The organism is Cupriavidus taiwanensis (genome assembly GCF_900249755.1).
GTDB lineage: Bacteria > Pseudomonadota > Gammaproteobacteria > Burkholderiales > Burkholderiaceae > Cupriavidus > Cupriavidus taiwanensis_D.
On sequence record NZ_LT976853.1, the window covers coordinates 167,717 to 282,529 of the forward strand.

Genomic DNA, 114,813 nt, shown 5'->3' on the forward strand with positions numbered 1-114,813 from the left:
GCGCTGGTACACCGCCTTGGCGTTGTGGCTGACCGTGCCGTAGTAATCGCGCAGGTGCCATTCGCTGGCCAGCGACGGCGGCAGCTTCACGCGCTCGGCGATCTCGGCGGGCACGTAGCCCAGGTTGGCTAGCCGCAGCGACTGGTCGTGGATGTACTTGTAGCCGTCGCGCTGCTTGCCCAGGTAGGTGACGATCTCCTGGCGGCCCCAGGTAGGCCAGTGGTGCTGGGCGAACAGGACTTCGGTGCGGCCGCCGAAGCGGTCGATGGTCTCGTCCAGCGCGCGCCACCACTGGTTGGCGTCGCGCACCTGCGCGCCGCGGATGGTGTAGAGATTGTGCAGGTTGTGGGTCGCGTCCTCGGCCGCGCACAAGGCCTTCCACTGCGGGAAGTACATCAGCATCTCGGCCGGGGCCTCGGTGCCGGGCGCCATCAGGAACTCGATCTGCACGCCGTCGATGGTGCGGGTCTCGCCGGTCTTGTGGATCAGGTCGGTCGGCGCGATCAGCGTCAGCGTGCCGTGCGCGACCGCCTTGCCCAGGCCCACGTCGACCTGGCCGGTGGCCGAGCGCGGCAGGTTGAAGCCATACATGTACTGGGCGCGGCGGCTCATGGCGTTGCCGGCGAAGACGTTCTCGCTGACGGCTTCTTCCATGAAGCCCTCCGGCGCCAGCACCCTGACCCGGCCGGCCCTGACATCGTCCTCGCTGATCACGCCCTTGACGCCGCCGAAGTGGTCGCCATGGCTGTGGGTGTAGATCACCGCCAGCACGGGCTTCTTCGGCCGGTGCTTGAAATACAGCTCGAGGCCGGCGTGCGAGGTTTCCGTCGCGGTCAGCGGGTCGATCACGATCAGCCCGGTATCGCCCTCGATGATGGTCATGTTGGCGATATCGAAGCCGCGCACCTGGTAGATGCGGTCCGTCACCTGGAACAGCCCGTGGTGCAGGTTGAGCCGGGCCTGGCGCCACAGGCTGGGGTTGACCGTGGCGGGCGCGGTGTCCTGCTTGAGGAATTCGTACGGCTCCAGCGTCCACACCACGTTGCCCCTGGCGTCGCGGATCTCGGTACTGTCCAGCGTGCCGATGAAGCCACGGCGCGCCGCCTCGAAGTCGCGCCGGTCCTGGAACGGAAGCTGCTGCAGCACGGCCGCGTTGGCGCGCGCGGTGGCGTCGGTGGCGGGCTTGCCTGCGCCGGCCCCGGCGGGAGCGGCGCCGGCGGTCCCGGCAAGGCTTAGGGCGGCGGCCAGCGCGGTGGCGGCGGCGGCAAAGGCGGTCGGATACGGCATCTTGGTCTCCTGGTTCCTGCGCCGGGCGCAGGGGTGCGGCCGGCAACGCTTCTGTCATTGTGCTGAACGTTCAGTACAATCCCGGAGTTTGCTGGCAGACCTCGTCTACTGTCAAATAGAGCCCGGCCGCCGCTGCAGGCTGCTGCCGACGCCATATCCCCGCTCCTATTGGTTGCCCGCCCCCACCCATGCCCCCGACCCGCCAGTCCGCCGAGCTTGCCGCCTCCCCCCCTTCCGCGCCGGTCGCCAAGAACCGGCGCGGGCTGGAAACCCGCGAGCGCGTGCTCGCGGTCACGCGCGGGCTGATCAGCGCGCGCGGCTACGCCGAGGTCACGCTCGACCAGATCTCCGCCGAGGCCGGCGTGGCCAAGAGCAGCCTGCTGTGGCATTTCGGCAGCAAGGAAATGCTGCTGGCGGAGGCCGCCACCAGCCTGTTCCGGCAGATCGGCGACGACCTGGGCGCCGAGCCGCACCACGGCCGGACCGCGGCACGGCGGCTCGAGAACAGCTTCGACCGCGTCGCCGACTATCTCACCGCCAACCCGGAGGCCAAGGGCGTGGTGCTGGCGCTGCTGTTCTCGGGCAGCGTGCCGGCCAGCGTGCGCGACGAAATCCGCCGCAGCTGGGACAGCCACGTGCAGGATCTGGTCGAGGCGCTGTCGGCCCCTGGCCGTGCGCTGCCCGCAGCGATGGCGCGCCTGATGATCGCGACCATCCACGGCTGCTACTGCCACTGGTACGCCAGCGACCGCAGCGAGCCGATCGCCGCCTTCCTGGCGCCGGCACGCGAGCTGTTCGGCGACTGGCTGCGTGAGCGGGACCGAGACCGCTGATCAGCCGCGGCTGGCCAGCACGCACGCGGCCAGGTCCCACAGCGCATAGCCCACGCTCTTGAACACCAGCGGGCTGCCGGCCCGCGCGCGGATGGCATCGGCCTGCAGGATCGCGGTTTCGAAGGGCTGCACGTCGGCCCAGTCGATGCCGGCCTGCAGCAGGTCGCCGGCTTCTTCCTCGATGCCGAACAGGGTATCGGCCAGCAAGCGGCCCTGGTCCGCGGCGGCATGGCACAGCGCCGGCGGCAGTTCGCACATGTCGGGCCGGAATGCGCCGACCGCGGCAATGAAGTGATGGTCGCGCCAGAGCCCGCTGTCGAGGTCCGGCAGCACCGGGCTGCGGCTCGACGTGACCGTGACCACCATCGACACGCGCGGCAGCACCGCGGCAACCGACTCGGCCACCTGCGCCTGCACCCCCAAGGCACGCGCATGCGCGGCCAGCGCCTCGGCCTTGTCGCGCGTGCGCGAGTGCAGCCAGAGCGTGCGCACGCCCAGCCCGGGGACGAAGGCCTCCAGGTGCGTCAGCGCCTGCACGCCCGCGCCGACGATCAGCAGTTCGCCGTCCGGCCGCGCGGCAAAGCGCTGCGCCGCCAGCAGCGACACCGCCGCGGTGCGCCGCCCGGTGACGGTGGGACCGTCGAGCATGGCGAGGCGTGTGCCGGTATGCGCATCGGCCACCACCACTTCGCCGAGGATGCTGGGCAGGCCGCGCTGCGGATTGCCGGGATGCACGGTGATGTTCTTGGTCATCACCAGCTCGCGGTTGCGCGCCGGCATCACCAGCAGCGTGCCCGCGCCTTGCTGCGCATCGCCCACCGGCAGCGCGATGCGCGGCGGCGCCATGGCGGTGCCGTCGCGCAGCTCGGCCAGCATGTCGGCAATGGCTTGCGCCAGTTCGGGATACGGCAGGCGCGCCGCGGTGGTGGCGGCATCAAGGGGAACGAGGGACATGCGCGGGCTCCGGCAGAACTTGGCGAAGCGCCATTATTGCCGATGGCCACCGGCGCTCGCCGCGGCACCGTGTCGGCGGATTTCGGTACGGACCTCAGCGCCTGGCTGCGGGCGCGGGCGCGCGCACCGAAGCACCGCGCACTTCGATGCCGATGCGGTCGACCACCTTGCCGGCGGCATCGAGCAGCTCCACCTGGTGCCGCCCCGGCCAGGGCAGCCACGCCACCTCGCCGCCGCGCCCGAGCGGCTTGCCGTCCATGCGCCAGCTGACCGCGCGCGCCGATTGGCCGGCCACGCCCTGCGCATGGAACCATACCCGCTGCGCGGCCGGCGGCATGTCGGGATCGAGCGCAAACACCGTGCCGTCGGCAGGATTGGCGATCATCGGCGCACTCTGGCGCGCCGCCGGCGCACTCACGCTGACGTGCCGCACCGCGGTACCGGCCAGGAACACTTCCTCGCGCGCCGGCTCCAGGCCGTCGTCGAAGCGCAGCGCCACGCGCTCCACGCCGGCGGGCATCGCCGGTGCCTGGCTGGCCCGCGCGCGATGCAGGACTTCCATCACGTCGTGCCACACCGGCGCCGCGCCTGACACGCCCGACACGTCGCGCATGCTGGCGCCGCTGGCGTTGCCGACCCACACGCCCACGGTGTAGTGCTGCGACCAGCCGATGCACCAGTTGTCGCGCATGTCCTTGCTGGTGCCGGTCTTCACCGCGCTCCAGAAGCGCGTGGTCAGCGGGCTGTCGAGCCCGAAGGTGCGGGCGCGGGCGTGGCGGTCGGACAGGATGTCGGCAATCACGTAGCTGGCGCCCGGCTGCATCACGGCCTTCGCCGGCACCGCCGGCGCGCCTTGCCGCAGCCGCGGCGGCGCGTAGCTGCCGCCATTGGCGAGCGCGCGGTAGGCGTTGGTCAGCGCCAGCAGCGATACATCCGCGCTGCCCAGCGCCAGGCTGTAGCCGTAGTAGTCGCCCGCCTCGGTCAGCGGCAGACCCAGCGCCACCAGGCGCTTGTGGAAGCGGTGCGGGGTCACCATCACCAGCGTGCGCACCGCCGGCACGTTCAGCGATGCCGCCAGCGACGCGCGCAGGCTGACCCAGCCGGCATAGCGGTGGTCGTAGTTCTGCGGCACGTAGAGCCCGCCGCCGACCGGCAGGTTCACCGGGCGGTCGTCGAGCAGCGACGCCGCCGTCAGCCGCTTTTCTTCCAGCGCCTGCGCGTACAGGAAGGGCTTGAGCGTCGATCCGGCCTGGCGCAGCGCCGCCGCGTGGTCCACCTGCGCGGCGCCGGACAGCGCGCCCGACGAGCCCACGTAGGCCAGCACGTCGCCGCTGGCGTTGTCGATCACCACCACCGCGCCGTCCTCGACATTGCGCCCGGCCAGTTCGCGCAGGTGGCGGTCCAGGCTGGCGACGGCGGCGCGTTGCAGGCGCGCGTCGAGCGTCGACGCAATGCGCGCGGGCATGGCGGCGCCGGCCGGCAGCTGCGCGCGCGCCTCGCTGACCAGCTGGCGCGACAGGTGTGGCGCAAGCTGCTTGAACTCTGCCGACGGCGCCGCCGCCGCGGCACGCTGCGCCACCGGTCCGGTGCGCAGCAGCGCCAGTTGCGCAAAGCCCTCCAGGCCGTCGCACTCGCGCGGCAGGCGCATCTCGCGCAGGATGCCGCAGGCGCGGCTGGCCACCTGCGCGGCGCGCGCATTGGGCGCGCGCACCAGCGCCACCGCCTGCGCCGCTTCGCGCGCATCGAGCCCTTCGGGGTACTTGCCGAACAGCACCTGCGACATCGCCGACAGCCCCACCAGTTCGCCGCGGAACGGCACCAGGTTCAGGTAGGCCTCGAGGATCTGGTCCTTGCTCCAGCTGCGTTCCAGCACCGCGGCGCCGGCGGCCTGTCCCAGCTTCTGCGTCAGGCTGCGGCCCTGCCCCGCCGCGCCCGGCCGGCGCAGGTCTTCATCGAGCAGGCCGGCCAGCTGCATGGTCAGCGTGGAAGCGCCGCGCGTACGCGTGTTCCACAGGTTGGCCCAGGCCGCCGCCGCCACGCCCTGCCAGTCGACGCCGCTGTGCGCATAGAAGCGCCGGTCTTCCGACAGCACGATGGCGGTGCGCAGCGCGGGCGAAGTCTCGGCCAGCGCGACCCAGTCGCCGCGGCGCGCGCGGAAGTCGTCGCGCACGCGGCCCACCGGCTCGCCGTGGCGGTCCAGCACCACCACGTCGGCGCTGCGCCAGTCGGCGCGCACCTGCGCGAAGGTCGGCAAGGCCGCGGCCGGTGCCGGCCAGGCCAGCGCCGCCGCCGTCGCCACCGTCGCAACCAAAGCCAGGCGCCGCGTCATGGCTGCGCGCGCCCCGATGCCAGGCCCGCCACCAGCAGCACCTGCGCCGCGGCGTAGGTCCACCAGATGCCCAGCTGGAACGATTCGAACGGCACCAGGAAGCGCGCAATGCCGATCATCAGGTCCGACGCGGCAAAGCACAGCGCGCCCAGCGCCGCCAGCGGCGTGGGCAGGCGCGCCACCAGCGCGCTGCACACCATCGCCGCGAGCACCCCCACGTACAGCGTGACCGGCACCGCCAGCGTGCCCAGGTTGGGCCAGAAGCGGCCCAGCATGGTGCCCGCCACCCCTAGCATGGCGCCGCAGGCGATCAGCCGGTGCGGGCGCGTGTCGCCCGCCAGCGGCACCAGCAGGCGCAGGTAGGCCAGGTGCGCGAGCAGGAAGGCGCCCAATCCGCCGACGAAGGAGAACGACAGCGCCGGCACCGCCAGCAGGAAATCGCCCAGCGCCGAGCACAGCAGCGCCGTGACCAGCCAGCGGCGTTCGCCGGGCACGCGGTGGAACCACGCGGCGCGCGCCAGCAGCAGCGCCATCGCCGTCTTCCACGCCGGCTGCATGGCGATATGCCCGGTCAGCGGCGCGCCCTCGGGAAGGTCCAGCGCCACCTGCACCAGCAGCGCGCCGTAGATGAGTCCGGCCATCGCGCCCGCGAGCCACCACTCGCGCACGCGCGCCGGCATCATCATCGCCAGCCAGCTCATGGGCGCGCCCCCACTGCCAGCCGCGCATTGGGCGCGACGCCGAACACGTCGGGCGCGTACATCGCCTCGACCCGCGTGGGCGGCAGCGCGAAATCGCCGGCGTTGTTCAGCCGCACCGTGTACTCGACCGAGATCTTGCCCTTGGGCAGGTAGCCGAAGTACTCGCGGTAGGCCTGCGGCGTGCGCTCGACATAGGCCGGCCACGCCGCGCCCTGGCGCCGCTCGCCGCGCGTGGCGATGGCCGAGTCGCGGCCCAGGCCGCTGCCCAGGATGGTGGCGCCGGCGGGTACCGGGTCGCTGACCACCACCCAGGTCATGTCGGCCTGCGCATCGATCTCGAGCTTGACGCGATACACGTCGCCGCGCGACCACTTGCCCGGCACCGCCTGCTCCTGCGGCGTCACGCTGCGCTGGATGCGGTAGCCCGCGGCCAGCGGCGCGGTCACCGGCACCGCCGCCATGGCGCGCACCGTGGCCCATGGCTGGCCCGCGCCGGCGTGGTCGACCTGCAGCGTGCCGCCCTCGGCGCCGGCCGGCCACGGCAGGTCGACACTGCCCTGCGCCACGCCGTCGCTGCGCTGCGCGCGCGCCCAATCGAAACTGCGGAAACTGCGCGCGGCGTCTTCGGCGTGGCTGATGCTGGCGCGCGTGGTGCCGGCCACCGGCGTCTTCTCGAACGCCTGCGCAAAGCGCGTCACCGCCAGCATGCCCCACGCGTTGGCGGTGGTGGTGCCCCAGGCACCATGCACCTGGCGCCCGAGCAGCCCGGCGGCCAGTTGCGGCGCATCTTCCTTCCAGCCCGGCAGCTCCGACGCCAGCGCCAGCAGGCGCGCGGCATTGACGTCGCCGCCGGCCATCATCCACCACCAGTTGTCGTTGCGCTCGGTGGAGAACGCCAGGCGCGTGCCCTGCACCGTCAGGCGCGAGCGCAGCAGTTGCTGGGCCTCGGCCAGGCGCTGCTCGCGCTGCGGGATGTCCTGCACGCGCGCGAGCAGCAGGGCCCAGTCCAGCAACGCCGAGGTGGGCCATTGCGCCGGCAGGATCTGGATCGACCCGAGCATGCGCGCCTGCGCGTGGCCGCTGCGTGACAGCGCCTCGAGCGCGGCCAGCTTGCGCACCTCCAGATACTGCGTGCCGCCGACCGGCGACCAGCTGTCGCGGCGGATGCGGCCTTCGACGAAGTCGGTCAGCCCGCGCTCCATCTGCGCGCGCTGCGCATCCGGAATGCGCAGCGCCAGCCCGGCGCGCGCGGCCTCGTCGGTGACCGCCAGCAGGTAGGCGGTCAGCACTTCGCTGCCGTAGTCGCTGTCGCTGTTCAGCGGGAAGTACGACGCCAAGCCGTTGGCATCGAGGTAGGACGGCAGCTGCGCCATCAGCGCGTCCCACGCGGCGCTGTCGTTCAGGCCGATGGCTTTCGACGCGCGCTGCTCCAGGCAGGTGAACGGGTAGTTGCGGAACCACTCGCGCACGCCCGGCATGCCGCCCGCCAGCGACGACTGCAAGCTGACCTGGACCCCGCCGCGCACCTTGCCGGCCGGGTCGGCCAGCGCCGCCGGCGGCGCCTTGACCGGGATCGACAGCGTCGGCGCCACCTGCGCCAGCGTGGCCTGCTGCACCGTGACCGGCACCGCCGGCACGATCTGCTGCGACACCTTGATGCGGTCGGAGGCGCCGCCAGCGCCTTGCTCGGCGGCCTGCACTTCCCACATCACGGTGCCGTTGCGCGCATACGCCAGCAGCGCGGGCGCGGTCACGTCCCAGCCGATCTCGCGCGCTTCGCCCGCCGGGATCTGCACGGTCTGCGCCGGCAGGCCGGCTTCGTTGCCGAGCAGCGTGCCGCGCGCGCTGGCCTGCACCGTCATCGCGCGCCTGGTGGTATTGCGCAGCGTGAACATGGCGCGGTAGCGGTCGTCCTCGCGCACCAGCGGCGGCAGCCCGGAAATCACCTGCAGGTCCTGCGTCGCGGCGATGGTGGCGCTGCCGGTGCCGAAGCGGCCCAGGCCCAGGTCCGCCACCGCCACGATGCGGAAGCTGGTGAGCGAATCGTTGAGCGGCACCTCGACGCTGGCACGGCCCTCGGCGTCGAGCTGCACGCGCGGGTTCCACAGCAGCAGCGTGTCGAACAGCTCGCGCGTCGGGCTCTTGCCGCCGCCGCCGCCTGCCGGCACCGCCTTGCGCCCGTAGTGCCGGCGCCCGATGATCTCCATCTGCGCGGTCGCGGTTTCCACGCCGTAGCCGCGCCGCTGCAGCATCGCGTCGAGCAGGTCCCAGCTGGTGTTGGGCATCAGTTCCAGCAGCGCCTGGTCCACCGCGGCCAGCGCCACTTCGCCGTTGGCGGCGGGCTTGCCGTCGGGCAGTCGCACCTGGATTGCCACGCGCGCCTTGCCGCGCACCGGGTAGCTGGTCTTGTCCGGGGTCACGGCGACATCGAGCCGGTGGCCGGCATTGCCGACGCGGATCTCGGCCAGCCCCAGCCGGAACGCCGGCTTGGACAGGTCGACCAGCGCGGTGGGTGCGGCGTACTCGCGCCCTTCGCTGCGGAACGCGCGCCACCACTCGCCCGGCTGGCGCCAGCCCCAGGTGAAGAACGAATACCACGGCACCTCGTGCAGGCGCCCGCGCAGGGCCAGCACCGACACGTAGACATTGGGCCCCCACTCCGGCTTCACCTGCACGCGCACGGTGGGATCGCTGCCGTGCAGCTCGACCACCTGGGTCTGGTAGATGCCCTCGCGCTCCACCGCCACCAGCGCGGTCGCATGGCGGAACGGCATGCGCACCTGGAACACCGCGGTGTCGCCCGGCGCATAGGACTTCTTCTCCGGCAGCAGGTCGATGCGGTCATGGTTCTCGCCGCCGAACCACAGCTCGCCCTGGCGCGTGACCCAGACGGTGGTGGCGGCCTGCGCGGTGCGGCCATCCTTGTCGCGCGCGCTCGCCACCAGCTCGATCTGGCCGGCCTGCTCCAGCGCCACCTCGCAGCGCGCGCGGCCCTGCGCATCGGTGCGGGTTTCGCACACGGTGCCGAGGTCGCGGGTCTCGGTGCGGTTGTCATAGCGGTAGAAGCCGCCGACCACGCGCTTGCGCGCCGAGGTGGTGATGCGGGCGCGCGCATTGATCTTGACCGGCGCATCGGCCACCGGCTTGCCGTTGACGTCGAGCACCACGCCGTGCACGGCCAGCTTCTGCCTGACCGAGACCCAGTCGTCGGTGCGGATGCCGGCCACCACCGCCGCCGGCCATAGCGGCACGGTCTGGCGCAGCGTCTGGATCTCGCCGTTGGGATCGGCAAAGCCGGCTTCCAGCACCAGGTCGCGCGGCGCGTCGGTCTTCGGCAGCTTGCGCAGCGTCACGCTGCCGTTGCCGTTCTTGTCCAGCGTGAGCGGCAGCTTGTCGGCGACCAGCTTCTGGCCGTCGGCGCCGGCATTGGCCTGCTGGTCCTCGTCCATCTCTTCGTCGCCGCCGCTTTCGCGCTGCGCGCGCGGCGGGTTGAACGAGAACTCGTCATAGCCGGGGAAGCTGACGTACTTGTCGCGCAGCAGCGCGGACATGCGCACCGGCAGCCCGGCGGCGCCGCCGCCGGAAAGATAGTGGATCTCGACCCCCACCGGCAGTTCGGCCGGCGCCACCACGGGCCCGGACTTGCCCGCCACCTGCAGCGTGCCGGCCAGCACCGGCAGGCGGAACGCCTCGACGCGGAAGCTGCCGCTGGTGTAGCTGCGCGCGCCATCGTCGTCCTGCGCACCGTCGCCCTTCTGCGTCTCCAGCTCGACGGTATAGACGCCGAGCTTGGCTGCCGCCGGGACCTGGAAGGTGCTTTCCGCGCTGCGCCCGCCGGTCGCGGTCTGGCGCCATTGCAGCGGCAGTTCATAGGTCTGGCCGCTGCCCTCGTGGCGGATGGTCACGCGCGTGGGCAACGGACGGCTCGCCGGCGGCAGCGCGAAGCCCTGCGCGGTCTCGGCGCGGATCAGGTGCTTCATCGACACGGTTTCGCCGGCGCGCAGCAAGGTGCGGTCGAAGATGGTGTGGGCGCGCACGGTGGGCGTGGCGCTGGTGTCGGTCGGCACATTGAAGCGCCAGCTCTCGATGCCGCGGTTCCAGTCCGACATCACGAAGGCCATGTCGGCCTTGCCGCGCGCCTGCGGGTGCGTGGCGCCGACGCGCGCGGAGACGAAATAGCCCGACAGCCCGTTCTGCTCGCAGGCGCCCTGCGGTGCCGCGGCCAGCCTGGCAAAGCGCGCCACGCCGCTGGCATCGGTGCGGCCTTCGCCAAGCAGCCGCCCGCTGCAGTCGCGCACCGCGACCGCGGCGTCGCGCACCGGCTTGCCGTCGTCGAGTGCGGTGACCCAGGCCAGCCCGCTGCGGCTGCCGTCGTCTTCATTGCCGCTGCTGCGGCCCAGCTTGAAATGCACGCCCAGGTTGGTGACCAGCGCCGCGGTGCGCACGTACATCGGCGCGCGCTTGCCCAGCAGCGCCTCGCCCAGCATCGGCGAGGCGATCTCGACCACATGGAAGCCCGGCTCCGGCAACGGGATGCCGACCACCTCGAACGGCCGCGGCGCATCGCCCGAAGGCTTGGGCACCGCCAGCTTCTGCACGCCGGGCGCGCGCTCGAGCAGCGACACCGAGCGGGTTTCGATCGACACCGCGTTGCGCGGATTGCTGACGCGGTACGGCGCGCGGCCCGCCAGCACGGCGTCGAGTTCGCCGCGCGTATAGCTGGCCTCGTGCAGGCGGCGCACCAGGCCCAGCCACTGCATCACGGCGGCGTCGTCGTCCACGCGCAGCTTCATCACGGTGCCGGCGCGGGCCTGCACGCCGCGCACGGCGAGGTCGGCTTCGACATTGCGCAGCGTCACCGGCAGCAGCGGCGGATAGTTGGCCACCGAGTCTGCCGCCGACTTGCCGCGCGGCAGTTCGCCGAAGCGCTCGACCACGCCGAACGGCGCCGCGGCAAACTTGGCCAGCGGCGGCATCGCGGCCGTGGCCACCTTGAGCGGGAACAGGTCGGCATTGGCCAGCGCGCGGCCGCTGTCGTCCTGCAGCTTGCTGGGCACTTCGATGGTGAACTGCGCCTTCTCGGCGAACGGTGCGGCGAAGGTCAGCGCGCTGACGCTGGCGTCCGGCGCCAGGTCGGCATCGAACTGCGGCGCGCGCGGTCCCGACGGGGTCTTCAGCACCACGCCCTCGGCCAGCTTGCGCGGCACCGGCGCGGAGAACGTCACCGACATCGGCCGCAGCGGCGTGCAGGGCGACTGCGCATGTTCGCGCTCGCAGCTGAAGCTGGCGGTAAACGGCTCGCGCACGGTGTAGTCGAAGCGGCGTTCCTCGCGCGTGGCGAGACCCGACGGCGTGGCGATGCCCGCGCCCAGCACCAGCTGCACCCGCGCCGCGGCCGGCAGCCGCTGCTGGCAGGCGAGCAAGTGCACCGCGTCGGGCTGCGGCTTGGCCAGGCGGTCCCAGCGGATGGCCTCGAGCACGGCGTCGCGCTCCTTGCCGGCCAGCAGCCGCACCGGGATACGCTCGCCCAGCCCCTGCGCCTGGCACCAGGCGTGCTCGCGCACCGAGGCCGCGGTGGCGGCGCCGTTGAAGCGCAGCGCGAAGACCTGGTCTTCCTCGATCTCGCCGCCGGAAGGCCGGCTCGAGACCACGGTCGGGCCGCCGGTTTCAAAGCGGTATTCGGCCTTGCCGGCATAGGCGTTGCCGGCCTCGCTGCGCAGGCCGGCGCGCATGCGCACGGTGCAGCGCACCCCGGGCGGCAGCTCGCTGGCGAAGTCGTAGACCCAGTTTCTGGCGTCGATCCAGCGCGCCTGGCCGCTGGTGCTGGCGCCGGTACAGGAGACCGCCGCCGGTGCGGCAGCCTGGACATCGCCCATCGGCACCATGGCTTCGTCGAAGCGCATGGCCACCTGCCGCACCTGGCCGACCGTGCCTTCCGGCGAGAAACGGCTCACCTGCGCGGCCAGCGCGCCGCCGGCCAGGCCAGCCAGCGCGGCCGCCAGGGCCACCGCCGCGGACGCCCGCGCCAGGCGCGATTGCTGCAGCGAACTGCCAAGACCCCGATCGGCTCGGGCGACGATCCCCTTCATCCTGCCATCCTCCGTTCCCGCCACGTTTGCGGCACCCGGCGAGGGTGACACGCACGCCACAGGAGTGCAAGACCGGCACGCTGCCGCCACGCGCTGCGGGAACCGTTTCAGCGCAGGTGCGACAGCGGCAGCGGCCCCTCGCACTTGATCGCCGTCAGCACGATATTCGAACGCACGCTCTCCACGCCAGGCACGCGCATCAGCCGCTTCATGGTGAATTCGGCCAGCGTGGGCAGGTCCGGCACCACCACGCGGATCAGGTAGTCGGCCTCGCCGGCGACGGAATAGCACTCCTGCACTTCTTCCAGCAGCAGGATCTCTTCGCGGAAGCGCTCGATGATGGTGTCGCCGTGGTGCGCCAGCTTGACGCTGACGAACACCACCACGCCCAGCCCCAGCGCCTGCGACGACAGGCTGACACGATAGCCGGTGATGACGCCGTCGGCCTCCAGCCGCGCCAGCCGGCGCCCGACCTGGCTGGGCGACAGGTGCACGCGCTCGGCCAGCTGCTGGTGCGTGATGCGCCCGTCGGCCTGCAGCGCGCTCAGCAGGGCGAGGTCATAGGCGTCGAGCGAAATACTCTGGGCAGCCATACACGAATCCCGCATTTCTTATTGAATCAATGCGCATTATATGCATGATCCGGCGAAATCAAGCGGACTATGCGGCCAGATTGCGCCTTCCCGCGCCTAAACTACGCAGTAAATCCGCATCCATGCTGGCGCCGACGCGGCCAGCCCGCATTCCAAGGAGACGCAAACCCATGTCCATCGCCATGGCCACCGAAACCCCCGGCGCCTTCCAGGGCACCCTGACCGACAAGCTCAAGGAACAGTTCGACGCCGGCCTGCTGTCCGGCCAGGAACTGCGCCCGGACTTCACCATTGCCCAGCCGGTGCACCGCTACACCAGCACCGACCACGCGATCTGGCGCAAGCTGTACGAGCGCCAGGCCGAGATGCTGCGCGGCCGCGTCAGCGACGAATTCCTGCAGGGCCTGGCCACGCTGGGCATGGAAAAGGACCGGGTGCCGGACTTCGACCAGCTCAACGAAACCCTGATGCGCGCCACCGGCTGGCAGGTCGTGGCCGTGCCCGGGCTGGTCCCGGACGAGGTGTTCTTCGAGCACCTGGCCAACCGCCGCTTCCCGGCCAGCTGGTGGATGCGCAAGCCCGAGCAGCTGGATTACCTGCAGGAACCGGACTGCTTCCACGACGTGTTCGGCCATGTGCCGCTGCTGATCAACCCGGTCTTCGCCGACTACATGGAAGCCTACGGCAAGGGCGGCCTGAAGGCGGCGGGCCTGGGCGCGCTGGAGATGCTGTCGCGGCTGTACTGGTACACCGTCGAATTCGGCCTGATCCGCACCCCGCAAGGGCTGCGCATCTATGGCGCGGGCATCGTCTCGAGCCAGGGCGAGTCGATCTACAGCCTGGACTCGGCCAGCCCCAACCGGATCGGCTTCGATGTGCGCCGCATCATGCGCACGCGCTACCGCATCGACACCTTCCAGAAGACCTACTTCGTGATCGACAGCTTCGAGCAATTGTTCGACGCCACCCGCCCGGATTTCGCGCCGCTGTACGAAGCGCTGCGCGCGCAACCGACGCTGGGCGCGGGCGATATCGCCGAGGGCGACCAGGTGATCAACGTCGGCACCCGCGAAGGCTGGGCCGATACCGAAGACATCTGATCCGGCCCGCGCCGGCAAACCCGGCGCGGCCTGCCCCATCCCTGTCCCATTTCCCGCTTTGTGAAACAATGCCGGCATGCCCGCCGCCACGGCGCGGGCGGGCCGGCTGTCCGCATTGCATTGCGGCCTTCGTTTTCGTTACGACCAGATCGAGCCCCCATGACTCCACTTTCCCCGCAAGCCCGTGCCACGCTGCTCGCCGAACTGCCCGGCTGGACCACCGTCCCGGACCGCGACGCGATCTTCAAGCGCTTTACCTTCCACGACTTCAACGCCGCCTTCGGTTTCATGACGCGCGTGGCGATCCAGGCCGAGAAGGCCGACCACCACCCGGAATGGTTCAACGTCTACAACCGGGTCGACATCACGCTGTCCACCCACGATGCCAACGGCCTGACCCAGCGCGACATCGACCTGGCCCACTTCATCGAGCGCGCCGCCGACGCGGTGACGAACTGACCCGGCAGGCCGCGGCGGCGGCTGTAGGCTAACCGTAAGGAAGCAGGGGGCGGCGCCTAGTACAATCTGCGGCAGGCCCGCACCGCCGTGTGCGCCGTGCGGCCTTTCCCTGCAAGCCATGCCCAACGTCCCTTCCGAGCTGCCGCCATGCGTATCCTGCTGATCGAGGACGACCGCCAGATTGCCAGCGGCGTCGAAGCCGGCCTGTCCCGCGCCGGCCACCAGGTGCGCGTCGTCCACGACGGCGTCTATGCCACCGAACATCTGCTGCGCGAGCAGCACGACCTGGTCATCCTCGACCTGGGCCTGCCCGGCATCGACGGCATGACGCTGCTGGCGCGCTACCGCGCCCGCAACCGCACCACCCCGGTCATCATCCTGACCGCGCGCGACGAGCTGGAAGACAAGCTCTCGGGCCTGAACGCCGGCGCCGACGACTACCTGATCAAACCCTTCGCCCTGCCCGAGCTGGAAGCGCGCGTGCGCGTGCTGCTGCGCCGCAGCCAGCATGGCGAGGCCGCGCCCGAGCGCGACGTGCGCCTGGGCCGGCTGCGGCTGTCCGGCAACGACCGCCGCATGTTTATCGACGCCCGCCCGCTGGAGCTGTCGCCGCGCGAGTTCGCGGTGCTGGAACTGCTGCTGCAGCGCCAGGGCCGCGTGGTCAGCAAGGCCCAGCTGCAGGACCACCTGGCCACCTTTGCCCACCCCGCCGGCGAGGGCGGCGATACCGTCGGCGACACCGCGATCGAGGTCTACGTGCACCGCGTGCGCAAGAAGCTCGAGGACAGCGACGTCGAGATCGTCACCGTGCGCGGCTTCGGCTACCTGCTGCAGATCCGCGCCGGACAATGAAACCGCACCGGCCGCACCGGTCACCCTGGCCGCCCCGGCTAACCGCCATGCGGCCCCGTCCTTCGGCCTAGCCGGCAATGTGGCCCCGCTCGCGCACCTCTTCCCGGGTTTCCTGGCGCACCGCCTCCCGCATCGCCACGCGGAACGTGCCGCCGCCTGCTAGCCCGGCTGATCCCGCGGACCCCACCGCTGCACCAGCCGCAGCGCGCCAGGCCTCCCGTCCCGGCTCCAACATCAGCCTGCGCGTGCACCTGCTGCGCGCCCTGGCCACGCCGCTGTTCGCGCTGGTGCTGACCAGCGGCTCGCTGTCGTACTGGCTGGCGGCGCACTACACCACGCAGGTGTTCGACCGCGCGCTGTACGGGGTCGCCAACAACATCGCCCAGCAGATCCGCATCGCCGGCCCGCGGCTGGAGCAGGACATCCCGATGATCGCGCAGACGCTGGTCGAGGCCGAGGGCACCGACCGCATCTACTGGCGCATCCACGGCCCCGACGGGCTGATCGGCGGCATGGATACCTGGCTGGGCTACGGCACCGGCCAGACCACGCTGCACGACGCGCGCCTGTTCTACGCGTGGTTCAGCGGCCGCCAGGTGCGCGCGGTGCGGCTGCCGGTGATGCTGCCCAGCGCCGCGGTCGACGAGCTTGGCACCAGCGAGGCCGGCAAGCCCGCGCGCGGGCCCATCGTGGTGGAAGTGGCGGAACTGCTGGACCGGCGCGAGACCGCCGCCAACGAGATCCTGCTGTCAGTGTCGGTGCCGCTGATCCTGCTGCTGCTGGTCGGCAGCCTGATCCTGTCGCACGTGCTCAAGGAAGAGCTGGTGCCGCTGCAGATCCTGGCCGACAAGCTCAACCGGCAGACCGCGCGCTCGCTGGCCGCGCTCGATGAAACCCAGGTCCCGGCCGAAGTGGCGCCGCTGATCCGCGGCCTGAATGCGCTGCTGGCGCGGCTGCGCGACGCGCTCGATGCGCAGCGCAAGTTCATCGCCGATGCCGCGCACCAGCTGCGCACGCCGCTGACCGCGGTCAAGCTGCATGCCGACCGCGCGCAAAGCGCCGATTCGCTGGAAGTGGCCCGCCACGCGCTGCGCGAGGTCCAGACCGCGGCCGACCGCGCGGTGCGGCTGTCCAACCAGCTGCTGTCGCTGGCACGGGCGGAGCCCGGCTTGTCGCTGGAACGGCTCGGGCCGGTGGAACACTTCGACCTGGCCGAACTGGCCTTTGAAACCGGCGCCGAGTGGGTGCCGCAGGCGCTGGCGCGCCGCATCGACCTGGGCTTCGAGATCCTGCCCGGCCCCACTTTCACCGGCAGCGCGCCGGCCGTGGTGCGCGGCAACCGGCTGCTGATGCGCGAAGCGCTGTCCAACCTGATCGACAATGCGGTGAAGTACGTGCCCGCGGGCGGGCGCATCACGGTGCGCGCCGGCGGCGAGGCCATGGGCCACCGCGGCATGGCGGTGGTGATGGTGGAAGACAACGGCCCCGGCATCGCGCCGCAGCGGCGCGAGGAAGTGTTCAAGCGCTTTTTCCGCGGCGACCGTTCCCCTGAGCCGGGCGGCGGCCGCGCCGACCAGGCGGGCGGCGCCGGCCTGGGGCTGGCCATCGTGCATGAAATCGTGACCCTGCACCACGGCACCATCCGCATCGAGGACGTGCCGCCCGGTCCTGGCGCGGCGGCACCAGCACCCGTCACGGACGGCACGGCGCAGCGGCGTCCGGTGATGCGCTTCGTGATCCGGATTCCCTGCGAGCCCGCAGGGTCGGTGGCCTGAGCCCGCATCGCGCGGGCGGCGGACCGGTCGGCCTTACTTCGCCTTTTTCTTCTTTTCCTTCGGCGCCAGCATGGTGCCGCGGCATTGCGGGCTGCCGCAGCGGCACTCGAATTCCTTCTTCAGCTTGGCGGTATAGCGCGCGTCGATCACCAGGCCGTAGTCATAGAACAGCTCCTCGCCCTGGGCAATGTCGCGCAGCGCGTGGATAAAGACGCGGCCCTTCTTTTCGCGCGCCTCGCAGTTGGGCTCGCAGGCGTGGTTGATCCAGCGCGCGCGGTTGCCGCCGTACTTGGCGTCGATGACGCTGCCGTCGTCCAGGCTGAAGTAGAAGGTGTGGTTGGGATCGCTGGGATCGTGCGGATGGCGCTCCAGCGCCTTCTTCCACGAAATGTGCTCGCCCTTGTACTCGATCACGCGCTCGCCCTCGGCAATCGGGGCAATGGCATAGACGCCCTTGCCGTGCACGCCTGACTGGCGCACCTCGATCCGGTCGCTCGCCGTTTTCTTGCTGCCCTCGCCCGCTGCCTTGCGCTTTGCCTTGTCCGCCATTTGCCTGTCCGTGCTCTCGCCTGTTGTGCCTGGGTGGCCGGGGCCGGCCGCCCGGCGCGATCGGGGATGATACCGGGGCGGCCGCGACACGTATACGTGGCAACACTTTCCGGCGTGGCCGTCAGCCGCCCCGCTGTCGCCCGAACGGCGTATACGCCACCCCGGTATACGGCTCGCCTCGTTTACTTCACCTATGTGGATAACCCCGCCCCGACCTGTGGACAAGCACGCGGATTGGGTGTGGGCTGCCTGGGGCTGGCATGGGGATGCCTCGGGCATAAGTCGGAGGGCTCGGGCGCCGGCCTCATCCTTCGGGCGGAGTCATCCACCTCGGCCAACATTCGATGCGACCACTTCTCGTTTACGTAAACCCTTGAAGGCAAAGACGTTTACGTGGTTTTCCACAGCCGGCGCGGGTGTTTACCTACTACTACTATTTGTATACATGAAAGAAAAAGGTAAACCGAAAGAACGAGCCCCGGCCCGGGGCCTCGTCCGAAAGTCGAAAGGCGTAAACGGCAGGTTTGCGAGAGACTTTCTGATTTGCCCGTTCGGGCTGGACGTATACCGGCGAGGTATACCGGGGGAGAGGCTGGCGGCGCACGCGTATACGCGCCAGCTGCCAAATGCGGCGACAGGATTCCATGCACGTGCCGAATACTCCGGAGCCGTGCCCTGCGCACCGCTGCTTGAAACATGCACCATAGTGCAGATCAAGATCTGGCAACCCGTAGAGCCGCCACCAGTCGATTTGGCGCTGGAACCCCTGCCAGCCCCCATGAACGCCTTGTGACGCCGCCAGCGGCCCTGTGGTGGCCCGTGGCGAGGGTATACGGTGCCGGCCAGAGCACAGCCATCCTGCCCGCCGTAGCGCTGCCATTTGCCGTTTACGCCGGCATTTCGCTCTGGACTGCCCGCGCCCGGCTGCGTCGATTTGCCGCCAGCCCCGCGCTGGCGCGGCCTCGCGGAAACTGCCAGGTAACAATCTGTTCCCGGTGCGCCTTGTCCGACACGGTATCATGTGGCCCGCGGCGTCTTTGCCGGAGCGGTGCCAGCCTGGCCGCCCGGGACGGGACGCCTGTGTTTTATCAACTCGATACGGAGTGAAGCATGACGAAAACCGAACTGATCGACGCTATCGCAGCCGGGGTGGACGGTCTGACCAAGGCCAAGGCGGAACAGGCACTGAACGTGACCCTGTCGGCCATCATGGACGCAGTGGCCAAGGGCGACACGCTGAGCCTCATCGGCTTTGGCACGTTCAGCAAGGGCGAGCGTGGCGAGCGCATGGCGCGCAACCCGCGTACCGGTGAAGAAATCAAGGTCGAAGCCGCCAAGACCGTGAAGTTCAAGGCTGGCCAGAAGTTCAAGGACGCTGTCAACCAGTGATCCTGACGGGCTGCACTGCAGAGCCCGGCATTGCCTGACCCCGCCATGCCGCCGCCCCGGTGCCCGAGGGCGCAGGCGTGCGCCAGGCGGGGGACGTTATCCACAGTCGTGAACTGAATATCCTGCAGCATCCGCCGCATCGCCCGCCGCGCACCTGGGCGATGGCGCGCCAAGTCTTCCAACAGGCGTCCAGCCTTGGCCAGTACTCGCCAAGCCGGGCGCCGTGCCATGTGGGGCCAACATGTTTGCCCGTCCGCAGCGCCGCAGATCTCCACAGCGTTATGCACAACGCTTTCCACAGCGGATTCCACAGCGTTCTCCACAGCCGCGCGCCCCGCTGTGCCCCCCGCTGTGCCACACACTGCGCGCCGCCTGCGCGGCCGCGCTCCTGGCGCTGCTGAGCGCCTGCACCACGGTCATCGAGCCGGCCCGGCCACAGGCGCAGGCGCTGCCTGACAGCGAGCGGCCGGTGACGCGCCCGGGCGCCACGCCGCGCGAGCGCATCGTCGAGATCGCCACGCAGGAATGGGTCCGCTGGGGCAGCCAGGTGGTGCGGCTGGGCCGCGACGACACCTCTTGCGTGACCTACAGCCCGGTGCCGGCGCCGGAATTGCCGTCCGAGCTGCCGGCGTCGCCTGCCGACACCGCCGCGCCCGCCGTGGCCACCACCGATACCGAATCCAAGACCAACGGCAACCCGCCGCCCGCCCCGAGCTGCCTGTCTTTCCCGGACGGCACCGGCATGGAAGCCACGCCGCTGGGCTGCACGCTGGCGCGCCGCTACTGGGGCATCGTCGGCGAAGCGCCCGGCTGCAGCCAGGTCACGCAAGGCGCCTGGGCGTGGTCGGCGGTCTTTGTGTCATGGGTGCTGCGCAAGGCGGGCCTGGACGAGCGCCAGTTCCTGACCGGCCAGTCGCATTCGATGTACGTGGTCGACGCCCGCGACGGCATCCTGCCGCGCCCCGCCTTCCGCATCGAGCCGGTGCCGGCGATGCCCCGCCCGGGCGACATCATCTGCGCCGGCCGCGGGCGTGACCGCTATCTCGAGGACATCGCCGAGATCGGTTTCGGCACCACGCCGATGCATTGCGACATCGTGGTCGCGGTGGATCCGGCCGCGCGCGTGGTGCGTGCCATCGGCGGCAACGTGCAGCAATCGGTGTCGATGGAGGAGATCGAGCTGGGGGATTCGGGCCGGCTCGACGGCGTCACCAACTCGCACATGCCCTGGCTGCTGGTGATGCGCAACGAGCTGCAGTAGGCGATCTATCAATGCGATTTATCAGTAATCGTGATTTTTGATCCGCCTGATAATTCGCGTAAATAGCCCGCCTCAATCGAACAGCTCCAGCTGTGCGGTATCCCGGTCGCTAGTACCCACCCCCACCCCCAGCAGGCGCACCGGCAAACCGCGGCGCGCATGGCCTTCGGCCAGCAGCCGCGCATAGACGGTTCGATCCGGGGCGTAGCCGCGGCATTCCACCGTGGTCTGCCGGAAGTCCGAGAAACGCAGCTTTACCGTCAGCTTGTCGATGGTGTCGTGTGCCTGGGCGCGGGCGATGCGCGCCTCGAGCATCGCCACCAGCGGTTCTAGTTCCGCCAGGCAGGCCTGCAGGTCGGGCAGGTCGTCGGCGTAGGTCTCTTCGACGCTGATCGACTTGCGCTCGCGCTCGGGCGTGACCGCGCGCTCGTCGACGCCGCGGCACAGCTTGTACAGCCGCGCCCCGAACACGCCGAACTCGCGGTGCAGGCGGTCCGGCGACCATGGCCGCAGGTCGCCGCAGGTCTCGGCGCCCAGCCGGCGCAGCCTGGCCGCGGTGACCTTGCCCACGCCATGGATGCGCTCCACCGGCAGCGCGGCGACAAAGGCGTCGACCGCCGCCGGCCTGACCACGAACAGGCCGTCGGGCTTGTTCCAGTCGCTGGCGATCTTGGCGACGAACTTGCTGGGACCGACGCCCGCCGACACCGTGACCCCGACTTCTTCGCGCACGCGCTGGCGGATCTCTTCGGCGATGCGGGTGGCGCTGCCGGCATGGCGCGTGCACAGGCTGACGTCGAGGTAGGCCTCGTCCAGCGACAGCGGCTCGACCAGCGCGGTGTATTCGCGGTAGATCGCGAAGATGCGGCGCGAGACCTCACGGTACTTGTCCATCGCGGGCGGCACGATCAGCAGCTCGGGGCAGCGCCTGAGCGCCTGCGCCGACGCCATCGCCGAGCGCACGCCGTAGGCGCGCGCCTCGTAATTGCAGGTCGCGATCACCCCGCGCCGGTCAGGCGAGCCGCCCACGGCCATCGGCCGGCCGCGCAGCGACGGGTCGTCGCGCATTTCGACCGAGGCGTAGAAGCAGTCGCAGTCGCAATGGATGATCTTGCGCTGGACCGCGGGGCTGGCGTCAGGCGGGGCGGACATGGGGCCGGGCTTTGGGGTCGGCTAGGCGGTTTTTATCCGTTTGATGAATGATCGATACGGATTTTCAGCTCGTCTCATTGATAGCCTGGATGCCTGGCGGCTTCTGCCGCGTACTCATCCACAACCCTTCGGCCGCATACAAGGCCAGCGACAGCCAGATCAGCGCATAGCCCACCTGCTTCTGCGCCGGAAACGGCTCGTGCCACAGCCATACGCCCAGCAGCAGCTGCAGCGTAGGGCCGGTGTACTGCAGCAGGCCCAGCAGCGACAGCGGGATGCGCCGCGCGCCGGCGGCAAAGAACAGCAGCGGCACCGCCGTCACCGGCCCGGCCAGCAGCAGCAGCCACTGCGTACCCGGCGCTGCGTGGGTGAAGCTGTCCTGGCCGGTGGCGAACAGCCAGGCCAGCGCCGCGGCGGCCAGCGGGAACAGCAGCAGCGTTTCCAGCGACAGCCCTTCCAGCGCGCCCAGCGCACCGGTCTTGCGCAGCAGCCCGTAGCCGCCAAAGCTGGCGGCCAGGCCCAGCGCAATCCACGGCAGCTGCCCCGCCGCCACCGTCAGCCAGGCCACGCCCGCAGCGGCCACCGCGATCGACAGCCATTGCACCCGGCGCAGGCGCTCATGCAGGAACACCACGCCCAGCAGCACGCTGAACAGCGGGTTGATGAAATAACCCAGGCTGGCATCGACCACGCGGTTGGCCGACACCGCCCAGATATAGAGGAACCAGTTCGCGCACAGCAGCGCCGCGCTGGCGGCAAACGACAGCAACAGGCGCCGGTCCCGCGCCACCTGGGCGAGCCACGCCCACTGGCGGCGCCAGGCCAGGATCAGCCCCAGGAAGACCAGCGACCACACCATCCGGTGCAGCAGGATCTCCACCGGCGCGATGCCGGGGAGCGACTTGATGTAGAGCGGGAGCAGCCCCCAGATGATGTACGCCAGCAGGGCGTAGAGAATGCCGAGTTGCATAGGGTTTTCCGGTAGATGCCGGCGATTCTACCGGGGCCGCGCCATCCCCGCCGGCGCGCGCCGCGAGCGGCCGCGAAACAAAAAACCCCATGCTCCCGGAGGACCATGGGGTTTGCAGCGGACCCGGTTGCCCGGGCGCCACGCGGCTTACAGCTTGCGCGCGAAGCTGAACTGGGCGTAGCCCTGCTCGGCCACGTTGAACCAGGCCGCCTGGTTGTTGCGGAACACGCGCCAGTCGTCGTAGATCTTCTTGAACGACGGGTTCTTCGCGGTTTCGTCGGCGTAGGACTCCTGGGTCGCCTTGAAGCACGCCTCCATGATCTCCTTGGAGAACGGACGCAGCTTGACGCCGTTTTCCAGCAGTCGCGCCAGCGCCTGCGGGTTGACCGTGTCGTACTTGGCCATCATGTTGGTGTGCGCCTCGATGGTGGCGGTTTCCAGTGCGCGCTTGTACAGCGCCGGCAGCTTCTCGAACTCGCTGGCCGAGGCGTAGAACGACAGCTGCGCGCTGCCTTCCCACCAGCCCGGGTAGTAGTAGAACGGGGCCACCTTGTAGAAGCCGAGCTTCTCGTCATCGTACGGGCCCACCCACTCGGCCGCGTCGATGGTGCCTTTTTCCAGCGCGGGGTAGATGTCGCCGCCGGCAATCTGCTGCGGCACCACGCCCAGGCGCGACAGCACCACGCCGGCAAACCCGGCGATGCGGTACTTCAGGCCCTGCAGGTCGGCCACGGTCTTGATTTCCTTGCGGAACCAGCCGCCCATCTGCGCATTGGTGTTGCCGCCCAGGAAGTTGACGACGTTGTATTCCTTGAAGAACTCGCGCATCAGCTTCATGCCGTTGCCCTGCAGCATCCAGGCGTTCTGCTGGCGCGCGGTCAGGCCGAACGGCACGGTGGTGTCGAAGCACAGCGTCGGGTTCTTGCCGAAGTAGTAGTAGCCGGCGGTGTGGCCGATCTGCACGGTGTTGTTCTGCACCGCGTCCAGCACCTGCAGGCCCGGCACGATTTCACCGGCGGCGAAGACCTTGATATTGAACTTGCCGTCGGTCAGTTCGCGCACGCGGGCCGACAGCGTCTCGGCGCCGCCGAAGATGGTGTCGAGCGACTTGGGGAAGCTCGAGGCCAGGCGCCATTCCACGGCGGGATTGCTGCCCACCACGGCCGGCGCTGCCGGGCCGCTGGCGGCGGCAGGCGCTGCCTTCTCTTCACCCTTGCCGCACGCGGCCAGTGCCCCGGTGGCAGCCACGGCCGACGCTTTCAACAGAAAGGAACGACGTTCCATCTCCACTTCTCCTCTTATAGATATTGATTCGGATGCGGGCGCACGCCTTGCATGAGGCCGCGCGCCGGACCGTGACGCACCGGCCACCGGGGTACGGCGGCCTGCGCAGCGCTGTGCCTGTGGCGAACGGGCACGGCGGCGTGCCCTGCAGGGCCGGCGCTGCAACCGCGCGCACGGCCGAGGGCTGTCTTACCCGAAAGACAAGCCAGCCGATTATAGCGGTGGCCCTTTCGGCACGGGGCCCCGCGCAAGTGCGGGTTTTCGCTAGTCGATTGCGTCATTTCGGCTGTTTTTCGCAATGTGAGACGCCGCACGGTGTGATGGATTTTGTAACCCGGCTTGCGGTCAAATGGTTCCGGCTGATAAAAAACAGTCCCGCTCCGCAGCCCTGCCTGCCGGATATGGCTGTTGCCGCTGGATTGCCGTACCCGCTGCCGTACCCCTTTGCGTACCCCTTTGCCGTACCAATTGCCTGCCTGCTCTCGTCGATTCCCCGTGATGCCGCCCGGCTCCCGCGCTTGCGCAGGCCGCCGCGTGCCGCTGCGCCGCCTCGGCTTCGCCGTGCTGGCCGCCTGGGGGCTGGCGGCGTGCGCGCAGACCGGGGATCCGGCGGCGGGCGCTGCGGACCCGGCCAACGCCTTGCAGCCGCCGCGCATCGCGCTGCGGCCGCCGGTGCCGGCAACGGTCACTGCGGCCGTGGTGGCGCCATCCCTGCCGGCGGTGGCGGCGAATGTTGAAACGGCATCGCCGCCGCCGGCCCCCGCCGATGACCCGCTCGCCGCGCTGATCGCCGGCGATGCGGCGCCCGCCGCAAGCGTCACCGTACCCGCGCCAGCGGACACCAGCGTCGCCGCAACCCAGCCGCCGGCCGACCCTGACTTCGTCGGTCCGCCCGAACCACCGGCCCCGCCGCCGCCGCCGCTGGTGCTGTTCCCGCCCAGGCTGGGCGAGTTCCAGGCCGAGGCACCCGCCGCCCCGGCCCAGGGCGCCGCCGCGGATGCCGGCACCCCGTCGGACGCACCGCCGGTCCTGCATTCCCAGTTGCCCGCCGATGATCCGGCGGTCGACTCCGTGTGGCGCCTGAGCTACAGCGGCCGCGCCGCGGTCGAGGATCGCCCGTCCACCATGCGTGCCTGCCCGGGCGGGGCGCTGTCCACCGGCATCGGCAGCGGGCTGGCCTGCCGCAGCACGGGCGAGGTCAAGATCCGCGAGTCGGTGCTGGACCTCGACGGCGGCGCGCAGGTGATGCTGATCGCGCAGGCGCGCGGCACGGACGCCACCACCGTCAATGGCCGCCCGGCGGCGATCGACCCCTATGCCCTGGTGCCGCAGTTCTATACCGCCGTCAGCGGCCTGGCGGTGCTCGACGGCGCCACCATGTGGGCCGGCCGGCGCGACAACGCGCCATTCCTGATGTCCTCCGGCCTGCTGCCGCCGAATTCCACGGCGATGCGCTTTGGCGTGGACAACGCCAGGGTGATCGGCGATATCGGCCTGAACTACCAGTACACCGCGCGCGCCGACCAGAACGGCCAGAACCTGCCCAGCTACCACTCGCTGCGCACCGCACCGATCCCCACCAATGAACAGGGTTCGGTCCAGCTTGGCTTCACGCGCGTGGAAGCCCAGCCGCTGGTGGAGGACCCGGGCGGGGCGTGGTGGGCTTCGGCGCTGCACGAGCAGAAAGGCGTGCTGTTCGGCACCAACCGGCTGGGGGTGCAGTTCGGTTCGGGATCGCGCAACGCCATGACCGGCTATACCGGCATGGGACCGTCGCTGTCGCGCACGCGCGTGGCCGACTCGATCGAATGGAAGAGCCGCTGGGGGCTGAGCGGCGCGGTGGAGCAAAGCCTGCAGTTCGACCGTTCGCCGGTCGGCACGCTGCAGTGGACCACCACGCGCCTGCGTCCGGCGTACGTCGCCAGCAGCCAGTTCCGGCTGAACTTCGAGGTGTCGCACGACCAGATCTCGTCCGGCTTCGGCGTCAGCGGCCAGCGCACCGCGCTGACCGTGGCGCCTACGCTGACGCTGGGCAAGTCCGCCGGCAATGCCAACCTGCGCGCCTTCTACACCTACAGCCGTGCCAGCGATGTCGACGGCATCGGCTACACCGCGCCGGCCGACGCCTGGGCCTCGCAGCCGAGCGGGTCGATCTTCGGCGTGCAGCTCAATCGGCGCTGGTAGTTGCAGCGGTAGTTGCGGCGGAAGTTGCGCCGGAAGTTGCGCCGGTCAGGGGACTGGCCGGCGCAAGTGCCACGGCGGCGGGTTTGCGAAACAGCCAGTGGAACACCAGCGTGGCCGCCAGCCCGCCGCCGATCTGTGCCAGCACGAAGCCCGGCACGTCCTGCGGCCGGATCCCGGTGAAGGTATCGGTCAGCGCGCAGGCCACGGTCAGCGCGGGATTGGCGAACGACGTCGACGACGTGAACCAGTACCCCGCGGTGATGTAGCCCGCCACCACGAACGGCACCAGTTGCGGCCGGCTGCGCAGTGTGCCGATGCCCACGCCGACCAGGCCGAAGGTGGCGACGAACTCGCTCCACCACATCGACGCGCCGGTGCGGCTCTGCGCCGACCACGCCAGGGCCGGCTCGCCGAACATGGCATGCGCCGCCAGCACGCCGCAGACGCCGCCCGCCAGCTGCACCAGCACATAGCGCAGCGCATCGCGCGGCGCCAGCGTGCCCTGCACCAGCGCCGACAGGCTCACCACCGGATTGAAATGCCCGCCCGAGACCGGCCCCAGCGACACCAGCAAGGCCACCAGCCCGGCGCCGGTGGCGAGCGCATTCGCCAGCAGCGCGAGCGCGGTATCGCCGGCGGCGAGGCGCTCGGCACGAATGCCGGAGCCAACCACGATTGCCACCAGCAGCGCGGTGCCGAGCCCTTCCGCCACCAGGCGGCGCGCCAGCGTACTCATCGCTGCGCTGCGCCGGCGCAGCGGCGCGAAGCATGGGCGGCAAGGCATGCCCGTGGACCAGTGCCAGGGAGTGCGGCGGAAACGATGGGGAAAGCGTGCAGCAACAAGATGGACAACGTCGCCTGAGACGACGCCTCGAACGGTGGCAGGTCGTTGCCACGAGCGTGGCAACGCCGCGGCGCAGCGGCTGCGCGCGGTCGCGACAGTGTTCCGCCGCGGCCCCGGCGCGTCAATGCGCGCGGGCGTTGTTGTGTGCTGACGCCGGGTTTCGAATCGCGCCGTTGCGGGCAATGCAGCGCCCTTCAGCGCCATTCAGCGCCCTTCAGCGCAACAGGAACGCAATATCCTCGACCACGATATTCGCCACCGGGATACCCTTGCGGCGCTGGAACAGGATGTGCTGCTGCACGCGGCTGCGCTGCTCGGCAAATACGGCGGGATCGATCGGGGTGCCCATGCGCATGTAGTGCTGCACCAGCAGCTTGTAGGCGCGATGGCGCACCTGCATGGCTTCGGTTTCGGCGCGCAGGCGCTTGATCTCGGCCGGGCTGCGGTCGATGGCCTGGTGCAGTTCTTCCACCGTGCGCGCGTGCAGCTCGCGGTAGACGTCGCGCTCGGCTTCCATCTGGTGCAGCTCGTCGCGCAGCGCGCGGATCTTGTTCTGCAGCTTCAGGGTCTGCGACACCGCCTGCTGCATCCGCCCTGCTGCGCCCAGCGCCTGGCTGGCCGCGGCCATGGTGCTCTTCCACAAGCCGCGCTCGCTGGCCGCGCCCTGCGGTGGCCAGCGCTTGTCCGTCCCGATCAATGTGTCCATCCAACCCCCCGGTAAGAAGTATCGGCCCGGGCCGGGTATCTGCATTATCGGAGCGGCTTGGCCGGCCTGGCCCGCGCCGCCTGGCGGCGGTGCGTCAGGGCATCGTAGAGAGACATGGATCGGCTGCCAAGTAGAAGATTTTTACTTCTGGATTGGGTGTTGCGCGCCGTGCAACACGACGGTCGCGTGCCGTCAGCGGCTGGGCAGCATGCGATGAGACTTGGCATAGGCGCGCAGCACATCGTTGATGCGCGTCTGCCAGCCATCACCGGTGGCCTTGAAGGCTTCGACCACATCGCGATCGCAACGCATGTTCAGCGTGACCTTGCGCTGGCCCTCCGGCAATGCAGGGCGGCCGCGCGGCCGCAACAGCGCCTGCGCCGCCTTGTCGCCGACCAGCCGGGGCAGTACTTCGCGCGCCGGCCGCATGCGCGCGAGCTCGGCATCGGTCAGCGGCGGGTTGTCGCGATCGGCCTGCGCTGCGCGCGTCAGTGCCTTGTCTTCGGCGTCAGTCGGGATATGAACCTTGCGTTTCGTAGACATACTTCAATACCTCGCGGCGGTTGGCTTTGCGCAGGCTGATGACGCGCATCGTCTCGCCTCGCATCGTGTAGACCATCACAAACACACGGTTGCCGATCGGCCCGGTAGCGATCACCCGCCCTTCACCATATGCAAACCGCAGATCGTCCCGGATCAGCGCCCCTTCCATCTCGAACGCTTCGGCCAATGCGAGCGATACGCCATGCTTGATCTGGTTGGCCAGGTCCTTGACCGGATCGAACACAAGCAGCATCGATTTATTGTATAGACGTTAAATTGAACGGGCAAGGGATTTTTGCCAATACAGTAATTCCCCGGCTACGGCAGGCGAGGTCTTCCTGCCGGCGACGAGAGCGTCAAGATGTGCGGGCACGCGCAAGGCAACCTTGACCTTGGACAGGCGTGTCGAGCAGTTCGGAGGAATGCGACGTGAGTGGGACGCAAATGTGTCGCGGCCCGGGAGGGGAAGGCATGGCCGGCACGCAAAACTGGCGCCCAATGCAAAAAGCCCGGCTGCAAGAGCCGGGCTTTTTGTGTTCTGGTGGCCTGGGACGGAATCGAACCGCCGACACAAGGATTTTCAATCCTCTGCTCTACCGACTGAGCTACCGGGCCAAAGAAGCGAAACTATAACTGGACTTTTTGGGCCAGTCAAGCGTCATCTAGGGCACTGCTTCAGTGTTCGGCCGGCTCCGGCTTGTTGCGGCCCAGTTCGACGCCGAGCTGCTTGAGCTTGCGGTACAGGTGGGTACGCTCCAGCCCGGTTTTCTCTGCCACGCGGGTCATGCTGCCGTGTTCGCGCAGCAGGTGGTACTCGAAATAGGCGCGCTCGAACAGGTCGCGCGCTTCGCGCAGCGGCATGTCGAACGAGAACTGCATCTCGGCCTCGGGCACGCGCGCCGGGCTGCCATTGGGGGCGGCATCGGCGGTGGCTTCGGGCGCGGCGGTGGTGGTGCCGGGTTCGGCCGAGGGCGCGGTGGCTGCGGCGGGTGCGGCAGCGGCGCTGCTGCGCGGGCGTTCGATGCCGTGCGCGAGGCCCTGCTCCACCGCGGACAGCAGCTTTTGCAGCGCGATCGGCTTTTCCAGGAAATTGAGCGCGCCGATCTTGGTAGCCTCGACCGCGGTGTCGATGGTGGCGTGGCCCGACATCATGATCACGGGCATGGTCAGCTGTCCCTGCGCGGACCACTCCTTGAGCAGCGTCACGCCATCGGTATCGGGCATCCAGATATCGAGCAGCACGAGATCGGGCGTGCCCGCCGCACGGTAATCGCGCGCCTGTTGCGCGTTTTCCGCGAGTTCGACCACATGGCCTTCGTCGCTGAGGATCTCCGAGAGCAGCTCCCGGATTCCCATTTCGTCATCGACTACGAGGATGGTTGCCATACTTCCCCTCTTAACCCCACCGCAGCGTTCCGGGACCGGACGCCAATGTTGACTATGCCAGTTTAACGAACAGGATCGAGATCTGCGCACCGACGATCTCGGCACCTTCCATGCGATTGCGCAGTTCGATGCGCGCGCCGTGTTCGTCAATGATCTTCTTTACCATCGCGAGCCCGAGACCCGTGCCCTTGGCTTTCGTGGTCACATAAGGCTCGAACGCACGGCTCAGGATGCGTGGTGCAAAACCGGGACCATTGTCCGCAATGGTGAGCTTGACGGCCTGCCGGTTCTCGCCGGCAGAATCTTTGTATTCTACAGTCTCGGTGTGCAGAGTGATATGGGGCGCGGCCCTACCGGCCGCGACGTTCTCCGCGGCCGCGTCCTGCGCGTTCTGCAGCAGGTTGTGGATGACCTGGCGCAGCTGCGTGGGATCGCCCTTGATCTCGGGCAGCGCGCTGCCCAGCGTCGGATGGATCACCGGGTGCTCGTGCACCGCCGGATCGTCGATGCCATACAGATGCAGCACCTCGGACACCAGGCTGTTGAGCTGCAGCGACTGCAGCACCGCGGGGGGCGTGCGCGCGTAGTCGCGGAAATCATCGACCATGCGCTTCATCGCGGCCACCTGGTTGACGATGGTGGCGGCGCCACGCTTTAGCACATCGGCATCGGTGCCCTCGAGCTTGGGCGAGAGCTTCATCTGCAGGCGCTCGGCCGAGAGCTGGATCGGCGTGAGCGGGTTCTTGATCTCGTGCGCCAGGCGCCGTGCCACCTCGCCCCACGCCACCGAGCGTTGAGCGGAAATCACATCGGAAATATCGTCGAACACGATCACATAGCCGGGCTCGTCACGCTCGCCGCCGGGCAGGCGCGCGCCGCGCACCAGCAGCGTCAGCGGCTGCTCCTCGCCCTGCGGCAGTTCGATCTGCTTCTGCCAGTGCTCGGCGCCGCCCAGCACCTCGCTGGTGTTCTGGTCCGAGAAGGCCTGGCGCACGATCTCGCCGAACGGCCCCATGCCGGGGATCTGTTCCATCGGCAGGCCCATCACCGCGCCGAACGGCTGGCGGAAGATGCGCTCGGCGCCGGGGTTGGCGGTGATCAGCACGAAGCGGCGGTCGAATACCAGCACGCCCGCGGTTAGGTTCTGCAGCACGCTTTCGAGGTAGGCCTTCGACTGCTCCAGCGCGGCGCGGTTTTCTTCCACCGCCAGCCGCGCCTCGGCCAGCTGGCGCGTCATCTGGTTGAACTGCTGCGTGAGCATGCCCAGTTCGTCGCGGCTCTTCAGCTCGCGCTTGGGCGACAGATCGCCCTCGGCCACTTCCTTGGTCCCCTGCAGCAGCATCAGCAGCGGCCGCGCCAGCTGGCCCCCGAGCAACAGCGCCAGCATCACGGCGATAAACACCGCCAGGAACAGCGTCAGCGTCAGCGTGCCGATATACATCTTGCGCAGGCCGGTGCGGCCCAGCGCCTTCTCCTGGTACTCCTGGTAGGCGCGCTGGACCTCGTCGGCATTGCGCGCGAGCACGGCCGGCACCGGGTGCAGCACCTGCAGGTAGCGTTCTTCGCGCACGGTCTCGCCGACCAGGCCGAAACCGCTCGACGGCGAGTCCTCCGGGCTGCGTTCCACCGACAGGCCGGAACCGGCCCAGCGCGGCGATCGGGCCAGTGCGCGCGGGGCGCTGGCTGCGCTGACCGAATCCTGTGCCGGCCCGGGCGCCGCGCCCAGCGGGATGATTACGCGCAAGCGGTACAGGTGGCTGCTGTCGATGCGCTCGGGCGCCTGGCCGACGTCGCTCGACGGATCGGTGCCGCCTTCCACCGCGGCATAGCCGCCGGCCAGCCGCGCCTGTTCCGCGAGCACGCCGGAAGGCAGGTCCGGCACCAGCGAGGCATAGTTGCTGGAAGCCGACGCCAGCACGCGGCCGCTGCCGGTAAAGATGGCGGCTTCCTGCACGCCGTACTGCTCGCGCAGCCGGTTCAGCTGCAATGAGGTGGCCACGCCGGAAGCCCCGGCCAGCTGCTCGGACATCAGGCGTGCCTTGACCTGCAGGTCGGCCAGCGAGCTGTCGATGGTGGAGCGCCCCAGGTTCAGTCCGGCCTCGAGCGCGGTTTCCACGCGCACGTCGAACCAGGACTCGATGCTGCGCGAGACAAACTGCAGCGACACCAGGTAGATCAGCACGCCAGGCAGCACGCCCACCACGCCGAAGAACACCGCCAGCTTGGTCATCAGCCGCGTGCCGAACTTGCCGCGGCGATAGCGCAGCCACAACGTGACCGCGAGCGCGCCCACGGTCAGCACCAGCAGCGCGCCGATCACCAGGTTCACCTTGAACAGCAGCGTGAAATAGCGATCGAAGAATTCGGTGTTGGCCGAGGCGCCGGCGAGCAGGCCCACCAGAACCAGTGCCAGGAACACGATGACGCCGGCCACGACGCGGTACAGCACGCGCCGGAACCGGCTGTCCCACAACGGGTTGCTCATGGCTGGCCCGGAGCCGGCTGCGCCAGCATCGCCGGCGACAACGCGTACGACACGGCTTGCAGGTACAGGCCGCGCCCTTCCATCGGACCGCGCTCATTGGCCGCAGCCGGCGCCGAGGCCGCGGCCGGGGCAGGCATGGCGGGTGAAGCCGGCAACGCAGGCAATGCCGGTGGCACGGCCGGCGGCGCGGCCGGCGGCTGCGGCGGCTGCGGGGGCTGCGGCGGTGGCGCGGGCGGCGCGCTCAGGTCGGTCGGCACGGTGTAGTTGAAACGCCGCCAGTCGGACGCCAGGTTCCAGTCGCGCGTGTTGACGGCGTTGATCTGGAACGGCTTGGGCAACTGCGACAGGTCCAGCCGCATGCGCACTTCGGCGCTGTAGGTTTCGCCGGGCTTGACCGCGTTGCGCTCGAACACGCGCCAGCCGCGCACGCGCTGGATAAACTGCAGCGCGCTCTTCAGGCGCGTGAACGGCAGCTGCAAACCGCCGGTGGAGATGCGGTACTGGCGCGTCAGCGGCTGGTATGACAGGCGCACGCTGCGGGTGGTGTTGACCGGCTTGTCGTCGAACCAGTACCAGCGTGAGCGCGAGAGCTGGAAGTCGACCGCGAAATAGAGCGAGATGCCCTTGTGCAGCGCGTCTTCCAGCGCGGGCGGCAGGTCGAAGTCAAAGCTGGCGGCAAGCTCGAAGCCGCCGTCCTGGTATTCGATGCGGGCTTCGGTGGCCTCGATGACCTGCGCCTGCGCGGCGCGGGGCAGCCACAGGGTGGCAGCCAACGCCAGCGCCAGCGCCAGTGCCCAGCGCGCCAGCCGGCCGAGCGGCTCGGGCACGGAGGCTACGCCGGTGCCGGCGCGGCGGTCCACATCAACGCGAAAGCCTGACAGGCGCGGCGTGCTCGGCATCGGATCAGATCAGGCGCGTTTCTGGAAGCGGGCGTAGTAGAAGCCATCGTGATCGGATGGCAGGCTGGTACCGTCGGTGCGGCCGGTGTTGTCAGGAGAGGCCTTGTCACCGTCCGCGCCCGCGGCATGCGTTGCATGGGTGCCGGGCAGCAGCTGTCCCGGCGCCTGCAATCGTATCGCATCTGCCAGTTGCTCACCAAACCAGCGCGCCTGCTCCTCGCCCTCCGTTGGGAAAATAGAACAGGTGACATAGACCAGGATGCCGCCCGGCTTGAGCAGCGGCCACAGCTGCGAGACGATGCGGCGCTGCTCGGTGATGAGCCTGGCGATATCGGTGTCGCGGCGCAGCCAGCGGATGTCAGGGTGGCGCCGCACGATGCCCGAGGCCGAGCACGGCACGTCGGCCAGGATGCGGTCGAAGGGCTGGCCGTCCCACCAGTCGGCGGGCCGGCTGGCATCGCCGATCACGATCTTCGCCGACTTGCCCAGGCGCGCCAGGTTCTCGCCGATGCGGGTGGCGCGCTGCGCGTCGCTTTCGACCGCGGTCACTTCGATATCGGCCAGCTCCAGCAGGTGCCCGGTCTTGCCGCCGGGCGCCGCGCAGGCATCGAGCACGCGCATGCCATCGGCCACCTCGAGCAGCGGCGCGGCCAGCTGCGCGCCGGCGTCCTGCACCGAGACCACGCCTTCGGCAAAGCCCGGCAGCTGCGTCACCGGCACCGCGCGCACCAGGCGCACGGCCTGCGGACCGACCACGTGCCCGGCCAGGCCGGCGTTGGCGAGGTCGGTCTGGTACTGCTGCACCGACACGCGCGCGGTGTTGACGCGCACCGTCATCGGCGGGCGCACGTTGGCGCTGGCGGCCAGCGCCATCCACTGGTCGGGGTAGGCCTCGCGCAGCATGCGCAGCCACCACGGCGGCAGGTTCCAGCGCGCCTGCTCGTCGCGGTTGACCTCGGCCAGCAGCGCCTTGCGCTCGCGCAGGAAGCGCCGCAGCACGGCGTTGACCAGCCCGCGCGCATGCGCAGTCTTGGGTTCGGAGGCGGCCGCGCTGACGGCCTGGTCGACCACCGTGAAAGTGCTGTAGCCCGGGCGGTTGGCGTCGGCATCGTGGCGCGCCGGGTCGGCGCCGTCATGGCGGTCGCGCGGCCCCGGCGCATGTTCCAGCAGCAGCGCCAGCGCCACCGCCAGCAGCGAATCGACCTGCGCACCCGGCGGGCGCGTCACCAGCCTGGTCACCAGCGCACGCGCGGTGCCGAACTGGCGCATGGTGCGGTAGGCGATGTCCTGCAGCGCGCCGCGGGTGGCGGCATCGCGCACGCGGTCCAGCCGCAGCTGCGCGGCGGCGTCCTCGATCGCCTGGGGCAAGGCGGTGCCTTCGCTGACGGCGCGCACCGCGGTGGCGGCGCCAAGCATCTGGAAGGCAAGCGAATCGGGAGGCAGGCGCATATCGGTCAGGCGGCGGGTCAGGCAGCGGGTCAGGCGGTGAATCGGGAAGGCGTGGGGCGCGGGCCAAAAAAAGCCCGCCGGTCCACGCGGAACAGCGGGCAGTTTACCCTGTGCCGGGGCCGCGCCCCGGATTTCCGACGGCTCAGGCCGGGTAGGTGCCGGTCTGTGCCATCTGCATCAGGCGCGCGATGCGTTCGTCGGTGGCCGGATGGGTCGAGAACAGGTTGGCGATGCCGCCGCCGGACAGCGGGTTCATGATCATCATCTGCGCCGTCGCCGGGTGTTCCTCGGCTGCCTGGAACGGGATGCCCTGCGCGTAGCGGTGGATCTTGTCCAGCGCGCTGGCCAGCGCCTGCGGGTCGCCGCTGATCTCGGCGCCGCCGCGGTCGGCTTCGAATTCGCGCGCGCGCGAGATCGCCATCTGGATCAGCGAGGCCGCCAGCGGCGCCAGGATGGCCACGGCGATGCTGGCGATGGGGTTGGTGCGGTTGCCGTTCTCGTCGCGCCCGCCGAAGAACATCGCCATATTGGCCAGCGCCGAGATCGCACCGGCCATGGTCGCGGCGATGGTCGAGGTCAGGATGTCGCGGTGGCGCACGTGCGCCAGCTCATGCGCCATCACGCCGCGCAACTCGCGCTCGGACAGCACCCGCAGGATGCCGGTGGTGGCCGCCACCGCGGCGTGCTCCGGGTTGCGGCCGGTGGCGAAGGCGTTGGGGGCGTCTTCATTGATCAGGTAGACGCGCGGCATCGGCAGGCCGGCGCGCTGCGCCAGGTCCTGCACCATGCCGTAGAACTGCGGCGCGCTGCCGGCATCGACTTCCTGCGCGTTGTACATGCGCAGGACCATCTTGTCGGAGAACCAGTAGGAGAAGAAGTTCATGCCCAGCGCAAGCAGTAGCGCCATCATCATGCCGCTGCGCCCGCCGATCATGCCGCCGATGACGATGAACAGCGCCGTGATGGCCGCCATCAGCATGAAGGTCTTGACCCAGTTGAACATTGCGGTGAGCTCCGTGTAATCGCAAATCCGGTGACGCGCCGGGGAAAAAGCAGGCGCGATGCCCGTTAGATAGGGGCCGATCGCGGAAAATTCAACGGCTGTTCAACGGTATCGGCAAGTGGCGCGGGCACCTGCCGGGTAGGGCGCTGTCCCCGGCACTTCAAGCGCCATGTGCGGCAAAGGGCTGCCCGCAAACGGGTTGCCCGCAAACGCGTTGCCCGATTACGCCGCCGCGGCGCCGTTGCCAGGCACCACGCAGCGCGTTCCCGGCGGCAGCGGCAGGCCTTGCAGGAACTGCTGCGCCGGCTGCCGGCGGCCACCCGGCTTCTGCAGCTCGGTGACCTGCAGCGCGCTGCCTTCGCCGCATGCGATCAGCACGCCGGCGGCGTCGGCCGCCAGCACCGTGCCGGGCGGGTGCGGCAGGCTGCTGGCCGCCGCCAGCGGCACTGCGTTCCAGCACTTGATCACGGTGTCGCCCACCTGCACCGTCGCGCCCGGGAACGGGTTGAAGGCGCGCACCTGGTTGGCCAGCGCGGCCGCCGGGCGGCGCAGGTCCAGCGGCGCTTCGTCCTTGGCGATCTTCTCGGCGTAGGTGACGCCCTGCTCCGGTTGCGGCGTCGCCGCCAGCGGCCGGCCGGCGTCCAGTTCATGCAGCGCGTCCACGATCATGCGCGCGCCGAGCGCGGCCAGGGTGTCGTGCAGCGTGCCGGTGGTGTCGTCGGCGCCGATCGGCACCGCTTCGCGCGTGAGCATGTCGCCCGTGTCCAGGCCTTCGTCCATCTGCATCAGCGTGATGCCGGTCTCGGCGTCGCCTGCCTCGATGGCGCGGTGGATCGGCGCCGCGCCGCGCCAGCGCGGCAGCAGCGAGCCGTGGATATTCAGGCAGCCCAGCCGCGGCAGCGTCAGCACCTCGGCCGGCAGGATCAGGCCATAGGCCGCCACCACCATCACGTCCGGCGCAATGCCGGCAAGCGTTTCGATGGCCGCGGCGGCGTCTTCCGGATACTTGCCCTGGCGGCGCAGCGAACGCGGCTGCAGCACCGGCGCCAGGCCGTGGGCGACGGCGAACTGCTTCACCGGGCTGGCCTGCAGCTGCATGCCGCGGCCGGCGGGCCGGTCGGGCTGGGTCAGCACCGCGACCAGCGGAAATCCGGCGGCGTGGATGGCTTCCAGCGCAACGCGCGCAAACTCGGGCGTGCCGGCAAAGGCGACACGCAAGGGGCTGGCTTGGGACATGGCAGGTTCCGTGGCCTGAAAATGGCACCGGCCGCTATAGCGGCCGGTATCGTGGTTCTTCGGAAGTCATAAAGATAACAGACCGCGCGCGCATGCCGCACGCGGGTGGCCGGATTCCGGCGGGCTGTTACATCTTTATGGCCGCGGCGGCGGCTTACATGCGGGTGCGTTCGCGCTTCTGCAGCTTGCTCTTGATGCGGTTGAGCTTGAGCGGCGACAGGTACTCGACAAAGACCTTGCCGCGCAGATGGTCGATCTCATGCTGGATGCAGACCGCCAGCAGGTCGTCGGCATCGAGCTCGAAGCTTTCGCCCTTTTCGTTGAGCGCGCGCACGCGCACGCGGTCGGGGCGCTCGACGCGGTCATAGACCTCGGGCACCGACAGGCAGCCCTCTTCCCACACCTTGCGGTTGTCGCTGGCCCAGACGACCTCCGGGTTGATGAAGACCTGGAGCTGGTCGCGCGTTTCCGAGACGTCGATCACCACCACTTGCTCGTGCACGTTGACCTGGGTCGCGGCCAGGCCGATGCCGGGCGCTTCGTACATGGTTTCCGCCATGTCCTTGACCAGCTGGCGGATGCGGTCGTCCACCGCGGCCACGGGTTTGGCGACGGTGTGCAGGCGGGGATCGGGGTAGGTCAGGATGTCGAGTTTTGCCATGATGCTGGGGCGCAACGCCGGCTGCTGCCGGCAACCGGGCCGCGTTGCGGCGGCGGATGTTTACATGCAGAATCGGGGCGCAAGTACAAAAATTCAAGGCGCGCCGCAACAGGCACGCTCTCCCGGGTCAATCCGGCCGAACCACCGGCCGGTCAGGAAAATGCGCGATCTTACCAAAGAACACCAGGCGGCGTCGGGCCGCAGGCTGCACGCGTTCATCCCCAGATTTGCCAATTCGTTATTGAGTGCCGCGGCCTTCACCGCCGCGGCCGCGCTGCCGGCCGTGGCGGCGGACCTGACGATTACGCCGGCGCAGCAGGCCGAAGCCCAGCGCACCGCCCGGCACGGCATTCCCGTGGCCGACCTTGCCGCCAACGCGCCATCGCAATATACGGTGCGCGGCGGCGACACGCTGTGGGGCATCTCGGGCCGCTTCCTGCGCCAGCCGTGGCGCTGGCCCGAGCTGTGGGGCATGAACCGGCAGCAGATCCGCAATCCGCACCTGATCTACCCGGGGCAGATCCTGTATCTGATCCAGCGCGACGGGCGTGCCTGGCTGTCGACCGCGCCGGGCGGCGGCGACACCGTGCGGCTGTCGCCGCAGATGCGCAGCGGCGCCACTGACAGCGCCGCCATCCTGAGCATCCCCGCCGCCGATATCGAGCCCTTCCTGATCCGGCCGCTGGTGGTCGACCAGAACACGCTGGACACCTCGGCGCGCATCGTCGCGGTGTCGGAATCGCGCGTCATCCTGGGCCGCGACGACACCGGCTACGCGCGCGGCATTCCCGCTGACGCTCCACCGGGCAGCGACTGGCAGGCCTACCGCCCGCTCACGCCGGTGCGCGATCCGGTGACGCAGGCCGTGCTCGGCTACGAGGCCGAATATGAAGGCAATGTGCGCCTGGCACGCGGTGCGCAGGGCCCGGACGCGGTCTCGACCATGCAGGTCACGCAGGCCAGGCAGGAAATGGGCGTCGGCACGCTGCTGATGCCGCAGCCCGCGCGCGAAGCCTTGCGCTACGTGCCGCACGCGCCCGATGCGCAGCTCGACGGCCGCGTCGCCAAGGTCTATGGCGGGGTGGAGTTCGGTGGCGCCCGGCAGGTGGTGGTGCTCAACCTCGGCAGCCAGGCCGGGGTGGAGCCGGGCCACGTGCTGGCCCTGTCGCGCACCGGCGAAACCGTGGCCGACAAGACCGACAGCAACCGCGCCATCCGGCTGCCGGACGAGCGCTACGGGCTGGCCTTTGTCTTCCGCGTGTTTCCCGGCGTGTCGTATGCGCTGGTCACCGACGCTTCCAACGTGATCGCGGTCGGCGACCGGGCCACCTCGCCGCGCTGAGCCCGCCTTGGTGACGTCCCCGGCGGCGCCCGCCTGCGCCGCGCGTCCTGGCCATGCCGGCGTCGGCGGGCCAGCCGCCATCCGCAATGCCGACGACCTCAAGGCATGGCTGCAGCTGGCCTGCGCCCCCGGCGTCGGCCCGGTCGCGGTGCGCCTGCTGCTGGCGGCATTCGGGATGCCGCAGCAGGTGCTGGCGCAGAGCGTGACGGCGCTGTCCGCCGTGGTCCCGGTCAAGCTGGCCCGCGCGGTGCTGGCTAAGCCTGGTGCCGGGCTGCCGGCGCTGGTCGAGCGCACGCTGGCGTGGCTCGGCACACCCGGCAACCACCTGCTCACGCTGGCCGACGACGCCTACCCTGCCCGCCTGTTCGACCTGCACGATCCGCCGCCGCTGCTATATATCAAAGGCGATCCCGCGCTGCTGGCCCGCCCGGCGGTGGCCATCGTCGGCGCGCGCAAGGCCACCGAGCAGGGCAAGCGCGATGCGCAGGCTTTCGGGCGCGAGCTGTCCGAGTCGGGCCTGACGGTGATCTCCGGCCTGGCGCTGGGGATCGACGCCGCAGCGCATGCCGGCGGGCTGCTTGGCTGCGGCGGCACCATCGCGGTCACGGGTACGGGGGCCGACCGGGTCTATCCGCCCGACAACCTTGGCCTGGCCCATGAGGTCGCCGGGCGCGGCGCGGTGGTCACCGAATTTCCGCTCGGCATGCAGGGCATGCCGGCCAACTTCCCGCGCCGCAACCGCATCATCGCGGCGCTCGCGCATGGGGTGCTGGTGGTCGAGGCCGCGGCGCGCTCGGGCTCGCTCATCACCGCGCGGCTGGCCGCGGAACTCGGGCGCGAGGTGTTCGCGGTGCCGGGGTCGATCCACGCGCCGCTGTCACAGGGTTGCCACCTGCTGATCCGCCAGGGCGCCAAGCTGGTGGAGCGCACCGAGGACGTGCTCGAAGAAATCAACCTGGGGCCGGCGGCGCCGGGCATTGGCCGGCCGACGCTGCCCGGGCCGGCTTCACCGCCACCTTCGGACCAGTCTGAATTTGCCGACCCCGCCGACCCGCTGCTGGCCGCCCTCGGCTACGATCCGGTTACGCTGGATGCGCTGTGCGAGCGCAGCGGCCAGTCACCGGACGCCGCCGCGGCACGCCTGCTGCAACTGGAACTGGCCGGGCATGCCGAGCGTCTACCGGGAAACCTGTTCCGACGCCTTGCTTGAAAGCCACGCCCCGGCCGCTTCCGGGCCGCTCGTGCAATACCGATACAATCGCCGGCTGTCCGTGTGTCGCGGGCAGCTCATGTTTCCGATGCCATGACAGTTTACTTTCCTGAACGTGATGCCAGCGCCATTGCCAAGTGCCTGGCGGCACGGCCGCAGGCCCGCCTGGTGGCCTGCCTGTGCGCGCAGTGGTGCGGCACGTGCAGGGATTACCTGGTGGCGCTGACGGCGCTGGCCGCGCGCCACCCTGATGATTGCTTTGTCTGGATCGATATCGAGACCCATGCGGATGCGCTGGGCGATATCGATATCGAGAATTTCCCGACGGTGCTGGTGCAGCCGGCGGCAGGCGGGACGCCGCAGTTCTATGGCACCCTGCTGCCGCATATCGAGGTGCTCGAGCGCATGCTCACCCGCGGTGCGGCGATGCCGGCGCCCGCGGAAGCTGTGCCACAGGTGCTGGACTGGTTGCTTGGCGGGGGGCGCGGCGGCGGCTAGCTGGCGCCCTGGTGGCGCGTGCGACGGCAGGCGGGCCGCCATAAGGCTGGCTTGCACCGCCGTCGAAACCGCGCTTATTATTGGCGCCTCATAGCCCCCCGGCGTTCCGATTACTTCGTTTGCAGTGCAATTAGCGGGTTGCCGGATGCAGCCCGCAAGGACCCTTCCCATGTCAAAAGCCCTCATCATCGCGGAAAAACCGTCGGTCGCGGCGGATATCGCCCGTGCCCTCGGGGGGTTTACCAAGCACGACGAGTATTTCGAGAGCGATGACTACGTGCTGTCCTCCGCCGTCGGCCACCTGGTCGAGATCGCCGCGCCGGACGAATACGAGGTCAAGCGCGGCAAGTGGAGCTTCGCCAACCTGCCGGTGATCCCGCCGCATTTCGACCTGCGCCCGATCGCCAAGACCGAGTCGCGCCTGAAGGTGCTGAACCGGCTGATCAAGCGCAAGGACGTCACCGCGCTGATCAACGCCTGCGACGCGGGGCGCGAAGGGGAACTGATTTTCCGCCTGATCGCGCAGCAGGCCAAGGCCAAGCAGCCGGTGCGCCGGCTGTGGCTGCAATCGATGACGCCGCAGGCGATCCGCGACGGCTTTGCCGCCCTGCGCGAAGACGAAGACATGCTGCCGCTGGCCGATGCCGCGCGCTGCCGCTCCGAGGCCGACTGGCTGGTCGGCATCAACGGCACCCGCGCCATGACCGCCTTCAACAGCAAGGGCGGCGGCTTCTTCCTGACCACCGTGGGCCGCGTGCAGACGCCGACGCTGTCGATCGTGGTGGAGCGCGAAGAGAAGATCAAGCACTTCGTGCCGCGCGACTACTGGGAAGTGCGCGCCGAGTTCATCGCCGCCGCCGGCCTGTACGAAGGCCGCTGGTTCGATCCCAAGTTCAAGAAAAACGAGTTCGACCCCGAGGCGCGCGAGTCGCGCCTGTGGAGCGAGGCCGAGGCCAAGAGCATCGTCGCCGCGTGCCGCGACAAGCCCGGCATCGTTTCCGAGGAATCCAGGCCGTCGACGCAGCAGTCGCCGGCGCTGTTCGACCTGACCACGCTGCAGCGCGAGGCCAACTCGCGCTTCGGCTTCTCGGCCAAGAACACGCTGGGCCTGGCGCAGGCGCTGTATGAAAAGCACAAGGTCCTGACCTACCCGCGTACCGACGCGCGCGCGCTGCCCGAGGACTACCTGGACACGGTCAAGCAGACCATGGACATGCTCGCCGACAGCTCGCCCAACTACCTGCCGCACGCGAAGAAAATCCTGGCGCAGGGCTGGGTCAAGCCGAACAAGAAGATCTTCGACAACAGCAAGATCAGCGACCACTTCGCCATTATCCCGACGCTGCAGGCGCCCAAGAACCTGTCGGAGCCGGAGCAGAAGCTGTACGACCTGGTGGTGCGCCGCTTCCTGGCGGTGTTCTTCCCCGCGGCCGAGTTCCAGGTCACCACCCGCATCACGGAAGTCGCCGGCCACCACTTCAAGACCGAAGGCAAGGTGCTGGTCAACCCGGGCTGGCTGGTGATCTACGGCCGCGAAGCGCAGGGTGACAAGGATGCCGCCAACCTGGTGCCGGTGGCCAGGGACGAGAAAGTCAAGACCGACAAGGTCGAGGGCGTCGGCCTGACCACCAAGCCGCCCGCGCGCTACAACGAAGCCACGCTGCTGTCGGCGATGGAAGGCGCCGGCAAGCTGGTCGACGACGACGCGCTGCGCGAGGCCATGGCCGGCAAGGGCCTGGGCACGCCGGCCACGCGCGCCGCCATCATCGAAGGCTTGCTGACCGAGAAATACCTGGTGCGCGAAGGCCGCGAGCTGATCCCCACCGCCAAGGCGTTCCAGCTGATGACGCTGCTGCGCGGCCTGGGCGTGCAGGAACTGACGCAGGCGGAACTGACCGGCGAGTGGGAGCACAAGCTTTCGCAGATCGAGCGCGGCCGCCTCAAGCGCGACGAGTTCATGCGCGAGATCGCGCAGATGACGCAGCAGATCGTCAAGCGCGCCAAGGAATACGACAGCGACACCATCCCCGGCGACTACGCCACGCTGGACACCCCCTGCCCGCAGTGCGGCGGCCAGGTCAAGGAGAACTACCGCCGCTTTGCCTGCACCGCGTGCGAGTTCTCGATCAGCAAGATCCCGGGCGGCCGCCAGTTCGAGATCGACGAAGTCGAGGAACTGCTGCTGAAGAAAGAGATCGGTCCGCTGCAGGGTTTCCGCAGCAAGATGGGCCGCCCGTTCGCCGCCATCCTCAAGCTGGGCAAGGACGACGAAGGCCATTACAAGATGGAATTCGACTTCGGCCAGAACGATGACGACAACGACGGCGAGCCGGTCGACTTCAGCGGCCAGCAGCCGGTGGGCACCTGCCCGAAGTGCGGCGGCTCGGTGTTCGAGCACGGCATGAAGTACGTCTGCGAGAACAGCACGATCAGCCCCAAGAGCTGCGACTTCACCACCGGCAAGATCATCCTGCAGCAGGAAATCAGCCGCGAGCAGATCGGCAAGCTGCTCAACGAAGGCAAGACCGACCTGCTAACCGGCTTCAAGTCGTCGCGCACGGGCCGCAACTTCAAGGCCTTCCTGGTCAAGCAGCCGGACGGCAAGATCGGCTTCGAGTTCGAGGTGCGCGAGCCCAAGGCCGGCGCCAAGACGGCCGCCAAGGCTCCGGCCAGGGCGGCATCGCGCGGCACGGCGGAAGCCGAAGCGGCGCCCGTGACCAAGACCGCCGCCAAGACTGCCACCAAGACTGCGGCCAAGACCGCCGCTGCCAAGGCGCCGGCGAAGAAGGCCGCGGCGAAGAAGGCACCCGCCAAGACCGCGGCGGCAAAGAAGACGCGCGCGGCAGCCGCCGGCGAGTAAGCGCAGCCGCCCATGCAAAACGCCCGGCATTGCCGGGCGTTTTGCTTTTTGCGTGCGCACCGCGCGCGCGGCCGTTCAGGTGCGCATGGCGTGGGTGCCCAGGCTGACGGGGGGCTGCACTTCCTTGCCTCGCACCTGCCCTTCTTCCAGCAGGAAGTCGATAAAGGCGCGCACCTTGGTGGGCAGAAACTTGCGGCTGGGATAGACCACGCTGACATCGCGCCGGGGCAACTGGTACTGCGGCAGCACGTGCACCAGCCGGCCCGATTCGATATTGGGCCGCGCCAGGTAAGACGACAGCATGGCCACGCCCATGTCGGCCAGCGCGGCCTGGTGCGCCAGCTCGGCGTTGCTGCACAGCAGCCCCGGGCGGATCGGCACCGTCACCTCGCCTTCGGGCCCCAGCAGCGTCCATTCGTGCTCGGCGCTGGGCAGGCGCATGGCGATGCAGCGATGGTGGCTCAGCTCATGGGCATGGCGGATCGGGGCATGCGCGGCGACATAGCCGGGCGAGGCGCACAGGATCACCTCGGCCGACAGCAGCGGGCGCGCCACCAGATGCGACCCCAGTCCCAGGTCGGACAGCATCACGGCGACGTCGCGGCCTTCTTCGACGATATCGACATTGCGGTCCGACAGGATCACGTCGAACACCACGTCCGGGTAAAGCTGCTGGAAGCGCGACAGCAGCTCGGGCAGCAGGTGCAGGCCGAACATCACCGGCGTCACCAGGCGCAGCGTGCCGGACAGCGACTGGCTGCGCGCCGTGACCACGCTTTCGGCTTCCTCCACGTCTTCGAGGATCTGCTGGCAGCGCTGCAGATAGGTCTCGCCGGCATCGGTCAGCGACAGGCTGCGCGTGGTCCGGTTGAGCAGGCGCGTGCCGAGGTGGCTTTCCAGGTCGGCCACGTAGCGCGTGACCACAGCGTTGGACATTTCCAGCTGCTGCGCTGCACGCGCGAAGCTGCCGAGTTCCACCACTTTGGAAAACACACGCATCGACTGCAGGCGATCCATGACATAGTCTCCCGTTTTTACGCTGAATTCTTACGCAATCAGCCTATTTTATTGTCCGAATCAAAACTAATCATTGTGGATCCTGATATTTATTGATATGAGGGAAATGCCTAATATCTAGCCATCGGATGCCGCAATGCAACATGCCCTTCCCCTGAAGGTGCCGGATCAGGCATCCACGCTACAAGAAAGGCCTGAATCATGAAAACCAATCGTTACGCCCTGATCGCTGTCGCCACCGTCGCTGCCGCCCTGTCCGCTGCGCCGGCCTTTGCCAAGAACGGCAAGTTCGATGTCTTCACCGACGGCGCCAAGGTGGCCAGCTTCGATGTCTACGCCGACGGCGCCCGCGCCGGCAAGTTCGACCCGTACACGGACGGTGCCAAGGCCGGCAAGTTCGACGCCTTCACCGACGGCGCCCGAACCGGCAAGTTCGACACCTTCTCGGAAGGCGCGAAGTACGACACCACCACCGATCGCGCGCCGCTCTGAGCCAGCGCGGTCCCGCCCGCTTGAACCTGGTCTCCACAGGTCTTTAGGAGAGCGCCCAGCGTCTCTCCCGCTTTATTGGAGAAGAAGCCCGCACCGGTTCCGGTGCGGGCTTCTTTGTTTCTGGCGCCGGCGCGTCCGTGCCGAAGCGCAAACGATTATGCCAGACGCCGCAAAGCAGCAAAGGCGCGGCCGTGGCCCGGACAAAAGAAAAACGGGCCATGTCGGCCCGTTTTGCTGACCCCGCTGCGACTTAATCGTCGTAGTGGTGGCGATGATGGTGCTTGTGCTTCTTGCGCTTGTAATGGCTCTTGTTGTAATAGCGGCGGTCATCGTCGTACGAGTTGCTGCGCGAGATATTGCCGCCCAGCGCCGCGCCCGCGCCGCCACCCAGGCCGGCGCCGATCAGACCGCCGGTGCGCCCGCCCATGGCGTTGCCGGCCGCGGTGCCGGCACCACCGCCGAGCGCGCCGCCGATGATGGCGCCGGTGCGCTCGCGGCGGTTGGACGTGACCGCGCCACCGGCGCCGCCGCCCACCGCACCGCCGATCACGGCGCCGGTGCTGCCGCCCAGCGCGCCGCCGACTGCGGCACCGGCGACCCCGCCCAGTGCGCCGCCGAGGGCGTTGTTCATGTCGCCCGCGACGGCCGGCAGCGCGCAGGCCGCCAGGGCAAGGGCAACGGTCAGGTTGCGAATGGGATGGCGAGTCATATCTTTTTTCCTCTAATTGCCACGATGTGTCGCAAGTGTAGATAAGGTGCCGCAGCCTTGCTGTAACCACCTGTAAAGCCCTGTAACCCCCTGCAGAAACGGTATCGCGGGATTACAAAGGCGCGGTGAAAATACAACACTTAATAAAAAGACAGGCGACCATGTGATCGCCTGTCTGCATTGTCTGCCGCCGCCCGAAGCGGCGGCGATGCTCAGCGTGCGCCTAGCAGCACTTGCCCTGCCCGCCGCCGTAGCGCGCTTCCTGGCGCTCGCGGAAGAACTCTTCGTAGCTCATCGGCGCGCGGTCGGGGTGCGTGCTTTCCATGTGCGCCACATAGGTCTGGTAGTCGGGCAGCCCGACCATCAGCCGCAGCGACTGCCCGAGGTAACGCCCCATGGTGCCTAGTTGTTCCAGCATGGCGGGCTCCTTGTCTAGTTCAGCGTCAGGACTGTGCCGAAGCGGCGCCCGGCAGCGGCTCGAACGGCGTTTCCTGGTCGGTCGGGCGGTTCACGGCGCGGGCCTGCAGCGCCGTCTTGAAGCCGTAGAACACGATCGACAGCACCACCACCATGAACAGCGCGCACAGGCCGGCATCCAGGTAGTCGTTGAAGACGATGCGGTGCATCTGCTCCATCGACTTGGCCGGCGCCAGCACCTTGCCTTCGGCGATGGCGGCGCTGAACTTGGCGGCATGGGTCAGGAAGCTGACCTTGGGGTCTGCATGGAACAGCTTCTGCCAGCCGGCGGTCAGCGTGCAGATCAGCAGCCACACGGTCGGTACCAGCGTGACCCAGGCGTACTGGCCGCGCTTCATCTTGACCAGCACGCAGGTGCCCAGCACCAGCGCCACCGCGGCCAGCATCTGGTTGGAGATGCCGAACAGCGGCCACAGCGTGTTGATGCCGCCCAGCGGATCGACCACGCCCTGGTACAGGAAGTAGCCCCAGGCCGCCACGGTCAGCGCGGTGGCGATCAGGTTGGCGGGCAGCGAGTCGGTGCGCTTCATCGACGGCACGAAGCTGCCCAGCAGGTCCTGCAGCATGAAGCGGCCGGCGCGGGTGCCGGCGTCGACGGCGGTCAGGATGAACAGCGCCTCGAACAGGATGGCGAAGTGGTACCAGAACGCCATCATGGCCTGCCCGCCGACCACCTGGTGCAGGATATGGGCGATGCCCACCGCCAGCGTCGGCGCGCCGCCGGCGCGCGAGATGATGGTGTTCTCGCCGACGTCCTTGGCGGTCTGCACCAGCACGTCGGGCGTGATCACGAAGCCCCAGGTCGACACCGCCTGCGCCACCGCCTCGGGCGTGGTGCCGATCACCGCGGCGGGGCTGTTCATGGCGAAGTACACGCCGGGCTCGATCACCGCGGCGGCCACCAGCGCCATGATCGCGACGAAGGACTCGGCCAGCATCGCACCGTAGCCGATGAAGCGCGCGTGGGTCTCGTTCTCCAGCAGCTTGGGCGTGGTGCCGGACGAGATCAGCGCGTGGAAGCCCGACACCGCGCCGCAGGCGATGGTGATGAACAGGAACGGGAACAGGTTGCCCGACCACACCGGTCCGCCGCCCTCGGCGAACTGCGTGAAGGCCGGCATCTTCAGCTCCGGCGCGACGATCAGGATGCCCACCGCGAGCGCGATGATGGTGCCGATCTTCAGGAAGGTCGACAGGTAATCGCGCGGCGCCAGCAGCAGCCACACCGGCAGCACCGCGGCGACAAAGCCGTAGATGATCAGCATCCAGGTCAGCGCCTTGCCGTCGTAGGTGAACAGCGGCGCCAGCACGGCGCTTTCATGCACGTACTGCCCGCCGATGATGGCCAGCATCAGCAGCACGAAGCCGATCACCGAGACCTCGCCGATGCGGCCCGGGCGGATGTAGCGCGTGTAGATGCCCATGAAGAGGGCGATGGGGATGGTCACCGCCACGGTGAACGTGCCCCACGGCGAGTCCGCCAGCGCCTTCACCACGATCAGCGCCAGCACCGCCAGGATGATGATCATGATCATGAAGCAGCCGAACAGCGCGATCATGCCCGGCACCGTGCCCATCTCGGACTTGACCAGGTCGCCCAGCGAGCGGCCGTCGCGGCGCGTGGAGATGAACAGGATCATGAAGTCCTGTACCGCGCCGGCGAACACCACGCCGGCCAGCAGCCACAGCATGCCGGGCATATAGCCCATCTGCGCGGCCAGCACCGGGCCCACCAGCGGACCGGCGCCGGCAATGGCGGCGAAGTGGTGGCCGAACAGCACCGCCTTGTTGGTCGGCACGTAGTCCAGGCCATCGTTATGGCGCCACGCGGGCGTCATCCGCCTGGGATCGAGCTGCATCACCTTGTCGGCGATAAAGCGGCTGTAGTAGCGGTAGGCGATCAGGTAGATGCAGAGCGCGGCAACCACGATCCACAGCGCGCTGACGGCTTCGCCGCGCGCGAGCGCGACGGTGCCGAAGGCAAACGCGCCAAGGACGGCGACGGCCAGCCACACCAGGTGTTCTCCGATGCGATTCATAGTGAAGGGTCTCCTCAGACCGGGATTTGGAAAGCCTGCGGCGGCGAAGGACTGGCAACTGGCAACGGGCGGGTCGGCGGCGGGCGCGCCTGGGGCGGGCAGCGAGGGCAATCCGGCGGTGAGGGGTCTCCTGGGGTGCTGGAATTGAGGCTGCCGCGCGCCCGGTTCGTGTCGTTTCCGGATCTCGTCTTGCAGGCAGGCGATGCACCAACCGGGTAGGCGGTGCACCAACTGCGTGGACCCGCGCCGCATGTTGGGGCGGCTTGCGCGTCCGGCGTGTAGTATTGACAGCCGCCAAACCCCGCACAAGCGCGTAACTACGCAGCAGTTCTGCGTAGTACTACGCAAGTCGACGGTGGTATGCCGCCTGCGCGGCATCGGTGTTTACCCCCGATCCCCGGTCTCGTATGAAACTCCGCCAGAAAATCCTGTTGCTCGCCGTGGCGCCACTCGCGGTGGCGATGCTCGCCATTGCGCTGGCGGTGCGCTTCCAGGCCACCCAGCTGGCGCAGCATGAGCGCGCGCTGGTCGAGGCCGCCTACCTGCAGAGCAAGGAGACCGAGCTGCGCCACTACGTGGAACTGGCGCAGAGCGCGATCGCGCCGCTGGTGCGCTCCGGCCGCAACGACGCCGCCACGCGCCAGGCGGCGATGGAAGCGCTGGCGCGGCTGGACTACGGCCCCGACGGCTACTTCTTCCTGTACGACCTGCAGGGCCGCAACCTGATGCATCCGCGCCAGCCCGAGCTGGTCGGCCAGGATCTGTGGACGCTGCGCGACCCGCAGGGCGCGCCCACCATCCAGCAGCTGATCGCCGCGGCGAAGGGCGGCGGCGGCGCGGTGCGCTACCAGTGGCGCAAGCCCTCGTCGCAGCAGCTGGCGCCCAAGCTCGGCTATGTGGTGGCGGTGCCCGAATGGGGCTGGATGCTGGGTACCGGCATCTACCTGGATGACGTCGAGAGCACGCTGCGCCAGCTCGACGCGCGCGCCGAGACCGACATCCGCGAGACCATGGCGTGGATCGGCGTGATCGCCGGCATCAGCATCCTGCTGGTGGCGGCCAGCGGCCTGGCGCTGAACGTCAGCGAACACCGCGAGGCCGACGCCAAGCTGCGCCAGCTGGCGCAGCGCGTGGTGCAGTCGCAGGAAGAAGAGCGCGCGCGGCTGTCGCGCGAGCTGCACGACGGCATCAGCCAGTTGCTGGTCTCGGTCAAGCTGGTGCTGGAAACCGCCGCCAACCGGCTGCGCCTGGCCCCGTCCGAAGGCGCGGCGGTGGCGCCGGTGCTGGGCATGGCGCTGAACCGGCTCGACACCGTCTTCAATGAAGTGCGGCGGGTGGCGCGCAACCTGCGCCCGGCGCTGCTCGATGACCTGGGGCTGTTCGCCGCGCTCCAGCACCTGGCGCGCGAGATGCAGGGCGGCAGCGGCCTGGAGATCGCGGTCACGCAAAGCGGCACCGCGCGCGAACTGCCCGACGAGCAGGCCACGGCGCTGTTCCGCATCGCCCAGGAAGCGCTGACCAACGTCGAGCGCCATGCCGGTGCCCGGCGCGTTTCCGTGTCGCTCGCGTTCGATGCCGATGCCACGCGCCTGGTGGTGCGCGACGATGGCCACGGCTTCGACGTCGCGCGCATGCAGGCCGACCCGCAGCGCGGCATCGGCCTGCGCAACCTGCGCGAGCGCATCGCCGCGCTGTGCGGGCAGTTCGACATCGTTTCCGGCCTGGGCGGCACCCAGATCATCGCCTCGCTGCCGCCGGCCGGCCCCGCGGCCGCCGCGCGCCGGGCCATTTCCGCAGGACCCTCGCAGTCATGACCCATTTTCTTGCCGAAGACAGCGCAGCCGGCGAAGCGCCCGCGCGCGTGCTGCTGATCGACGACCACGCGCTGGTGCGCGACGGCATGCGCATGCACCTGGCGCTGCAGCCCGGACTGCGCGTGGTCGGCGAAGCCGATGACGGCGAAGCCGCGCTGGCGTGGCTGGACCGCGCCGGCGCGGCCGACATGCCGGACCTGGTGATCACCGATATCGGCATGCGCGGCATGGGCGGCATTGCGCTGGCGGCGGCGCTGCACGACCGCTATCCGGAACTCGCGGTGCTGATCGTGTCGATGCACGACAACCTGGAATACGTGCGCCAGGCCGTGCGCGCCGGCGCGCGCGGCTATGTGCTCAAGGACGCCCCGGCCGACGAGCTGATCGCAGCGATCCAGTCAGTGCTGGCCGGGCGCGTGTTCTACAGCGCCCGCATCGCCCGCGGCATCGCCGAGCAAAGCCCCGCGGCCGGCCCGCTCGACGCGCTGACGCCGCGCGAGCGCGATATCCTGCGCGGCATCGGGCGCGGCCTGGCCAACAAGGAGATCGCGGCGCAGCTGGGGGTGTCGGTGCGCACCGTCGAGACCCATCGGCTCAACCTGAAGCGCAAGCTGGGGATCGAGGGGCGGGCGGGGTTGGTGAAGTATGCGGTGGAGACGCTGGGGGATAGCGAGGCGGGGTGAGGAACACTCCGAAGCAAGCGAAGAGAGCGGTTTTGGGTGCCCCCAAACCGCCCGGACTTGCCTGAGCAAGGTGTTCTCCCTCTCCCCTCACGGGGAGAGGGCCGGGGTGAGGGGCGGTTTGACTAGGAACCACATCAAGCAAGGCCAACGGTGTTAACCCACGGACCTCAGCCTTTGACCCGCCTGCCCTCACTCCCTGCCCCTCTCCCGCTGCGCGGGAGAGGGAAGCAAACCGGCGCGATGCCGGCTGCTTCTGAAGCGCTGGCCCGAGGATCAACCCTCCAGCCGCTTGCCCAGTGCCTCGCGCGTTGCCGCCAGCGCCTGCGGCAGGTGGTGCTTCAGCTGCGTGAACAGCTCGTCATGCAGCGCCAGTTCCTTCTGCCAGGCGTCGCGGTCGATCGAGGTCACCTGCTCGAACTGCGCCGGCGAGAATTCCACGCCGTTCCAGTTCAGGTCCTGGTACCGCGGCGAGGTGCCGAACACGTGCTCGGCGCCCTGCCCCTTGCCTTCGACGCGGTCGATCATCCACGACAGCACGCGCATGTTCTCGCCGAAGCCCGGCCACACGAAGTTGCCGTCGGCGTCCTTGCGGAACCAGTTGACGCAGTAGATCTTCGGCAGCTTCGCGCCCGCGGCTTCGAGCTTCTTGCCCAGCTCGAGCCAGTGGCCGAAGTAGTCGCTCATGTTGTAGCCGCAGAACGGCAGCATCGCGAACGGGTCGCGGCGCACCACGCCTTGCTGGCCGGCGGCCGCGGCCGTGGTTTCCGAGCCCATGGTGGCGGCCATGTAGACGCCTTCGGTCCAGTCGCGCGCCTCGGTCACCAGCGGCACGGTGGTCGAGCGGCGGCCGCCGAAGATGAACGCATCAATGGGTACGCCGGCCGGGTTGTCCCAGTTGTCGTCGATCGACGGGCATTGCGATGCCGGCGCGGTGAAGCGCGCATTCGGGTGCGCGGCCTTGGCGCCGGTCGCCTTGGCGATTTCGGGGGTCCAGTCCTTGCCCTGCCAGTCGATCAGGTGCGCCGGCGCTTCCTTGGTCATGCCCTCCCACCACACGTCGCCGTCGTCGGTCAGCGCCACGTTGGTGAAGATGACGTTTTCCTTCAGCGTCGCCATCGCGTTGTAGTTGGTCTTCTCGCTGGTGCCCGGCGCCACGCCGAAGTAGCCGGCTTCCGGGTTGATCGCGTACAGGCGGCCGTCCTGGCCCGGCTTGATCCAGGCGATGTCGTCGCCGATGGTGGTGACCTTCCAGCCCTCGAAGCCCTTGGGCGGGATCAGCATGGCGAAGTTGGTCTTGCCGCAGGCCGACGGGAAGGCGGCGGCGACATGGTATTTCCTGCCCTCGGGCGAGGTCACGCCGAGGATCAGCATGTGCTCGGCGAGCCAGCCTTCGTCGCGGCCCATGGTCGAGGCAATACGCAGCGCGAAGCACTTCTTGCCCAGCAGCGCATTGCCGCCGTAGCCCGAGCCGAACGACCAGATCTCGCGCGTTTCCGGGAAATGGACGATGTACTTGGTGGGGTTGCACGGCCACGCCACGTCTTTCTCGCCGGCGGCCAGCGGCTTGCCCACGGTGTGCACGCACGGCACGAAGGCGCCGTCGCTGCCCAGCACTTCATAGACGGCCTTGCCCATGCGGGTCATGATGCGCATGTTGACCGCCACGTACGGCGAATCCGACAGTTCCACGCCGATATGGGCGATCGGCGAACCCAGCGGCCCCATCGAGAACGGCACTACATACAGGGTGCGGCCGCGCATGCAGCCGTCGAACAGGCCGGCCAGGGTCTGGCGCATCTCGGCCGGCGGGGTCCAGTTGTTGGTCGGGCCGGCATCTTCCTGCTTTTCGGAGCAGATGAAGGTACGGTCTTCGACGCGGGCCACGTCCGACGGGTCCGACAGGGCCAGGAAGGAATTCTTGCGCTTGGCCGGGTTCAGCCGCTTCATGGTGCCGGCGGCGACCATCTGCTCGCACAGGCGGTCATATTCTTCCTGCGAGCCGTCGCACCAGTAGATATTGTCGGGCTTGGTCAGCGCGGCGATTTCCGCGACCCAGGCAATCAGCTTGGGGTGCTTGACCCAGGCCGGCGCATTGACGGCTGCCGTACCTTGCATCGTGGGGTGGTTCATACTGCAGACTCCAGATTTGTAAAGGGAAGGAAGGAATCCTTGCAAAGCCTGGCCGGCGGGTCGTCATGCGTGCCGGGGGCCGGAACCGTCACTGCCGCGGGTTGCTGCCGGGGCCGCATCGGGAGCGTCACATCCCGTTACAACTCCGCGGCGGCCCGGTTTGCGCAAAAGGTCGCGGCGGTCGCTGCGGCTGCGCTACAGTGGCGCTTCGCCCGCGCAGGGAGGCCTGCACATGCCGGCCGGGCTTTTTCCGGAGGCAGCCGCGTGACGGGAGCAACGCTCGACCGACAATCCGCGGCGGCACCGGAGCGGGCAAGGATACCACTGGCGCACCCCCCTGTTTTTTGCTGCGCAACAATTGCCGGCGCCGGCGGGCGCGGGATTTGCACCCGCGGCGCCAGGGCTGCGGCACGCCGGTGCGGGGTTCGCAAACGTTTCACAACAATACTGTTGGCCGGCACGCGCCACTGTGGGCGCGCGCACCAACTGGCACAACGTCCCGAAGATAACCAGGGTTGCCGATGAAGATTGCCGTACTCGACGATTACCAGGATGCCGTGCGCAAGCTGCCTTGCTTCAGCCTGCTGGAGGGGCACGACGTCAAGGTGTTCAACAACACCGTCAAGGGCGTGGGCCAGCTGGCGGCGCGCCTGTCGGACGTGGAAGCCGTGGTGCTGATCCGCGAACGCACCCGCATCACCCGCCAACTGCTGGAAAAACTGCCCAAACTGAAGCTGATCAGCCAGACCGGCCGGGTCGGCGCCGGGCCCGGCAGCCATATCGACCTGGATGCCGCCACCGACCGCGGCGTGGCGGTGCTCGAAGGCGTCGGCTCGCCGGTGGCGCCGGCCGAGCTGACCTGGGCGCTGATCATGGCCGCGCAGCGCCGCATTCCGCAGTACGTGGCCAGCCTGAAGCACGGCGCATGGCAGCAGTCGGGGCTGAAATCGACCACGATGCCGCCGAATTTCGGCCTGGGCCAGGTGCTGCGCGGCCAGACGCTGGGGATCTGGGGCTACGGCAAGATCGGCCGGCTGCTGGCCGGCTATGGCCGCGCCTTCGGCATGAACGTGCTGGTCTGGGGCCGCGAGGCGTCGCAGCAGGGCGCGCGCGCCGACGGGCTGGAGGTGGCGGCCTCCAGGGAGCAACTGTTCGCCGACAGCGACGTGCTGTCGCTGCACCTGCGGCTGAACGACGACACCCGCGGCATCGTCAAGCAGGCCGACCTGACCGCCATGAAGCCGACCGCGCTGTTCGTCAATACCAGCCGCGCCGAGCTGCTGGAAGAAAACGCGCTGGTCGCCGCGCTCAACCGGGGCCGCCCGGGCATGGCCGCGGTCGACGTGTTCGAATCCGAGCCGATCCTGCAGGGCCACGCGCTGCTGCGCATGGAAAACTGCATCTGCACGCCGCACCTGGGCTATGTGGAACGCGACAGCTACGAGCTGTATTTCCGCACGGCGTTCCAGAACATCCTGGACGTGCTGGCCGGCAAGCATGACTGCATCGTCAACCCGAAGGCGCTGGCGCCGGTGCTGACGCGCTGAGGCGCTGGTTTTCTCTCCTTTCCCGCAAGCGGGCGAGGGTAGCCTTGTTCGGACGGTGTTGGCTGCGGCTGGCGCCTGCCTATCTCCCCGCCAACGCGAATTTTCCGAACCCGCTACACTCGGGTCTTCCCCAGCCGCCGGCCGCAATGGCCTGGCGGCAGACCGACAAAACAACAAGGCGCGCTTCGCGCCAGTCCCTCTCCCAAGGCCGGCATGGACCCCAGGCTCGTGACGCTCTGCGTCGGCAATTTCGTCATCGGCACCGGTGCGATGATCGTGACCGGCATGTTGAATGACATAGCCGGCGATTTCGGCCTGGGCGCGGCCAGCGCCGGGCAACTGATCTCGGTGTTCGCGCTGGCCACCTGCGTGGGCGCGCCGCTGTTCGCCACGCTGGGCTCGCGCATCGATCGCCGGCTGCTGCTGGCCGGCTCGCTGCTGGTCTACGGGGTGATGCACCTGGCCGCGGCGCTGGCGCCCAGCTTTGCCGCGCTGATGGCGATCCGCTTCCTGACCGCGATCGGCGCCGCCATCTATACGCCGCAGACCGCGGCCACGCTGCCGCTGCTGGTCAATGCGCAGACCCGCGGGCGCGCCATCAGCTTTGTGTTCCTGGGCTGGAGCATTGCCAGCGTGGTGGGGGTGCCGCTGGGCACGTGGATTTCCAGCACGCTGGGCTGGCGCGTCAGCATGGCGCTGGTGGGAGCGATGGCGCTGCTGGTGTCGGCGGCGGTGTGGCGCGCGCTGCCGCGCGGGCTGATGGTGCCGCCGGCCGGGCGCGAGGCCTGGGTCGCCGTGCTGCGCCACAAGCCGGTGATGCTGGTGGTGCTGACCACCATGATCTCGTCGGCCGGCATGTTCACGCTGTTTACCTATATTGCCCCGCTGATGCGCGACGTCTATGGCATCAGCGGCGGCGCGCTCAGCCTGATGTTCCTGGCCTATGGCGCCTGCGGGGTGTTCGGCAACGCCATGGCGGCGTCGCGCATGGACCGGGTCACGCCCAGCCGGATCGTGCAGGTGACGCTGCTGACGTCGATCACGGCGATGGTGCTGTGGCCGCTGGCGGGGCTGGGCAGCGTGGCGCTGGTGGCGCTGTTCATGCTGTGGGGCGTGGGCGGGTTTGCCACCAACAGCGCGCAGCAGGCGCGGCTGGTGCTGCTGGCGCCGTAGCGGGCCGCGGTGTCGATCTCGCTGAATTCCTCGTCGATCTACCTGGGCCAGGCCGCCGGCGCCATGGCGGGCGCGGCCATCTATACGCTGGCCGGCCCCGACACGCTGCACTGGGGCGCGGCGGCGCTGATGCTGGCGGCGCTGGCGGTGTCGCAGCGCGCGCGGCTGCTGGGCTGCCGCTGGCAGCCGCCGCAAGCGGCGCAGCAGCTCTGATTCCCTTCTGAAACGGGCGCCGCGGCCCCGCGCCGGCGCCTTGTGAGGAACCGCACCAAGCCTTTGTCCACAGCCTTATCCGCCCCGTTATCCTCAGGGATATCCGCAGCTTATCCACATCCCTATCCACAACCACGAAGCGGGGGCGCACGTGAGCGATTCGAGACCTTGGCCGGGCCTTGCGCGTGTGCTGGCGGTCAGCCTGGGAAAGGCCATCCCGCTGGTGGTGGCGGGGGCGGGCACCGAGGCGGTGGTGCTGTCCGGCATCCGCAAGCATCCGGTCAGCACGCTACTGCACCCGCTGCGGGTCCAGGTGCAGCCGCTCGGGCTGGCCGGCGACGAGCAGGGTGACCTGACCGTGCACGGCGGGCTCGACAAGGCGGTCTACGCCTACCCGTCGGAGCACTACGCCTGGTGGAACGCCCGCCGCCGCGCCTGCGCCCAGCCCGAGTCCGGCCCGCCGCTGCCCTACGGCGCGATGGGCGAAAACCTGACGCTCGAGGGTTTGCTCGAGTCCGCGCTATGGATCGGCGACCTGGTGCGGGTCGGCACCGCGCTGCTGCGCGTGGAAGCCCCGCGCCAGCCCTGCTACAAGTTCAACGCCGCGCTGGGCTACCGCCATGCGGTGCGCGACATGGTGCAGAGCGGCTATTCCGGGGTCTACCTGAGCGTGGTGCTCAAGGGCGAGGTGCGCGCCGGCGATGCCGTGATTGTGCAGGCCGGACCACGGGAATTGTCGGTCGACAGCGTCAATCAGTGGCGCCGCGATGGCCGGCGGCAGCTTTTCTGATAATGTTTGTCTAACCATACAAGCGCCCCGCTACACACATCCCCGGCCTCCCCTGTGGCCCGGACGGCGTTTGCCGGCGCCGGGCATTACCAGATCCTTGCACCTCTGTAACGGACTGTAATACGCGGCGCTGGCTCCGGCGGGCGAAGCGCGGTACTAGTAGAGTCTTTGCGCGACACGCACCGGCAACATCTGCTGACAACATGCCGGGCGGTACACGGGGAGTGGCGCTGAAGACGCGGGGCAGAGGGTCCACACAATATGAAATCTGACAGGATCGACCAGCCCAAGGGCTTCGTCGACAGCAACTGGAGGGCGGTCGCCGGGACCGGGCGCGGCCGCGTGTCGCCGTGGCTGGCGGTGTTGGTGGTGCTGGCGCTTGCCGGCCTGGGCTGGTTCGCATGGCGCACCTGGCTTGCCCCCAAGCCGGCGCCGAAGCCGCCGGCGGCGGCGGTGGTGGCCACCGCGCCGGTGCAGCAGGGCGACGTGCCGCTGCAGGTCTCGGCCAACGGCAATGTCACGGCGCTGTCGACCGTGGAGGTGCGGCCGCAGGTGTCCAGCACCGTGCGCACCGTCCATATCAAGGAAGGCCAGACCGTCAAGCCCGGCGACCTGCTGTTCTCGCTCGATACCCGCATGGACGAGGCCAACCTGGCCAAGGCCCAGGCGCAACTGCTGCGCGACCAGGCCGACCTGGCCGACGCCCGCCGCACGCTGGCGCGCAGCCAGGAGCTGCTGCAGCGCAATTTCATCTCGAAGAGCGCGGTCGATACCGCGCAGGCCAGGGTCGACGGCTTTGCCGCCACCGTGCGCGCCGACCAGGCCGCGATCGAGGCCAGCCGCGTGGCGGTCAGCTACGGCGCGATCCGCGCCACCATCAGCGGCCGCACCGGCGTGATCAACGCCTTCCCCGGCTCGCTGGTGCTGCCCAACAGCACCCAGCCGATGGTCACCATCGCCCAGGTGCAGCCGATCGCCGTCACCTTCAGCCTGCCCGAACGCCAGCTGGCCGCGCTGCGCGAGGCGCTGCGCGCGGGCCCGGTGCAGGTCACCGCGCAGCCCAACGACGGCAACAAGGCGCCGGTGACCGGCCGCATCAGCTTTGTCGATAACACCGTCGACCCGCAGTACGGCACCATCCGCGTCAAGGCGCAATTCGACAATGAAGAACAGCGGCTGTGGCCGGGCACCTATGCCACCGTCAGCGCCGTGGTGCAGACGTTGAAGGGCGCGCTGACGGTGCCGCCGCAGGCGGTGGTGACCGGCCCGGAAGGCCGTTTCGTCTATGTGGTGCAGCCCGACAGCAAGGTCGCGCGCGTGCCGGTGCGGGTGGTGACCACCACCGCCGCCGCCGCCGTGGTCGAGGGCGTGCAGTCCGGCGCCCGCGTGGTGGTGGAAGGCACGCAGAACCTGCGCCCCGGCGCGCTGGTGCGCGAGGCCGCGGCCCGCGGCGCCTCCGGCGCCGACGCCGCCCGCCCTGCCGCCGCGGGGCACTGAGCCATGACGCTCTCGGAACTCTGCATCCGCCGTCCGGTGATGACGGTGCTGCTGTGCCTGGCCGTGATCGTCACCGGCATCGTGCTGTACCCGACCATCCCGATCGCCGCGCTGCCCAGCTTCAACTCGCCGGTGATCCAGGTCACCGCGACGCTGCCGGGCGCGAGCCCGGAAACCATGGCGGCATCGGTGGCGACGCAGCTGGAAAAGCAGTTCGCGACCATCCCCGGCGTGTCGGTGATCAGCTCGTCGAACACGCTCGGCAATTCCAGCATCACGATCGAATTCAACAGCGACCGCAATATCGACGACGCAGCCGTTGACGTGCAGGCGGCGCTGTTCCGCGCGCAGCGTTCGCTGCCGATCGAGATGACCACGCCGCCGTCGTACCGCAAGGTCAACCCGGCCGACGCGCCGGTGCTGCTGCTGGCGATCAACTCGCCGGCGATGAGCCTGGCCGACCTGAACGCGTTCGGCGACAACCTGATCTCGCCCACGCTGGCGACGCTGCCGGGCGTGGCGCAGGTGCAGATCTTCGGCCAGAAGCGCTTTGCGGTGCGCGTGCGCGCGCATCCGGATGCGCTGGCCGCGCGCGGCCTGACGCTGGACGAGCTGGCCACCGCGCTGAACCGCGCCAATGCCAACACGCCGGTGGGCACGCTCGACAGCGCACGCCAGACCCTGACCATCCAGGCCAACCGGCAGCTCACCAGTGCCGACGCCTTCCGCAATATCATCGTCGCCAGCCAGCCCAACGGCGCGCTGGTGCGGCTGTCGGACGTGGCCGAGGTCGAGGACAGCGTCGAGACCATCAAGACCGGCAGCTGGCTCAACAACGAGCGCTCGATCGTGCTGGCCGTGCTGCGCCAGCCCGACGCCAACACCGTCGCCGTGGTCGACGCCATCCATGCCGCCCTGCCCCGGCTGATCCAGCAGATGCCCGGCTCGATCAACGTGTCGGTGGTCAACGACCGCTCGCGCTCGATCCGCGAATCGATCCATGACGTGCAGTTCACGCTGGCGCTGACGGTGGCGCTGGTGGTGCTGGTGATCTTCCTGTTCCTGCGCCGCGCCGCGGCCACGCTGATCCCGACCGTGTCGCTGCCGATCTCGCTGATCGGCACGGTGGCGCTGATGAAGGCGTTCGGCTACAGCCTGGACAACGTCTCGCTGCTGGCGATCACGCTGGCGGTGGGGCTGGTGGTCGACGATGCCATCGTCATGCTCGAGAACATCGTGCGCCATATCGAGGAAGGCGTGCCGCCGCTCAAGGCCGCGCTGGTGGGATCGCGCGAGATGGGTTTCACCATCCTGTCGATCTCGATCTCGCTGGTGGCGGTGTTTATCCCGATCTTCTTCATGCCGGGCGTGATCGGGCTGCTGTTCCATGAATTCGCCGCGGTGGTGTCGCTGTCGATCCTGGTGTCGGCGCTGGTGTCGCTGACGCTGATCCCGATGCTGTGCGCGCGCTTCCTGTCGGCCGAGAACGTGCCGGTGGACGAATCGCACCACGCCTATGGCGACCACCCGGTGGCGCAGCCGGCCGCGGCGCAGAAGCAGACGCTGGGCATGCGTTCGACGCAGTGGTTCGAAAACCTGTTCGAGTTCACGCTGCACCGCTACGCGCGCGGGCTGGACTGGTGCCTGGCGCACCGCCGCACCGTGCTGGGGGCGGCGGGCCTGACCTTCGTGCTGACCGCGGTGCTGTTCGTGGCCATCCCCAAGGGCTTCTTCCCGGAAGAAGACATCGGCCAGATCCGCGTCAACGCCGAAGGGCCGCAGGACATCTCGTTCGATGCCATGTCCGAGCGCCTGCGCGACGCGGCCGAGCGCATGCGCGCCAACCCGGCGGTCAAGAGCATCGTGGTGGCGATCGGCGGCGGGCCGTCGCCGGCCATCAACACCGGGCGCATGTTCGTCGAACTGAAGCCGCGCGGCGAGCGCGGGGCCATGCCCAGGGTGATCGAGTCATTGCGGCGCGACGTCGCCGGCGTGCCGGGCCTGGCGGTGTACTTCGCGCCGGTGCAGAACCTGCAGCTGGGCGGGCGCCAGAGCAAGAGCCGCTACCAGTACACGCTGCAGAGCGTGAAGGCCGGGCAGCTGCAGGACGCCTCCGACCAGCTGATGGCGAAGATGCGCGCCGACAGCCTGTTCCGCGACGTCACCAGCGACTCGCAGCAGTCGGGTCTGGAAGCGCACCTGACCATCGACCGCGACAAGGCCAATGCACTGGGCGTGCAGATGCAGGACGTGCGCACCGCGCTGTACTCGGCCTTCGGCGAGCGCCAGGTGTCGACCATCTACACGCCGATCGACAACTACTACGTGATCCTGCAGGCGGCCGATGCCGACCGCACCGACGAAAGCGCGTTCGCCAAGCTTTATGTGCGCAGCAAGACCGGGCAGATGGTGCCGGTCTCGGCCTTCGCCACCACCGAGCGCCGGGTCGGCCCGATCGCGGTCAACCACCAGGGGCAGCTGCCGTCGGTGACGGTGTCGTTCAACCTGGCCCCGGGCGCGGCGCTGGGCGACGCCTCGGCGCGCATCGACCGCTACAAGCAGGAGATCGCGATGCCCAGCTCGATCTTCACCAGCTGGGGCGGCGACGCGGCCGTGTTCCAGTCGTCGCAGGCGACGCAGATCGTGCTGCTGGTCGCGGCGATCGCGGTGATCTACACGCTGCTGGGGGTGCTGTACGAAAGCTACATCCACCCGCTGACCATCCTGGCGGGTCTGCCGTCCGCGGCGGTCGGCGCGTTGCTGACGCTGTTCATCTTCAACGTCGAGCTGTCGCTGATCGCGGTGATCGGCGTGCTGATGCTGATCGGCATCGTCAAGAAGAACGCGATCATGATGATCGACTTCGCGCTGGCGGCGCAGCGCGAACAAGGCATGACCCCGGCCAGAGCGATCCGGCAGGCGTGCCTGCTGCGCTTCCGGCCGATCATGATGACCACCTTCGCCGCGGTGATGGGCGCGCTGCCGCTGGCGCTGGGCCTGGGCGCCGGCGCCGAGCTGCGCCAGCCGCTGGGTTTGGCGGTGGTGGGCGGGCTGCTGTTCTCGCAGGTGATCACGCTGTTCATCACGCCGGTGATCTACCTGGCGCTGGACCGCTTCTCCGGCACCGGGCCGCTGCAGATCGACGCGGAAGGCAACCGGCTGCCGCACAAGGCGCCCGGGGAGACGGTGCGGCAGCATTGAGGGCGGGCGCCGGCGCCGCCAGCTATTCGCCCGGTTCCGCGAGGATGTCGGCAGGCACGTCGAGCGCCTGCGCCAGCCTGCGCAGCGCTGCCGCGCTGCCGGCACGCGTGCGGTTCTCGATCTGGCTGAGATACGGCTTGCTCAGGCCCGCGGCCCGGGCCAGCGCATCCTGCGTCAGCCGCCGGTAGTTGCGCCACGCCTTGACCGGGTGGTCGCCGGCCAGTTCGGCGTCGAGCACGGCGGCCGGCACGCGCCAGCCGTCGTCCTGTTCCACCGCGGCGTCAAACAGGGTGACGTCGTCGCTGGCTTCGATCAGGTGCTGGACGCGTTCCCAGACCTCGATGGGGACCACGGCAAATTCGCGGCGGCCGTCGCGCTGGATGAATTGGATGTCGGTCATTGGTAGGCACTCCCTCGCGGACAGACCGCCACCACGAGGATGACAAGTCGGCCGTCTTCAATCTGGTACAGCACGCGCCAATCTCCAACCCGCAGCCGGTAGCCGGGCCGTCCGGCGAGCCGGCTCGCGTTCGGATTGGGAGCGTACGGATTGCTGGCAAGCATGTCGAGCTTCGCCCGGATGGTTGCCGCGACATTCCGTGGCATCGCCTTCAAGGCCTGCGCCGCCTGCTTGGTAAATTCGATGGCATGCATGCATGGTAGTGCGTTGCTAACTTCGATGCAAACAAAGTTTGCTAAACAGACGGCTTCCGACCCGGACGCGTCCCGCTCAGCCAGCAACATGCCATCCATGTGGTAGCGGCACCACATCCTATGCGTGAAGCGCATTCCGATGGGGCCGGCACGGAAGGGCCTGTCCGGGAGCAACCGGGGCCGATGTGGGCGAGAATCTGGTCGACGTGCGCCGGCGCCGGCCACGGCAACGAGATAAAGGAAACCGCGTGATGCCATTGCGCTTGTGCGCCGCCGCCATGCTGGCCGCGGCGGCTGCTTTGCTCACCGCCGGCTGTGCCGCGCCGCGGCCAGCGCCCGCGACGGTCAGCGCCGCCTTCGCCGGCAAGCCGTACGTGCTGCTGGGCGAGGTGCACGACAACGCCGCCGGCCAGCAGCAGCGGCTCGACGCGCTGACCCGCGCGGTCGCGCAAGGCTGGCGCCCGGCCATCGCCATGGAGCAGTTCGACCGCGAGCGCCAGGCCGATATCGACCGCGCCAGGCGCGAGCGCCCGCGCGACGCCGACTACCTGATCGCACAGGCCGGCGGCGGCGCGTGGCAGTGGCCGCTGTACCGGCCGGTGGTGGCGCTGGCGCTGCGGTACGACCTGCCGCTGGTCGCGGCGAACCTGTCGCGCGCCGACGCGGGCAAGATCGTGCGCGGCGGGCTGGACCGGCTGTTTTCCGCGGACGAGCGGCAGCGGCTGGGACTGACCGGCGCGTTGCCACCGGACCTGGTCGCGGCGCAGACCGCGGTGCTCGACCGCGGCCACTGCGGCAATTTCCCCAAGGCGATGCTGCCCGGCATGCTGGCGGCACAGGCCGCGCGCGACGCGGTGATGGCGCAGGCGTTGCGGCCTTATGCCGCGCGCGGCGCGGTGCTGATCGCGGGGAATGGGCATGTGCGGCGCGATATCGGCGTGCCGCGCTGGCTGGCCGGCGATGCCGGCATGGTGGTCAGCGTGGGCTATGTGGAAAGCGCGCCGGCTGATGGCGAGTTCGACCTGGCGGTGGTGGTGCCGGCGGTCGAGCGCAAGGATCTTTGCTTGCAGGCGAAGCCGGGGGGGTGAGGGGTTTTTTTGGGGCGGTTGCCATGGACGCGCCGGCCCTCTCCCCCGCCCCTACCCAGTAACCTTCGCTAAGTCTTGATCTTGTTAGTGTCACCAAAAAAGACCACCGTCATTCCCGCGAAAGCGGGAACCCAGTGACTTTGAGAAGCGCTTGCGCTTCAAAGACACTGGGTCCCCGCCTACGCGGGGACGACGTGTCGGTTACGAGGAGCAATTCGGCATGGGCCAGCGCCTCCACGAAGTCCCGCCCGCCCACACGCCAACCTGCCACCATCCACGTAAACCCCGACCCCATCTCCCCCCATTTGACAGCCTTTTGACAGTTTCCCCCGCCTAGAATCCGCCCCAAGGCCGGAACTTCCGGCCCGACGTTCAGCAAAAGTCCAAGAACAGTCCCGGCCAGCCCTCGCCGCGCCGGACAGGAGACAAGCCCGGTGCCCGCGCGATTGCGCGCGCGCCCGGCCCGCATCCCGTCCCGCAACGCCAGGCTCGCCGGAACGCCCGGGTCGGATCGCGGCAGCCGTGCAGGCAAGCGATCACCGGTATTACCAAGGAGACCGCCATGCGCCGTACCTATTTCCGCTTCGCCCATGCCGTGATGGCATCCGCCACCCTTGCCGCCGCTGCCGTGGCCGCGCCTGCGTTCGCGATGGACAACGTCAAGGTCATGATCGGCGCCAATCCCGGCGGCGGCTTCGACCAGACCGGCCGCTCGCTGGGCGCCGCGATGATTGCCGCGGGCCAGGCCAAGGCCGCTTCGTACGACAACAAGGGCGGCGCCGGCGGCACCATCGCGCTGACCCAGTTCGTCAACACCGACAAGGGCAATCCCAATGCGCTGATGGTGGTGGGCGCGGTGATGGTCGGCGCGATCGAGACCAACAAGCCGCCGGTCACGCTGAAGAACGCTACCCCGATCGCGCGCCTGTTCGCCGACACCATGGTCATCACCGTGCCGGCCAGCTCGCCGATCAAGTCGGTCAAGGACCTGACCACGCAGCTGAAGGCCAACCCGGGCAGCGTCAGCTGGGGCGGCGGCTCCAAGGGCTCGATCGACCATATCCTGGCCGGACTGGTCGCCAAGGAAAGCGGCGTCGACCCGAAGAAGGTCAACTACGTGCCGTTCCAGGGCGGCGGCGAAGCCTCGGCCTCGATCATGGGCGGTCACGTGACGGTGGGCATCGCCGGCGTGTCGGAGTTCCTGCCGTTTATCAAGAGCGGCAAGATGCGCGCGCTGGCGGTCACCTCCAAGGACCGTGTCGCCGATATCCCGACGCTGAAGGAGCAAGGCGTCAACGTCGAGATCTATAACTGGCGCGGCGTGTACGGCGCGCCGGGCACCACGCCGGAACAGCGCAAGGCCATGATCGATGCGGTGGTCAAGGCCACCGAGAGCAAGGCCTGGAAGGAGACGCTGCAGAAGAACGACTGGACCCCGTTCCTGCTGACCGGCGACGAGTTCGGCAAGTTCGTCGACAGCGAATCGGTCCGCCTGGGCGGCACGCTGCGCGAACTGGGCGTGGCCAAGTAACACGGCTGGCGCGCCGGCTTCGGCCCCCGCAATACGGCCTTAACGCACCCTCTAGCTTTACCTGTCGTGCCTGCCGACGCCGCCGGTGATCCCGGCGGCCGGAAACACGGCGCGGGGCCCGGTGTCCACCTGCGATACCGAAGACAACAACATTGTCACCGGGCCCCGCCGCCGCGCGGGCAGCATCCGCCAGCGTCGCGCATGCCAGCCCCCGCGGCTGGGCGACCATGGCCAAGGAGTCTCCATGAAACCCTCGCACCTCGCCATCGGCATTGCCGTGCTGGCGCTCTCGCTGTTCTTCTTCCTCGGGCTGTCCGGTATTTCGGGCGACGAGGGCTATGCCGGCCTGTCGCCGCGCTTCGTGCCCACGCTGGTGGCGGTCGGCCTGGCCGTATGCGGCGCGCTGCTGACCTGGCAGGGCGTGCGCGGCGGTTTCCGCAACATGCCGGAAGAGGATGCCGAGCTGCCCAACGCGCCGCACAACTTCGGCGGCTTCCTGTGGGTCGCCGCGGGCCTGGTGCTGAACATGGCGCTGATCGGCACGCTCGGCTTCGTGCTGGCATCGACGCTGCTGATGGTGTGCGTGGCGCGCGGCTACGGCAGCCGCCGCATCGTGCGCGACGCGATCATCGGGCTGTGCATCACGGTGCCGATGTGGGCGCTGTTCGAATTCCTGCTCGGCATCAACCTGCCGCTGCTGCCCATCGCCGGCTTCTGAGCCCGCCCGTCCCGCAAGGAGTCTTCGCATGGATACCCTGAACCAGCTGATGCACGGCTTTGCCGTCGCGATCACGCCGATCAACCTGATGTGGGCCCTGGTGGGCTGCTTCCTCGGCACCGCCATCGGCGTGCTGCCCGGCATCGGCCCCGCGCTGACGGTGGCGATGCTGCTGCCGCTGACCGCCAAGGTCGAGCCCACCGCCGCGCTGATCATGTTTGCCGGCATCTACTACGGCGCGATGTACGGCGGCTCGACCACCTCGATCCTGATGAACACGCCGGGCGAGTCTTCCACCATGGTCACCGCCATGGAAGGCAACCTGATGGCCAAGAACGGCCGCGCCGGCCCGGCGCTGGCGACCGCGGCAATCGGCTCGTTTGTGGCCGGCACCATCGCCACCGTGATGCTGTCGCTGTTCGCGCCGGTGGCGGCCGACGTGGCGCTGCAGTTCGGACCGGGCGAGTACTTCATGATCATGCTGCTGGCCTTCACCACGGTCTCGGCGGTGCTGGGCTCGTCGCTGCTGCGCGGCATGACCGCGCTGTTCCTGGGGCTGGGCATCGGCCTGATCGGCATGGACTCGCTGTCGGGACAGACGCGCTATTCGATGAACGTGCAGGAGCTGTACGACGGCATCGATATCGTGGTGGTCGCGGTGGGCCTGTTCGCGGTGGGCGAGGCGCTGTTCAACGCGTTCTTCCCGCAGCCGCCCAGCACCTACAACAAGCTCAGCTCGACCCATATGAACCGGTCGGACTGGAAGCGCTCGCTGCCGGCGTGGATCCGCGGCACCTTCATCGGCTTTCCGTTCGGGCTGATCCCGGCGGGCGGCGCCGAGATCCCGACCTTCCTGTCGTACGCGACCGAGAAGAAGCTGTCGGACCACAAGGAAGAGTTCGGCAAGGTCGGCGCGATCGAAGGCGTGGCCGGCCCCGAGGCCGCCAACAACTCGGCCGTGACCGCGACGCTGGCGCCGCTGCTGACGCTGGGCATCCCCACTTCCAACACCACCGCGATCCTGCTGGCGGCGTTCCAGAACTACAACCTGCAGCCGGGCCCGATGCTGTTCCAGACCTCGGGCGACCTGGTCTGGGGCCTGCTGGCGTCGCTGTATATCGGCAACGTCATGCTGCTGGTGCTGAACCTGCCGGCGATCGGCCTGTGGGTGCGCATGCTGCGCGTGCCCACGCCGCTGCTGTACGGCGGCATCCTGATCTTCGCCGGCCTGGGCGCGTACGGCATCCGCCAGTCGTGGTTCGACCTGCTGCTGCTGTTCGTGGTCGGGCTGCTGGGCATGGTGATGCGCCGCTTCGACTTCCCCACCGCGCCGGTGATCGTCGGCATGATCCTCGGGCCGATGGCGGAGAAGCAGCTGCGCAATGCGCTGTCGATCGGCCAGGGCGACTGGAGCCTGTTCCTGCGCCAGCCGATCTCGGCCTCGATCCTGGCGCTGACCGTGGCGGTGGTGGTGATCCCGCGCCTGCTGCGCTGGCACGCCGCGCGCGGCAGCGCGCATGCGCAGGCTGACAACGCCGCGTAATCCGCGTTAGCATGCGGTAGTCTCTCCCGGGGCCCGGCGCCAGCGCGCGCGGGCCTCTTGCTTTTCCTCCGTCAAAAACAACAAGCGCCGGCGCCCGCGCCAGGCCGCTGCCTCATGTCTCTTGCCGCCAACCGCTGGCCGGCCGCGGTGCCCACGCTGGCACTGGGGCTGGCCGCCGCCCTGCTCTGCACCCTGCTCAATACCCCGCTGCCGTGGATGATCGGCCCGCTGCTGGCCGTGGCCGCCGCGCGCATGTGGGGCGCCGACCTGCGCGCGCCGGCGCAGGCGCGCAATGCCGGCCAATGGGTCATCGGCGCCTCGCTCGGGCTGTATTTCACGCCGGACGTGGTGGCGCGGCTGGTGGAATACCTGCCGTACATCGTCGCCGGCTCGCTGTTCGCGCTGGCGCTGGGCGTGGGCGGCGCGCTGCTGCTGCGGCGGACCACCGGGGTCGCGTTCAAGACCGCGTTTTTCTCCACCGCGATCGGCGGCGCCTCGGAGATGGCCAACCTGGCCGAGCGCAACGGCGCGCGCATCGACCAGGTCGCGGCGGCGCATTCGCTGCGCGTGCTGATGGTGGTGGTGACGGTGCCGGCGATCTTCCAGTACGGCGGCATCCATGGGCTCGATCCGTATATCCCAGGACCGCGCGTGGTCAGCGCGCCCGGGCTGGTGGCGCTGGTGGCGATCACGCTGGGGGTGGCGCTGCTGGTGAAGCGGCTGAACATGCCCAACCCGTTCGTGATCGGCACGCTGCTGGCCGCGGCGGTGCTGACCGCGTGCGGGATCGAGCTGTCGGCCATCCCCACCTGGATGAGCCGGGCCGGCCAGCTGCTGATCGGGGTGTCGCTGGGGGTGCGCTTCTCGCGCGAGTTCCTGCACACCGCGCCGCGCTTCCTGTCGGGCGTGGCGCTGTACACCGTGCTGGCGCTGGTGGTGTCGGCGCTGTTCGGGTGGGGGCTGTCGGCGCTGTCGGGCGCGCACCCGGCCACGGTGATCCTGGGCACGACGCCGGGCGGCATCGCCGAGATGTGCATCACCGCCAAGGTGCTGGAGGTGGGGGTGCCGCTGGTGACCGCCTTCCACGTGATCCGGATGGCGTTCGTGGTGCTGGCCACCGGGCCCCTGTATCATTGCCTCAAACATCGCGTCGCGCCGGAGGAGACGGAATAGCGGTCCGCCACAGGACCGCCATTCGACCACCATTCGACCGCCATGGCGCGGCCAGCCAGAACAAGGAGCCTCATGCCCGAAGCCCTGACCCTTGCCGACATCGACGCCACGCTCGAGCGCGTGCTGGCGCCGTGGGTGCGCCAGCTCGGCCTGCGCGCCGAAGCGGTCGATGCCCAGGGCGTGACGCTGCGCCTCCCTTTCAGCGAATCGTTCCGCCATGCGGGCGGCGTGGTCTGCGGCCAGGTGCTGATGTCCGCCGCCGATACCGCCATGATCATCGCCGTGGCCAGCGCGCTGGGCGAGTTCCGGCCGATGACCACGGTGACGCTGACCACCAACTTCATGCGCCCGGTGATCGACGGCGACGTGCTGGTGCGCGCCAACGTGCTGCGGCTGGGCAAGACCGTGGTGTTCGGCGAGATCGAGCTGACCGGCACCGACGGCAAGCTGGCGGTGCAGGCCACCACCACCTACGCGCTGCTCTGACGCGCGCCAGATCCCATGCCTTGCGGCCACGCCCATCCCTTCGACCAGGTCGTCTTTGCCGGCGGCGGCAACCGCTGCTGGTGGCAGGCGGGCTGGTGGGACACGGTCGCGCCCGAACTGCAGCTGCGCCCGCGCGTGATCGCCGCGATCTCGGCCGGCGCGGCCACTGCCTGCATGGTCTATGCGCACGACTCGCACCAGACCATGGACTACTACCGCGCGGTGCTGGCCAGCAACCGCCGCAACGCCTACTGGGGCAACCTGCTGCGCAACGAGCGCGTGTTCCCGCACTACGGCATCTACCGCACCGCGCTGCTGAGCATCTTTGCCGACGGGCGCCTCGCGCAGCTGCAGCAGGCGCCCGAGATCCGCATCGGCGTGGCGCATATCCCGCGCTGGAGCGGTCCGCGCCTGGCGGTGGCCGCGGGCCTGCTGGCCTACAACATCGACAAGCACGTGCTCAAGACGCTGCACCCGCGGCTGGGGCGCAAGCTGGGCTTCCGCCCCGAGTTCGTGCGCGCGCAGGACTGCGCCTCGGCCGACCAGCTGGCCGACCTGCTGCTGCAGTCGGCGTCGACGCCACCGTTCACGCCGGTGCTGCGCCGCGACGGCCGCCCGGTGCTGGACGGCGGGCTGGTCGACAACGTGCCGGTCGACGCGCTCGATGCCGCGCCCGGCAATGTGCTGGTGCTGGTCACGCGGCTGTACCCGCGCCCGCGCCGTTTCGTGCTCGAACAAGGCGGCCAGCGCCGCCTGTACCTGCAGCCTTCGCAGCGCGTGCCGATCTCGAGCTGGGACTACACCCGGCCCGATGCCATGACGCACGCCTATGAACTGGGCCGCCGCGACGGGGAAACTTTCCTGCGCGAGTGGCCGTCGATCCTGAATACCGAACTGCGGCCCGCTGCCTAGTTTCCGTTGTGCCGGCGCTGGCCTGATGATTGTCGATGCGGCCCGCGTGCCGCGACAGGAGGCATGGATGAGCAAGCGCCAGACAACCGTATCCACCCCGCAGCAGGCCAGCGCGCCGCGGCGCGCGCGCGAGGTCAGCGCGGCGCCACCGGTGCAGCAGGTGCCGCGCGCGCGCCGCGGCCGCGCCCGGCGCCAGGACAAGCTGCGCGAGGCCGACCTGGTGGTGATCGGCGGCGGCTCGGCCGGCGTGGCCTGCGCACGGCGCGCGGCGGCGCACGGCGCGCGCGTGATCCTGGTCGAGCGCGACGCCATCGGCGGCACCTGCGTCAACCGCGGCTGCGTGCCCAAGAAGATGCTGTCGTACGGCGCCTCGTGGTCGGCCATCCTGTCGGGGTGCCTGTCGCATACCGGCGGGCACGAGGACTGGCGCGATGCCATCGTGCGCGTCAACGCCGAGGTCGCGCGGCTGAACGTGGGCTACACCCAGCGCCTGACCGAGTCCGGCGTCGAAGTGCTGCAGGGCGAGGCGCGGGTCACCGGCGCCGAGGAAGTCTGCATCGGCGACGAGACCATCCATGCGCACCGCATCCTGATCGCCACCGGCGCGCGCCCGCGCACGCTCGACGTGCCCGGCGGCGACCTGGCCGCCAGCTCCGACGACGTCTTCACCTGGCAGAGCCTGCCCGCGTCGGTCGCCGTCATCGGCGGCGGCTATATCGGCGTGGAGCAGGCCTCGATCCTGTCGCGCTATGGCGTCAAGGTCGACCTGATCGTCGCCGGCGACCGGCTGCTGCCGCATTTCGACCACGACATCGGCGCCGCGCTGGCCGACGCGCTGACCGCGCGCGGCGTGCGGCTGCACCTGAACGCGCGCGTGCACCTGCTGAGCCAGGCCAACGGCGCGGTCGAAGTCTGCTACCAGCCTACCAACGACCCGGGCCGCGCCGGCCAGACCGAGTCCGTGCGCGCGCAGGCGGCGCTGGCGGCGATCGGGCGCATCTCCAATGTGCAGGGCCTGGGTCTGGAAGCGCTGGGCGTGGCCTTCGGCGAGCGCGGCGGCATCCGCGTCGACCGCCAGTTCCGCAGCAACGTGCGCAGCATCTATGCGCTGGGCGATGCTATCGACGGCCTGCACCTGACCCCGGTGGCGACCGCGCAGGGCCGCTGGCTGGCCGACCGCCTGTTCGGGCGGCGCGGCGAACGCGCGGATTTCGATTTCGTCCCCACCGCGGTGTTCTGCGAGCCCGCCATCGGCGCGGTGGGGCTGACCGAGGCCCAGGCCATCGAGGCGGCCGGCAAGCCCGAGCGCATCCGTACCGTGATCAAGCGCTTTGTCTCGCTGGAGCATCGCTTTGCCGGCACGCCGCACCAGTCGGTGTTCAAGCTGGTGCTCAACGCGCGCAGCGGGCGCGTGCTGGGCGCGCACCTGATGGACAACGCCGCGCCGGAGATCGTGCAGACGCTGGCGGTGGCGTTGAGGCTGGGGGTGCGCGAGTCGCACTTGCAGACGACGGTGCAGGTGCATCCCACGGTGGCGGAAGAATTGTTCGGGTAGCGCGTTTCGCCACGCGCCCGGTTTTCTCACCTCTCCCGCTTGCGGGAGAGTAGCCCGCACGCTGGCCATGCCGACTTGCTCACAGTCACCGACACGTCGTCCCCGCGTAGGCGGGGACCCAGTGTCTTTGAAGCGCAAGTGCTTCTCAAAGTCGCTGGGTTCCCGCTTTCGCGGGAATGCCGGTGGCCTTTGATTTGTTGGTGGCACTGACTACCCGCCAACCGGCAACCTCAACACCGCCCGCACCCCGGTGCCCTGCGCCCCCTCCCCCAACTCCACCGTCCCCCCGAACCGCGCCGCCATCTCCCGCGAAATCGCCAGCCCCAGCCCCGAGCCGGGCTGCGCATTCCCCACCCGCCGGTAGAACCGCGCAAAGACCTTCTCGCGTTCTTCAGCCGGGATGCCGGGCCCATCGTCCTCGACCACCAGGCAGGCGTGATCGCCCGCACGCGTCGCCGACAGCGTGATGCGGCTGCCGCGCGGCGAGTACTGGATCGCGTTGTGGACCAGGTTGGCGAGCGCCTCGCGCAGCAGCGCGGGATCGGCGCGCACCGGCAGCGCCAGCCCCGGCACCGGCTCCCAGCCGAAGTCCTGCTGCTTGCCGCGTGCCAGCGGCAGGTAGTCCAGCGCCACCTGCTCGGCGACGGTGACGGCGTCGATCAGGTCGAGGCCTTCGCCGGCCTCGCCGGGCTGCGCGGCGTCGCCGTGGTGCTGGCGTACCCGCGCCAGCGCCAGCAGCTGGTTGGTCAGCCGCGCGGCCTGCTCCAGCTGGGTGACGATGCCGCCCACGGCTTCGCCGGCGGCCGCGCGCGCGGCTTCGGGGTCGGGGGCGGGGGCGTTGAGCTGGCGCTGGGCGTACTCGGCCTGGGTCTTGAGGATGGCCAGCGGCGTGCGCAGCTGGTGCGCGGCATCGGCGATGAACTGCGCCTGCGACTGCGCCATCGCGGCCGAGCGCGACACATGCAGGTTGACCGCATCGACCAGCGGGCGCACCTCGGCGGGCACGCGCTCGAACGCGAGCGGGGTCAGGTCCTCGGGCGAGCGCGCCTCGACGTCGTCGCGCACGCGCGCCAGCGGGCGCAGCACGTAGCTGACGCCAAGCACCAGGATGGCGGCGCTCAGCACGATCAGCAGCAGGTCGCGCGCCAGCGCGCTGCGCCACACCGAGCCGATCAATGCGCTGCGCGGCTCGGCGGTTTCGGCCACCTGGATGATCACGCGCATGCGCGCGTCGGGCCGGTACACCGGCCGCGCCATCGCGGCAATGCGCACCGCCTCGCCCCGGTATTCGGCGTCGTAGAAGCGCGGCTGGTTGTTGACCAGCGGGCCGCGCGGCAGCGGCAGGTCGTTGTAGCCGGTCACGGTCTCGACCTGGCCGGCGCGCTCGGTCGAGACGCGGTAGAACACATGGGTCTGCGCCGCGGTCTCGAAGATCTCCATGGCGGCGTCGGGCAGCGTCAGCTGGACGTTGTCGCCGGCCATGCCGATGGCATTGTCGATGGCTCGGATCGAGCCGTAGAGCGAGCGGTCGTAGGCGGTGTTGGCGGCGTCGCGCAGGGTGCCGTAGGTCAGCCAGGTGTCGATCGCCATCATCGCGGCGAGTGCAGGCAGCAGCAGCAACAGCAGTTGCCGGCGCAGGCTGCCGCGGCGCCACAGCAGCACCGGGTGCCGCATCTCAGCCCTTCGCCTCCGGCTCCAGCAGGTAGCCGAAGCCGCGCAGCGTGACGATGGTGACCCCGTGCCCGGCCAGCTTCTTGCGCAGCCGGTAGACCAGCACCTCGATCGCATCGGGCGAGACGTCGGCGTCGAGCGAGAACACCTTGTCGAGCAGCTGCGCCTTGGTCAGCGGCTGGCCGCTGCGGGCCAGCAGTGCGCCCAGCAGGGTCGATTCGCGCGGCGTCAGCGCCAGCGGCGCGCCGCCCAGCGTGAAGCTGCGGGTCTCGCCGTCGAATACCAGCGTGCCGCACTGCAGGCGCGGATGCGCGCGCCCGCGGCTGCGGCGGATCAGCGCCAGCAGCCGGGCTTCCAGCTCGGCGATGGCAAAGGGCTTGGGCAGGTAGTCGTCGGCGCCCAGGTTCAGGCCGCGCACGCGCTCGTCCAGCGTGTCCTGCGCGGTCAGGATCAGCACCGGGGTGCGGTCGTCGCGCGCGCGCATCGACTTGAGCACGGCCAGCCCGTCCTTGCCGGGCAGGCGCAGGTCGAGCAGCACGGCGTCGTATTCCTCGGCCTGCAAGCGTGCCTCGGCCTGCAGGCCGTCGGCGACGTGCTCGATCACAAAGCCGCCCTGCTCCAGCGCGCGGGCCACCCAGCGTGCCAGTTCGACTTCATCCTCCACCAGCAGGATGCGCATGCCGGTCTCCTCCTGTGCCGGTTCGGTCCATGTTCGGTCGCAGCCGCGCAAAACGCCCGGAAAAACCGGGGGCCGCACCGATGGAGCGCGCCCGCCGCGGGCGCCTATAATACCCTCGCCCCGCCGGTCCCGGCGCGCGCAACGCTTCCACCGGCAGATCCCTCCGTCCCGCATCGTGTCCCCGCGTCCGTCCCAGCCGTGCCAGTCCGCTTGTGCCGCGCCCGCCTCGGCGCAACGCCGCCGCCTGCTGGGCGCCGCCGCGTTGTCGGCGGCATGGCCGCTGCATGCCCAGTCCAGGCCGCCGGCACCGCCGCCGGGGTATCCGTCCGGGTATGACGCGACCATTGCCGGCGCGCTGCGCGAAGGCATGGTCACGGTGTACGCGTCGACCGACCTGGACGTGGCACGGCCGCTGATCACGGCATTCGAGGCGCGCTATCCCGGCATCCGCGTGCACTACCAGGACCTCAACACGGTCGAGCTCAACCAGCGCTTCCTGGCCGAGACCGCGGCGCTGTCCGGTCAGCCCCCTGGCCCCGGAGCAGCTTTTGCCGACGTGCTGTGGAGCACCGCCATGGACCTGCAGATCAAGCTGGTCAACGACGGCCATGCGCAGCGCTACGCCTCGCCCGAGCGCGCCGGCCTGCCGGGCTGGGCGGTGTGGCGCGACGAGGCCTGGGGCACCACCTTCGAGCCCGCGGTGATCGTCTACAACCGCCACCACCTGGCCGGCATGCGCCCGCCGCGCAGCCGCAGCGGCCTGGCGCGGCTGCTGCAGGAGCATGCGCCGCGCTGGCACGGCAAGGTGGTGACCTATGACGTGGAGCGTTCGGGGGTGGGCTACCTGCTGGCGCAGCAGGACGCGCGCATGGGCAGCGAGTTCTGGTACCTGGCGCAGGCGCTGGGCCGGGCCGGGGTGCAGCTGTCGGCATCGACCGCGGAGATGATCGAACGCATCGCCAGCGGCGAGCTGGTGATGGGCTACAACCTGCTGGGGTCCTATGCCTTGTCGCTGATGCAGCGCGGCGCGGCCATCGATGTGATCGCGCCGAGCGACTACACGCTGGTGATGTCGCGCGTGGCCTTTATCGCGCGGCGTGCGCCGCGGCCCAATGCGGCGCGGCTGTGGCTGGACTACCTGCTGTCGCGCGAGGGCCAGGCGCTGCTGGCCAAGTCGACCTCGCAGCTCTATACCATCCGCACCGATACCGACAGCGTGCATACGGCCGCGGCGCTGTCGGAGCGGCTCGGCTACGCGCTCAAGCCGATCAGCGTCGGCCCGGGCCTGCTGGCGGCGCAGGACGGCATGCGCAAGCGCGCGTTCCTGGCGCGCTGGCGCGAGGCCATGCGCGGCTAGCGCCGGTCATAGCCCCGGCGGGGCTCAGGGCACCAGGTCGGGGGTATCGAGGCCGCCGTCCTGCACCCCGGCGCAGACCTGCCGGCATAGCGTGGACAGTTCCTGGTCCAGCTCGGCCATCGGCCGCGGCACGTAGCCGTGGCGCAGCGCCGGGGAAAACTTCAGGGTGTCGATGAAGGCGTCGGACAGGCGCTCGGCGTTGGCGTCGAGGTCGAAGTCCTGCGGCGAGAACAGCCAGTGCGCCAGCACCCCGCCCACCGCGGCGTGGAAGGCGTTGACGGCGAGGTCCAGGTCCAGGTCGGCGGGCAGCTGGCCGCGCTCCAGCGCCAGGCGCAGGTGCTCGCGCATCTTGACCAGCCCTTCCTGGTGCGACTGGCGCTGGCGCTCGAAGATGGCGCCGTTGTCCTGCACCATTTCGCACTTGTGGAAGATGATCTCGAAGACCCGGCGCCAGCGCGGGTTGACCACGGTCTGGCGCATCACATAGGCGCAGATGTCGCGGATGCCGCCGAGCGGGTCTTCCTGGCGCGCCAGCCGTTCCGGCTCGCACAGCGCCTCGACCGGCAGGTGGACACGGTCGCACATGGCGGCGAACACGTCGCTCTTGTTCTTGAAGTGCCAGTAGATCGCGCCGCGGGTGACCCCCGCCGCCTCGGCAATGTCGGCCAGCGACGGGCGTGCCACGCCGCGGGCGTGGAACACGGCTTCGGCCGCGTCGAGTATCCGGTGGCGCGTTTCAAGCGCCTCTTCCTTGGTGCGTCTGACCATGATTGTCTCTGGTGCCGGCGGCATGACGCGATGAAGCCGCCATGGCCAGCCTTGTTGGTTCTCCCCGGGGTGCGGACGCTGGGCTGCCGCACGGGCCGGCGCTCGCGCCGGCGGGTCGTTGTCGTCACATGTCAATGGGGTTGCAGCTTGCGAGCCGACACGACGGCGCGCATCCTAACCCGAGCCGGCGGTTCGCGCCGTGATCCCGGGCGGGTGGAACGCATTTCGTACCGATCCGCTCTCTGGAGCGGCATGGTCTTGCGCCTTGTCGTGCCTTTGCGCGCAGGTTGTGCGCCGAAAGGCCCTCCCGCAACATCAACTTAACATACATGCTTGAATGTATATATAATACGCGCTTGCCCGGCATTCGGCCAGCCGCCCACTGTGACCTACCCAGCACGGCGGGCAATCCTGCCGCAGGCCAGCCGGTCAATTTATCCAGTCGTTACATAAAAGCCACCGTTCGTCGCAATCGTCACCGCGACGCCGCGATTTGTGGCTAGCATCACGCTTTTGTCCGCCGCAAACCACGCGGCGCGCTGTGTCGTTTCCGTTTGTCTGATGACAGTTCGGGGCAATGCGGCAAATCTCAAATTGCCATCATGGGGTTATCGATGAGGAAGTCCCAACGTATCCGTTGCGTTGCTGCCTATGCACTAGCGGCGCTGTCAGCCGTGGCGCTTGTTGCCTGCGGCGACAAGAAGGCCGAAGGCGGCGCCCCGCCGCCGCCCGAAGTGGGCGTGGTCACCGTGACGCCGTCGCCGGTCGCCGTCGTCAATGAACTGCCGGGCCGCCTCGAAGGCGTGCGCACGGCCGAAGTGCGCGCGCGCGTCGAAGGCATCGTGCTGTCGCGCAACTACACCGAAGGCGGCGAAGTGAAGGCCGGCCAGGTCATGTTCCGCATCGATCCCGCCCCCTACCAGGCCGAGCTGGCCTCGGCCCAGGCCGCGCTGCAGCGTGCCGAGGCCAACGCCGTGTCGGCGCGGCTGAAGGCCGACCGCTACAAGCCGCTGGTGGCCGTCAATGCGGTCAGCAAGCAGGAGTACGACGACGCCGTCGCCGCCGCCGGCCAGGCCAATGCCGACGTGGCCTCGGCCAAGGCCGCGGTGCGCACCGCCCAGATCAACCTGGGCTACACCACCGTGACCGCACCGATCAGCGGCCGCGCCGGCCGCGCGCTGGTGACCGAGGGCGCGCTGGTGGGCAAGGGCGAGGCCACCAAGCTGGCGCTGGTGGAACAGGTCGACCCGATGTGGGTCACCTTTACCCAGCCCGCCTCCGAGGTCACGCGCCTGCGCCGCGCGATCGAGTCCGGCGCGGTCAAGGGCATGAACGGCGGCGCCAAGGTGCACCTGTTCGTCGAGGACGGGCGCGAGTATGCGCAGACCGGCAAGCTGCTGTTCTCCGACATGACGGTCGACCCGACCACCGGCGCGATCACGCTGCGCGCGCAGTTCCCCAACCCGAACCGCGAGCTGCTGTCGGGCACCTTCGTGCGCGTGAAGATCGAGCAGGGCGTCGACGAGAACGCCCTGACCGTGCCGCAGCGCGCGCTGATCCGCGGCGCCCAGGGCGCCACCGTGATGGTGGTCGGCGCCGACGGCAACGTCGCGGCGGTGCCGGTCAAGGCGCCGCAGGCGATCGGCGACCGCTGGATCGTCACCGAAGGCCTGAAGGGCGGCGAGAAGGTGATCGTCGAGGGCCTGCAGAAGGTCAAGGTGGGCGCGCCGGCCAAGGCCGTGCCGTTCGTGCAGGCCGGCGCCTCGGCACCGGCCGCGACCCCGGCCGCGGCTTCCGCCGCTCCCGCCTCGGCGCCCAAGGCCGAAGCGAAGCAGGAAGCCAGCGCCGAGGGCAAGCAAGGCTGAACACCGCCGGGCCGCGACGGCTGACGCCAGCCGCGGCACACAGGGCTAGACAAAGAGGGAGCCAGTCTTATGGCCAAGTTTTTTATCGACCGGCCGGTGTTCGCGTGGGTGCTCGCGCTGATCATCGTGCTGGGCGGCATATTGTCGATCCTGCAGTTGCCGATCGCGCAATATCCGAACATCGCCCCGCCGACGATCTCGGTCACCGCCACCTATCCGGGTGCGTCGGCCAAGACGCTGGAGGATTCCGTCACTTCGGTGATCGAGCAGGAGCTTAACGGCGCCCCCAACCTGCTCTACTACAGCTCCACCAGCGAGTCGTCTGGCCTGGCCAGCATCACCATCGCCTTTGCGCCGGGCTCGAACGTCGACCTGAACTCGGTCGAGGTGCAGAACCGCCTGAAGCGCGTGGAAGCGCGCCTGCCGGCGGAAGTGCGCCAGCAGGGCGTGCGCGTCGACAAGGCCGGGAACAACTACATGATGTTCCTGACCGTGTCGTCCAAGTCCGGCACGGCCAGCGCGATCCAGCTCGGCAACTACGTCTCGGCGCAGGTGATCGACTCGATCCGCCGCGTGCCCGGCGTCGGCCAGGCCGACCTGTTCGGCACCGAGTACGCGATGCGGATCTGGCTGGACCCGGCCAAGCTGACCGGCTACAACCTGACCCCGACCGACGTCACCGCCGCGGTGGGCGAGCAGAACATCCAGGTCGCCGTGGGCGAGCTGGGCGGCACGCCGTCGCCCAAGGGCACCGAGCTCAACGCCACCGTCACCACCGAAAGCCGGCTGACCACGCCGGAGCAGTTCGGCAACATCCTGCTGCGCACCAACCCCGACGGGTCGTCGGTGCGCATCAAGGACGTCGGCCGCGTGGAACTGGGCGGCGCCGACTACTCGACCCAGGCCCGCACCAACGGCAAGCCGTCGGCCGCCATCGCCATCAAGCTGGCCCCGACCGGCAATGCGCTGGCCACCGCCACCGCGGTGCGCGCCAAGATGGAAGAGCTGGCCAAGAACTTCCCGGCGGACTACGAGTACTCGGTGCCGTACGACACTTCGGCCTTCGTCAAGATCTCGATCGAGGAAGTGATCAAGACCCTGCTCGAAGCCGTGGTGCTGGTGTTCCTGGTGATGTACCTGTTCCTGCAGAACTTCCGCGCGACCATCATCCCGACGCTGGTGGTGCCGATCGCGCTGCTGGGTACGTTCGGCGCGCTGCTGGCATTCGGCTTCTCGATCAACGTGCTGACCATGTTCGGCATGGTGCTGGCCATCGGTATCCTGGTGGACGATGCCATCGTGGTGGTCGAGAACGTCGAGCGCATCATGAGCGAGGAAGGACTCTCGCCACGCGAAGCGACGCGCAAGGCCATGGGCCAGATCACCGGCGCCATCGTCGGCATCACGCTGGTGCTGACCGCGGTGTTCATCCCGATGGCGTTCTTCTCGGGCTCGGTGGGCAACATCTACCGCCAGTTCTCGCTGTCGCTGATCGCCTCGATGGCGTTCTCGGCGCTGCTGGCGCTGACGCTGACCCCGGCGCTGTGCGCGACGCTGCTCAAGCCGGTCGAGGCCGGCCACCACCATGAGAAGAAGGGCTTCTTCGGCTGGTTCAACCGCACCTTCGCCACGGCGTCGACCGGGTACCAGGGCGTGGTCGCGCGCATCCTCAAGCGCAGCGGCCGCTACCTGATCATCTACGCGGTCATCATCGCCGGCGTGGTGGTGCTGTTCCAGCGCCTGCCGTCGTCGTTCCTGCCCGATGAAGACCAGGGCTACATGATCACCGTGGTGCAGCTGCCCAACGGCGCGACGCAAGACCGTACCATCGGCGTGCTCAAGCAGATCGAGGACTACTACCTGCAGAAGGAAAGCAAGGTGGTGGACCAGATGATCACGGTGGCGGGCTTCTCGTTCTTCGGCCGCGGCCAGAACGGCGGTATCGCGTTCGTGCGCCTGAAGGACTGGAAGGAGCGCACCGGCGACGGCGAGACCGCGCAGGACCTGGTCGGCCGTGCCTTCGGCGCGCTGTCGTTCATCAAGGACGCGATCATCTTCCCGCTCAACCCGCCGGCGATTTCCGAGCTGGGCAACTCCTCGGGCTTCGACTTCCGCCTGCAGGACCGCACCGGCCAGGGCCACGCCAAGCTGATGGAAGCGCGCAACATGATGCTCGGCATGGCCGCGCAGAGCCCGGTGCTGATGGGCGTGCGCCCGGAAGGCCAGGAAGACGCGCCGCAGCTGCAGATCGACATCGACCGCGAGAAGGCCAAGGCGCTGGGCGTCACGGTGGCGAGCATCAACTCGACGCTGTCGATCGCGTTCGGCTCCAACTACGTCAACGACTTCATCTATGAAGGCCGCGTGCGCAAGGTGATCGTGCAGGCCGAGGGCGCCGACCGCCGGCTGCCCGACGACCTGACCAAGCTGCGCGTGCGCAACAGCAACGGCGACATGGTGGCGTTCGCGGCGTTCGCGACCTCCAAGTGGGTGATGGGCTCGCCGCGCCTGGAGCGCTACAACGGCATGCCGGCGGTCAAGCTGGCGGGCCAGGCCGCGCCGGGCCGCAGTACCGGTGAAGCCATGCGCGTGATGGAAGAGAACTTCGCCAAGCTGCCGCCGGGCTTCGGCTTCGAGTGGTCCGGACAGTCGTACGAAGAACGCCTGGCCGGCTCGCAGGAACCGATCCTGTACACGCTGTCGCTGATCATCGTGTTCCTGTGCCTGGCCGCGCTGTACGAGAGCTGGTCGATCCCGTTCTCGGTGCTGCTGGTGGTGCCGCTGGGCGTGCTCGGCGCGCTGCTGGGCGTGACGCTGCGCGGCATGCCCAACGACGTGTACTTCAAGGTGGGCCTGATCGCGACCATCGGCCTGTCGGCGAAGAACGCCATCCTGATCGTGGAATTCGCCAAGGACCTGCAGGCGCAGGGCAAGGGCCTGATCGAGGCCACGCTGGAAGCGGTGCACCTGCGCTTCCGCCCGATCCTGATGACGTCGATGGCGTTCATCCTGGGCGTGCTGCCGCTGGCGATCGCCAGCGGCGCGGGCTCGGGCAGCCAGCGCGCCATCGGTACCGGCGTGATGGGCGGGATGATCACGGCCACGGTGCTGGCGATCTTCCTGGTGCCGGTGTTCTTCGTCGTGGTGCGCAAGCGCTTCAAGGGCAGTGCTCGCCAGCGCATGCTGGACCAGAAGTGGCACGACCCCCAAGAGGAAATCTGAACATGACCAAGACTCTGACCACACTGCTGCTGGTGGCCGGCGTTCTGACGGGGTGCACGCTGGCCCCCCACTATGACCGCCCTGCCCCGCCGGTGGCAGACAGCTTCCCGACGGCGCCCGACGGCTACGCCACCGCCGAGGTGAAGAGCGGCGAGACGCGCCGCGCCGCCGACATCGGCTGGCGCGAGTTCTTCCGCGACCCGCGCCTGCAGGCGCTGATCGCGACCTCGCTGGAAAACAACCGCGACCTGCGCACCGCGGCGCTGCGCATCGAGGAAGCGCGCGCGCTGTACCAGGTGCAGCGCGCCGACCTGCTGCCCACGGTCAACGCCAATGCCGGCTACACCCGCGCCCGCACCACCGCTGCCCAGTCGGCAACGGTGCTCGGCCAGCCCGGCGTCACCGAGGTCTACGAAGCGGGCCTGGGCATCTCGTCGTACGAGCTCGATTTCTTCGGGCGCGTGCGCAGCCTGTCCAATGCCGCGCTGGCGCAGTACTTCGCCACCGAAGAGGCGCGCCGCTCGGCGCAGATCTCGCTGGTCTCGGAAGTGGCCAAGGCCTACCTGGCCGAACGCGCCTACGCCGAGCAGTACGAGCTGGCGCGCGACACCCTGAAGGCGCGCGAAAGCACCTACGGGCTGGCCAAGCAGCGCTTCGAGGCCGGCGCCACCTCGGCGCTGGACCTGCGCGACAACGAGTCGCTGGTGGCGCAGGCACGCGTGGCCGCGGCGCAGCTGGCACGCCAGCGCGCGCAGGCGCACAACGCGCTCGAAGTGCTGGTGGGCAAGCCCATCGGCACCATCGAGAACCTGCCCGAGCCGATGCGCCTGTCGGACGAGCGCATCATCAGCGATATTCCGGCGGGGCTGCCGTCGGACCTGCTCGAGCAGCGTCCCGATATCCGCCAGGCCGAGCAGCAGCTGCTGTCGGCCAACGCCAATATCGGCGCGGCGCGCGCGGCGTTCTTTCCGCGCATCACGCTGACCGCCAGCGGCGGCAGCATCAGCCCGACCTTCTCCGGGCTGTTCGATGCCGGCACGCGCGCCTGGTCGTTCGCGCCGCAGCTGGTGCTGCCGATCTTCGACTTCGGCCGCAACCTGTCCAACCTGGACCTGGCCAACGTGCGCAAGAACATCCAGGTCGCCAACTACGAGAAGACCATCCAGACGGCCTTCGCGGAAGTGGCGGATGCGCTGGTGGCGCGCGGCACGCTGGAAGACCAGGTCACCGGCCAGCAACAGGTGCGCGACGCCGAGGCCGCGCGCTACGAGCTGTCGCGGCTGCGCTTCCGCAGCGGCGTGGCCAGCTACCTGGACGAGCTCGACGCGCAGCGCCAGCTGTTCACCGCGGAACAGGCGCTGGTGCAGGCTCGGCAGCTGCGGCTGAACAATGCGATCGATCTGTACCGGTCGCTGGGCGGCGGGTTGCAGGAGAGCAGCGCGGTGGCACAGCAGGCGCCGGCTGGGCAAGGCGTGGTAACGCAGTAGCGCAGCATCGCTTGCCGAGGGTTTGCTCCCCTCTCCCGCTTGCGGGAGAGGGGCCGGGGGTGAGGGCCGGGCGCTGGCAATTGCGACGGCCTGTACTTCGTCGACGCTCCCCGCCCTCACCCCAACCCTCTCCCGCAAGCGGGAGAGGGAGTACACAATCGGTAGTTGGAGGGATAAGAGCCAGTGGTTTCGCCACTGGTTTTTTCGCCCCTCAAAACTTATACGAAGCCGCCAAAAAGAACACCAGCGGATTCGGCTCCAGCTTCGTCTTCGAGGTCGACAGCACGGTCCCGTTGGCCGCCTTGATCGTCATCGTCGACGTGGTCTTCAGCGGGATATACGTCACCGCCGCCGTCAGCCCCCAATGCTCGTCGAAGTTATACGTGCCGCCGACATTGAATACCGGCGCCCACGACGACGACGCATCGGCGCTGACCGAAGTCGGCCCCGGAATGCCCGCCCCCGCCGCCAGGATCGCGCCGAGGTTGTTGTTGACCGAGCTGGCGAAGGCCGGATTGACTTCGATGTTGGTAAAGAAGTTGTACGAGACCCCGACCCCCAGGAACGGCCGGAAGCGCGTGCCGGGCTCGAGGAAGTGGTACTGCACCATCGCCGCCGGGCTCCACTGGCGCGCCTTGGTGACGATCGGGTTCAGCGACGGGTCGCCCAGGCTCTGGCGGCCGAGCGCGCCGGCCGGGCCGGGCGGGATCAGCTCGCCGTGGCCATAGAGCTTGAACTCGGGCGGGATGCCGCCCACCGCGGTAATCGCGATATGGTCGGTGACGAAGTGGCTGAAGGTCAGCCCCAGCGTATCGGCGTTGGACGACGAGATGCTGCTGCCCGGCGCGGTGAAGCTCGACGGCAGCCCGAGCGGGTAGTTGATCGGCACGTCCAGCAGCGAGGTGGTGAGCGGGTCGCTCTGGCCATGGGTCTGGATATGGAACCAGCCGGCCGATACCACGTTGTCGCCCTTCTTCTGGGCGTGGGCAGGCAGGGCGAGGCTGGCCAGCGCGGCCAGCCCCAGCGCAAGCGTCAGGCGCAAGGTCTTCATGTTGTGTCCCCGGTCAGTGAAGTCACTGGTGATGCATTGGTGGAAGCGCCGGGGCTGCGATGGCCCCGGGCCGGCTTTATTGCACGAATGCGCCGACGGTGAAGTACGGGCCGCTGTCGCGCTGCTCCAGGAAGCCGAACACGCCGCCGGTGAACATCAGCTTGCCGGTCGGCGCCGAACCGGCGGGCGCCTCGCGGCGCGAGGTGCGCACCACGCCCGGCACCTGCTGCGAGAAGTCCAGCCGGTACGGAATCGCCAGCGACGCATCGGACGGCCGGAACGGATCCATCATGGTCGCGGCGGCGCCCACCAGCGCGGTCACGCGGTAGTTGAAGTTGCTGTCGACGCCGACGTATTCGCCATTGACCGTGCCCTCGGTGACCGCCACGGCGGGCGCCATCATGCCGATGCCGATCTCGTCGTCGGCCCCCAGCGGGCCGTTGGCGAGCGAGTCATTGGCATAGCCGACGCGGATCATGATCGGCACCAGCTGGCCGCGCAGCTTGCCCACGATCAGGTAGGCCTTGCCGAGCGTGCTGCCCAGCGTGGGCGGCTGGCTCTCGGCCTTGTAGTTGGTCGACAGCAGCGCGCCGCTCGCCTGCGGCACGAAGTTGTTGCCCTTGCGCTCGCAGGTGTTGGTGGCGTTGTCGCACACGGTGAACGAGCCGTCGGCGGCGAGCGCCATGCGGTAGTCCTGCGCCACCAGCTGGAACTGCTTGGACGGCACCTCGTGGAAGCCGGTGCCGTGGTATTGCCCGGCGATCTTCGACAGGTCGGTCTCGGTCTGCGCGAAGCCGATGAACTGGAAGTACGGGAAGGTGGTGTCGGGCACCGCCCCGGCGCCGAGCACGCCGTTGAACTGGATGCGCGCGCCGGGGATGGTGCCGCCCGCCACGCCTTCGCCGACGAAGAGCTTGGCCGGGCGGTTCGGGTCGAGGCTGGCGCCGCTCAGCTCGAACGCGCACTGGTTCAGCTTCTCGGTGGGCAGGCCGGTCTCGGCCTTGAGCGAGCCGCGCATCACGTTGAGGCCGTTGGTGGGGTCGCTGCGCGTGGGCTGCACGGTGCCGGTCTGGCGCGGCACCGACGAATCCAGGAAGGTCACCTGCCAGGTCATGCGGGTGGTGTCGATCTGCACCTTGACCAGTTCGCCGGAGCCGGTGCCGCCGGTGAAGGTGGTGTTGTAGTCGAGCGCTGCGGGGCACAGGCGCGTCTGCGCGGCGGTGGGCGTGGCCGGGGCATCGTCGCCGCCGCCGCCACCGCCACAGGCGGCAAGCAGCGCGGCGGCGGCCACGGCCAGCGTGCGCGCCGGCACGGTCGACGGGCGCGGCAGGGTCATTCGATGGGGCTGCATGGCTTTGTCTCCTTGGTTTTTTTTCTGCGCTGCGATCAGGGCGCCGCCAGCACGCCCACGCGGAAGACCGGGTTGGCGCCGCCGGTGCCTGACAGATGGCTGAACACGCGGCCGCTGGCGATCAGCGCGCCGGTGATGCCGCTGTTGTCGGTGGTGGTCACCATGCCCGCCGCGGCCTGGGTGAAGTCGAGCTGGAAGCCGCCGGTCTGGTTCATCGTCATCGGGTCGAGCAGGTCGACGCGCGCGCCCTTGACCAGCGACGCGGTGTAGGCAAAGTCGCTGCCCGAGCCGATATAGCCGCCGTCGAGCTGGCCGCTGGCAACGTTGGCTGCCGGCGCCATCAGCGCGAGCCCCGATTCGTCGTCGACATTGACCGTCAGCGGCAGCAGCGAGATCTGCGCGTAGCCGGTGCGCACCAGCAGCGGCACCAGCGCGCCGTCGAGCTTGCCCACCACCATCAGCCCCTTGGCGCGGCTGGCGTTATTGGCGGTGATGGCCTGGCCCTGGAACGACGGATAGCGGCGGCTGCCGTCGGCATTGCTGCTTTCGAACGCGCCGTCGGCGCTGCGCAGCTTCCAGTTGTTGCCGGTGCTGCGGCAGCTGCCGCTCGCGGTGGTGCAGCTGCCGTCGGCGTTGAGCGTCTCGGTCGTCTGCGCGGTGGCGGGCGTGAAGTGGCTGGAGGCGGTCAGCGCGCCGCCGGACGGTACCTGGTGGTAGCCCAGCAGGTTGTAGGTGCCGGCCACGCGGGTGAAGTCGGTCTCGGTCTGCGCGAACGCCAGCACCGGGTAGAACGGGAAGGTGGTGGCCGGGATCGTCCCCAGGCCGAGCACGCCCGGGTACGAGATGGTGGCGCCCGGAATGCCGCCGCCCACTACGCCGTTGCCGAGGAAGATCACCGGCGGTCTGGCGCTGTCGATGTTGGCCTGCGACACGCCGTCCGATGCCGTCGCGGTCTGCAGCGCCACCGCGCAGCGGTTCTGCTCGGCGGTCGGCAGCGAGGTCAGGTTGGCGAAGGTGCCGGTGAAGGTCACGCCCGCGCGCGTCGGGCTGACGCTGCCGGGCTGCTTCGGCACCGGGGACTCGATGATCTCGAGCTGATACGTGCGCGCCGCGGTATCGAAGCGCAGCTTCACCAGCTCGCCCGCGCCGGAGCCGCCGGTGAAGGTGGTGCCGTAGTCCAGCGCCGCCGGGCACAGCGACCCGGGCGGGCCGCCGATGGTGACCGGCCCCTGCGCCGGGCACGTGCCCGTGTCCGCGCATTGCGGCGGCGCCTGCGTGCCGGCGCGCGGCGCGTCGTCATCGCCGCCGCCGCCACCGCAGCCGGCCAGCGCCGCGGCAACACTCACCCCTGTCACAACCAAAGTCCTGCGCCAAAGCCTCGACATGGTCATTGCCTGTCTCCTGTTCTTGCTGGCGACCCCGGTTTTGCGGATCGTTGGTCCGGCTCTGCGTCCGGATCCTGTCGTGTGCGGCGACTGTCGCCGCGCGCGGGTTTCAGCGTCAATAGAGCGGCCGTTCCAAACAGGCGGCCGCTGTGCCGCATCAGAAGCGGTACTCCGGATTGGCCGGGTCGAACACCGCGGCCTCGAAGGTCTTGCGCACCAGCTTGTCGAACACGATCTTCTCGACCATGTTGCCGTCGGCATCCCACGCGGTTTCGACGCGGATATACGGGTGCTTCAGGTCCAGCATCAGCTGCACGCGCTTGGCGTAGTACTGCGGCGCGCCGGCAGGCAGGTCCCAGGTCAGCGCCACCATGCGCACGCCCTGCTCCTGCACGATCTCGGCCTTGCCGTATTTCTCGGACAGGCCGGCGGCGCGCAGCGACTTCGCGTCGCGCTCCAGCATCGACAGCACGTACTGGAAGCCCAGGTCGCGCACGGTATGGTTGGACTGCGAACGCGCCAGCGAACCATCCAGCGCGATCCACATCGAGGTGAAGCCCAGCACGCCGCCCAGGTGGCCGTACATCTCGTCCTTGCGGCGGGTCTCGTCATAGAGGATTTCCTGGCCCGCCTGCGCGCCGCCGGGCAGCCACTTGGCATAGAGCTGGCGCGGCGCATGGCGGTAGCGGATCTGCATCTTCGCGGGCTGCTCCTGCCACTGGCCGTTGAGCCGTTCCTGGCGCGACATCCAGTATTCGTATTCGGGATAGCGGTTCATCTCGGCGCGCGCCCATTTCAGCAGCGCATCGGGCTGCAGCGCCTGGAACACGGCCAGCACCTGCGCGTCGGGCAGGCGCGCCAGCTCGCCGCTGGCGACCTGGCGCGAGAACAGCGCCGCCTGCTGCGCCGACGGCAGGCCGTCATACGGCGTGCCCGCGGCGGTGGGGGCGCTGGCCGGCTGGGCCATGGCCGCGGGCGGCAGCGCCAGCGGCGCGGCCAGCAAGCCGATGACGGCGCCGGCAATGGCGGCAAGGCGGTGCAATTTGATCGATGGCGGGATCGGTGCTTGGATCGACACGGCAGCTTCCTCCTCAAGACAGGCACAGCGAACAAGGCCACCGCGGCGCCGGCGGGCATGCCGGACGGGCGCACGGAGGCAACGGGCCGGTACGCGCTACGCGGTACGCGGCCTCGCTGGGTGGATCGACGGTTCAGGTTGCGTGAGCGCGGCGGCGCCGTGCCGGCGGTAACCGGCCGCGGCGCGCACCGCTATGTCCTGGTGCGCATTCGCATCCAGTCATCCAGCGGGTTGCTGGGAAAGCTCACGGTGTGCTCGCGCGCGCGCACCGGCACGCTGGTCACGGCGGCGCGCTTGGTGCCCGCATTGCGCACGGTGCGTGCGCTGGTGCGGGCCTTGCCCAAGGCGGCGGCGGCCTGGCTGGCCGCGTCGCCCATGCTGGCCGCAAGCGCGGCCACGCTGGCATCCGGGTCATCGGCGGGCTGCGCCGACGCACTGCCGGCGCGCTGCCCGCTCTGCTGCTGCTGCTGTTGTTGCTCCCCCAGCTCGAACACCGACTGCAGCGCCGACAGTTCGTCCGCACCGGGCTGCGCCACGTTCAGCACGGCCTCGACCATCGCGGTGAGCTGCGCCAGCACGTGCGCGTCGCTCATCTGCCGGCCCTGCGTGAACGCGGGCAGCAGGCTGGTCAGTTCCTCGCCGGCGAGCACGCCGGCCAGCGCCTTGAGCGCGAACTGCAGCCGCCAGCCCAGCTCCTGCCGCGGCAGTGAAGGGATGGCGCGCGCGAAGGCGTCGAAGAAGCGCCCGTACACCGGGGCATAGTGCTCCAGCAGGTAGTGCTGGATAAAGGGCGAGGTATCGGAATACACGCGCCCCAGCAGCCGCAGGAACGACGGCCCGCCCACCGCAGGGTCGCGCGCCATCTGCAGCGCGGGCACGAACAGCGCGCCCATCACGTGTTCGCAGCGAATGCCGTGGCCGGGCCAGCGCGCTTCGCACGCGTCGAGCAGCGCCAGGCGCCGCGCGTTGAGCGGGTCCAGGCGCCGACTCAGCACGGCGTGCATCATGATGTCCTTGCTGCGGAAGTGGTAGTTCACCGCGGCCAGGTTGACGATGGCGCGCGACGTGACCTGCCTGAGCGAGGTGGCTTCGTAGCCGACCTCGGTGAACAGCTTTTCCGTGGCGTCGAGAATCCGGGCCTTGGTGTCTCCTGCCGAGCTTTTGCCGGTCTTCATGGGGGCGCTTCTCTCTTCTGTACCGCGATAAACCCCTGTGCAATTCGCTACGCTGTCTGCTCCCTGCTCTGGCGGCATACGGATGCTTGAAACAGCTGTACGAAGCCTATCCACGGCTTCGGGCGTTTCACAAGACCTGAATTGGAAGGGACATTCTAAAAGCGCATGTTGTGTGGGGAATCGCACCACATTGTCCGCCGCGCCATGCAGCGGGCACGCTGGCCGCATGCCTGCGCAGCCAGACAACCGCGGCGTGCCGGCAACGCGCGAATCCATCATGACGTGAGGTTTCGCGCCAGCGCGTCGGCATTCTGCGCGGTCAGCGCGAACACCGACAGCTGCGGATTCGCGCCAATGCTGGTCGGGAACACCGAGCCGTCGAACACCGACAGGTTGGCCAGCTGGTGATGGCGGCCGCGGCTGTCGACCACGCCGCCGCGCGGGTCGTCGCTCATGGCGCAGCCGCCCATCAGGTGCGCGGTAAACAGCGCGGTGCGGAACGGCTTGAGCGGCAGCCGCATGATGGCCTCGCGCGCTTCGGGCCAGCTGCGGTATTCGATGGCATCGAGGTGCGCGGGCCGCACGCGTTCGGCACCGGCGGCGAACTGCGCCTGCGCCATGCTCAGCCACGCGCGCCGCACGCCATCCCAGGCGTAGTCGTTCATCTCGTAGTCCAGCAGCGGGCTGCCGTCGGATGCCAGGCGCACGCGCCCGCCCGGGCTTTCCGGCACGAAGCCGTCGCGCAGCAGCGCCAGCATGGCGTTGGTGTGCGGCAGCTGCGCCATATCGCGGCGCAGCGCCTCGCCCACGCCGTTGACCACGCCCGCGCTGATGCCCGGGAACATTGGCGGCACCTCAAGCTTGTAGCCCATCGGCCCGGTCGCGCCGTGCTGCCACTGGAAGTGGTCGGAGGCGATCGACTGCGGCGCGCCATAATAAGGATCAATGCGCTCCGGCATTTTTGCAATGGTGATATTCACCGGATGGATAAACGTGCGCAGACCCAGCCGCTGATGCGGGTCCGGCACGCGCGAGCGCAGCAGCAACGCCGGCGTGTTGATGGCGCCGCCGGCGGCGATCACATGCCGGGCGCGCACCACCACGCCGATGCCCGTCGGGGTATAGCCGTCCGCGCCCAGCGCCTCGCCGGTGACCGAGCGCACGCGCTTGCCGTCATGGTCCAGCGTGCGCACGCGCACCCGGTGCACCAGCGTTGCCCCGCTGGCCAGCGCGGCGGGAATGGCCGAGACCAGCATCGACTGCTTGGCGTTGACCGGACAGCCGAAGCCGCAATAGCCCGAATTCCAGCAGCCCTTCACGTTGCGCGGGATCACGTGCCATTCCCAGCCCAGCGTGTCGCAGCCGCGCCTGAGCACGTCGTTGTTGGGATTGGGCGCCAGCGCCCATGGGGCGATGCCCAGGCGCGCTTCCACCTGCTGGAACCACGGCGCCATCTCGGCCTCGCTGTGGCCGGTGACGGCGTGGTGCGCGGCCCAGTGCGCCAGCGTCTGCGGCGGCGTGCGGAAGCTGGACGACCAGTTGACCGTGGTGCTGCCGCCCACCGCGCGCCCCTGCAGGATGGCGATGGCGCCGTCGGCCGTGGTGCGCGCGGCGGCCTCCTGGTACAGCTCGCGGTAGGCGCGGTTCTCGTCCATGTCGCGGAAGCTGTCCGAGGTGCGCAGCGCGCCCTCTTCCAGCAGCACCACGCGCAGGCCGGCGCGGCTGAGCGCTTCGGCGCTGATGCCGCCGCCCGCGCCGCTGCCGACGATGACGACGTCGGCATCGAGCGTGCGCGGGGTGGTGAAGGTTGCCGCGTCCAGTACCTTCCAGCCGGCGGCGATGCCGGCATCGTAGAGATTGTCGATGGCCATGTCGGGTCAGGCGTGCAGCGCCTGGTAGACGGCCGCGTTGGGGCCGGGATAGCCGCTGCCGGCCCACGCGGCCGGCAGCGCGTAGTAGCCCACGCTGACGAGCTTGACCAGCACCACCGCGCCGGCATTGAGCGTGGCCAGCCGGCTGGCGCGCCAGCGCGCCAGAAAGGCCTGCGCCTGCGCCGGGGTGGCGGCGCTCCAGTCCTGGCGGATGCCGGTCAGCGCCCAGCGCAGCGGCATGCTGGCCAGCAGGCCGAACAGCTTGCGCAGCTCGGCCTGCGCGCCCGCGCCCATCGCGGCGCAGGTGGCGTCGATATTGCGCAGCGCGTCCTGCTCAAGGGTCTGCCGGCGCGTTGGCGCGGCCTCGGCCAGTTCGGTGACGATGGCCGGCAGCAGCGCGCGGAACATCGCCACGTCGTCCGGGCGCAGGAACGCCATGCCGGCCTGCGGCGCGGGATCGGCGGACGAGCAGCCGGCCAGCGACGGCACCAGCGCGGCACACGCCAGCGCGGCGGAAAAGCCCAGGCCCACCTTGAGGAAGCCGCGCCGTGTCAGCGCGTGCAGCGCATCGGCATCGGCCACCCCGCGGTGGTGATGAGGGTTGGGGCGCATCTTGTCTCCTTGCGTCAGGCTCTTGGTTTCGGTCTGGTGTGCGGGCGGGCAGGCCCGCATTGACGCTACCCGGAGTTTGGATAAAGATCGGTGCCCGGTCTTGATCCCGCATGACAGGTGATTTGATGCCACGCGCCAACCCGTCCGATGGCGGTGCCAGTGGTACGCAAGCTGGCACCGCGCTGGGCACCGCATCGGGCACTGTCTCGCTCGCCTACCTTCGCGCCGTGCTCGACCACGGCGCGCGCCAGGGCATTGCCCCGGCCGAGCAGCTGCGCGCCGTCGGCGTGCCGCCGGAAGTGTTGCGCGAGACCGGATCGCAGACCGCCACGCGCATTCCCGGCGCGGCCTACCTGGCGCTGCTGGACTGGCTGGAGCATGCCACCGGCGATGCCGATGTCGGCCTGCGCGCCGGCGCCGCCTTCGCGCCGCGCCACTATGCCGAGATGGGCTACGTGGTGCTGACCACGCCCACCGTGCGCGACGCCATCGTGCAGGGCATCCGCTATGAAGTGCTGGCCAACGATATCGGCGCCACCCGCCTGGCCGAAACGCCGCAGGCCGCCTGCATGGCGTGGGAAGCGCGGCATGGGACGCTGTCGCGCCATGCGCACGAGCTGCACATGGCCACGTGGGTGGTGTTCGCGCGCTGGCTGATCGGCAGCCAGCATGTGGCGACGCAAGTCGAGTTTCCGCACGCCGCGCCCGCCGATACCCGGCTGCATGCCGAAGTGTTCGGCTGCCCCGTGGTCTTCAACGCCGGGCGCCATGCCATGCATATCGAACGCGCCTTGCTCGACCTGCCATCGCTGCAGGCCGATGCCGGCATGCAGGCGCAGATGACGCGCATCGCCGACTCGCAGTTGCAGCAGATCGTTCCCGCGGGCGCCGACGCGCTGGCACAGGCGCGCGCCTGCATCCGCGCGCGGCTGCCGCAGGGCGACGTGCCGATCGCCGACGTCGCCGCGCAACTTGGCCTGCCGGTGCGCACGCTGCAGCGACGGCTGCAGGCGCAGGGCATCAGTTATTCACAGCTGGTGGATAACGTGCGCCACGCGCTGGCGCGACAGTACCTGGCCGAGCCCGGCCTCAGCCTGGCGCAATGCGCGATGCGGCTCGGCTATTCCGAACAGAGCGCGTTCACCCATGCGTTCAAGCGCTGGACCGGTGAAACGCCGCATGGCTGGCGCCGCAAGGCCCGGACGCCGTAACGCGCGTTTGTTGCGCGCGCGCCTTCGTCATCGGCGAAGCCCGTAAAAAATCCTGAGGTTTCAAACGCGCGCGGCGATCCCCCGCCGCAAGGGGCGATGCCGCCTGTTGCCGTCGTTTGATGTGCGCCAGGCGCCGCTGGAAAACCACAAAAATTAGAACCATCCTTCGATTCACGGCATTGACCACCCCGGCCGCGCTTTCTACGATGACATCCATCAATGTCACAATAAACACTGTCGTAACGGTGAGGAGCGCGCATGAATGCACCCGCGGAGTTGCCGCCGCAGCTGGCAGCGCAGGCAAAGCCGGCACAGCCGACCCGGCAGCCGGCACCCCCTGCCCCCGAGCACACCGACATCGCCATCATCGGCAGCGGCTTTGCCGGCCTGGGCATGGCGATCCGGCTGCGCCAGCGCGGCGAGCACGATTTCCTGGTGTTCGAGAAGGCCGGCTCGGTCGGCGGCACCTGGCGCGACAACCACTATCCCGGCTGCGCCTGCGATGTGCAGTCGCACCTGTATTCGTTTTCCTTCGCGCCCAACCCGGACTGGTCGCGCATGTTCTCGACCCAGCCGGAGATCCGCGCCTACCTGGAACACTGCACCGACCGCTTCGGCCTGCGCCCGCACCTGCGGCTGCACCATGAACTGCGCCACGCCGCGTGGGACGAGTCCGCGCAGCTGTGGCGGCTGCAGATGGCCGACGGCAAGGAGGTGCGCGCGCGCGTGCTGGTGTCAGGCATGGGCGGTTTGAGCCGGCCTGCGTATCCCGATATCCCGGGGCTGGACACGTTCGAAGGCGAATGCTTCCACTCGCAGCACTGGAACCACGCCTATGCGCTGCGCGGCAAGCGCGTGGCGGTGATCGGCACCGGCGCCAGCGCGATCCAGTTCGTGCCGCAGATCGCGCCGCAGGTGGCGCAGTTGGACCTGTACCAGCGCACCCCGCCGTGGATCATGCCCAAGCCCGACCGCGAGGTCAGCGCCGCCGAGCGCTGGCTGTTCCGCCGCCTGCCGTTCACGCAGACGCTGGTGCGCACCGGCATCTACTGGATGCTGGAGTCGCGCGTGCTGGGCTTCGTGCTGCATCCGAAGATCATGAAGGTGGTGGAGCGCGTCGCGCGCCGCCATCTGGCACGGCAGGTGCGCGACCCCGCGCTGCGCGCGGCGCTGACGCCGGACTACACCATCGGCTGCAAGCGCGTGCTGATCTCCAACGACTACTACCCGGCGCTCACGCGCGACAACGTCGGCGTGGTCACCACCGGCATCGCCCGCGTCGAGCGCGACGCGGTGGTGCTGCGCGATGGCACGCGCCGGCCGGCCGACTGCATCATCCTCGGCACCGGCTTCCATGCGACCGACCCGCTGCCGCGCGGCGTGATCGCCGGCATCGGCGGCGTCGACCTGGTCGATGCGTGGCGCGACGGCGCGCAGGCCTACCTGGGCACCACCGTCGCGGGCTTCCCCAACCTGTTCTTCGTGGTCGGCCCCAACACCGGCCTGGGGCACAGCTCGATGGTGTTCATGATCGAGTCGCAGGTGGCGTATATCGCCGACGCGCTGCGCCAGATGCGCCGCGCAGGCGTGCAGGCGGTGGACGTGCGCGAGCCGGTGCAGCGCCGCTTCAACGACAAGCTGCAGGCCCGGCTGGGCCATGCGATCTGGTCCGCCGGCGGCTGCGCCAGCTGGTACATCGACCCGCGCAGCGGCCGCAACACCACGCTGTGGCCGGGCTTCACCTGGCAGTTCCGCCGCGCCACCGCCAGCTTCCGCATGACCGACTACGACCTGTACCCGGTGCGGCACGCGTTGCCGGACGAGAACGCGCTGCAGCCATCGGCGGACATCGCCACCGCCGCCCGCGCGTGACGCGCGCAAGCCCAGATTCCACCCAGAACCACGACACACCGGAAGGAGACCGGACATGAAGGACTTCCGCAACAAGGTTGCCGCGATCACCGGCGCCGGCTCGGGCATCGGCCGTGCGCTGGCGCTGGCGCTGGCACGCGAGGGCTGCCAGCTGGCGCTGTCGGACCGCAACGAGGCCGGGCTGGCGCAGACCGCGGCGCAGGCCATGGCCGCGGCGCCGCATGCCCGTATCACGCAGCACACCGTGGATGTGGCCGACCGCGCCGCGGTGTACGCGTGGGCCGCCGCGGCCGCTGAGGCCCACGGCCGCGTCAACCTCATCGTCAACAACGCCGGCGTGGCGCTGTCCAGCACGGTCGAGGGCATGAGCTACGACGACCTGGAATGGATCATCAGCATCAACTTCTGGGGCGTGGTGTACGGCACCAAGGCCTTCCTGCCGTACCTGAAGGCCAGCGGCGACGGCCACGTGGTCAATACCTCGAGCATCTTCGGCATCTTCGCCCAGCCCGGCATGGGCGCCTACAACGCCAGCAAGTACGCGGTGCGCGGCTTTACCGAAGCGCTGCGGCAGGAGCTGGACCTGATGGACTGCGGCGTGTCGGCCACCACCGTGCATCCCGGGGGCATCAAGACCAATATCGCGCAGGCCAGCCGCGTCTCGGCCAGCGTCAACGGCTTCCTGGTGCGCGACGCGCAGCACGGCAAGGACGAGTTCGAGAAGTTCTTCATCACCTCGCCCGACAAGGCCGCGCGCGTGATCCTGGAGGGCGTGCGGCGCAACCGCCGGCGCGTGCTGATCGGGCCCGATGCCTACGCCGCCGATGCCATGGCGCGGCTGCTGCCCGCCGCTTACCAGTCGCTGGTGGTGCGCGAGACGCGCCGCAAGCGCGATCTGGGCAACGTGGTGGCGCCCGCTTCGGTGGGCCAGGGAGAACGCCCGTGAACCGCCTGGCGATGGAAGCGGACGCGGCGCTGCTGGCGCCGCCCGGCGCGCTCACGCGCTGGTTCGGGCAGGGCCGCGTGGGCCTGTTCAGCCTGTCGCGCGCCACGCTGGCGCAGCGCCATGCGCTGCCGGCGTCGCGCTGGGTGCGCGTGCTCGATGCCATGGTCCACTACACCGACGAAGGCCCCGCCGACGGCGAGGTCCTGGTGCTGATCCACGGCTTCGGCGCGTCGCTGCATACGTGGCAGGGCATCGTGCCGGCGCTGGCGCAACGCTATCGCGTGCTGCGGCTGGACCTGGCCCCGTTCGGACTGACCGGGCCGCTGCGCGACGCGCGCGGGCGCATCGAGACCATGGACGTGCACCGCTACCGCGACTTCATCGATGCCTTCCTGGCCGCGGTGAACGTGCGCCGCGCCAGCATCGTCGGCAATTCGCTGGGCGGGCTGATCGCTTGGGACCTCGCGGTGCGCAGGCCGAATGCGGTCGACAAGCTGGTGCTGATCGATGCCGCCGGCTTCCCGATGAAGCTGCCCATCTACATCGACCTGTTCCGCCATGCGCCGGTGCGCTGGTCGGCGCCGTGGCTGCTGCCCGAGTGCATCATCCGCGCCGCCACGCGCGACGTCTACGGCGATGCCTCACGCGTGCCGGAAGCCACCTTCCGCCGCTACGTCGACTTCTTCTATGCCGAAGGCAGCCGCGAGGCCGTCGGCAAGATGGTGCCGAAGCTCGACTTCGCCCAGCTCGACACCCACCTGCTCGGCAGCGTGCGCGCGCCGACGCTGGTGCTGTGGGGCGAGCGCGACCGCTGGATTCCGCCCGCGCACGCGCAGGCCTTTGCCGAACGCATTCCCGGCGCGCAGCTGCGCCGCCATGCCGGCCTTGGCCACGTGCCGATGGAAGAAGACCCGCAACGCGTGGCCGCGGACCTGCTGCCCTTTCTGGCTCAATGAGCCTGCCATCCAAGGAGACCGCCATGATGCCAGTCCGCCGCGACGTGCATCCCCACCTGCCGCCTGAGCGCATCTGCGACTGGCACGAGCGGGGCCGACACGTCACCCATTTCCTCAACACGCTGTCCATCTTCTTCCCCGCCGGCGAACGCTTTTTCATGGACAGCGTGCGCAACTACCGCGACCAGGTAAAGGACCCCGAACTGAGCCGCGCCATCGCCGGCTTTATCGGCCAGGAGGCGATGCACACGCGCGAGCACATTCTCTACAACCGGCTGATGGAAGACGCCGGCCTGCCCGCCGCGGCGCTGGACCGCGCGGTGTGGAAGCTGCTGGACCTGCTGCGCAGGATCCTGCCCCAGTCCTGGCAGCTGGCGCATACCATCGCGCTGGAGCACTACACCGCGATGCTGGCCGACGGCGTGCTGAAAGACGCGCGCCACCTCGGCGCGGAGTCGCAGACCGGCTACCGGCAGGTGTGGACCTGGCACGCGCTCGAAGAAACCGAGCACAAGGCGGTGGCCTACGACGTCTGGAACACCGTGATGAAGCCCGGCCCTTACCGCTACTTCGTGCGCACCTTCACCATGCTGACCACCACGGTGACGTTCTGGGCCATGGTGTTCGTGTTTCATCTCGCACTGGTGATGGGCGACAAGGGCTGCCGCAACAAGCTGAGCGGATTCGGCAGCGCGCTGCGCTTCCTGTGGGTGTCGCCCGGCGCGCTGCCGCGCATGATCCCGGAGTGGCTCAGCTACTTCCGCCCCGGCTTCCATCCGTGGGACGACGACAACCGCGCCGAACTCGCGCGCATCGACCCGCTGGTCCGGGAAATCGAAGACACCGCGCGCGCCGCCGGGGTCTCCACGCGGGCGCCGTCGCTGCGGGGGACGGCATGACCATCTGGCAGTGCCGTATCTGTGGATTCGTCTATGAAGAAGCGCTCGGCATGCCCGAGCACGGCATCGCGCCCGGCACACCGTGGGGCGCGGTCCCGCCGGAATGGAGCTGCCCGGACTGCGGCATGGCGAAAGCGGATTTCGACATGGTTGCGGTATAGGCGGGGGGGTGAGGTGGACGATGGCTGAGGCCGTTCGCGAGCTGAGGCCCTTCACAATCTGAGGGCTTAGCTCCCCTCTCCCGCGTGCGGGAGAGGGGGTGGGGGTGAGGGCCGGTGTGTCCGCGAAGTCGAAGCCTGCGGTATGCCAGCGCCTGCCCTCACCCCCTGCCCCTCTCCCGCAAGCGGGAGAGGGGAGCAAACCGCCAGCGTGCTAGGGCTTTGCGGGCCCCCCACCCTCCTCATCATGCAAATGCTCGATGATCGCCGCCACCCTGTCCCCCAGGTACTTGTTGGCCGAGATCTCCAGCGCCCGCATCATCTCCGTCTCTGCCATCACCAGCGCCAGCGGGCGGATGCGCCACAGGATGTCCACCAGCCGCGGCACGTCCTGCGGCGGCGGCAGCTTGCCTTCGCCGAAGCGGTCCAGCTCGCGCACCACGGTGGCGACGATCTGGTCCGAGACCGCCTGGAAGTGCCCGCGTGACTGCGCGATGATCTCCAGCACGTCTTCCAGCGCAAAGCCCGCGTGCGCGATCTCCGCGCCCGCGGCCAGCGCGCGCGGGCTGCGGGCCAGGTAGCCCAGCCCGTCAGGTTCCAGCAGCCCCAGCGAGATCGCCTTGGCCAGCGCCGGGCGCGAGATCGCGCGGCCGAACAGCCGCGCCAGCGCCAGGTAGGAATAGTGGCGCGGGGTCTCGTTGGTCCACGGGCTGCTGATCGCGGTTTCCAGTCCCAGGATCGAGCGCAGGTCGTGGCCTTCGACGATGGCCTTGAGCAGCTCGGTGATATTGGCCAGCGTGTAGCCGCGCGCCAGCAGGTGGTGGATCAGCTTGAGCCGCCCCAGGTGCGCCTGCGTGTAGATGCCGACCCGGCCGCGCCGCTGCGGCGGGTCGATCAGGCCGCGGTCCTGGTACGAGCGCACATTGCGCACCGTGGTGCCGGCCGCGCGCGCCAGTTCGTCGATGGTGTATTCCGGGGCGGGCGGCGCGCCGGAGGCGGCGGACCCCGGGCGGGGCGAAGACGGAGGTTGGCGGCGCCGGGTCAGTGTCATGCGAAAAATTCTAACCGAGGAACGCGGCGCGCAAAGTGGCGCCGGCTTTTGCCGATAATGCAGGCATTGCCCCCACCTCTGACTGCCCGCTCTCCATGCATATCCGCTGGCTCGAAGACTTCGTCTGCCTGGCCCAGGCCGGCAGCCTCGCGCGCGCCGCCGAGCTGCGCAACGTGACCCCGCCCGCCTTTGGCCGGCGCATGCAGGCGCTGGAGGTCTGGGCCGGCGCCCCGCTGATCGACCGCAGCGCCTTCCCGGTGCGGCTGACCGCCGAAGGGCGCCAGTTCCTGGAGGCCGCGCAGAGCGCGCTGCGCACGCTCGACGACACCCGCCTGGCACTGCGCGCCGCGCACCGCGCCGACGCCAGCACGGTGACCATCGCCACCGGCAAGACGCTGGCGCGCTCGATGGTGCCGGCGTGGCTGGCGGGGCTGCGCGAGGCGCTGCGCCATGACCCCGCGGCGGCCGGCTTCCGCACCCGCCTGTCGACCTTCCCGATGCACGACGCGCTGGCGATGTTCGTCGAGGGCGATGCCGACTTCCTGCTGTGCTACAGCCCGCCCGACCTGCCGGTGATGCTGGACGACGCGCGCTACCAGTTCCACCTGGCCGGCGTCGAGCGGCTGGTGTGCGTCAGCGCCGCCGACGCGCGCGGCGCGCCGCTGCACCGGCTGGGGACGGGCAAGAACACGAGCAAGACTGCGGGCAAGACCGCAGCCAGGCCGGTGCCGATGATCGCCTACGCCGAGACCCTGACGCTGGGCCGCATGGTCAACCAGGAGATCGCACGCCGCAAGCTGGCGCCGCGGCTGGACGTGATCGCGGTCAGCGACTTTGCCGAGTCGGTGCACGAGATGGTGCGCCAGCGCATGGGCCTGGCGTGGCTGCCGGCGCGGCTGATTGCCGACGACCTGCGCGACGGCCGGCTGGTGCGCGCCATCGCCGCCCCGCGTGATGAAGACGGCGGCGACCTCGCGCTCGATATCCGCCTGTACCGTCCGCGCGCGCCGATGCGGCCGCTGGCCGAGGCGTTCTGGCAGGCGGCGGTGCGGGCATCGCGCTGATCCGTCCCCCGGGTTGCCATTGCCGCCATTGCCAAATCGGCAACCGCGGTTGCCAAAGCCGCACGCCGCGCTGGTCGCGCGCTTCTAACATCGGTCCACAATCATTATTCCGGGACCCCGAGCCAAGACCATGAAGACCACCCTGCGCGCGGCCGCTGCCGCACTCTGCCTTGCCGCTTCCACCGGCGCCGTTTCCAGCGCCGCCGCCGCCACCGCCAACTGGCCCGCCAAGCCGATCACGCTGGTGGTGGGCTACACCGCCGGCGGCAGCGTCGACCTGGTGGCCCGCACCATCGCGCCGGAACTGGGCAAGCGCCTGGGCCAGAGCGTGGTGATCGAAAACCTGGGCGGCGCCGGCGGCACCATCGGCGCGGCCAAGGTGGTCAAGGCCGAGGCCGACGGCTACACCCTGCTGATGGGCTCGGGCAGTGAAGTGTCGATCGCGCGCCTGACCAACCCGGCGGTGCGCTACGACGGCGAGAAAGACCTGGCGCCTGTGACCTTCGTCGGCACCCAGCCGATGGTGCTGGTCGGCAAGCCCGGCCTGCCGGCCAAGAACGCGGCGGAACTGATTGCGCTGGCCAAGGCCCAGCCGGGCAAGCTGTCGTATGCGTCGTCAGGCGTCGGCACTCCGCTGAACCTGGCCGGCGAGCTGATCAAGCAGCAAGGCCAGGTCAATATCACCCATGTGCCGTACAAGGGCGCTTCCGCGATGGCGACCGACCTGCTCGGCGGACAGATCGACCTGGCGGTGATGGTGCTGTCGTCGGCGCTGCCGCATATCCAGGCCAATCGCGTGCAGGCCTACGGCGTGACCGGCGCCAAGCGCTCGCCGGTGGCGCCGAACGTGCCCGCGCTGGCCGAGACGCCCGCGCTCAAGGGCGTCGACATGGGCGTGTGGTTCGGCCTGATGGGGCCGGCCGCGTTGCCCAAGCCGGTGGTCGAGCGGCTGGATACGGAGATGCAGGCCGTGCTGGCCATGCCGGACGTGAAGAAGAAGCTGGCCGAGGCCGGCGTGGAAGTGGCGCCCGCCAATCCGGCGCAGTTCGGCAGCTTTATCAGGCGCGAGACCGGGCGTTATCGGACCATTGTGCAGACGGCGGGGATTCAGCAGTAAGCGAGATGGCGAGGCGGTGTCGCTCCTGCGCGCGCCCAGCGCCCGCAGCACCGCAGTCCTCACCAAACCGACCTCAAAACACTGACCCGGCAGGCACCGACCTGCCAGGCACCCTGAACGCACCCACTCCCATGACCCACCAGCCCACCACACCCCTCGACGCCTACCCCGTCGACGTCGCCTTCCCCGACATCCGTCCCTACGCCGCCGGCAACACCGGCATCCCCTACCTGTACACCTTCGACAGCGGCCAGCCCGGCCCGCACGTGATGGTCAACGCGCTGACCCACGGCAACGAGGTCTGCGGCGCCATCGCCGTCAAGGCGCTGCTGGACCACGGCCTGCGCCCGCGCCGCGGCCGCCTGACGCTGGCCTTTGCCAACGTCGACGCGTACCACCGCTTCGATCCCGCCGCGCCGGATGCGTCGCGCTTCGTCGACCAGGACTTCAACCGCGTCTGGACCGCGAAGGTGCTGGATGACGCCGGGCTCGACTCATCCGAGCTGCGCCGCGCGCGCGCGATGCGGCCGGTGATCGATACCGTCGACCTGCTGCTGGACCTGCATTCCATGCATGAGAAGAGCCGGCCGCTGATCGTCTCCGGTCCGCTGGACAAGGGCATCGCCCTGGCGCGCGCGCTCGGCGCGCCGGCCGATGTGATCGTCGACGAAGGCCACCCGGAAGGCCGCCGCATGCGCGACTACGATGGCTTCGGCGACGCCGCCAGCGCGCGCAACGCGCTGCTGATCGAATGCGGCCAGCACTGGGAGCCGGCCGCGGTGACGGTGGCGCAGGACAGCACCGCGCGCTTCCTGCTGCATGCCGGCATCGTCACGGAAAGCGACCTGCCGGCCGGCTGGCTGCTGCCGCTGCCCGCCACGCAGCGCGTGGTGCGCGTGACCGAGCCGGTGGTGGCCACCAGCATGGACTTCCGCTTTGCCGGCCCCTACACCGGGCTGGAGACCTTTACCGAGGCCGGGACCGTAATCGGCTGGCGCGACGGCGAGCCGGTGGTGACGCCGTATCCGGATTGCGTGCTGGTGATGCCGTCGCTGCGCCAGCTGCGCCCGGGCGTGACCGTGGTGCGCCTGGGCCGGCTGGAGCGCTGACCCGGGTACGCTGCGCCGGGCGCGGCTGCGCCCGGCAGGATGCTGCGCACAGAGACATGGCGCGGCCCTCCGGTTGACTGCGGATTGGCTAGGCGGCCGGCGCGGCGCCCGTGCCCGCGGGCGGCGGGGGCGGCGGCAGCATGCCGGGGAACAGCTGCTCGACCAGTTCATCGAGCTTGGACGACGGCTGCACGAAGTTGCTCAGGTTCAGCCCGCCCGCGCTGCGGTTGGCGTTGTAAATCGCCTTGCCGACCCGGTCGCCATTGAGAAACACCGTGATATCGGCGTTGTTCAGGTAGGCGTTCCAGTACCAGGCGCCGCGCGCGTTGTACAGCGCCACCATCGGGCACGCCGCGATCGAGGTCTGCGCCTGCAGCACCTTCACCTCGAAATTGCGCCGCCGCAGCGACGACAGGAAATCCTCGACAAAGTCATTGCCGCTGACCGGGTTCACCACCACGCACAGCAGCGTGCCGTTGGCGCCGTAGTTGCCGAGCGGGCCGCCGCCGGCCGGCATCTGGAACGCGACAGCGGGATCGGTGTGGTCAAGGCGGTCGACCGGCGTCACGGCCTGGTAGGTCGAGCAGGCGCTCAGCAGCAGGCCCGCGCAGGCCGCCAGCAGTGCATGGTTCATGGAATGTCCTGGATGGCTGGGCGGCGCGCCATGGCAAGGCGCATTGGCCACCGCATACCCTCATACTGTAGGCGCCGGCTCGCCGATCCAATCGGCCAAACAGAAGCGCAAAACGCCCGCTTCTGGCGCGGCGGATGGCGCCTCAGCCGCCCGCGCCGCCCTGCGCCAGCCGACCCACCAGCACCAGGCACAACGCCGCCAGGCAGACCCCGACCACCGCCACCTGCACGCGCGTCACGGGTTTGCCGCCGAACAGCGTCTGGCTGAGCCAGCCGGGCGAGATCACGCCGACAACGGTAGCCACCAGGATCAGGATGGCAAGGACGGACAGCACGGATTGCATGGCTTGGAACTCCGGAATCGTCGCGGCCGCGCTCAGTTGGCGCCGCCGCGCAGCAGGCAGTCGCGCAGCAGCGGCATGCCGTCGGTCAGGCCGGCGCCGTTGCACTCCAGCGCCACCTTCTGGCCGCGCCGCACCATGGTGGCGCGCGCTTCCACTTCACACTCGCGCCCGGCCGGGCCGCAGATCTGGCGCGGCAGCAGCAGCGCGCGCACATTGGTGCCCGGGTCGTTGGTGCGGATATCGACAAAGACCTGCTCGCCCTCGCGGCGGATGCCGCTGGCAACGCCTTCGACGATCAGGTACTGGTTCAGGTAGCGGCGGTCGGCCTGGGCCGGGTTGTCGCGGTACGCATTCAGCAGCGCGTCGGCCTGCAGTTGCGGCAGGCGGTCGGCGGGACGCTGCGGGTCGATGCTGACCGGGTCCAGCGTGCCGTTGCGCGGCACGCCGCGCACCTCGCTGGCCGGCACCGCGCTGGCGGCGGCCTGCGCTTCGTCCTGCGCCTCGGGCACTGCGCCGCCGACATCGTCGCGGCGGTCATTGCCGGCAAACCACAACATGCCAAGGACAGCCACGGCGACGATGGCAATAAGGATCTGCTGGGTGCGGTTCAACATCGGGAAGGTCCTGCTTCAGTGAAAGCGAAAGGCGGATTATGCGCCCTGCCTGCCGCAAAAGCCCGCAATCGCCGCCACCGCGTGCTCGACGCCGCGCTCCGCGGCCACCGCGCGGCCCAGCGTGGCGGCGCGTTCGCGCGTGGCCGGCTGCTCGGTGAAGGCGATCATCGATGCCAGCCGCGCGGCATCGATCTTGTGCCCGGCGACATGCCGCGGCGCCACGCCCAGCGCCGCCAGCCGGCCCGCCCAGAAGAACTGGTCGCCCGCGAACGGCAGCACGATCGACGGCACACCCGCCGCCGCCGCCGCGTGCGTGGTCCCCGCCCCGCCGTGATGGATGGCCGCGGCCACCCGCGGCAGCAGCCAGTCATGCGGCGTGGCGCCGATCACATGGAAATTGGCCGGCAGCGCCGCCACGTCGATGCCGCTCCAGCCCGGATAGAACAGCGCGCGCCGGCCATCGACCGCCTGCACCAGCGCCGACCCCACCTTGTGCCGGTCAAAGCCCGCCATGCTGCCGAAACCGATATAGAGCGGCGCCTCGCCCGCGGCCAGGAAGTCGCGCAGCGGCGCGTCCGGCTGCCAGTCCGGCTGTGGCGGCAGGGTCCAGGCGCCGGTCACCAGCCAGTCGCCATGCCAGTCCGCCGGGCGCGGCACCAGGTGAGGCGACATCGCATACAGCGTCGGAAACGCCGCCCACATCGCCCTTGCGCGCCGGCACCCCGAACAGCCTGGACCGCGCCGCATTGGTCGCCTTGCGGAACATGCGCCACAGCACGAAGTTGATCAGGTGATGGCTGGCGCGGTTGGCCCACCCCGGCATCCTGACCGGCGGCAGCAGCGCCGACGGAAACGCCCGCGTCGGCGAGATCGGGAACATGCCCGCGCCGATCACCGGCTTGCCCAGCTGCTCGCCCACCGACAGCGCCACATACGCCGTCAGCCCCGAGAACACGATCGCATCCGCATCGCGCGCCGCGCCAGCCAGCTGCGCCATCCACGCCTCGGTGTTGTCCTCGGCAATGCGCCCGAACGCGCGCGTGGCCTCGGCCACGTTGCCGCCCTCGGTCATCAGCTTGTGCAGCGCGCCGCCGGGCGCCAGCGTCTGCTGGATATCGCCGGCCATGGGCGCGAACGGGATGCCGTGCTCGAGAGCCAGCGGCGCGGCCGAGCGTTCGCCCAGCATCTGCACGTCATGGCCGGCTTCGCGCAGGCCCAGGGCGAGGGCGACGATGGGGCGGCAGTCGCCCTGGGTGCCGAAGGTGATGAGGGTCAGGCGCATTTTTCTGGGACTTGCTATGCCTTGGTATCAACCTGCTATTAGCGTGCTATTAACCATCCAGACCTGGCTTGGTCGATATAGGGTATTGATTCATATAGGGTTTTTGGGCTATATGCGCTTCGCGAGTGATTTCCCCACCAGATATGGGCAGGTTTGGTCGATAGAACTGCCTTACGGTCCGACGCGGTACCGGCGCCATCTACGCTCGCCAGCAAAGCTGACCTCCCCTTGGGCAATCAGCCCGTCCAGCACACGCTTGACCTGCCTGATATGGATTTCCCCGCCGATCCGATGATGGATATCGCCGATGGAGGACAGCGGGTACCTGCGCAAGTCCTCCTGGATGAGTGCGGCAAGGCGGTGTGGCTCGATCCGTTTCAGGGTAGTACCGACAGGGAACTGCAGGCTCCGAAGCAGTTCCGGTGCGACAAAGTAGCGCGTGGCCTGGGTGCGTCCTGCCCGATGGACAATGCCGCAGTTGATAAGCCGCGAAATCCAGGGATGTAGCGCTTCCGTTCCGGGCAACTCCAGTGTCGAAGCAAGCTCTCGCGCCGTCAGTGCGTCATGCTGGGCGAGCAGGCCCAACGTGATGCGTTCACGTTGCGTGAGCTGGTATGCCTGGTCAGCCTTGGCGAGGAAGTCGACCACCTCAGGCTTGAGTATGCGGCGGTGCACGGTGACCTGTACCCGATCAAAGGACTCCAGCACTTCTGGCAGGGGCCGGCCTTGCGAAAGCAGGATCTCGTAGATCTTGTCGAAGCCACTGCCTTCCCGCTCCATCAATTTGAGATCGTGGAACAAGCGTGCAAGATGCTCATTGCGGCGAACCGTGGTGTGCAAGACGTTCTGAGGCGTGACACCGAGTGGCAAGGGGCCTGGATTAACAATCTCAAGCCGTTCCGGATGCAAGTTCAGGAAGATGTCGCCTCGCTGGGTATAGGGGCGATGAACCAGAGCATTGACCAGCAATTCGCGAATCACCACCTCGTCGAAGGCAGGAAGCTGTTGCCGATACAGGCCGTCTGGCAATTCGTAGTGTTCGCGGAAATCCGGAACTTCTGACCAGACGCTGTCGATCAGCGCCATAGGACTCTGCGTGTGATCGTCCCACACCAGCTTGTTGACCTTTTTCTCGTGCGCGTCGAACTTGATGAACTGTATGACCGGTGCCGAGCCGAGTTGTGCGCGGTGGTGCTGGCGACCTAAGCAGAGGATGCCGAGATGGGTCAGATACGGGCCGCGGGCAAGCTGGTAATGATCCAGCGTTTCGTCGGCGGTTTTCTCCTTGATTGACGGCTTGACGCGATCGGAGGCGCGCAAGGCAGCGATCAAGCGCTCACACAGTACCGGGTCCACCTCAGCGCGCGGTATCTGCAGTGTGGTCAGGGTTTCCCACGGTAGTGCTGCGCGCTCGGACGCCAGCCGCACTACCTCTTCACCGACCAGCGGCCTGCATTGATCCGCGATGCGAAGGTAATAGCGGCCGTCTGTGGTCGAGGCGATCGAGGCGGAGCGCGGAATCGCCAGGTCAATGTACTGCCCGCCATTTTGTGCGGTCACTACCGCAGGGAGGACAGAGACATTGACGGTCAACTCCGAGAGCTTACGCCGCAGCAGGTCAGGCAGCTCAGGTGCAATGCGCTGCCCGGCTGGCGGTTCGCTGTGGTTGTCCTCGATGCCGATGTGCAGGTGTCCGCCGGTGGCGTTGGCAAATGCAACGCAATCCTTGGCGAGGTTTTGCCAGTCAGTCGCCTTGCCCGATACGGCGCGCAGTGACTTGTTGTCAAGCAGCTGTCCTTCCTGGCTCACCGACGCGCTCTCCGCATTTACTTCCCAATACAAAACCGCGTAAAAATCGTCCCCAGCAAATCATCGCTGGTGAACTCGCCGGTAATGCTGTTCAGGTGCTCCTGCGCCAGCCGCAGTTCTTCGGCGAACAGGTCCAGCGCCTGCGCCTGGCGCTCGCTTTGCTCGGTGGCCACGTCCAGGTGGGATTGCGCCTGCCGCAGCGCGGTCAGGTGGCGTTCGCGCGCGAGGAAGGTGCCTTCGTTGCCGGGCTGCCAGCCCACCAGCCGCAGCAGCTCGCGGCGCAGCAGTTCGATGCCGGCGCCGGTGCGGGCCGAGATCCAGATCTCGGTCGGGTTGGGGCCGTTGGCGGCGACCACGTGCGGGCGGTTGCCGCCGAACATGACCTCGCCCACCGCGGGCGCCTTGTCGATCTTGTTGACGATGCGAACGATCGGCGAACCCGGCGGCAGCTGGCCGCTGAGCTTGTCGTCGATGGCGTCGTCGATCTCGGACAGGCCGTGCAGCAGGTAGTCGGTGGCGTCGACCAGGTGCAGCACGATATCGGCGCGGCGGATGGCCTCCCAGGTGCGTTCGATGCCGATGCGCTCGACTTCGTCGGCGGCGTGCTCGCGCAGGCCGGCGGTGTCGATGATATGCAGCGGGATGCCGCCGATCTGGATGGTCTCGCGCACGCGGTCGCGGGTGGTGCCGGGGATCGGCGTGACGATGGCCAGTTCCGCGCCGGCCAGCGCGTTCAGCAGCGACGACTTGCCCACGTTGGGCTGGCCCGCCAGCACCACCGACAGCCCCTCGCGCAGCAGCGCGCCCTGGCGCGCCTGCGCCAGCACCGCGGCCAGTTCGGTGCGGATCGCGGCAAGCTGGCCGCGCGCGTCGGATTGTTCCAGGAAATCGATCTCTTCCTCGGGGAAGTCCAGCGTGGCCTCCACCAGCATGCGCAGGTGGATGAGCTTGTCGACCAGCCGGCGGATGGCGTTGGAGAACTCGCCCTCCATCGAGCGCGCGGCGGAGCGTGCCGCGGCCTCGGTGCTGGCTTCGATCAGGTCGGCCACGGCCTCGGCCTGGGCCAGGTCGAGCTTGTCGTTGAGGAAGGCGCGGCGGGTGAACTCGCCGGGCTCGGCCAGGCGCAGGCCGATGCCGTCGCCGGCCTGCAGGCAGCGCGTCAGCAGCATCTGCATCACCACCGGGCCGCCGTGGCCCTGCAGCTCCAGCACTTCCTCGCCGGTATAGGAGTTGGGCGCCGGGAAATACAGCGCCAGGCCGTGGTCGATGACCTTGCCGTTGCCGTCGAGAAACGGCAGGTAGGTGGCGTGGCGCGGCTTCAGTGCCTGGCCGCAGACGGCGCGCATCACGGGGCCGACATCGGGGCCGGACACACGCACCACGCCGATGCCGCCGCGTCCGGGCGCGGTGGCGATGGCGGCAATGGGAAGCTGGGGAGCAGTCATGGCGGTATTGTCGCAGATCGGGTGCGGTTGGCGTGGCACGCGCGCGGGCGCGCCGGGGTACGCGGTAAGCGGGCCGCCATGGCTGGCGGGCGGGTCAGCTGGCGCCGGGCAGCCGCGGCGCATCGTCCGGCATCGCCTGCGCGCTCAGGCAGTCGGCCATCAGGCGGCGCGCGACGATGCCGTCGACCAGTCGGCCCAGCCTGGCCTGCCGCTTGACCAGCTTGCGATGCAGGCGTCTGGTATAGCGCGCCGGCAGCACCGGCGCCAAGGCCTCGATCACGTAACGCAGCCGCTTGCCGGCGATGCGGTGCGCGTGCACGGCGGCGGGATCGCCCTGGCGCGCGCGCTTCGCCAGCACGCGCAGCTGCTTGCGGCCGCGGCGCACGCGCCGGCGCGCGAACGGCGCCAGGCGGGCATCGTCGCCGCGGGCGCGGGCGGCAAGCTGCGCCAGGTGCGCCAGGTCGCGATGCAGCGCGGGCAGCGGCCAGTCGCGGTAAGTGGCCAGTGCCGCCAGCATCGCTTCGCGCGCGGCGTCGCGGCGCTGCCCGGCGGTGTCGGCGACGGCGGCCAGTACCGTGTCGTGCGGCTCCTGTTCGCGCGCCGGGCCGATGGTCTCGGCCAGGAACACGTCCCAGTCGCGCACTGCACTGGTGGCGCGCGCCAGCGTGCGCAGGTCGCGCTTCCAGCGCTCGCGCTCCTGCCGCGGCAAGGCCGGGCCCAGCGCCCACACCACCGCGCGCGCCTGGCGCAGCGCGATGCGCAGCTGGTGCAGGTCTTCCGGGTCGTCGCGGTGCTGCAGCGAGTCCAGGCACGCGTCGATGCGCGCCAGGCTGGCTTGCGCCAGCGCGGCAAAGGCAACGGCGGGCCGCGTCTTGCGGCGCAGTTTGGGGGACTTGGCGTCGGCGTTCATGGGCGGTCTGCATGCGGTCAGGCGCGCACGCGGGACGCGGATGCCTTCAGTGTAGGCGACAGCACGCGCGGGGGCGGCATGCGGCGTTCAGGCCGCTTCGGCGGTGGACCGGGCCGGCCCTTCACGCTGCAATGCGCGGATGTGCAGATGTGCCGGGCCCCAGCGCCCGCCTTTCGCGGGAATCTCGCCACCAGCCCGCGTCATCCGGCTTCAGCGCGTCGCCACGATAAACAGCCGCGGGAACGGCAGCAGCACCGAACCGTCCGGCAGCGCCGGGTACGCGTTGGCGATCTCGGTCTGGTAGCGCGCCAGGTAGGCGGCCCGCTCGGCCTCGTCCAGCGGCTGCAGGAACGGGCGCAGCCCGCTGCCCTTGAACCACTCCACCACCGCGGCCGGGCCGCCGGCCAGCGGATGGTGGTAAGTGGTCAGCCATACGTCCACGCGCTGGCACAGCGGGCGCAGCAACTCGTAGTACCAGCGCGCCGGCGCGCGCTCGGCGCGGGCCTTGCTGGCCGCCGCCAGCTTGTCGGCCCACGGGCCTTCGGCCGCGACCCGGCGCATCAGCTGGTGCGCTGGTTCTTCCAGGTTGTCCGGCATCTGCACGGCGAGCGTGCCGCCTGCTGACAGCTTCGATACCAGCTTTGGGAACAGGCTGGCGTGGTCCGGCAGCCATTGCAGCACGGCGTTGGCGAGGATCACGTCGAACGGCCCGGCATCGTCCCAGGCGCCGATATCGGCCACGCGAAACTGCACGTCGGGCAGGCGCTTGCGCGCGGCGTCGATCATGTCCTGCGAGCTGTCCAGCCCGGTCACCGATGCACCCGCATAGCGCGCCAGCAGCACCGCGGTGGAGTTGCCGGGGCCGCAGCCGATATCCACCGCGCTGCGCGCGATCTCGTTGGGAATGGCCGCCACCAGGTCGCGGACCGGGCGGGTGCGTTCGTCTTCGAAGGCGACGTATTGGTGGGCGGACCAGCTCATGGGGGCTCCTGGTGTTGAGGCAGGCCAGTAGGATACGCCTGCGGCAATACGCTTGCCGTAGCCAACGCCGCTTGAACAAGGCTCCCCTCGCCCGCTTGCGGGAGAGATGGAGATTCCACGAAGTGAAGCGCGTCGGTATGCCAGCGCCTGCCCTCACCCCCGGCCCCTCTCCCGCAGGCGGGAGAGGGGAGCAAACCGCCAGCATGCGAAACCACAAACAAAAAGCCCGGCATCACTGCCGGGCTTCATGGTTACCGCATCGATTTGCCGAAATCAGGCAATCCGGCGATCAGCTCTTGGCCACCACCGCCGTCTTGCCCTTGCCCAGCATCCGGTTGATCTGCCATTGCTGCGCGATCGACAGGATGTTGTTCACCACCCAGTACAGCACCAGGCCGGCCGGGAAGAAGAAGAACATCACCGAGAACACCAGCGGCATGATCGTCATCACCTTGGCCTGCACCGGGTCCGGCGGGGTCGGGTTCAGCTTGGTCTGCACGAACATCGACACGGCCATCACGATCGGCAGGATGTAGAACGGATCCGGCACCGACAGGTCATGGATCCAGCCCAGCCACGGCGCGCCGCGCATTTCCACCGACGACAGCAGCACCCAGTACAGCGCGATGAACACCGGGATCTGGATCACGATGGGCAGGCAGCCGCCCAGCGGGTTGACCTTCTCGGTGCGGTACAGCGCCATCATCTCCTGGTTCATCTTCTGCGGGTCGCTCTTGTAGCGCTCGCGGATCGACGTCATGCGCGGCTGCAGGTCCTTCATCTTGCCCATGGACTTGTAGCTCGCCGCCGACAGCGGGAAGAACACCAGCTTGATCAGCACGGTCAGCGCGATGATCGACCAGCCCCAGTTGCCGAGGAACCCATGCAGCTTCTCCAGCAGCCAGAACAGCGGCTTGGCCAGGATGGTCAGCCAGCCATAGTCCTTCACCAGCTCCAGGCCCGGGGCGACCTTCTCGAGCATGTGCTCTTCCTGCGGGCCGGCGAACAGGCGCGCATCGGTGCTCACCGTCGCGCCCGGGGCTACTTCGCCCAGCGGCTGCTGGATGCCCACGCGGTACAGGTGCGGATCGATCTGCTGCACGTAGAAGCTGCGCTCCTTGCCGGTCTGCGGAATCCAGGCCGAGGCAAAGTAGTGCTGCACCATCGCCACCCAGCCGTTGTTGGCGGCGGCCGGCACGGTGGCCTTGCCCTTGGCAATGTCTTCGAAATCGATCTTGTGGTACTTGTCGGCGTCGGTATAGACGGCCGGACCGGTGAAGGTGCTGTAGAACTGCGATTGCTCGACCTTGCTGCCGTCGCGCGCCAGTTCCAGGTACAGCGTCGGCGAGACCGGCGCGGTGCCCGCGTTGGTCACGTCGAACTTGCTGTCGACCACGTAGCTGCCCTTGCGGAAGGTGTAGGTCTTGACCAGCTTCACGCCGCTCTTTTCGGCGCTCAGCACCACCTGCAGCTGCTCGGCGCCATCCAGCGTGCGCGGGCCCGGCGCGGCGGTGAACACCGTGGTGTGGTTGGGCAGGTCGCCGCCGATCAGGCCCGAGCGGGCCATGTAGGTGCGCACGTTGTCGCGCTCGAACAGCACCACCGGCTTGCCGTCCTTCTCTTGCTCCTTGAGCAGCTCCAGGCGCGACACGATGCCGCCGGCGGTGTCGATCTCGGCGCGCACCGTGTCGGTGGTCACCACGATCTTCTCGCCGCTGGGCTGGGCCGCGGCCTGCGGCGCGGCGCCTGCGGCCGGCGCGGCAGCGCCCGGCTGGACGTTGGCCTTGGGCACGTCGCCCTGGGCGGCCGCGCCGCTGGCGGCGGGCGCCGAAGCGGCCTGTTGCGTCGTGCTCGGGAAGAACATCGACGCATGGCCGTTGGCGCGCTGCCAGTTGTCGTAGAGCAGCACGAGGGACATCGAGAAGATGACCCAGAGGATGGTGCGTTTGATATCCATGTCTGGCTGTGGTCGGAAAAATCAGGGTCTGGGCAGACGGATCGCCACGGGCGCATGGCCCGCGGCGGCATGGACGGAACGGTCCGACGGCGTGGGTGATCCGTGCGGTCCAGTGTCCGGCCTGGCAGTGTCGTCAGCTTCCGTGCCCGGCACGGGATCATACCCGCCTTGGGCGAAAGGATGGCAGCGGCACAGCCGGCAGGCGGCCATCCAGCTGCCGCGCGCGGCGCCATGATGGACGATGGCGTCGCGGGCGTAGTCGGAACAGGTCGGCAGGAAGCGGCACTGCGAGCCCAGATACGGGCTGAGGGCGATCTTGTAGATGCGCAGCAGGGCTAGCAGGATTGGCTTCATGGCGGGGCGGTCAGGCTGGCTGGCCTGGTGGCTGGCTTGGCGAGGGGCTTGCCGGTGGTGCCGCGGTGGGCGGCGCCGCGGGCGAGCCAGGCGGCGCGGGCGGCGGCAGTGGCCTGGCCGCTACCTCGAGCAGGGCGGCGATTTCCGCCGCGCATGCCCTTCGGACCGCCGCGCGCGTGGCAAATTCCGCGCGCGGAAACTTCGCCTGCAGGCGCAGCAGCACGTCGCGCCCCGCCAGCTGCTCGCGGCGCTGGCGGAACAGCTCGCGCGCCATGCGCTTCACCAGGTTGCGCTCGGCGGCGCGCGGCGCGAACTTCTTGCCCACCACCACGCCAAGACGGCCTTCCGGCCGGTCATTGGCGCGTACATAGAGCACGAAATGGGTGCTGCGCCGCCGGGGCCGCAAAGCAAAAACGGATGAAAACTCATCCGTCTTTGTAAGCCTCGCGGCTTTGGGGAAGGCATGGGCTGACACGCTGGGTGACACTGGCAAGCGCTGGCGAATAAGACTGCTGGCGCAAAGCGGCGCCCTGCGGCAAGCTGCCGGCCGACCTGAAGCCGGGGCGGTGGGCGTTGACGGCTGCGCGGCACGGCTGCGGTACGCTGCAGCCGGCGCCGGGCGCGCCGTCAGGCCGGTCGCCCGGGCCTCAGATGGCCAGGCGCTTGCGGCCCTTGGCGCGGCGAGCGTTGATGACGGCACGGCCGCCGCGGGTCTTCATGCGCACGCGGAAACCGTGGGTACGCTTGCGGCGGGTAACGGAAGGTTGGTAGGTACGTTTCATGTTGCACTCTCTGGTTGATCTTGGCTCGCCCGACTCCGGCCGGTGCCGGGGTGCCGTGGCCGCCGCGTATGGTTCGCATGGGGCTGCCGCTGGCAAGACACTGCAGCGGCGCTACCGACGTTCATGACGATTCTGGTTCTGTCTTTGCTGCCGGCCGAAGGGCGCGCGCTGCAGGCGGGGTAGCCTGTGGGCGCGGACGGCACGGACAGGCCAGACCCGGCGATGCGCATACGTGATCCCCTGCCGCATCGCAGAACCCGCCATTTAAACGATTTTCCGCGGCGCTGTCAAGGCGGAAGTCTGTGTGCGACGGCACAATTGCCACATCGCCACGAAGCCCGTGGTGCGCCATTGTCCACAACAGCCAGTGGGTAACCCAGAGTGCCCTGAAGCCCACCTCTACCGCAGCCATCCACAGGCGAAGTCTCTGTTTTGCCTGAAAATTTGCCCCTTTCAGCCCCCCGCAAAGCCGCGCCGCAGCACGGGTTGTGCACATCAATCCACTGCATTTGCACAAGTTGTCCACAGACTTATCCTTTGTGGATAACTCCGGGGCGGGGGTACAATCCGGGTCCAAACACAACACGGGCTGCGTGGCGCAGGCGCAACCCGGGCCCCCACCGCGGCAGCGCATGACTTTACGCACGCCAGTGCGGCGAACCGGAGAGGTTCGCTGGCGGCTGCATGGCATGCCGCGGCGGCCTCCACCGTAGCCATTGGCGGGAATCGATTCCCGATAAAGTCCCAATGCACGGTCGAGCCGGCCCGGATTTCGCGGTGCATACGCCGCCCGTGGCGTACCCAGGCCGCTGGATCAGCGGCGCCGGGTGCGATTACTCAACAACAAACAATGCAAGATTTCTGGCAGGCGGCAGCCGCGCAACTCGAGCGCGAGCTGACGCCGCAACAGTTCAAAACGTGGATCAAGCCGCTGGCGCCCGTTGCGTTCGATGAGGACACGCACGCGCTGCGCATTGCCGCGCCCAACCGTTTCAAGCTTGACTGGGTCAAGAGCCAGTTTTCCGGGCGCATCACCGCACTGGCCTGCGAGTACTGGGAAGCGCAGGTCAGCGTCCAGTTCGTGCTGGATCCCGCCGCGTCCGGTCGTGCCGCCGCCTATATGCAGCCGGCGCAGCCCGGCATGGGCCCGGGCGGCATGGACAGCCACGCAGCCCCGGGTACGGGCATGGGCGGCTATCCCGGCGCCCAGCCTGGCGCCCATCCGATGGGCGGCCAGCCTCCGTTTGCCATGCCCGGCCAGCCGGGCCAGCCCGGCTATGGCGAGTATCCCACCGCGGCCGCGTACGGCATGGGCCAGCCGCAATACGGCAACCCCGCCGGCATGCCGTCGGCAGCGCCGGTGCCCGCGGGCGCACGCGGCCAGGGCCCGGGCATGGGTGGCCAGCATCCGGGCCAGCACCCCGGCCAGCATCATCCGCAGCACGGCGCCGACCTGGGCGAGATCGACGTGGTCCACATGGACCCCGCCGAAGCCAGCGCCCGCTCCTACCGCGCACCGCAGCAGTCCCAGCACCCGCATGCCGGCATGGGCAACGGCGCCACGCCGATGCCCGGCCACCAGCCCAGCGACACGGTGCACGAGCGCTCGCGCCTGAACCCGATCCTGACCTTCGACAACTTCGTCACCGGCAAGGCCAACCAGCTGGCGCGCGCCGCCGCGATCCAGGTCGCCAACAACCCCGGCAAGTCCTACAACCCGCTGTATCTCTATGGCGGCGTCGGCCTGGGCAAGACCCACCTGATCCACTCCATCGGCAACCACATGCTGATGGAGAACCCGCGCGCGCGCATCCGCTACATCCACGCCGAGCAGTACGTGTCCGACGTGGTCAAGGCCTACCAGCGCAAGGCGTTCGACGAGTTCAAGCGCTACTACCACTCGCTGGACCTGCTGCTGATCGACGATATCCAGTTCTTCTCCGGCAAGAACCGCACGCAGGAAGAGTTCTTCTATGCCTTCGAGGCCCTGATCGCCAACCGGGCGCAGGTGATCATCACCAGCGATACCTACCCCAAGGAAATCACCGGCATCGACGACCGCCTGATCTCGCGCTTCGATTCCGGCCTGACCGTGGCGATCGAGCCGCCCGAGCTGGAAATGCGCGTGGCCATCCTGATGAAGAAGGCCGCCGCCGAGAACGTCAACGTGCCGGAGGAAGTCGCCTTCTTCGTCGCCAAGCACCTGCGCTCCAACGTGCGCGAGCTGGAAGGCGCGCTGCGCAAGATCCTGGCGTTCAGCAACTTCCACGGCAAGGACATCACCATCGAGGTGACGCGCGAAGCGCTGAAGGATCTGCTGACCGTGCAGAACCGCCAGATCTCGGTCGAGAACATCCAGAAGACCTGCGCGGATTTCTACAACATCAAGGTCGCTGACATGTATTCGAAAAAGCGGCCTGCCAATATTGCCCGGCCGCGCCAGATCGCGATGTACCTGGCCAAGGAGCTGACGCAGAAGAGCCTGCCGGAGATCGGCGAACTCTTCGGCGGCCGCGACCACACCACCGTGCTGCACGCCGTGCGCAAGATCGCCGACGAACGCAGCAAGGATGCGCAGCTCAACCATGAGCTGCACGTGCTGGAGCAGACGCTCAAGGGCTAAGTACCGGGCCTGCGCGCCGGCTGGAACGAGGCGTCGGCGAAGGCGCGAGCGCAACAACGCCCGTCATCCCCGCGAAGGCGGGGATCCAGTGACTTTTTGTCCCCCGCCGGGGGACTTCTAAAGACGCTGGGTTCCCGCCTCCGCGGGAACGACGGAGTAGAAGCCGTTTTTGAAGGGCCAGCCCCGCCGGGCTGGCATACTGTAGGGTGCGCGCCACGGACATCCCGTGGCGCCTGGGGAATTAACGTCAGCGTCGCCGGGGCAAGTGTCCGGAAAGTGGCCACTGATAAGGCTTTGCGGTGAGTCGGGACGGGATGGCAAGAACGGTTTGCGCCAGCGTGGCTTTTTGGGCACAGCTGGCCTGCCTGCCGGTCCCGCCCCGCTTCACCGCAGCGGCTTATCCTTGGTACAATGGCATATTAACTCCTTGATTCCTAAGTGAATTTGGAGTTGTTTGCGTTCTGCGGTCGCCGACTACAAACGACGAAGGATAAATTCAATGCAATTGGTCAAAACCTCGCGAGACAACCTGCTGCGTCCGCTGCAAATCGTGAGCGGCATCGTGGAGCGCCGCCACACCCTCCCGATCCTGGCCAACCTGCTGATTCGCAAGTCCGGGTCGAACGTATCCTTCCTGTCGACCGACATCGAAATCCAGATCACCACGCATGCCGAATGCGGCGTCGGCAGCGACAGCGTGGCCACCACCGTGGCCGCGCGCAAGCTGCTGGACATCCTGCGTGCCATGCCCGACGGCGACGTGGCCCTGTCGCTCAACGACAAGCGCATGACCGTGCAA

The 114,813-nt window shown here is 69.2% G+C and carries 92 protein-coding genes, 1 tRNA gene and 2 pseudogenes (2 of these 95 only partly in view); 43 read left to right on the forward strand and 52 right to left on the reverse strand.

Going from position 1 to position 114,813, the window contains the following annotated elements; translation table 11 throughout:
* Positions 1-1,287, reverse strand: partial view of an alkyl/aryl-sulfatase gene (locus CBM2594_RS00790; RefSeq protein WP_116355166.1) — the 5' portion only. 699 nt of this gene lie to the left of the window's left edge; the window shows 1,287 of its 1,986 coding nt (coding positions 1-1,287); the start codon lies at positions 1,285-1,287; its stop codon lies off the left edge, out of view.
* Between the two features lie 188 nt (positions 1,288-1,475).
* Here CBM2594_RS00790 and CBM2594_RS00795 point away from each other — a divergent pair, with 188 nt between their 5' ends.
* A complete protein-coding gene (locus tag CBM2594_RS00795; protein WP_116355167.1) occupies positions 1,476-2,120 on the forward strand; it encodes a TetR/AcrR family transcriptional regulator in 645 nt (214 codons plus the stop codon).
* Here the strand turns inward: CBM2594_RS00795 and CBM2594_RS00800 are convergent, their stop codons facing one another.
* From CBM2594_RS00800 to CBM2594_RS00820, 5 genes are all read right to left on the reverse strand, one after another.
* Positions 2,121-3,074, reverse strand: a complete 954-nt coding sequence (locus CBM2594_RS00800; protein ID WP_116355168.1) for a delta(1)-pyrroline-2-carboxylate reductase family protein — start codon at positions 3,072-3,074, stop codon at positions 2,121-2,123.
* Positions 3,075-3,168: 94 nt separating this feature from the next.
* Entirely contained in the window at positions 3,169-5,403 is a 2,235-nt protein-coding gene (gene pbpC / locus CBM2594_RS00805; protein WP_116355169.1) for a penicillin-binding protein 1C, read from the reverse strand.
* The gene (locus tag CBM2594_RS00810) at positions 5,400-6,104 is read right to left on the reverse strand and encodes a lysoplasmalogenase (RefSeq protein WP_116355170.1); all 705 of its coding nucleotides are present in this window, start codon (positions 6,102-6,104) and stop codon (positions 5,400-5,402) included. Before CBM2594_RS00810 ends, pbpC begins: the two co-directional genes overlap by 4 nt.
* Complete coding sequence (locus tag CBM2594_RS00815; RefSeq protein WP_116355171.1) at positions 6,101-12,193, reverse strand: alpha-2-macroglobulin family protein; 6,093 nt, start codon at positions 12,191-12,193, stop codon at positions 6,101-6,103. The genes CBM2594_RS00810 and CBM2594_RS00815 overlap by 4 nt, the downstream gene beginning before the upstream one ends.
* Before the next feature lie 107 nt (positions 12,194-12,300).
* Positions 12,301-12,786, reverse strand: coding sequence for an Lrp/AsnC family transcriptional regulator (locus CBM2594_RS00820; protein WP_116355172.1), 486 nt, complete (start codon positions 12,784-12,786; stop codon positions 12,301-12,303).
* A 170-nt stretch (positions 12,787-12,956) separates the two neighbouring features.
* Here CBM2594_RS00820 and phhA point away from each other — a divergent pair, with 170 nt between their 5' ends.
* The 4 genes from phhA to CBM2594_RS00840 all read left to right on the forward strand — a co-directional run bounded on the left by phhA (position 12,957) and on the right by CBM2594_RS00840 (position 16,972).
* Complete coding sequence (phhA, locus tag CBM2594_RS00825; protein ID WP_116355173.1) at positions 12,957-13,886, forward strand: phenylalanine 4-monooxygenase; 930 nt, start codon at positions 12,957-12,959, stop codon at positions 13,884-13,886.
* A gap of 159 nt (positions 13,887-14,045) precedes the next feature.
* A complete protein-coding gene (locus CBM2594_RS00830; RefSeq protein ID WP_116355174.1) occupies positions 14,046-14,345 on the forward strand; it encodes a 4a-hydroxytetrahydrobiopterin dehydratase in 300 nt (99 codons plus the stop codon).
* 147 nt (positions 14,346-14,492) lie between these two features.
* The gene (locus CBM2594_RS00835; RefSeq protein WP_012354320.1) at positions 14,493-15,197 is read left to right on the forward strand and encodes a response regulator transcription factor; all 705 of its coding nucleotides are present in this window, start codon (positions 14,493-14,495) and stop codon (positions 15,195-15,197) included.
* Positions 15,198-15,274: 77 nt separating this feature from the next.
* The gene (locus CBM2594_RS00840) at positions 15,275-16,972 is read left to right on the forward strand and encodes a sensor histidine kinase (protein ID WP_116355175.1); all 1,698 of its coding nucleotides are present in this window, start codon (positions 15,275-15,277) and stop codon (positions 16,970-16,972) included.
* A gap of 33 nt (positions 16,973-17,005) precedes the next feature.
* Here CBM2594_RS00840 and CBM2594_RS00845 read toward each other — a convergent pair whose 3' ends face one another.
* Complete coding sequence (locus CBM2594_RS00845) at positions 17,006-17,521, reverse strand: SET domain-containing protein (RefSeq protein WP_012354323.1); 516 nt, start codon at positions 17,519-17,521, stop codon at positions 17,006-17,008.
* Positions 17,522-18,631: 1,110 nt separating this feature from the next.
* Between CBM2594_RS00845 and CBM2594_RS00850 the strand changes: the two genes are divergently transcribed.
* Positions 18,632-18,910 carry an HU family DNA-binding protein gene (locus CBM2594_RS00850; protein WP_012354324.1) on the forward strand — a complete coding sequence of 93 codons (279 nt, stop codon included), beginning with the start codon at positions 18,632-18,634 and terminating at the stop codon, positions 18,908-18,910.
* Positions 18,911-19,151: 241 nt separating this feature from the next.
* The gene (locus CBM2594_RS00855; RefSeq protein WP_116355176.1) at positions 19,152-20,171 is read left to right on the forward strand and encodes a DUF2272 domain-containing protein; all 1,020 of its coding nucleotides are present in this window, start codon (positions 19,152-19,154) and stop codon (positions 20,169-20,171) included.
* Between the two features lie 72 nt (positions 20,172-20,243).
* Here the strand turns inward: CBM2594_RS00855 and dinB are convergent, their stop codons facing one another.
* From dinB to CBM2594_RS00870, 3 genes are all read right to left on the reverse strand, one after another.
* Positions 20,244-21,323, reverse strand: a complete 1,080-nt coding sequence (gene dinB, locus CBM2594_RS00860; protein WP_116355177.1) for a DNA polymerase IV — start codon at positions 21,321-21,323, stop codon at positions 20,244-20,246.
* Positions 21,324-21,387: 64 nt separating this feature from the next.
* On the reverse strand, positions 21,388-22,293 hold the full coding sequence (rarD, locus tag CBM2594_RS00865; RefSeq protein WP_116355178.1) for an EamA family transporter RarD: 906 nt from the start codon (positions 22,291-22,293) through the stop codon (positions 21,388-21,390).
* A gap of 147 nt (positions 22,294-22,440) precedes the next feature.
* Positions 22,441-23,577, reverse strand: coding sequence for a TRAP transporter substrate-binding protein (locus tag CBM2594_RS00870; RefSeq protein WP_116355179.1), 1,137 nt, complete (start codon positions 23,575-23,577; stop codon positions 22,441-22,443).
* 498 nt (positions 23,578-24,075) lie between these two features.
* On the opposite strand from CBM2594_RS00870, the gene CBM2594_RS00875 reads away from it, so the two are divergent.
* A complete protein-coding gene (locus CBM2594_RS00875; protein WP_116355180.1) occupies positions 24,076-25,761 on the forward strand; it encodes a carbohydrate porin in 1,686 nt (561 codons plus the stop codon).
* Here the strand turns inward: CBM2594_RS00875 and CBM2594_RS00880 are convergent.
* From CBM2594_RS00880 to def, 12 genes are all read right to left on the reverse strand, one after another.
* Positions 25,745-26,497, reverse strand: a complete 753-nt coding sequence (locus tag CBM2594_RS00880; RefSeq protein WP_116355181.1) for an aquaporin — start codon at positions 26,495-26,497, stop codon at positions 25,745-25,747. The genes CBM2594_RS00875 and CBM2594_RS00880 overlap by 17 nt on opposite strands.
* Before the next feature lie 322 nt (positions 26,498-26,819).
* Positions 26,820-27,311, reverse strand: coding sequence for a hypothetical protein (locus CBM2594_RS00885; protein WP_116355182.1), 492 nt, complete (start codon positions 27,309-27,311; stop codon positions 26,820-26,822).
* A gap of 192 nt (positions 27,312-27,503) precedes the next feature.
* Positions 27,504-27,854: a BrnA antitoxin family protein gene (locus tag CBM2594_RS00890; RefSeq protein WP_116355183.1), complete on the reverse strand. Its 351-nt coding sequence runs from the start codon at positions 27,852-27,854 to the stop codon at positions 27,504-27,506.
* Positions 27,820-28,107, reverse strand: coding sequence for a BrnT family toxin (locus tag CBM2594_RS00895; protein WP_116355184.1), 288 nt, complete (start codon positions 28,105-28,107; stop codon positions 27,820-27,822). The genes CBM2594_RS00890 and CBM2594_RS00895 overlap by 35 nt, the downstream gene beginning before the upstream one ends.
* A 286-nt stretch (positions 28,108-28,393) precedes the next feature.
* A tRNA-Phe gene (locus tag CBM2594_RS00900) sits at positions 28,394-28,469 on the reverse strand.
* 60 nt (positions 28,470-28,529) lie between these two features.
* Positions 28,530-29,240, reverse strand: a complete 711-nt coding sequence (locus CBM2594_RS00905; protein WP_116355185.1) for a response regulator — start codon at positions 29,238-29,240, stop codon at positions 28,530-28,532.
* A 52-nt stretch (positions 29,241-29,292) separates the two neighbouring features.
* Complete coding sequence (locus CBM2594_RS00910) at positions 29,293-31,725, reverse strand: sensor histidine kinase (RefSeq protein ID WP_116355186.1); 2,433 nt, start codon at positions 31,723-31,725, stop codon at positions 29,293-29,295.
* Complete coding sequence (locus CBM2594_RS00915; RefSeq protein WP_116355187.1) at positions 31,722-32,624, reverse strand: DUF4390 domain-containing protein; 903 nt, start codon at positions 32,622-32,624, stop codon at positions 31,722-31,724. Before CBM2594_RS00915 ends, CBM2594_RS00910 begins: the two co-directional genes overlap by 4 nt.
* Positions 32,625-32,633: 9 nt before the next feature.
* Positions 32,634-34,073, reverse strand: a complete 1,440-nt coding sequence (rsmB, locus tag CBM2594_RS00920) for a 16S rRNA (cytosine(967)-C(5))-methyltransferase RsmB (protein ID WP_116355188.1) — start codon at positions 34,071-34,073, stop codon at positions 32,634-32,636.
* Positions 34,074-34,215: 142 nt separating this feature from the next.
* On the reverse strand, positions 34,216-35,076 hold the full coding sequence (htpX, locus tag CBM2594_RS00925) for a zinc metalloprotease HtpX (RefSeq protein WP_116355189.1): 861 nt from the start codon (positions 35,074-35,076) through the stop codon (positions 34,216-34,218).
* 222 nt (positions 35,077-35,298) lie between these two features.
* Entirely contained in the window at positions 35,299-36,312 is a 1,014-nt protein-coding gene (gene fmt, locus CBM2594_RS00930; RefSeq protein ID WP_116355190.1) for a methionyl-tRNA formyltransferase, read from the reverse strand.
* Positions 36,313-36,466: 154 nt separating this feature from the next.
* Positions 36,467-36,973, reverse strand: coding sequence for a peptide deformylase (gene def / locus CBM2594_RS00935; RefSeq protein WP_116357640.1), 507 nt, complete (start codon positions 36,971-36,973; stop codon positions 36,467-36,469).
* A 160-nt stretch (positions 36,974-37,133) separates the two neighbouring features.
* Between def and CBM2594_RS00940 the strand changes: the two genes are divergently transcribed.
* The 4 genes from CBM2594_RS00940 (at position 37,134) to CBM2594_RS00955 (ending at position 42,883) form a co-directional block, all read left to right on the forward strand.
* Positions 37,134-38,315, forward strand: a complete 1,182-nt coding sequence (locus CBM2594_RS00940; protein WP_116355191.1) for a LysM peptidoglycan-binding domain-containing protein — start codon at positions 37,134-37,136, stop codon at positions 38,313-38,315.
* A 7-nt stretch (positions 38,316-38,322) separates the two neighbouring features.
* Complete coding sequence (gene dprA / locus CBM2594_RS00945) at positions 38,323-39,525, forward strand: DNA-processing protein DprA (RefSeq protein WP_116355192.1); 1,203 nt, start codon at positions 38,323-38,325, stop codon at positions 39,523-39,525.
* 93 nt (positions 39,526-39,618) lie between these two features.
* Positions 39,619-40,023 carry a thioredoxin family protein gene (locus CBM2594_RS00950; RefSeq protein ID WP_116355193.1) on the forward strand — a complete coding sequence of 135 codons (405 nt, stop codon included), beginning with the start codon at positions 39,619-39,621 and terminating at the stop codon, positions 40,021-40,023.
* 169 nt (positions 40,024-40,192) lie between these two features.
* Positions 40,193-42,883 carry a DNA topoisomerase III gene (locus CBM2594_RS00955; RefSeq protein WP_116355194.1) on the forward strand — a complete coding sequence of 897 codons (2,691 nt, stop codon included), beginning with the start codon at positions 40,193-40,195 and terminating at the stop codon, positions 42,881-42,883.
* 75 nt (positions 42,884-42,958) lie between these two features.
* Here CBM2594_RS00955 and CBM2594_RS00960 read toward each other — a convergent pair whose 3' ends face one another.
* Complete coding sequence (locus CBM2594_RS00960) at positions 42,959-43,900, reverse strand: LysR family transcriptional regulator (protein ID WP_116355195.1); 942 nt, start codon at positions 43,898-43,900, stop codon at positions 42,959-42,961.
* 201 nt (positions 43,901-44,101) lie between these two features.
* On the opposite strand from CBM2594_RS00960, the gene CBM2594_RS00965 reads away from it, so the two are divergent.
* On the forward strand, positions 44,102-44,392 hold the full coding sequence (locus tag CBM2594_RS00965; protein WP_116355196.1) for a hypothetical protein: 291 nt from the start codon (positions 44,102-44,104) through the stop codon (positions 44,390-44,392).
* Positions 44,393-44,642: 250 nt separating this feature from the next.
* Here CBM2594_RS00965 and CBM2594_RS00970 read toward each other — a convergent pair whose 3' ends face one another.
* The 3 genes from CBM2594_RS00970 to CBM2594_RS00980 all read right to left on the reverse strand — a co-directional run bounded on the left by CBM2594_RS00970 (position 44,643) and on the right by CBM2594_RS00980 (position 47,617).
* Entirely contained in the window at positions 44,643-45,101 is a 459-nt protein-coding gene (locus CBM2594_RS00970) for a hypothetical protein (RefSeq protein ID WP_116355197.1), read from the reverse strand.
* Between the two features lie 223 nt (positions 45,102-45,324).
* Complete coding sequence (locus tag CBM2594_RS00975) at positions 45,325-45,519, reverse strand: YbdD/YjiX family protein (protein WP_012354346.1); 195 nt, start codon at positions 45,517-45,519, stop codon at positions 45,325-45,327.
* A gap of 25 nt (positions 45,520-45,544) precedes the next feature.
* The gene (locus CBM2594_RS00980) at positions 45,545-47,617 is read right to left on the reverse strand and encodes a carbon starvation CstA family protein (RefSeq protein ID WP_116355198.1); all 2,073 of its coding nucleotides are present in this window, start codon (positions 47,615-47,617) and stop codon (positions 45,545-45,547) included.
* Between the two features lie 407 nt (positions 47,618-48,024).
* Between CBM2594_RS00980 and CBM2594_RS00985 the strand changes: the two genes are divergently transcribed.
* Together CBM2594_RS00985 and CBM2594_RS00990 are read left to right on the forward strand one after the other, a co-directional pair.
* Positions 48,025-49,431 (forward strand): cache domain-containing protein, encoded by a 1,407-nt coding sequence (locus tag CBM2594_RS00985; RefSeq protein ID WP_116355199.1) that lies wholly within the window; start codon positions 48,025-48,027, stop codon positions 49,429-49,431.
* On the forward strand, positions 49,428-50,114 hold the full coding sequence (locus tag CBM2594_RS00990; RefSeq protein WP_116355200.1) for a response regulator: 687 nt from the start codon (positions 49,428-49,430) through the stop codon (positions 50,112-50,114). Before CBM2594_RS00985 ends, CBM2594_RS00990 begins: the two co-directional genes overlap by 4 nt.
* Before the next feature lie 273 nt (positions 50,115-50,387).
* On the opposite strand, the gene CBM2594_RS00995 is transcribed toward CBM2594_RS00990, so the two are convergent.
* Positions 50,388-52,244: a phosphoenolpyruvate carboxykinase (GTP) gene (locus tag CBM2594_RS00995; RefSeq protein ID WP_116355201.1), complete on the reverse strand. Its 1,857-nt coding sequence runs from the start codon at positions 52,242-52,244 to the stop codon at positions 50,388-50,390.
* Positions 52,245-52,765: 521 nt separating this feature from the next.
* Here CBM2594_RS00995 and CBM2594_RS01000 point away from each other — a divergent pair.
* The 5 genes and pseudogenes from CBM2594_RS01000 to CBM2594_RS01020 all read left to right on the forward strand — a co-directional run bounded on the left by CBM2594_RS01000 (position 52,766) and on the right by CBM2594_RS01020 (position 60,665).
* Positions 52,766-53,791 carry a D-2-hydroxyacid dehydrogenase family protein gene (locus CBM2594_RS01000; RefSeq protein WP_116355202.1) on the forward strand — a complete coding sequence of 342 codons (1,026 nt, stop codon included), beginning with the start codon at positions 52,766-52,768 and terminating at the stop codon, positions 53,789-53,791.
* Between the two features lie 213 nt (positions 53,792-54,004).
* Positions 54,005-55,177 (forward strand): annotated as a pseudogene (locus CBM2594_RS01005) (MFS transporter).
* 151 nt (positions 55,178-55,328) lie between these two features.
* Complete coding sequence (locus tag CBM2594_RS01010) at positions 55,329-55,967, forward strand: MOSC domain-containing protein (protein WP_116355203.1); 639 nt, start codon at positions 55,329-55,331, stop codon at positions 55,965-55,967.
* A gap of 261 nt (positions 55,968-56,228) precedes the next feature.
* On the forward strand, positions 56,229-57,464 hold the full coding sequence (locus CBM2594_RS01015; protein ID WP_116355204.1) for an efflux RND transporter periplasmic adaptor subunit: 1,236 nt from the start codon (positions 56,229-56,231) through the stop codon (positions 57,462-57,464).
* A 3-nt stretch (positions 57,465-57,467) separates the two neighbouring features.
* On the forward strand, positions 57,468-60,665 hold the full coding sequence (locus tag CBM2594_RS01020; RefSeq protein ID WP_116355205.1) for an efflux RND transporter permease subunit: 3,198 nt from the start codon (positions 57,468-57,470) through the stop codon (positions 60,663-60,665).
* 22 nt (positions 60,666-60,687) lie between these two features.
* Here CBM2594_RS01020 and CBM2594_RS01025 read toward each other — a convergent pair whose 3' ends face one another.
* Both CBM2594_RS01025 and CBM2594_RS01030 read right to left on the reverse strand, forming a co-directional pair.
* Complete coding sequence (locus CBM2594_RS01025) at positions 60,688-61,065, reverse strand: helix-turn-helix domain-containing protein (RefSeq protein WP_116355206.1); 378 nt, start codon at positions 61,063-61,065, stop codon at positions 60,688-60,690.
* On the reverse strand, positions 61,062-61,319 hold the full coding sequence (locus CBM2594_RS01030) for a type II toxin-antitoxin system RelE family toxin (protein ID WP_116357641.1): 258 nt from the start codon (positions 61,317-61,319) through the stop codon (positions 61,062-61,064). The genes CBM2594_RS01025 and CBM2594_RS01030 overlap by 4 nt, the downstream gene beginning before the upstream one ends.
* Positions 61,320-61,570: 251 nt before the next feature.
* On the opposite strand from CBM2594_RS01030, the gene CBM2594_RS01035 reads away from it, so the two are divergent.
* The 8 genes from CBM2594_RS01035 (at position 61,571) to CBM2594_RS01070 (ending at position 70,325) form a co-directional block, all read left to right on the forward strand.
* Positions 61,571-62,407 carry a ChaN family lipoprotein gene (locus CBM2594_RS01035; RefSeq protein ID WP_116355207.1) on the forward strand — a complete coding sequence of 279 codons (837 nt, stop codon included), beginning with the start codon at positions 61,571-61,573 and terminating at the stop codon, positions 62,405-62,407.
* A 562-nt stretch (positions 62,408-62,969) separates the two neighbouring features.
* Positions 62,970-63,938: a tripartite tricarboxylate transporter substrate binding protein gene (locus tag CBM2594_RS01040; RefSeq protein WP_116355208.1), complete on the forward strand. Its 969-nt coding sequence runs from the start codon at positions 62,970-62,972 to the stop codon at positions 63,936-63,938.
* Positions 63,939-64,182: 244 nt separating this feature from the next.
* Positions 64,183-64,656: a tripartite tricarboxylate transporter TctB family protein gene (locus CBM2594_RS01045; protein WP_116355209.1), complete on the forward strand. Its 474-nt coding sequence runs from the start codon at positions 64,183-64,185 to the stop codon at positions 64,654-64,656.
* A 28-nt stretch (positions 64,657-64,684) separates the two neighbouring features.
* On the forward strand, positions 64,685-66,199 hold the full coding sequence (locus CBM2594_RS01050) for a tripartite tricarboxylate transporter permease (protein WP_116355210.1): 1,515 nt from the start codon (positions 64,685-64,687) through the stop codon (positions 66,197-66,199).
* A gap of 114 nt (positions 66,200-66,313) precedes the next feature.
* Positions 66,314-67,372: an AbrB family transcriptional regulator gene (locus CBM2594_RS01055; RefSeq protein WP_116355211.1), complete on the forward strand. Its 1,059-nt coding sequence runs from the start codon at positions 66,314-66,316 to the stop codon at positions 67,370-67,372.
* A 72-nt stretch (positions 67,373-67,444) separates the two neighbouring features.
* Positions 67,445-67,858 (forward strand): PaaI family thioesterase, encoded by a 414-nt coding sequence (locus CBM2594_RS01060; protein ID WP_116355212.1) that lies wholly within the window; start codon positions 67,445-67,447, stop codon positions 67,856-67,858.
* A 15-nt stretch (positions 67,859-67,873) separates the two neighbouring features.
* Positions 67,874-68,770: a patatin-like phospholipase family protein gene (locus CBM2594_RS01065; protein WP_116355213.1), complete on the forward strand. Its 897-nt coding sequence runs from the start codon at positions 67,874-67,876 to the stop codon at positions 68,768-68,770.
* Positions 68,771-68,837: 67 nt separating this feature from the next.
* Positions 68,838-70,325: a dihydrolipoyl dehydrogenase family protein gene (locus CBM2594_RS01070; protein ID WP_116355214.1), complete on the forward strand. Its 1,488-nt coding sequence runs from the start codon at positions 68,838-68,840 to the stop codon at positions 70,323-70,325.
* 210 nt (positions 70,326-70,535) lie between these two features.
* Here the strand turns inward: CBM2594_RS01070 and CBM2594_RS01075 are convergent, their stop codons facing one another.
* Both CBM2594_RS01075 and CBM2594_RS01080 read right to left on the reverse strand, forming a co-directional pair.
* Positions 70,536-71,999, reverse strand: a complete 1,464-nt coding sequence (locus tag CBM2594_RS01075) for a sensor histidine kinase (RefSeq protein ID WP_116355216.1) — start codon at positions 71,997-71,999, stop codon at positions 70,536-70,538.
* A gap of 1 nt (position 72,000) precedes the next feature.
* On the reverse strand, positions 72,001-72,675 hold the full coding sequence (locus tag CBM2594_RS01080) for a response regulator (protein WP_116355217.1): 675 nt from the start codon (positions 72,673-72,675) through the stop codon (positions 72,001-72,003).
* Positions 72,676-72,937: 262 nt separating this feature from the next.
* Here CBM2594_RS01080 and CBM2594_RS01085 point away from each other — a divergent pair, with 262 nt between their 5' ends.
* A complete protein-coding gene (locus CBM2594_RS01085; RefSeq protein ID WP_174079079.1) occupies positions 72,938-74,032 on the forward strand; it encodes an ABC transporter substrate-binding protein in 1,095 nt (364 codons plus the stop codon).
* 24 nt (positions 74,033-74,056) lie between these two features.
* Here CBM2594_RS01085 and CBM2594_RS01090 read toward each other — a convergent pair whose 3' ends face one another.
* Complete coding sequence (locus CBM2594_RS01090; protein WP_116355218.1) at positions 74,057-74,800, reverse strand: TetR family transcriptional regulator; 744 nt, start codon at positions 74,798-74,800, stop codon at positions 74,057-74,059.
* 614 nt (positions 74,801-75,414) lie between these two features.
* Here CBM2594_RS01090 and CBM2594_RS01095 point away from each other — a divergent pair.
* The 3 genes from CBM2594_RS01095 (at position 75,415) to CBM2594_RS01105 (ending at position 81,374) form a co-directional block, all read left to right on the forward strand.
* Positions 75,415-76,665, forward strand: coding sequence for an efflux RND transporter periplasmic adaptor subunit (locus tag CBM2594_RS01095; RefSeq protein WP_116355219.1), 1,251 nt, complete (start codon positions 75,415-75,417; stop codon positions 76,663-76,665).
* A 69-nt stretch (positions 76,666-76,734) separates the two neighbouring features.
* Positions 76,735-79,887, forward strand: coding sequence for an efflux RND transporter permease subunit (locus CBM2594_RS01100; protein ID WP_116355220.1), 3,153 nt, complete (start codon positions 76,735-76,737; stop codon positions 79,885-79,887).
* A gap of 2 nt (positions 79,888-79,889) precedes the next feature.
* Positions 79,890-81,374, forward strand: coding sequence for an efflux transporter outer membrane subunit (locus CBM2594_RS01105; RefSeq protein ID WP_116355221.1), 1,485 nt, complete (start codon positions 79,890-79,892; stop codon positions 81,372-81,374).
* Positions 81,375-81,585: 211 nt separating this feature from the next.
* Here the strand turns inward: CBM2594_RS01105 and CBM2594_RS01110 are convergent, their stop codons facing one another.
* The 7 genes from CBM2594_RS01110 to CBM2594_RS01140 form a co-directional block, all read right to left on the reverse strand.
* On the reverse strand, positions 81,586-82,425 hold the full coding sequence (locus CBM2594_RS01110) for an OmpW/AlkL family protein (RefSeq protein WP_116355222.1): 840 nt from the start codon (positions 82,423-82,425) through the stop codon (positions 81,586-81,588).
* A 76-nt stretch (positions 82,426-82,501) separates the two neighbouring features.
* Positions 82,502-83,776 carry a DUF2957 domain-containing protein gene (locus CBM2594_RS01115; RefSeq protein ID WP_116355223.1) on the reverse strand — a complete coding sequence of 425 codons (1,275 nt, stop codon included), beginning with the start codon at positions 83,774-83,776 and terminating at the stop codon, positions 82,502-82,504.
* Positions 83,777-83,811: 35 nt separating this feature from the next.
* Positions 83,812-85,167: a DUF2957 domain-containing protein gene (locus CBM2594_RS01120; RefSeq protein ID WP_116355224.1), complete on the reverse strand. Its 1,356-nt coding sequence runs from the start codon at positions 85,165-85,167 to the stop codon at positions 83,812-83,814.
* A 151-nt stretch (positions 85,168-85,318) separates the two neighbouring features.
* On the reverse strand, positions 85,319-86,239 hold the full coding sequence (locus CBM2594_RS01125) for a DUF1571 domain-containing protein (RefSeq protein WP_116355225.1): 921 nt from the start codon (positions 86,237-86,239) through the stop codon (positions 85,319-85,321).
* Positions 86,240-86,430: 191 nt separating this feature from the next.
* Positions 86,431-87,414, reverse strand: coding sequence for a TetR/AcrR family transcriptional regulator (locus CBM2594_RS01130; RefSeq protein WP_116355226.1), 984 nt, complete (start codon positions 87,412-87,414; stop codon positions 86,431-86,433).
* Positions 87,415-87,689: 275 nt separating this feature from the next.
* Positions 87,690-89,285 carry a GMC family oxidoreductase gene (locus CBM2594_RS01135; RefSeq protein ID WP_116355227.1) on the reverse strand — a complete coding sequence of 532 codons (1,596 nt, stop codon included), beginning with the start codon at positions 89,283-89,285 and terminating at the stop codon, positions 87,690-87,692.
* A 6-nt stretch (positions 89,286-89,291) separates the two neighbouring features.
* On the reverse strand, positions 89,292-89,897 hold the full coding sequence (locus tag CBM2594_RS01140; protein ID WP_116355228.1) for a hypothetical protein: 606 nt from the start codon (positions 89,895-89,897) through the stop codon (positions 89,292-89,294).
* 125 nt (positions 89,898-90,022) lie between these two features.
* Between CBM2594_RS01140 and CBM2594_RS01145 the strand changes: the two genes are divergently transcribed.
* The 6 genes from CBM2594_RS01145 to CBM2594_RS01170 all read left to right on the forward strand — a co-directional run bounded on the left by CBM2594_RS01145 (position 90,023) and on the right by CBM2594_RS01170 (position 95,942).
* On the forward strand, positions 90,023-91,108 hold the full coding sequence (locus CBM2594_RS01145) for an AraC family transcriptional regulator (RefSeq protein WP_116355229.1): 1,086 nt from the start codon (positions 90,023-90,025) through the stop codon (positions 91,106-91,108).
* A 258-nt stretch (positions 91,109-91,366) separates the two neighbouring features.
* Positions 91,367-92,980: a flavin-containing monooxygenase gene (locus tag CBM2594_RS01150; protein WP_198048079.1), complete on the forward strand. Its 1,614-nt coding sequence runs from the start codon at positions 91,367-91,369 to the stop codon at positions 92,978-92,980.
* A 55-nt stretch (positions 92,981-93,035) separates the two neighbouring features.
* Positions 93,036-93,926: an SDR family NAD(P)-dependent oxidoreductase gene (locus CBM2594_RS01155; protein WP_116355230.1), complete on the forward strand. Its 891-nt coding sequence runs from the start codon at positions 93,036-93,038 to the stop codon at positions 93,924-93,926.
* Positions 93,923-94,882, forward strand: coding sequence for an alpha/beta fold hydrolase (locus tag CBM2594_RS01160; protein WP_116355231.1), 960 nt, complete (start codon positions 93,923-93,925; stop codon positions 94,880-94,882). Before CBM2594_RS01155 ends, CBM2594_RS01160 begins: the two co-directional genes overlap by 4 nt.
* A gap of 23 nt (positions 94,883-94,905) precedes the next feature.
* On the forward strand, positions 94,906-95,781 hold the full coding sequence (locus CBM2594_RS01165; protein WP_116355232.1) for a metal-dependent hydrolase: 876 nt from the start codon (positions 94,906-94,908) through the stop codon (positions 95,779-95,781).
* Positions 95,778-95,942, forward strand: a complete 165-nt coding sequence (locus tag CBM2594_RS01170; protein WP_062796017.1) for a rubredoxin — start codon at positions 95,778-95,780, stop codon at positions 95,940-95,942. The genes CBM2594_RS01165 and CBM2594_RS01170 overlap by 4 nt, the downstream gene beginning before the upstream one ends.
* 211 nt (positions 95,943-96,153) lie before the next feature.
* Here CBM2594_RS01170 and CBM2594_RS01175 read toward each other — a convergent pair whose 3' ends face one another.
* Complete coding sequence (locus CBM2594_RS01175) at positions 96,154-96,990, reverse strand: MerR family transcriptional regulator (protein ID WP_116355233.1); 837 nt, start codon at positions 96,988-96,990, stop codon at positions 96,154-96,156.
* Between the two features lie 95 nt (positions 96,991-97,085).
* Here CBM2594_RS01175 and CBM2594_RS01180 point away from each other — a divergent pair, with 95 nt between their 5' ends.
* The 3 genes from CBM2594_RS01180 (at position 97,086) to CBM2594_RS01190 (ending at position 100,280) form a co-directional block, all read left to right on the forward strand.
* A complete protein-coding gene (locus tag CBM2594_RS01180; RefSeq protein ID WP_116355234.1) occupies positions 97,086-98,054 on the forward strand; it encodes a LysR family transcriptional regulator in 969 nt (322 codons plus the stop codon).
* Positions 98,055-98,184: 130 nt separating this feature from the next.
* Complete coding sequence (locus CBM2594_RS01185) at positions 98,185-99,171, forward strand: Bug family tripartite tricarboxylate transporter substrate binding protein (RefSeq protein ID WP_116355235.1); 987 nt, start codon at positions 98,185-98,187, stop codon at positions 99,169-99,171.
* 131 nt (positions 99,172-99,302) lie between these two features.
* Complete coding sequence (locus tag CBM2594_RS01190) at positions 99,303-100,280, forward strand: M14 family metallopeptidase (RefSeq protein ID WP_116355236.1); 978 nt, start codon at positions 99,303-99,305, stop codon at positions 100,278-100,280.
* Positions 100,281-100,368: 88 nt separating this feature from the next.
* Here CBM2594_RS01190 and CBM2594_RS01195 read toward each other — a convergent pair whose 3' ends face one another.
* The 12 genes and pseudogenes from CBM2594_RS01195 to rpmH form a co-directional block, all read right to left on the reverse strand.
* Positions 100,369-100,914: an Sbal_3080 family lipoprotein gene (locus CBM2594_RS01195; protein WP_116355237.1), complete on the reverse strand. Its 546-nt coding sequence runs from the start codon at positions 100,912-100,914 to the stop codon at positions 100,369-100,371.
* Between the two features lie 142 nt (positions 100,915-101,056).
* Positions 101,057-101,257: a hypothetical protein gene (locus tag CBM2594_RS01200; protein ID WP_116355238.1), complete on the reverse strand. Its 201-nt coding sequence runs from the start codon at positions 101,255-101,257 to the stop codon at positions 101,057-101,059.
* A gap of 32 nt (positions 101,258-101,289) precedes the next feature.
* Entirely contained in the window at positions 101,290-101,871 is a 582-nt protein-coding gene (locus CBM2594_RS01205) for an OB-fold putative lipoprotein (RefSeq protein WP_116355239.1), read from the reverse strand.
* A gap of 36 nt (positions 101,872-101,907) precedes the next feature.
* Positions 101,908-103,153 (reverse strand): annotated as a pseudogene (locus tag CBM2594_RS01210) (glycosyltransferase).
* 171 nt (positions 103,154-103,324) lie between these two features.
* Complete coding sequence (locus CBM2594_RS01215) at positions 103,325-104,962, reverse strand: ATP-binding protein (protein WP_116355240.1); 1,638 nt, start codon at positions 104,960-104,962, stop codon at positions 103,325-103,327.
* 17 nt (positions 104,963-104,979) lie between these two features.
* Positions 104,980-106,407 carry a tRNA uridine-5-carboxymethylaminomethyl(34) synthesis GTPase MnmE gene (gene mnmE, locus CBM2594_RS01220; RefSeq protein ID WP_116357644.1) on the reverse strand — a complete coding sequence of 476 codons (1,428 nt, stop codon included), beginning with the start codon at positions 106,405-106,407 and terminating at the stop codon, positions 104,980-104,982.
* Positions 106,408-106,501: 94 nt separating this feature from the next.
* Positions 106,502-107,317: a CHAD domain-containing protein gene (locus CBM2594_RS01225; protein ID WP_116355241.1), complete on the reverse strand. Its 816-nt coding sequence runs from the start codon at positions 107,315-107,317 to the stop codon at positions 106,502-106,504.
* Between the two features lie 210 nt (positions 107,318-107,527).
* The gene (gene tam, locus CBM2594_RS01230; protein WP_116355242.1) at positions 107,528-108,298 is read right to left on the reverse strand and encodes a trans-aconitate 2-methyltransferase; all 771 of its coding nucleotides are present in this window, start codon (positions 108,296-108,298) and stop codon (positions 107,528-107,530) included.
* A gap of 289 nt (positions 108,299-108,587) precedes the next feature.
* On the reverse strand, positions 108,588-110,255 hold the full coding sequence (gene yidC / locus CBM2594_RS01235) for a membrane protein insertase YidC (RefSeq protein WP_116355243.1): 1,668 nt from the start codon (positions 110,253-110,255) through the stop codon (positions 108,588-108,590).
* 21 nt (positions 110,256-110,276) lie between these two features.
* Positions 110,277-110,609 carry a membrane protein insertion efficiency factor YidD gene (yidD, locus tag CBM2594_RS01240; protein ID WP_116355244.1) on the reverse strand — a complete coding sequence of 111 codons (333 nt, stop codon included), beginning with the start codon at positions 110,607-110,609 and terminating at the stop codon, positions 110,277-110,279.
* 10 nt (positions 110,610-110,619) lie between these two features.
* Entirely contained in the window at positions 110,620-111,084 is a 465-nt protein-coding gene (gene rnpA / locus CBM2594_RS01245; protein WP_116355245.1) for a ribonuclease P protein component, read from the reverse strand.
* A 172-nt stretch (positions 111,085-111,256) separates the two neighbouring features.
* The gene (rpmH, locus tag CBM2594_RS01250) at positions 111,257-111,391 is read right to left on the reverse strand and encodes a 50S ribosomal protein L34 (RefSeq protein ID WP_008650850.1); all 135 of its coding nucleotides are present in this window, start codon (positions 111,389-111,391) and stop codon (positions 111,257-111,259) included.
* An 850-nt stretch (positions 111,392-112,241) separates the two neighbouring features.
* Here rpmH and dnaA point away from each other — a divergent pair.
* Complete coding sequence (gene dnaA, locus CBM2594_RS01255; RefSeq protein WP_116355246.1) at positions 112,242-114,014, forward strand: chromosomal replication initiator protein DnaA; 1,773 nt, start codon at positions 112,242-112,244, stop codon at positions 114,012-114,014.
* 499 nt (positions 114,015-114,513) lie between these two features.
* Positions 114,514-114,813 carry the 5' end (the start) of a DNA polymerase III subunit beta gene (gene dnaN / locus CBM2594_RS01260; RefSeq protein WP_116355248.1) on the forward strand. 816 nt of this gene lie beyond the right edge of the window, so only the first 300 of its 1,116 coding nucleotides appear in the window; it begins with the start codon at positions 114,514-114,516; its stop codon lies off the right edge, out of view.

Coding starts and splice junctions, on each gene's coding strand:
- CBM2594_RS00850 (WP_012354324.1), top strand. CDS start 18,632: ATGACGAAAACCGAACTGATCGACGCTATCGCAGCCGGGGTGGACGGT.
- CBM2594_RS01120 (WP_116355224.1), bottom strand. CDS start 85,167: ATGACCATGTCGAGGCTTTGGCGCAGGACTTTGGTTGTGACAGGGGTG.
- CBM2594_RS01170 (WP_062796017.1), top strand. CDS start 95,778: ATGACCATCTGGCAGTGCCGTATCTGTGGATTCGTCTATGAAGAAGCG.
- CBM2594_RS01225 (WP_116355241.1), bottom strand. CDS start 107,317: ATGAACGCCGACGCCAAGTCCCCCAAACTGCGCCGCAAGACGCGGCCC.
- CBM2594_RS00995 (WP_116355201.1), bottom strand. CDS start 52,244: ATGAACCACCCCACGATGCAAGGTACGGCAGCCGTCAATGCGCCGGCC.
- CBM2594_RS01095 (WP_116355219.1), top strand. CDS start 75,415: ATGAGGAAGTCCCAACGTATCCGTTGCGTTGCTGCCTATGCACTAGCG.
- CBM2594_RS00815 (WP_116355171.1), bottom strand. CDS start 12,193: ATGAAGGGGATCGTCGCCCGAGCCGATCGGGGTCTTGGCAGTTCGCTG.
- phhA (WP_116355173.1), top strand. CDS start 12,957: ATGTCCATCGCCATGGCCACCGAAACCCCCGGCGCCTTCCAGGGCACC.
- dinB (WP_116355177.1), bottom strand. CDS start 21,323: ATGTCCGCCCCGCCTGACGCCAGCCCCGCGGTCCAGCGCAAGATCATC.
- CBM2594_RS00800 (WP_116355168.1), bottom strand. CDS start 3,074: ATGTCCCTCGTTCCCCTTGATGCCGCCACCACCGCGGCGCGCCTGCCG.
- tam (WP_116355242.1), bottom strand. CDS start 108,298: ATGAGCTGGTCCGCCCACCAATACGTCGCCTTCGAAGACGAACGCACC.
- CBM2594_RS01150 (WP_198048079.1), top strand. CDS start 91,367: ATGAATGCACCCGCGGAGTTGCCGCCGCAGCTGGCAGCGCAGGCAAAG.
- CBM2594_RS00955 (WP_116355194.1), top strand. CDS start 40,193: ATGTCAAAAGCCCTCATCATCGCGGAAAAACCGTCGGTCGCGGCGGAT.
- CBM2594_RS01065 (WP_116355213.1), top strand. CDS start 67,874: ATGCCTTGCGGCCACGCCCATCCCTTCGACCAGGTCGTCTTTGCCGGC.
- CBM2594_RS01100 (WP_116355220.1), top strand. CDS start 76,735: ATGGCCAAGTTTTTTATCGACCGGCCGGTGTTCGCGTGGGTGCTCGCG.
- yidD (WP_116355244.1), bottom strand. CDS start 110,609: ATGAAGCCAATCCTGCTAGCCCTGCTGCGCATCTACAAGATCGCCCTC.
- CBM2594_RS01030 (WP_116357641.1), bottom strand. CDS start 61,319: ATGCATGCCATCGAATTTACCAAGCAGGCGGCGCAGGCCTTGAAGGCG.
- CBM2594_RS01200 (WP_116355238.1), bottom strand. CDS start 101,257: ATGCAATCCGTGCTGTCCGTCCTTGCCATCCTGATCCTGGTGGCTACC.
- CBM2594_RS01045 (WP_116355209.1), top strand. CDS start 64,183: ATGAAACCCTCGCACCTCGCCATCGGCATTGCCGTGCTGGCGCTCTCG.
- CBM2594_RS01165 (WP_116355232.1), top strand. CDS start 94,906: ATGATGCCAGTCCGCCGCGACGTGCATCCCCACCTGCCGCCTGAGCGC.
- dnaA (WP_116355246.1), top strand. CDS start 112,242: ATGCAAGATTTCTGGCAGGCGGCAGCCGCGCAACTCGAGCGCGAGCTG.
- CBM2594_RS00870 (WP_116355179.1), bottom strand. CDS start 23,577: ATGGAACGTCGTTCCTTTCTGTTGAAAGCGTCGGCCGTGGCTGCCACC.
- def (WP_116357640.1), bottom strand. CDS start 36,973: ATGGCAAAACTCGACATCCTGACCTACCCCGATCCCCGCCTGCACACC.
- CBM2594_RS01090 (WP_116355218.1), bottom strand. CDS start 74,800: ATGGTCAGACGCACCAAGGAAGAGGCGCTTGAAACGCGCCACCGGATA.
- CBM2594_RS01155 (WP_116355230.1), top strand. CDS start 93,036: ATGAAGGACTTCCGCAACAAGGTTGCCGCGATCACCGGCGCCGGCTCG.
- rarD (WP_116355178.1), bottom strand. CDS start 22,293: ATGCAACTCGGCATTCTCTACGCCCTGCTGGCGTACATCATCTGGGGG.
- CBM2594_RS01185 (WP_116355235.1), top strand. CDS start 98,185: ATGAAGACCACCCTGCGCGCGGCCGCTGCCGCACTCTGCCTTGCCGCT.
- CBM2594_RS01070 (WP_116355214.1), top strand. CDS start 68,838: ATGAGCAAGCGCCAGACAACCGTATCCACCCCGCAGCAGGCCAGCGCG.
- CBM2594_RS01040 (WP_116355208.1), top strand. CDS start 62,970: ATGCGCCGTACCTATTTCCGCTTCGCCCATGCCGTGATGGCATCCGCC.
- CBM2594_RS01025 (WP_116355206.1), bottom strand. CDS start 61,065: ATGACCGACATCCAATTCATCCAGCGCGACGGCCGCCGCGAATTTGCC.
- CBM2594_RS00960 (WP_116355195.1), bottom strand. CDS start 43,900: ATGGATCGCCTGCAGTCGATGCGTGTGTTTTCCAAAGTGGTGGAACTC.
- htpX (WP_116355189.1), bottom strand. CDS start 35,076: ATGTTCAACTGGGTCAAGACCTTCATGCTGATGGCGGCCATCACGGCG.
- CBM2594_RS00835 (WP_012354320.1), top strand. CDS start 14,493: ATGCGTATCCTGCTGATCGAGGACGACCGCCAGATTGCCAGCGGCGTC.
- CBM2594_RS00840 (WP_116355175.1), top strand. CDS start 15,275: ATGTGGCCCCGCTCGCGCACCTCTTCCCGGGTTTCCTGGCGCACCGCC.
- CBM2594_RS01020 (WP_116355205.1), top strand. CDS start 57,468: ATGACGCTCTCGGAACTCTGCATCCGCCGTCCGGTGATGACGGTGCTG.
- CBM2594_RS00970 (WP_116355197.1), bottom strand. CDS start 45,101: ATGACTCGCCATCCCATTCGCAACCTGACCGTTGCCCTTGCCCTGGCG.
- CBM2594_RS00915 (WP_116355187.1), bottom strand. CDS start 32,624: ATGCCGAGCACGCCGCGCCTGTCAGGCTTTCGCGTTGATGTGGACCGC.
- CBM2594_RS01080 (WP_116355217.1), bottom strand. CDS start 72,675: ATGCGCATCCTGCTGGTGGAGGATGAAGTCGAACTGGCACGCTGGGTG.
- CBM2594_RS01135 (WP_116355227.1), bottom strand. CDS start 89,285: ATGGCCATCGACAATCTCTACGATGCCGGCATCGCCGCCGGCTGGAAG.
- CBM2594_RS01190 (WP_116355236.1), top strand. CDS start 99,303: ATGACCCACCAGCCCACCACACCCCTCGACGCCTACCCCGTCGACGTC.
- CBM2594_RS01130 (WP_116355226.1), bottom strand. CDS start 87,414: ATGAAGACCGGCAAAAGCTCGGCAGGAGACACCAAGGCCCGGATTCTC.
- CBM2594_RS00820 (WP_116355172.1), bottom strand. CDS start 12,786: ATGGCTGCCCAGAGTATTTCGCTCGACGCCTATGACCTCGCCCTGCTG.
- CBM2594_RS01050 (WP_116355210.1), top strand. CDS start 64,685: ATGGATACCCTGAACCAGCTGATGCACGGCTTTGCCGTCGCGATCACG.
- CBM2594_RS00875 (WP_116355180.1), top strand. CDS start 24,076: ATGCCGCCCGGCTCCCGCGCTTGCGCAGGCCGCCGCGTGCCGCTGCGC.
- CBM2594_RS01055 (WP_116355211.1), top strand. CDS start 66,314: ATGTCTCTTGCCGCCAACCGCTGGCCGGCCGCGGTGCCCACGCTGGCA.
- CBM2594_RS01060 (WP_116355212.1), top strand. CDS start 67,445: ATGCCCGAAGCCCTGACCCTTGCCGACATCGACGCCACGCTCGAGCGC.
- CBM2594_RS01110 (WP_116355222.1), bottom strand. CDS start 82,425: ATGAAGACCTTGCGCCTGACGCTTGCGCTGGGGCTGGCCGCGCTGGCC.
- CBM2594_RS00965 (WP_116355196.1), top strand. CDS start 44,102: ATGAAAACCAATCGTTACGCCCTGATCGCTGTCGCCACCGTCGCTGCC.
- rsmB (WP_116355188.1), bottom strand. CDS start 34,073: ATGCGCCTGCCTCCCGATTCGCTTGCCTTCCAGATGCTTGGCGCCGCC.
- CBM2594_RS00880 (WP_116355181.1), bottom strand. CDS start 26,497: ATGAGTACGCTGGCGCGCCGCCTGGTGGCGGAAGGGCTCGGCACCGCG.
- CBM2594_RS00980 (WP_116355198.1), bottom strand. CDS start 47,617: ATGAATCGCATCGGAGAACACCTGGTGTGGCTGGCCGTCGCCGTCCTT.
- CBM2594_RS00975 (WP_012354346.1), bottom strand. CDS start 45,519: ATGCTGGAACAACTAGGCACCATGGGGCGTTACCTCGGGCAGTCGCTG.
- CBM2594_RS00890 (WP_116355183.1), bottom strand. CDS start 27,854: ATGTCTACGAAACGCAAGGTTCATATCCCGACTGACGCCGAAGACAAG.
- CBM2594_RS01115 (WP_116355223.1), bottom strand. CDS start 83,776: ATGCAGCCCCATCGAATGACCCTGCCGCGCCCGTCGACCGTGCCGGCG.
- CBM2594_RS00845 (WP_012354323.1), bottom strand. CDS start 17,521: ATGGCGGACAAGGCAAAGCGCAAGGCAGCGGGCGAGGGCAGCAAGAAA.
- CBM2594_RS00795 (WP_116355167.1), top strand. CDS start 1,476: ATGCCCCCGACCCGCCAGTCCGCCGAGCTTGCCGCCTCCCCCCCTTCC.
- CBM2594_RS00985 (WP_116355199.1), top strand. CDS start 48,025: ATGAAACTCCGCCAGAAAATCCTGTTGCTCGCCGTGGCGCCACTCGCG.
- CBM2594_RS00895 (WP_116355184.1), bottom strand. CDS start 28,107: ATGCTGCTTGTGTTCGATCCGGTCAAGGACCTGGCCAACCAGATCAAG.
- CBM2594_RS01035 (WP_116355207.1), top strand. CDS start 61,571: ATGCCATTGCGCTTGTGCGCCGCCGCCATGCTGGCCGCGGCGGCTGCT.
- CBM2594_RS01195 (WP_116355237.1), bottom strand. CDS start 100,914: ATGAACCATGCACTGCTGGCGGCCTGCGCGGGCCTGCTGCTGAGCGCC.
- CBM2594_RS00940 (WP_116355191.1), top strand. CDS start 37,134: ATGCGCGATCTTACCAAAGAACACCAGGCGGCGTCGGGCCGCAGGCTG.
- yidC (WP_116355243.1), bottom strand. CDS start 110,255: ATGGATATCAAACGCACCATCCTCTGGGTCATCTTCTCGATGTCCCTC.
- CBM2594_RS00830 (WP_116355174.1), top strand. CDS start 14,046: ATGACTCCACTTTCCCCGCAAGCCCGTGCCACGCTGCTCGCCGAACTG.
- pbpC (WP_116355169.1), bottom strand. CDS start 5,403: ATGACGCGGCGCCTGGCTTTGGTTGCGACGGTGGCGACGGCGGCGGCG.
- CBM2594_RS00950 (WP_116355193.1), top strand. CDS start 39,619: ATGACAGTTTACTTTCCTGAACGTGATGCCAGCGCCATTGCCAAGTGC.
- mnmE (WP_116357644.1), bottom strand. CDS start 106,407: ATGACTGCTCCCCAGCTTCCCATTGCCGCCATCGCCACCGCGCCCGGA.
- CBM2594_RS00910 (WP_116355186.1), bottom strand. CDS start 31,725: ATGAGCAACCCGTTGTGGGACAGCCGGTTCCGGCGCGTGCTGTACCGC.
- rpmH (WP_008650850.1), bottom strand. CDS start 111,391: ATGAAACGTACCTACCAACCTTCCGTTACCCGCCGCAAGCGTACCCAC.
- CBM2594_RS01180 (WP_116355234.1), top strand. CDS start 97,086: ATGCATATCCGCTGGCTCGAAGACTTCGTCTGCCTGGCCCAGGCCGGC.
- CBM2594_RS01175 (WP_116355233.1), bottom strand. CDS start 96,990: ATGACACTGACCCGGCGCCGCCAACCTCCGTCTTCGCCCCGCCCGGGG.
- CBM2594_RS01000 (WP_116355202.1), top strand. CDS start 52,766: ATGAAGATTGCCGTACTCGACGATTACCAGGATGCCGTGCGCAAGCTG.
- fmt (WP_116355190.1), bottom strand. CDS start 36,312: ATGTCCCAAGCCAGCCCCTTGCGTGTCGCCTTTGCCGGCACGCCCGAG.
- CBM2594_RS01205 (WP_116355239.1), bottom strand. CDS start 101,871: ATGTTGAACCGCACCCAGCAGATCCTTATTGCCATCGTCGCCGTGGCT.
- CBM2594_RS00855 (WP_116355176.1), top strand. CDS start 19,152: ATGTTTGCCCGTCCGCAGCGCCGCAGATCTCCACAGCGTTATGCACAA.
- CBM2594_RS01145 (WP_116355229.1), top strand. CDS start 90,023: ATGCCACGCGCCAACCCGTCCGATGGCGGTGCCAGTGGTACGCAAGCT.
- CBM2594_RS01105 (WP_116355221.1), top strand. CDS start 79,890: ATGACCAAGACTCTGACCACACTGCTGCTGGTGGCCGGCGTTCTGACG.
- CBM2594_RS00885 (WP_116355182.1), bottom strand. CDS start 27,311: ATGGACACATTGATCGGGACGGACAAGCGCTGGCCACCGCAGGGCGCG.
- CBM2594_RS01140 (WP_116355228.1), bottom strand. CDS start 89,897: ATGCGCCCCAACCCTCATCACCACCGCGGGGTGGCCGATGCCGATGCG.
- CBM2594_RS01015 (WP_116355204.1), top strand. CDS start 56,229: ATGAAATCTGACAGGATCGACCAGCCCAAGGGCTTCGTCGACAGCAAC.
- CBM2594_RS00905 (WP_116355185.1), bottom strand. CDS start 29,240: ATGGCAACCATCCTCGTAGTCGATGACGAAATGGGAATCCGGGAGCTG.
- CBM2594_RS01075 (WP_116355216.1), bottom strand. CDS start 71,999: ATGCGGCACCCGGTGCTGCTGTGGCGCCGCGGCAGCCTGCGCCGGCAA.
- CBM2594_RS00810 (WP_116355170.1), bottom strand. CDS start 6,104: ATGAGCTGGCTGGCGATGATGATGCCGGCGCGCGTGCGCGAGTGGTGG.
- CBM2594_RS00990 (WP_116355200.1), top strand. CDS start 49,428: ATGACCCATTTTCTTGCCGAAGACAGCGCAGCCGGCGAAGCGCCCGCG.